This window comes from Larkinella bovis (assembly GCF_042655385.1).
Classification (GTDB): domain Bacteria; phylum Bacteroidota; class Bacteroidia; order Cytophagales; family Spirosomataceae; genus Larkinella; species Larkinella bovis.
Map to the genome: position 1 here is coordinate 1 of NZ_JBHSMA010000011.1, position 115,343 is coordinate 115,343.

At 53.9% G+C, this 115,343-nt stretch carries 90 protein-coding genes and 1 tRNA gene (1 of these 91 running past the window's edge); 32 read left to right on the plus strand and 59 right to left on the minus strand.

The window, feature by feature from the left end:
- Positions 1-271: 271 nt before the first annotated feature.
- The 5 genes from ACFPMF_RS22875 (at position 272) to ACFPMF_RS22895 (ending at position 3,849) form a co-directional block, all read left to right on the plus strand.
- The gene (locus ACFPMF_RS22875) at positions 272-1,045 is read left to right on the plus strand and encodes an alpha/beta fold hydrolase (RefSeq protein WP_379849455.1); all 774 of its coding nucleotides are present in this window, start codon (positions 272-274) and stop codon (positions 1,043-1,045) included.
- Between the two features lie 443 nt (positions 1,046-1,488).
- On the plus strand, positions 1,489-2,082 hold the full coding sequence (locus tag ACFPMF_RS22880) for a dihydrofolate reductase family protein (protein ID WP_379849457.1): 594 nt from the start codon (positions 1,489-1,491) through the stop codon (positions 2,080-2,082).
- A 36-nt stretch (positions 2,083-2,118) separates the two neighbouring features.
- The gene (locus ACFPMF_RS22885; protein ID WP_379849459.1) at positions 2,119-2,484 is read left to right on the plus strand and encodes a DUF2200 domain-containing protein; all 366 of its coding nucleotides are present in this window, start codon (positions 2,119-2,121) and stop codon (positions 2,482-2,484) included.
- Positions 2,485-2,579: 95 nt separating this feature from the next.
- Positions 2,580-3,080, plus strand: coding sequence for a cupin domain-containing protein (locus ACFPMF_RS22890; protein ID WP_379849461.1), 501 nt, complete (start codon positions 2,580-2,582; stop codon positions 3,078-3,080).
- 136 nt (positions 3,081-3,216) lie between these two features.
- Positions 3,217-3,849, plus strand: a complete 633-nt coding sequence (locus tag ACFPMF_RS22895; protein ID WP_379849463.1) for an ankyrin repeat domain-containing protein — start codon at positions 3,217-3,219, stop codon at positions 3,847-3,849.
- 79 nt (positions 3,850-3,928) lie between these two features.
- Here ACFPMF_RS22895 and ACFPMF_RS22900 read toward each other — a convergent pair whose 3' ends face one another.
- From ACFPMF_RS22900 to crcB, 18 genes are all read right to left on the minus strand, one after another.
- Positions 3,929-4,417 (minus strand): hypothetical protein, encoded by a 489-nt coding sequence (locus ACFPMF_RS22900; RefSeq protein WP_379849465.1) that lies wholly within the window; start codon positions 4,415-4,417, stop codon positions 3,929-3,931.
- Positions 4,418-4,451: 34 nt separating this feature from the next.
- Complete coding sequence (locus tag ACFPMF_RS22905) at positions 4,452-4,682, minus strand: hypothetical protein (RefSeq protein WP_379849467.1); 231 nt, start codon at positions 4,680-4,682, stop codon at positions 4,452-4,454.
- Positions 4,682-5,173 (minus strand): hypothetical protein, encoded by a 492-nt coding sequence (locus ACFPMF_RS22910; RefSeq protein ID WP_379849469.1) that lies wholly within the window; start codon positions 5,171-5,173, stop codon positions 4,682-4,684. Before ACFPMF_RS22910 ends, ACFPMF_RS22905 begins: the two co-directional genes overlap by 1 nt.
- A complete protein-coding gene (locus ACFPMF_RS22915; protein ID WP_379849471.1) occupies positions 5,160-5,381 on the minus strand; it encodes a hypothetical protein in 222 nt (73 codons plus the stop codon). Before ACFPMF_RS22915 ends, ACFPMF_RS22910 begins: the two co-directional genes overlap by 14 nt.
- Before the next feature lie 352 nt (positions 5,382-5,733).
- Positions 5,734-6,372 (minus strand): tRNA 2-selenouridine(34) synthase MnmH, encoded by a 639-nt coding sequence (locus tag ACFPMF_RS22920; RefSeq protein ID WP_379849473.1) that lies wholly within the window; start codon positions 6,370-6,372, stop codon positions 5,734-5,736.
- A 303-nt stretch (positions 6,373-6,675) separates the two neighbouring features.
- On the minus strand, positions 6,676-8,547 hold the full coding sequence (locus tag ACFPMF_RS22925) for a hypothetical protein (protein ID WP_379849475.1): 1,872 nt from the start codon (positions 8,545-8,547) through the stop codon (positions 6,676-6,678).
- Between the two features lie 15 nt (positions 8,548-8,562).
- The gene (locus tag ACFPMF_RS22930) at positions 8,563-15,081 is read right to left on the minus strand and encodes a hypothetical protein (RefSeq protein WP_379849477.1); all 6,519 of its coding nucleotides are present in this window, start codon (positions 15,079-15,081) and stop codon (positions 8,563-8,565) included.
- A 10-nt stretch (positions 15,082-15,091) separates the two neighbouring features.
- Positions 15,092-18,349, minus strand: a complete 3,258-nt coding sequence (locus ACFPMF_RS22935) for a hypothetical protein (RefSeq protein ID WP_379849479.1) — start codon at positions 18,347-18,349, stop codon at positions 15,092-15,094.
- Between the two features lie 38 nt (positions 18,350-18,387).
- Entirely contained in the window at positions 18,388-21,786 is a 3,399-nt protein-coding gene (locus tag ACFPMF_RS22940; RefSeq protein WP_379849481.1) for a DUF6603 domain-containing protein, read from the minus strand.
- A 42-nt stretch (positions 21,787-21,828) separates the two neighbouring features.
- Positions 21,829-22,812, minus strand: coding sequence for a hypothetical protein (locus ACFPMF_RS22945; RefSeq protein ID WP_379849483.1), 984 nt, complete (start codon positions 22,810-22,812; stop codon positions 21,829-21,831).
- Positions 22,799-24,439 carry an SCO family protein gene (locus ACFPMF_RS22950; protein ID WP_379849485.1) on the minus strand — a complete coding sequence of 547 codons (1,641 nt, stop codon included), beginning with the start codon at positions 24,437-24,439 and terminating at the stop codon, positions 22,799-22,801. The genes ACFPMF_RS22945 and ACFPMF_RS22950 overlap by 14 nt, the downstream gene beginning before the upstream one ends.
- Before the next feature lie 3 nt (positions 24,440-24,442).
- Entirely contained in the window at positions 24,443-25,444 is a 1,002-nt protein-coding gene (locus tag ACFPMF_RS22955) for a hypothetical protein (protein ID WP_379849487.1), read from the minus strand.
- Positions 25,445-25,451: 7 nt separating this feature from the next.
- Positions 25,452-26,759 (minus strand): tyrosinase family protein, encoded by a 1,308-nt coding sequence (locus tag ACFPMF_RS22960; protein ID WP_379849489.1) that lies wholly within the window; start codon positions 26,757-26,759, stop codon positions 25,452-25,454.
- Between the two features lie 411 nt (positions 26,760-27,170).
- Positions 27,171-29,207, minus strand: a complete 2,037-nt coding sequence (locus ACFPMF_RS22965) for a hypothetical protein (protein WP_379849491.1) — start codon at positions 29,205-29,207, stop codon at positions 27,171-27,173.
- Entirely contained in the window at positions 29,207-30,511 is a 1,305-nt protein-coding gene (locus ACFPMF_RS22970) for a hypothetical protein (RefSeq protein WP_379849493.1), read from the minus strand. The genes ACFPMF_RS22965 and ACFPMF_RS22970 overlap by 1 nt, the downstream gene beginning before the upstream one ends.
- Positions 30,512-30,548: 37 nt before the next feature.
- Positions 30,549-31,535, minus strand: coding sequence for a hypothetical protein (locus ACFPMF_RS22975; protein WP_379849495.1), 987 nt, complete (start codon positions 31,533-31,535; stop codon positions 30,549-30,551).
- 224 nt (positions 31,536-31,759) lie between these two features.
- Complete coding sequence (locus tag ACFPMF_RS22980; protein ID WP_379849497.1) at positions 31,760-33,232, minus strand: M14 family metallopeptidase; 1,473 nt, start codon at positions 33,230-33,232, stop codon at positions 31,760-31,762.
- Between the two features lie 47 nt (positions 33,233-33,279).
- Complete coding sequence (gene crcB, locus ACFPMF_RS22985) at positions 33,280-33,657, minus strand: fluoride efflux transporter CrcB (protein ID WP_379849499.1); 378 nt, start codon at positions 33,655-33,657, stop codon at positions 33,280-33,282.
- Positions 33,658-33,717: 60 nt separating this feature from the next.
- On the opposite strand from crcB, the gene ACFPMF_RS22990 reads away from it, so the two are divergent.
- Together ACFPMF_RS22990 and ACFPMF_RS22995 are read left to right on the plus strand one after the other, a co-directional pair.
- Positions 33,718-35,049: an APC family permease gene (locus ACFPMF_RS22990; RefSeq protein ID WP_379849501.1), complete on the plus strand. Its 1,332-nt coding sequence runs from the start codon at positions 33,718-33,720 to the stop codon at positions 35,047-35,049.
- A 14-nt stretch (positions 35,050-35,063) separates the two neighbouring features.
- On the plus strand, positions 35,064-35,513 hold the full coding sequence (locus ACFPMF_RS22995) for a DUF1572 family protein (protein WP_379849503.1): 450 nt from the start codon (positions 35,064-35,066) through the stop codon (positions 35,511-35,513).
- Between the two features lie 39 nt (positions 35,514-35,552).
- On the opposite strand, the gene ACFPMF_RS23000 is transcribed toward ACFPMF_RS22995, so the two are convergent.
- The 6 genes from ACFPMF_RS23000 to msrB form a co-directional block, all read right to left on the minus strand.
- Positions 35,553-36,188 carry a gluconate 2-dehydrogenase subunit 3 family protein gene (locus ACFPMF_RS23000; protein WP_379849505.1) on the minus strand — a complete coding sequence of 212 codons (636 nt, stop codon included), beginning with the start codon at positions 36,186-36,188 and terminating at the stop codon, positions 35,553-35,555.
- 35 nt (positions 36,189-36,223) lie between these two features.
- On the minus strand, positions 36,224-36,673 hold the full coding sequence (locus tag ACFPMF_RS23005; RefSeq protein WP_379849507.1) for a four helix bundle protein: 450 nt from the start codon (positions 36,671-36,673) through the stop codon (positions 36,224-36,226).
- 61 nt (positions 36,674-36,734) lie between these two features.
- The gene (locus ACFPMF_RS23010; RefSeq protein ID WP_379849509.1) at positions 36,735-38,480 is read right to left on the minus strand and encodes a GMC oxidoreductase; all 1,746 of its coding nucleotides are present in this window, start codon (positions 38,478-38,480) and stop codon (positions 36,735-36,737) included.
- Between the two features lie 150 nt (positions 38,481-38,630).
- Positions 38,631-39,104 (minus strand): hypothetical protein, encoded by a 474-nt coding sequence (locus ACFPMF_RS23015; RefSeq protein ID WP_379849511.1) that lies wholly within the window; start codon positions 39,102-39,104, stop codon positions 38,631-38,633.
- Between the two features lie 121 nt (positions 39,105-39,225).
- Positions 39,226-40,509 carry a D-alanyl-D-alanine carboxypeptidase/D-alanyl-D-alanine-endopeptidase gene (locus ACFPMF_RS23020; protein ID WP_379849513.1) on the minus strand — a complete coding sequence of 428 codons (1,284 nt, stop codon included), beginning with the start codon at positions 40,507-40,509 and terminating at the stop codon, positions 39,226-39,228.
- Positions 40,510-40,581: 72 nt separating this feature from the next.
- Complete coding sequence (gene msrB, locus ACFPMF_RS23025; RefSeq protein WP_379849515.1) at positions 40,582-40,977, minus strand: peptide-methionine (R)-S-oxide reductase MsrB; 396 nt, start codon at positions 40,975-40,977, stop codon at positions 40,582-40,584.
- Positions 40,978-41,090: 113 nt separating this feature from the next.
- Here msrB and ACFPMF_RS23030 point away from each other — a divergent pair, with 113 nt between their 5' ends.
- Positions 41,091-43,007 carry a RecQ family ATP-dependent DNA helicase gene (locus tag ACFPMF_RS23030; protein ID WP_379849517.1) on the plus strand — a complete coding sequence of 639 codons (1,917 nt, stop codon included), beginning with the start codon at positions 41,091-41,093 and terminating at the stop codon, positions 43,005-43,007.
- 7 nt (positions 43,008-43,014) lie between these two features.
- Complete coding sequence (locus ACFPMF_RS23035) at positions 43,015-44,418, plus strand: DUF5723 family protein (RefSeq protein WP_379849519.1); 1,404 nt, start codon at positions 43,015-43,017, stop codon at positions 44,416-44,418.
- Positions 44,419-44,508: 90 nt separating this feature from the next.
- On the opposite strand, the gene tpiA is transcribed toward ACFPMF_RS23035, so the two are convergent.
- Complete coding sequence (tpiA, locus tag ACFPMF_RS23040) at positions 44,509-45,273, minus strand: triose-phosphate isomerase (RefSeq protein ID WP_379849521.1); 765 nt, start codon at positions 45,271-45,273, stop codon at positions 44,509-44,511.
- 234 nt (positions 45,274-45,507) lie between these two features.
- Here tpiA and ACFPMF_RS23045 point away from each other — a divergent pair, with 234 nt between their 5' ends.
- Positions 45,508-46,767 carry an aspartyl protease family protein gene (locus tag ACFPMF_RS23045; protein ID WP_379849523.1) on the plus strand — a complete coding sequence of 420 codons (1,260 nt, stop codon included), beginning with the start codon at positions 45,508-45,510 and terminating at the stop codon, positions 46,765-46,767.
- 98 nt (positions 46,768-46,865) lie between these two features.
- Here the strand turns inward: ACFPMF_RS23045 and rpmB are convergent, their stop codons facing one another.
- The gene (gene rpmB, locus ACFPMF_RS23050) at positions 46,866-47,105 is read right to left on the minus strand and encodes a 50S ribosomal protein L28 (protein WP_379849525.1); all 240 of its coding nucleotides are present in this window, start codon (positions 47,103-47,105) and stop codon (positions 46,866-46,868) included.
- Between the two features lie 824 nt (positions 47,106-47,929).
- Between rpmB and ACFPMF_RS23055 the strand changes: the two genes are divergently transcribed.
- Positions 47,930-48,172 (plus strand): hypothetical protein, encoded by a 243-nt coding sequence (locus ACFPMF_RS23055; RefSeq protein ID WP_379849527.1) that lies wholly within the window; start codon positions 47,930-47,932, stop codon positions 48,170-48,172.
- Between the two features lie 62 nt (positions 48,173-48,234).
- Here ACFPMF_RS23055 and ACFPMF_RS23060 read toward each other — a convergent pair whose 3' ends face one another.
- Positions 48,235-48,414, minus strand: coding sequence for a DUF5522 domain-containing protein (locus tag ACFPMF_RS23060; RefSeq protein WP_379849529.1), 180 nt, complete (start codon positions 48,412-48,414; stop codon positions 48,235-48,237).
- A gap of 116 nt (positions 48,415-48,530) precedes the next feature.
- Between ACFPMF_RS23060 and rocD the strand changes: the two genes are divergently transcribed.
- The 5 genes from rocD (at position 48,531) to ACFPMF_RS23085 (ending at position 53,163) form a co-directional block, all read left to right on the plus strand.
- Positions 48,531-49,781 carry an ornithine--oxo-acid transaminase gene (rocD, locus tag ACFPMF_RS23065; protein ID WP_379849531.1) on the plus strand — a complete coding sequence of 417 codons (1,251 nt, stop codon included), beginning with the start codon at positions 48,531-48,533 and terminating at the stop codon, positions 49,779-49,781.
- 145 nt (positions 49,782-49,926) lie between these two features.
- Positions 49,927-50,562 carry a peroxiredoxin gene (locus tag ACFPMF_RS23070; protein WP_379849533.1) on the plus strand — a complete coding sequence of 212 codons (636 nt, stop codon included), beginning with the start codon at positions 49,927-49,929 and terminating at the stop codon, positions 50,560-50,562.
- Between the two features lie 322 nt (positions 50,563-50,884).
- Positions 50,885-51,457 carry an RNA polymerase sigma factor gene (locus ACFPMF_RS23075; RefSeq protein WP_379849535.1) on the plus strand — a complete coding sequence of 191 codons (573 nt, stop codon included), beginning with the start codon at positions 50,885-50,887 and terminating at the stop codon, positions 51,455-51,457.
- 106 nt (positions 51,458-51,563) lie between these two features.
- Positions 51,564-52,133, plus strand: coding sequence for a hypothetical protein (locus tag ACFPMF_RS23080; protein WP_379849537.1), 570 nt, complete (start codon positions 51,564-51,566; stop codon positions 52,131-52,133).
- The gene (locus ACFPMF_RS23085; RefSeq protein ID WP_379849539.1) at positions 52,108-53,163 is read left to right on the plus strand and encodes a hypothetical protein; all 1,056 of its coding nucleotides are present in this window, start codon (positions 52,108-52,110) and stop codon (positions 53,161-53,163) included. The genes ACFPMF_RS23080 and ACFPMF_RS23085 overlap by 26 nt, the downstream gene beginning before the upstream one ends.
- 6 nt (positions 53,164-53,169) lie before the next feature.
- Here the strand turns inward: ACFPMF_RS23085 and ACFPMF_RS23090 are convergent, their stop codons facing one another.
- The 4 genes from ACFPMF_RS23090 to ACFPMF_RS23105 form a co-directional block, all read right to left on the minus strand.
- Positions 53,170-53,679 (minus strand): cupin domain-containing protein, encoded by a 510-nt coding sequence (locus ACFPMF_RS23090; RefSeq protein ID WP_379849542.1) that lies wholly within the window; start codon positions 53,677-53,679, stop codon positions 53,170-53,172.
- A 195-nt stretch (positions 53,680-53,874) separates the two neighbouring features.
- Positions 53,875-56,724 carry an AsmA family protein gene (locus ACFPMF_RS23095; protein ID WP_379849544.1) on the minus strand — a complete coding sequence of 950 codons (2,850 nt, stop codon included), beginning with the start codon at positions 56,722-56,724 and terminating at the stop codon, positions 53,875-53,877.
- Positions 56,725-56,798: 74 nt separating this feature from the next.
- Positions 56,799-57,377 carry a D-sedoheptulose 7-phosphate isomerase gene (gene lpcA, locus ACFPMF_RS23100; protein ID WP_379849546.1) on the minus strand — a complete coding sequence of 193 codons (579 nt, stop codon included), beginning with the start codon at positions 57,375-57,377 and terminating at the stop codon, positions 56,799-56,801.
- A gap of 12 nt (positions 57,378-57,389) precedes the next feature.
- Entirely contained in the window at positions 57,390-59,108 is a 1,719-nt protein-coding gene (locus tag ACFPMF_RS23105; protein ID WP_379849548.1) for a hypothetical protein, read from the minus strand.
- Positions 59,109-59,314: 206 nt separating this feature from the next.
- Here ACFPMF_RS23105 and upp point away from each other — a divergent pair, with 206 nt between their 5' ends.
- Positions 59,315-59,959, plus strand: coding sequence for a uracil phosphoribosyltransferase (gene upp / locus ACFPMF_RS23110; protein ID WP_379849550.1), 645 nt, complete (start codon positions 59,315-59,317; stop codon positions 59,957-59,959).
- Here upp and ACFPMF_RS23115 read toward each other — a convergent pair whose 3' ends face one another.
- The 12 genes from ACFPMF_RS23115 to ilvD form a co-directional block, all read right to left on the minus strand.
- A complete protein-coding gene (locus ACFPMF_RS23115) occupies positions 59,960-64,750 on the minus strand; it encodes a hypothetical protein (RefSeq protein WP_379849552.1) in 4,791 nt (1,596 codons plus the stop codon). It lies immediately after the preceding gene.
- Between the two features lie 84 nt (positions 64,751-64,834).
- Complete coding sequence (gene prmA / locus ACFPMF_RS23120; protein WP_379849554.1) at positions 64,835-65,677, minus strand: 50S ribosomal protein L11 methyltransferase; 843 nt, start codon at positions 65,675-65,677, stop codon at positions 64,835-64,837.
- A 109-nt stretch (positions 65,678-65,786) separates the two neighbouring features.
- Positions 65,787-66,926: a 2-isopropylmalate synthase gene (locus ACFPMF_RS23125; RefSeq protein WP_379849556.1), complete on the minus strand. Its 1,140-nt coding sequence runs from the start codon at positions 66,924-66,926 to the stop codon at positions 65,787-65,789.
- A gap of 40 nt (positions 66,927-66,966) precedes the next feature.
- Entirely contained in the window at positions 66,967-68,037 is a 1,071-nt protein-coding gene (gene leuB, locus ACFPMF_RS23130; RefSeq protein ID WP_379849558.1) for a 3-isopropylmalate dehydrogenase, read from the minus strand.
- Between the two features lie 115 nt (positions 68,038-68,152).
- Positions 68,153-68,752 carry a 3-isopropylmalate dehydratase small subunit gene (gene leuD, locus ACFPMF_RS23135; protein WP_379849560.1) on the minus strand — a complete coding sequence of 200 codons (600 nt, stop codon included), beginning with the start codon at positions 68,750-68,752 and terminating at the stop codon, positions 68,153-68,155.
- A gap of 13 nt (positions 68,753-68,765) precedes the next feature.
- Positions 68,766-70,169: a 3-isopropylmalate dehydratase large subunit gene (gene leuC / locus ACFPMF_RS23140; RefSeq protein WP_379849562.1), complete on the minus strand. Its 1,404-nt coding sequence runs from the start codon at positions 70,167-70,169 to the stop codon at positions 68,766-68,768.
- Positions 70,170-70,265: 96 nt separating this feature from the next.
- On the minus strand, positions 70,266-71,534 hold the full coding sequence (gene ilvA / locus ACFPMF_RS23145) for a threonine ammonia-lyase IlvA (RefSeq protein ID WP_379849564.1): 1,269 nt from the start codon (positions 71,532-71,534) through the stop codon (positions 70,266-70,268).
- Between the two features lie 120 nt (positions 71,535-71,654).
- Positions 71,655-72,698 (minus strand): ketol-acid reductoisomerase, encoded by a 1,044-nt coding sequence (ilvC, locus tag ACFPMF_RS23150; protein WP_379849566.1) that lies wholly within the window; start codon positions 72,696-72,698, stop codon positions 71,655-71,657.
- Between the two features lie 40 nt (positions 72,699-72,738).
- Positions 72,739-73,878: a hypothetical protein gene (locus ACFPMF_RS23155; protein ID WP_379849568.1), complete on the minus strand. Its 1,140-nt coding sequence runs from the start codon at positions 73,876-73,878 to the stop codon at positions 72,739-72,741.
- A gap of 35 nt (positions 73,879-73,913) precedes the next feature.
- On the minus strand, positions 73,914-74,447 hold the full coding sequence (ilvN, locus tag ACFPMF_RS23160; protein WP_379849570.1) for an acetolactate synthase small subunit: 534 nt from the start codon (positions 74,445-74,447) through the stop codon (positions 73,914-73,916).
- A 96-nt stretch (positions 74,448-74,543) separates the two neighbouring features.
- The gene (gene ilvB, locus ACFPMF_RS23165) at positions 74,544-76,295 is read right to left on the minus strand and encodes a biosynthetic-type acetolactate synthase large subunit (RefSeq protein WP_379849572.1); all 1,752 of its coding nucleotides are present in this window, start codon (positions 76,293-76,295) and stop codon (positions 74,544-74,546) included.
- A 58-nt stretch (positions 76,296-76,353) separates the two neighbouring features.
- Positions 76,354-78,063, minus strand: a complete 1,710-nt coding sequence (gene ilvD, locus ACFPMF_RS23170; protein WP_379849574.1) for a dihydroxy-acid dehydratase — start codon at positions 78,061-78,063, stop codon at positions 76,354-76,356.
- Positions 78,064-78,228: 165 nt separating this feature from the next.
- On the opposite strand from ilvD, the gene murQ reads away from it, so the two are divergent.
- The 7 genes from murQ (at position 78,229) to bioA (ending at position 85,668) form a co-directional block, all read left to right on the plus strand.
- The gene (murQ, locus tag ACFPMF_RS23175; RefSeq protein ID WP_379849577.1) at positions 78,229-79,041 is read left to right on the plus strand and encodes an N-acetylmuramic acid 6-phosphate etherase; all 813 of its coding nucleotides are present in this window, start codon (positions 78,229-78,231) and stop codon (positions 79,039-79,041) included.
- Positions 79,038-80,066 carry a zinc-binding dehydrogenase gene (locus ACFPMF_RS23180; RefSeq protein WP_379849579.1) on the plus strand — a complete coding sequence of 343 codons (1,029 nt, stop codon included), beginning with the start codon at positions 79,038-79,040 and terminating at the stop codon, positions 80,064-80,066. The genes murQ and ACFPMF_RS23180 overlap by 4 nt, the downstream gene beginning before the upstream one ends.
- Before the next feature lie 74 nt (positions 80,067-80,140).
- Positions 80,141-81,538, plus strand: a complete 1,398-nt coding sequence (locus ACFPMF_RS23185; protein ID WP_379849581.1) for a Gfo/Idh/MocA family protein — start codon at positions 80,141-80,143, stop codon at positions 81,536-81,538.
- 50 nt (positions 81,539-81,588) lie between these two features.
- Positions 81,589-82,350: a glucosamine-6-phosphate deaminase gene (locus ACFPMF_RS23190; protein WP_379849583.1), complete on the plus strand. Its 762-nt coding sequence runs from the start codon at positions 81,589-81,591 to the stop codon at positions 82,348-82,350.
- Between the two features lie 238 nt (positions 82,351-82,588).
- Complete coding sequence (locus tag ACFPMF_RS23195; protein ID WP_379849585.1) at positions 82,589-83,719, plus strand: aminotransferase class I/II-fold pyridoxal phosphate-dependent enzyme; 1,131 nt, start codon at positions 82,589-82,591, stop codon at positions 83,717-83,719.
- 7 nt (positions 83,720-83,726) lie between these two features.
- Complete coding sequence (gene bioD / locus ACFPMF_RS23200) at positions 83,727-84,368, plus strand: dethiobiotin synthase (protein WP_379849587.1); 642 nt, start codon at positions 83,727-83,729, stop codon at positions 84,366-84,368.
- On the plus strand, positions 84,358-85,668 hold the full coding sequence (gene bioA, locus ACFPMF_RS23205) for an adenosylmethionine--8-amino-7-oxononanoate transaminase (RefSeq protein ID WP_379849589.1): 1,311 nt from the start codon (positions 84,358-84,360) through the stop codon (positions 85,666-85,668). Before bioD ends, bioA begins: the two co-directional genes overlap by 11 nt.
- A gap of 9 nt (positions 85,669-85,677) precedes the next feature.
- Here bioA and ACFPMF_RS23210 read toward each other — a convergent pair whose 3' ends face one another.
- The gene (locus ACFPMF_RS23210; protein ID WP_379849591.1) at positions 85,678-86,403 is read right to left on the minus strand and encodes an MIP/aquaporin family protein; all 726 of its coding nucleotides are present in this window, start codon (positions 86,401-86,403) and stop codon (positions 85,678-85,680) included.
- A gap of 177 nt (positions 86,404-86,580) precedes the next feature.
- Here ACFPMF_RS23210 and purB point away from each other — a divergent pair, with 177 nt between their 5' ends.
- Complete coding sequence (gene purB, locus ACFPMF_RS23215) at positions 86,581-87,921, plus strand: adenylosuccinate lyase (protein ID WP_379849593.1); 1,341 nt, start codon at positions 86,581-86,583, stop codon at positions 87,919-87,921.
- Positions 87,922-87,972: 51 nt separating this feature from the next.
- On the opposite strand, the gene proC is transcribed toward purB, so the two are convergent.
- The 3 genes from proC to gatB form a co-directional block, all read right to left on the minus strand.
- Entirely contained in the window at positions 87,973-88,776 is an 804-nt protein-coding gene (gene proC, locus ACFPMF_RS23220) for a pyrroline-5-carboxylate reductase (RefSeq protein WP_379849595.1), read from the minus strand.
- Between the two features lie 102 nt (positions 88,777-88,878).
- Positions 88,879-90,027 (minus strand): redoxin domain-containing protein, encoded by a 1,149-nt coding sequence (locus tag ACFPMF_RS23225; RefSeq protein WP_379849597.1) that lies wholly within the window; start codon positions 90,025-90,027, stop codon positions 88,879-88,881.
- Between the two features lie 12 nt (positions 90,028-90,039).
- Positions 90,040-91,539 (minus strand): Asp-tRNA(Asn)/Glu-tRNA(Gln) amidotransferase subunit GatB, encoded by a 1,500-nt coding sequence (gene gatB / locus ACFPMF_RS23230; RefSeq protein ID WP_379849713.1) that lies wholly within the window; start codon positions 91,537-91,539, stop codon positions 90,040-90,042.
- Between the two features lie 396 nt (positions 91,540-91,935).
- Here gatB and ACFPMF_RS23235 point away from each other — a divergent pair, with 396 nt between their 5' ends.
- Positions 91,936-92,358 carry a hypothetical protein gene (locus tag ACFPMF_RS23235; protein WP_379849600.1) on the plus strand — a complete coding sequence of 141 codons (423 nt, stop codon included), beginning with the start codon at positions 91,936-91,938 and terminating at the stop codon, positions 92,356-92,358.
- A 137-nt stretch (positions 92,359-92,495) separates the two neighbouring features.
- On the opposite strand, the gene ACFPMF_RS23240 is transcribed toward ACFPMF_RS23235, so the two are convergent.
- The 3 genes from ACFPMF_RS23240 to ACFPMF_RS23250 all read right to left on the minus strand — a co-directional run bounded on the left by ACFPMF_RS23240 (position 92,496) and on the right by ACFPMF_RS23250 (position 95,914).
- A complete protein-coding gene (locus ACFPMF_RS23240; RefSeq protein ID WP_379849602.1) occupies positions 92,496-94,775 on the minus strand; it encodes a response regulator in 2,280 nt (759 codons plus the stop codon).
- Positions 94,720-95,280, minus strand: coding sequence for a DUF6436 domain-containing protein (locus tag ACFPMF_RS23245; RefSeq protein WP_379849604.1), 561 nt, complete (start codon positions 95,278-95,280; stop codon positions 94,720-94,722). The genes ACFPMF_RS23240 and ACFPMF_RS23245 overlap by 56 nt, the downstream gene beginning before the upstream one ends.
- A 561-nt stretch (positions 95,281-95,841) precedes the next feature.
- Positions 95,842-95,914: transfer RNA gene (locus ACFPMF_RS23250), tRNA-Met, on the minus strand.
- A gap of 128 nt (positions 95,915-96,042) precedes the next feature.
- On the opposite strand from ACFPMF_RS23250, the gene era reads away from it, so the two are divergent.
- The 4 genes from era (at position 96,043) to ACFPMF_RS23270 (ending at position 99,751) form a co-directional block, all read left to right on the plus strand.
- Positions 96,043-96,960: a GTPase Era gene (gene era, locus ACFPMF_RS23255; RefSeq protein ID WP_379849606.1), complete on the plus strand. Its 918-nt coding sequence runs from the start codon at positions 96,043-96,045 to the stop codon at positions 96,958-96,960.
- A gap of 91 nt (positions 96,961-97,051) precedes the next feature.
- Entirely contained in the window at positions 97,052-98,359 is a 1,308-nt protein-coding gene (gene der / locus ACFPMF_RS23260) for a ribosome biogenesis GTPase Der (protein WP_379849608.1), read from the plus strand.
- Positions 98,356-99,279, plus strand: coding sequence for a DMT family transporter (locus ACFPMF_RS23265; protein ID WP_379849610.1), 924 nt, complete (start codon positions 98,356-98,358; stop codon positions 99,277-99,279). Before der ends, ACFPMF_RS23265 begins: the two co-directional genes overlap by 4 nt.
- A gap of 166 nt (positions 99,280-99,445) precedes the next feature.
- Complete coding sequence (locus ACFPMF_RS23270) at positions 99,446-99,751, plus strand: ArsR/SmtB family transcription factor (protein ID WP_379849612.1); 306 nt, start codon at positions 99,446-99,448, stop codon at positions 99,749-99,751.
- A gap of 39 nt (positions 99,752-99,790) precedes the next feature.
- Here the strand turns inward: ACFPMF_RS23270 and ruvB are convergent, their stop codons facing one another.
- Positions 99,791-100,819 carry a Holliday junction branch migration DNA helicase RuvB gene (gene ruvB, locus ACFPMF_RS23275; protein ID WP_379849614.1) on the minus strand — a complete coding sequence of 343 codons (1,029 nt, stop codon included), beginning with the start codon at positions 100,817-100,819 and terminating at the stop codon, positions 99,791-99,793.
- 111 nt (positions 100,820-100,930) lie between these two features.
- The gene (locus tag ACFPMF_RS23280; protein WP_379849616.1) at positions 100,931-105,028 is read right to left on the minus strand and encodes a PKD domain-containing protein; all 4,098 of its coding nucleotides are present in this window, start codon (positions 105,026-105,028) and stop codon (positions 100,931-100,933) included.
- 255 nt (positions 105,029-105,283) lie between these two features.
- On the opposite strand from ACFPMF_RS23280, the gene ACFPMF_RS23285 reads away from it, so the two are divergent.
- Positions 105,284-106,318 carry a PorP/SprF family type IX secretion system membrane protein gene (locus tag ACFPMF_RS23285; RefSeq protein WP_379849618.1) on the plus strand — a complete coding sequence of 345 codons (1,035 nt, stop codon included), beginning with the start codon at positions 105,284-105,286 and terminating at the stop codon, positions 106,316-106,318.
- 30 nt (positions 106,319-106,348) lie between these two features.
- Here ACFPMF_RS23285 and ACFPMF_RS23290 read toward each other — a convergent pair whose 3' ends face one another.
- The 5 genes from ACFPMF_RS23290 to mutL form a co-directional block, all read right to left on the minus strand.
- Positions 106,349-107,617 (minus strand): aspartate kinase, encoded by a 1,269-nt coding sequence (locus ACFPMF_RS23290; RefSeq protein WP_379849620.1) that lies wholly within the window; start codon positions 107,615-107,617, stop codon positions 106,349-106,351.
- Positions 107,618-107,728: 111 nt separating this feature from the next.
- Positions 107,729-109,663 (minus strand): 1-deoxy-D-xylulose-5-phosphate synthase, encoded by a 1,935-nt coding sequence (dxs, locus tag ACFPMF_RS23295; protein WP_379849622.1) that lies wholly within the window; start codon positions 109,661-109,663, stop codon positions 107,729-107,731.
- A 285-nt stretch (positions 109,664-109,948) separates the two neighbouring features.
- Positions 109,949-110,869 (minus strand): rhomboid family intramembrane serine protease, encoded by a 921-nt coding sequence (locus tag ACFPMF_RS23300; protein ID WP_379849624.1) that lies wholly within the window; start codon positions 110,867-110,869, stop codon positions 109,949-109,951.
- Positions 110,870-110,872: 3 nt separating this feature from the next.
- A complete protein-coding gene (locus ACFPMF_RS23305; RefSeq protein WP_379849626.1) occupies positions 110,873-111,652 on the minus strand; it encodes a rhomboid family intramembrane serine protease in 780 nt (259 codons plus the stop codon).
- A gap of 33 nt (positions 111,653-111,685) precedes the next feature.
- Positions 111,686-113,611 carry a DNA mismatch repair endonuclease MutL gene (mutL, locus tag ACFPMF_RS23310; RefSeq protein WP_379849628.1) on the minus strand — a complete coding sequence of 642 codons (1,926 nt, stop codon included), beginning with the start codon at positions 113,609-113,611 and terminating at the stop codon, positions 111,686-111,688.
- 260 nt (positions 113,612-113,871) lie between these two features.
- On the opposite strand from mutL, the gene ACFPMF_RS23315 reads away from it, so the two are divergent.
- Complete coding sequence (locus ACFPMF_RS23315; protein ID WP_379849630.1) at positions 113,872-114,030, plus strand: hypothetical protein; 159 nt, start codon at positions 113,872-113,874, stop codon at positions 114,028-114,030.
- A 91-nt stretch (positions 114,031-114,121) separates the two neighbouring features.
- Here the strand turns inward: ACFPMF_RS23315 and ACFPMF_RS23320 are convergent, their stop codons facing one another.
- Both ACFPMF_RS23320 and panB read right to left on the minus strand, forming a co-directional pair.
- On the minus strand, positions 114,122-114,847 hold the full coding sequence (locus ACFPMF_RS23320; protein WP_379849632.1) for an RluA family pseudouridine synthase: 726 nt from the start codon (positions 114,845-114,847) through the stop codon (positions 114,122-114,124).
- A 54-nt stretch (positions 114,848-114,901) separates the two neighbouring features.
- Positions 114,902-115,343, minus strand: partial view of a 3-methyl-2-oxobutanoate hydroxymethyltransferase gene (panB, locus tag ACFPMF_RS23325; protein WP_379849634.1) — the 3' portion only. Its footprint extends 377 nt past the window's final position; only the last 442 of its 819 coding nucleotides appear in the window; its start codon lies off the right edge, out of view; its stop codon occupies positions 114,902-114,904.

Consider the following 115,343-nt stretch of genomic DNA (forward strand, 5'->3'; position numbering starts at 1 on the left):
GCGGGACCTGAATCCGAGCATAGAGCTAGTACTCTGCGGCCCCATAGGAAAACCCGCTCTGTTCACTTGTTGGCAAGCTACCAATTCTTGGTTTCTTACAACACCACAAACCTAAAGGGCGGCCCCGCTTCATTGTGTTGCAACATAAAGGTAAGCAGACACCCACTTTTTTCATCCAATTATAAAATCCCCACCAACTTCTTATTCCCCCACGCCCAGGCGCAGGGAACCCTTTCAGGAACAGGAATTCGGATGTTTAAACCTACAAATCATGAAGACCTTACGTCTTACCCCGCTGGCGATCCTCCTGGCGGTTGTGCTGGGGATGGTTGCCAGCCGTTCGTTCGGGCAAAATACCCGGCCGGTCCGGAATGTGGTGCTGGTGCACGGCGCGTTTGTGGATGGGTCGGGCTGGCAGGGTATTTTTGATATTCTTACCCGGCAAGGCTACAAGGTGGCGGTCACCCAACACGCCTTGTTGTCGTTTGAGGAGGATGTCAAAGCAGTAAACCGGATCATCGATCAGCAGGATGGCCCCTGTATTCTGGTAGGTCATAGCTACGGCGGAGCTGTCATTACGAAAGCGGGCAACAACGCCAAGGTAAAAGGGCTAGTGTATCTGGCTGCCCATGCACCGGATGAAGGCGAATCAGAAGCCGATAACGGAAAAAAATACCCGTCGGCCTACAAATCCCTGGTCAAAGGAAAGGACGGGTTCGACTATATTGACCCCGCAAAATTCCCGGACGACTTTGCCGGGGGCGTACCGGCTCAACAGGCCCGGTTTATGGCCGTCTCCCAGCCGCCCACCGCCGACAGCATTTTTCACGCGATTATCAAAAATCCGGCCTGGAAAACGAAACCGGTCTGGTACATGGTGGCCAAAGCCGATCAAATCATCAACCCGGACCTGGAACGGTTATACGCCAAACGGGCCAATGCCCAAAAAACCGTGGAAATCGACGGCGCCAGCCACTGCGTTTTTATGACGCACCCCCAAGAAGCCGCCGACCTGATTATGGCGGCCAGTCAAGGGAGTCGGTAAAAACCGTAAGTCATTGATCCGTACGAATCCGGCGCTATCGGCTATGTTCCTACGGGGTCGGGCATTCCATCAGGAACACCGGCAATACGGTATTGCAACTACTGATCGGATTTAACAGCGGGCATACCAATCGATTGACCTCGGCGAATGGATCGCCAAACCCCCAAACGATATTCTGAAAGGGAACTTTCATCATTTCGATGAACGGGTAAACCAGCTTTCGGACCAGCCCAAACGGCTTGTGAAGCAATCCATCCCTATAGCTTCCGACCCGTCCTCGTAATCGGCTGATAAGTACGCGAAAACCGGCTTCCAGCGGTGGAAGGACACCTACGTTTCTACGGAACTATTTGTCGCATTCGGCTACCCGAATTGTCGCATTCACACAGCCCTGATACCGTATTTGTTGGCGAGCTTTGTAGCGTACAGAAACCCAGACTACGATGAGAAAAATAATTGTTTTATCAATGATTACCCTGGATGGCGTCATGCAGGCACCTGGCGGACCGGAGGAAGATCCATCAGGCGGTTTCAACTATGGCGGTTGGGTTGCCCCTTACAGTGACGAAGTTAGTGGTAAGGTCGTGCAAAAAGAGATGCAACCGGCCGATTATCTTTTGGGCCGAAAGACCTTTGAGATATGGGCCGACTACTGGCCAAAACATGAAAATGTATGGCCGGGGATCAATGAAGGTACAAAATATGTCATGTCCACAACGATGAAAACGTCCGATTGGAAAAACTCCGTTTTCCTCGAAAGTTTGGCAGAAATCAAAACGCTCAAACAGTCCGACGGTGCTGACATTCATGTTTGGGGCAGCAGCCAGCTTATTCAGTTGTTACTTGAGAATGATTTAGTGGACGAACTCAGGCTCAAGATTTACCCCCTGACGCTTGGTAAAGGGAAAAAATTGTTCGACAATGGCCCGATTCCGGCAGCCTTTACATTGTCAGAAAGTGTTGTTACACCCACCGGAGTAATAATTGCCTATTACAAGCGGGCGGGCGAAGTTAAGACCGGGACAATGGGCGGTTAAGGGAATAAATCCTACATTTACCCTAAAACCGATGGTATGAAAACAACGCCCGAACACGATGAGCGAATCGCCCGAATGACCTTCGCTTCGGTGTATCCGCACTATGTCACCAAAGTGGACCGGAAAGGCCGGACCAAGGAGGAACTGCATCAGGTGATCGAATGGCTGACCGGTTTTGACGAGAGGAAATTGCAACAACTCATCGACGAGAAAGCGACGTTTGAAACCTTTTTCAACAAGGCGACCCTGAACCCCAACGCCGGTTTGATCACCGGCGCCATTTGCGGCTACCGGGTGGAGGACATTGAAAACCCGCTAACGAAACGGGCCCGGTATTTAGACAAGCTAGTCGACGAGCTGGCGAAAGGCCGGAAGATGGAGAAGATCCTGCGAACCGCTTAAAAAACGAAACGATAGCAATCCGCTTTTACGTCCGGTGTTTTCACCAAACGCGGAAATGATCCGGCAACCGTTTACTTAAACCCCATTCGATCATCATGGCAACCGGCAAGCACATTACCACCATCGACAACGAAGAAGGACAACGTCTTTCCGTGGTCGGCGACACGTATCGGATTCTGATTTCGGGAAAAGAGACCGAAGGGAAGTATGCGGTTATTGACATGCTGGTTCCACCCGGTGGTGGACCGGGTCCTCATGCGCATAAGGACATGCAGGAAATGTTCTATGTCGTGGACGGTGAAATCGAATTTAAAATGGAAAGCGGACCCTATACCGCAACCAAAGGCTCTTTTATTACCATTCCCGTGGGCGGGGAGGTTCATAGCTTCAAAAACAAGAGCGATACCGTTGCCCATTTGTTATGTACCGTCATTCCGGCGGGGCTGGATGCTTTTTTTCAGGAGATTGGAAAACCGGTTGCGGCCGGCACTTTTTTACCACCCCCGGAATTAGGTCCGGAAGAACTGGAGCAACTAAAGGCAACCGCTGAAAAATACGGCCAGAAACTCTATCCACCCGATTTTTTAGGCGAGTAATCGTTGGCAGACGTTACCGAGAATCAGGAATAACACCTGGGCTGACCAATGGAACGGGTTGCTGGAAGCAGTAGCAAAGGAGCGTGCAGGAAAGGGCGACACGCGAGCAACAACCGAACAGAAAGGGACCTTAACCATGACAAATATCCTCACTACTCACGACCTCAACGGCCTCCGGCAGGTACTGGCCGCTCACCCGGAACGAGCCAATGAAGGCATTCCCTACGATGACGTGAACACAACCCAAGCGCACCCGTTGCACCGGATTTGCGACGGGGTGTTTTCAGGCGATTATACGGATGCCGAAGCCATTGAACTGGCAAAACTATTTTTGGAATATGGCGCCCATGTGGACGGCAACGGCCTGATGGAAAAACAGGACAGTCCGCTGGTGGCCGCAGCCAGCCTGCACGCCGATCAGGTGGCTATTTTGTACCTCGAAAACGGAGCGACGATCGACCATCCCGGTTGCTTTGGCGGAACGGCCCTGCACTGGGCCGCTTGGTGTGGCCGACCGGCCGTGGTTCGGCGGCTGATCCAGGCCGGTGCCGAAATCAATACGCGATGCCTCGATTTTAAGGCAACTCCGCTTTTCTGGGCTGTCCACGGGTTAAAAAGGAACGAGAACGCCAACGTACCGGATTACACGGAATGTGTCCACCTGCTGCTTCAGGCCGGTGCTGACCAAACGATTCCCAATGGGGAAGGAAAAACCGTAGCGGATTTGCTGACGGAGGACGATAGGGAATTGAAGGACGCCCTGCGCTGAGCCCTCTCGTTACCATTTTCAAAGGTTCGGCAAAGATCAATAAAGGATATCAATAGCTGACCACCAGCTGCGAGATCGTTTACTGCACTGGGTTAGAGGGTGCTTTATGTGCCTGCACCTCCAGGATAGCGCGGTGGATATGGCGATTTAGATAAATTCGCTGATCATCCAGAAAAAAGGCTATTTCGTCCTCATAATCGCACGAAAAGAAAGCACCATTAGCAAAATAACCGGCCCCGGCATTCTTATAGCGATTAAGCCGCTGGTTGATACCAGGATCGGAACCAACGTTTTTGCCAACCATATTTTCCCGCATCCATTTGACCAGACTGGTTATATCCTGCTCCTTTCCGTTCACACCTACCTGCTCGGTGAACCCGATGCGGTTCCCGGCCTGTTCGGACTTAGCCAGCATATCGTCCAGTAAAACGATCATTTCCCTAAAAGCCGGTTTCCAGGAATGATCGTCAGGCTGGTAATCGGTAAAGACCGTTAATTTTCCTACCTCATAGAAGGATGACGGTTCTAGCAAGGTTGGTGCTTTTGTGGTGTATTCTACATAGTTCATGATCGTCTGGGGTTTAAGGGCAATGGGGCTGTAATTAGTTTACCGAGAGCCACATACCGCTATACCGCTCGATCAGATACAGCAGAAAGGCAACCCCCAAAAGGACCGCAACGTCAATCAGATAAGGCCAGGGTTGTCGCTTGAACCAGACTAACGATCCGGCCAGGAGCGGGGCCTGCCATTCCTCCGGTAGCCCTGTCAGTCCCAGCGGGTCCTTTTTACTGGCAGGAATCGGTTTAAATACCATCGGTAGCGGGGGTTTCATTAATTCGAATTGATTGTATAAGGCCAAATGCCCACCAAGCTGGGCTGCCCCACGGATTTAAATAGAGAATCCAGACTGTGCCCATGAAACATATCCAACCCGTCAATATCTGTATGGGGCGCAAAAATGTCGTTTAAAGCCACGGCCTGGCGCGTTAATAAGCCTTTCAGGTAATCAATGAGCTGATGGTAACGCGGCAGGTCGGTGATAAACCGCCGGTGGTGCTCTTCGCCTTCGAGTCCGGCATTCTGGATAATCATTACCGGAAACTGATCATACCAGACCGAAGCCAGACGCCAGATGCGCCGGTTATCAAAATAGTGATCCTTATAATACTTAATGATTACTTGCTGACAATCGGCCGTGATCTGTTTATCCAGCTCTAAAAAAGAGGAAAGCTCGGGGATATGATTAAAATAATACCCCACCAAGACGCTCAGATCATTGTCTTCGCGTTCCGGCAGCCGGTTATAAAGGTCAAAAGGTGTCATGGGAGCCGAACCGCCGGTTCGCTGGCAAATAAATCGGAATCAGAATGGGGGCCGACTCGGTTTTGACCATGTCCATCCTGCCCTGCAAACTCACCCACCGCTTAAACTCAATCACAGGACGAAAAATCTTTTGAAGATGCTTAAGCCATTGATTCACCACGATGATTTGTTTGGAACCCACCGGGGTGTAACTTTTGAATAGTTGCATGTTGTAGTAATTAAAAGATGAACGAATAGTCAATCATCCAAAGGCAATGCATCGGGTAATGGGTTGCTCCTGATTTGCTTGATGAAGAAGCAGAATACAGCTAAAAAAGCAGTGCTTGATTAAGAGAGAAACGGTAAAGGAGCAGATCGGTTGCTGAAGATACCGGAGCTAGTTAAGAAGCAGATACAATAATAACGACACATCCCATACTTAGGTTCTGAAAATCAATTATTTATTTTTAGCCTCGGGTTCATTACCCGATCGCTCACGATGAAAGACGGAAAACCGTGACAAGTCGCCAAACCGGGCTATTAATAAAGTAATAACGTTCTACGCGAATGAGGCAAACCGCCTAGCTTAACCCGTCCACCGCGCGGAGAATCTGTTCGGCAATTTCCGGGGTATTCCACCGGTCGATTGGGAACCGGAGTTTGATCCGCTCGGTCGAAAGAGCGTAACCGGGCGTGGCGTCGTAGTACGCCATCAGGATATCGGCGGTGGCCCCGAAATCGCCGGCGTTAAAAAACCGGATAGCGCGGTCCTGGCGTTCGGGACCCAGTTTGTAAGCTAGTTTTTGCAGACAATCCAGAAACCGCCCGGGGGCGGCCGTCGCCATAATCCCGGCCAGGCGTTCGCGCCGGAGACCTCGGTCAACGTCCAGCCAGATCACGTCCGCCGTTGCCATCGTGTTGACCAGCCAATCGGGCAAATTCAGGTTGCCGATGCGCTTCAATTCGCTTTCCAGAAAAACCGGTCGGCCCGGATCGAAGCGGTTCCAGTGCTTTTGTAACTGCTTGTGAAACTGGTAGGAAGTCGGCTGACGGCCAAAGCGCAGGGAGGCAAACACCGACCCGTCGTGCCCGCACAGCGTTTCGAGGTCCAGCGCCTGGGTGTTGTTGTCCCGAAAAAACCGGATCAGTTCGGATTTGCCGGAGCCGGTGAGCCCGGCCAGGACATACAACCGGAGCGGTAGTTGCTGGGGTAAGGACATGAAAAAACCCGCTTAGGGAGAATTTGTGCCATAACTTTGCGTTCGGAAGACTGAGACTAACCACTGAAGCAAGAACCGGGAGCTGTGCCCGGGAAACTACGTGTGAAAGAAACAGAAAACTACTAACATCGATCTCAAGACCTCAAATTTCAACTTTATAACGGGGAGTAGACTCTTTCCGGCTCAAACGCGGTGATCACATGAACTTGTCTAACATACGGTATGAAAATACACGTTATTTCGGTGATCTCCAAGGGCTAAGGCAACTTTTATCAACCTATCTCTCAGCGACTTATCGAACGGTTATTTTTTGACCGTTTCCAGCGAATCGAACTGCAACCCGCTGGAGCCTTCGCCCCGGCCGAGCCGTTTCCGCTTGCCCAGCCAGTTGATAATTTTGCCGTTGTACCAGCGCGTTCGCTGAAAACTGCTCATGACGCTGGCCCCCGCGCGGGGCACTTCCTCCTCGTTGACAAACATCGGCTCCAGGGCGTTATCCCCCTCGTCGATGCCCTCGCGCAGCAGCCGCGTCACGGGCCGAATGGCGCTGTATTCGTTCTTAAACCAGCGCGGCATGCTGGCCCGTTGCAGCCGGATGGCCCGGAACTGGTCGGGAATGTGCGCCGGGATAAACGGAATCCAGTTTTCCGGTACGGTATTTTCCAGCTCGTATTTAAACCTGGCGGTTTCGTCGACGGGAATGGCTCCCACCGGCGGTTCGATCAGTTCGATGGCACTTTTCAGGGCGTTGGCCGCTACGTCGCCTTCCAGCGTCCCGCCCGCCAGGCTGTTCACCCGGGTTTCGATGGCCCAGACCATGTTCGCCATTTCGTCGCGCACGAAATGGATTTCTTCCAGCGGTTCGCTTTCCTGCGTTTTGACCACGCAGGGCGGCAAAAACAGCCGGGTGTCGGCCGGGACATTGCTGGCATTTTCGGCGTGGCGCGTACTCAGGTTGAACAGGCCCCAGGCGTTCCAGTCGTCACTATTGCCCTGCACGGCTGGCTGGATGAGCGAGCGCTGGCCGAACACATCGGTAATGACAATGGCCGGAATGGTTGTCAGGCTCCCCACCGGAATGGCGTAGGGCACCACCAGCCAGTTGTTGCCGTAGACGAGCGCGTATTCCGAAACAATCAGTTTGGAAATATCCGTGGTATCGGCGTCGATGTTGCCCAGATCGATGCTGCCGTCTTCGAATTGCCACCAGCGGGGGTTGGGCATCCCGCCGAATTTGGCCAGCGTCGGAATGACGGTTAGGATTTTTTCGCTCTGCAAACCGGTTTCCTCGGGTGTGGACGCGCCCGACAAGCCCTCCGTTTGCTCGCCGGCCGGGGCCACATCGAACGAAAACCATTCCAGATCGCCGTTGTAGTATTCCTCGGCTTGCAAAACCGTATTGGGTTTATCGGGTTCGGGAAACGCCACGCCAAACTGGTACTCCATCTGGTTGTTCAGCCAGGCCCCCTTGCCGTTGGCGTTATGATCCGGCTCGTAATTCTTTTTAAACCAGCTGATAAAATCCGCCAAAGCCGCCTGAACCGAAGCCAGATGCGAGCCATCCAGCAAAACCGGGTCGCCCGCAACGGGCAGGGCAGTTTTGTAGTGCTGGTAGACGTTTACGCCATCAAACCACTGGTTGCCGTATCCCGCCAGGAAACTGTTCAGCGGTTCATTGACCACCTTGTGCAGTTTGTTGACCGTTAGCTGGTGCGAATCCTGCGCCAGTGGTTCTTCGGGCGGAACAATGGGAAAAAGCCCTTTCAAATGCGACAGGTACCGGCCGTGGTCAAACGCCATACCGGAACCGGCAAACCGGGTTTTCAGCAGTTTCATCAACCAGGCGGCTGCCTTCACGCTGGCGTGGTAATCCTGAATCGGGTGTTCGCTTTCGACTTTGGTTTCGAGCGGAATCACGTCCGAATAGGTTTCGCCCTCGCCCGTGGCCGAGCGGTACCGCGAAATCCGGGTGCTCAGCATCTTGATCTTGGCGAAAATCGCCGAGCCGGTATCTTCCCCCTGAAACTCCCCGAATTGCCATTGGCGGGTCAGCATCCAGAGCGGATCGTGGACTTCGCATTTCAGCGTGTCTTCGAATTCGTTTTTGCGGGTTCGCGGCTCCAGGCGGTTCCAGGCGCGGAACGGTTCGCAGGAAACTTTATCAATTTTCGGCATGGCGGATCCAGGTTCTTATTCTTCGGTAACTTTTTGAGCAAAAGCAAAATCCATCACAACCTGCACACCCAGCGGATTGGCGTCGCCGTCCTGATCGACCTGCGGAGGAACGACTTCGGACAACACGAACGGCAGAATGTGCGACAACGGACTCTGGTCGAGGTGATCCGGTTCAACAGCCCGGTTTTTGGCCATTTCCAGCGTGTCGATCAGGGTGAATACGAGATCTTCCCAGGCCCATCTTCCGGTTTGCACCGGTGTGACGGCCAGCAGCATCGACTGCGGGGGCGTGGCATCCGGCTGATCGTAATTGATCACAATACCGGTCGTTTCTTCTTTTCCGGGGATAATCTCGATCCATTCGTCGAGCACCAGCCCCGTCTGCACCTGCGAAGCCGCGCTGCTCCAGCGCTCCGGATTGATCAGAACCAGGGACAATTTATCCTCAACGGTTTTGAATGAATCGGGATATTCAGCACCCAGCCAGTAGTCGCCGGGGTTGTATTTTAACTGCACCGGTGCCAGATTCAGGCTTTGATCCTGCGCCGACAGCGAGAGGTCGATCAGTTCGAGCGCGGTCATCCGTGGACGTACCCGCCCGACACTTTGCAGCCACTCCGACATGGCCAGCGGTCCCGCGTGGCGCAGCAGGCTCTCGCCCGCTCTCAGGTTGAGTTGGGTGGCCACGGCCGCCTGATCGGGTGATTGGTAGAGCGGCAAAACCGGGAAGACTTTCCCGAACAGCGCCCGCACCGCATCGGTATAGACGTTCAGCCGCTGGTAATCGAGCTTGCTCGTTTTCAGTTTTTCCAGTACCCCATTCGCCTGTTTGATCCGTTCCCGAACCTGTTTGTACACCGTGGCGGTTTGCTGGAAATACTGACTGGAAGCAGTTTCCAGATCGTTGGCGTGTTCAAAAATCGCCACCGGGGCTGCATTGGCAATGCCGTACTGGAGGGCCGTCAGCAGAAAACTACGCAGCAAGGTGAACTGGGCCTCCGTAAACGTATCGTTCGGCGCTTCCAGAATGACTTTGGCTTCCAGCAGTTCTTTGACAAACGCGTCGGTAAGCAGCTTGTCGGCGGCCTGTTGGAGCTCTTTCAGACTTTGTTCGGCGCGGGTCGCCAGTTGCGTGATGTTGTGGTTGCCCGGATTGCTTTCGTTGAGCGGAGCGCCCGCCGTGACAAAGTGCTCGGCCCCAGCCACCTGCGTTTGCAAGAGCACAATCCGCAGCTGTTTCAGCAGGTGATCCAGTTCATGAATCGTCCGGATTTCCGGCCCCCAGGCGGCTGCGCGGTTTCTGAAATCAACGGTCGCCGTGGCTTTTTCGGAGGCCACCGGGTTGTTTTGCAGAAAATGATACCCGATGAACTGCTTGAAATCCGTTTCGCTGCCCGACAAAAACAGCAGATCCAGCGGCTGAATCCCCAGCGTATTCAGGCTCATTTCCGACAACGTGGCCGGCGCGTCGGGTTCCTGGTAGGCAATCTGGAACCGGATCGTGTCCGGTTTTCCCAGTAACATCCCCAGCCAGTGGTTGAGTGAAGGTTCGGCTTTGGCGCGGGGCGTGGCCGTGGCACCCCAGCCCGTCGGTTGCGCAAAGGCGGTTTGTGCGGCCAGATTCAGCAGGACTCGTTGCGTAACGATGGTGCCCGAGCGGGGCGTTTCGACGATCTGCGGGTCCGGGATGTTCCGGCCCTGCGACAGGCTACTCACAATGGCCGCAGCCCGCACGTGGTTGCCCTGCACAATCTGGAACACGCTTTCCGAAATGGCAATGTCGCCCAGCGCGTCGAGGGCGTCGGCCATCCGGTCGATTTCCCGGGCAATCTGCGTAAACTGGGTATTGTTGCCGCTGTTGGTGAACACCAGATCGCGCAGCCATTTCAGGGCCGTATTGTTGGCCGGGTTGGTGATGACTTCGAACAGCGTGTCTTTCGACGGAAAATCCATCCATTTAACGGCCTCGTAAATCTTGTTCAGAAGCGCCATGCCGTCCACGACGTTGCTGTTGTACGCCGGCCGTTTATCCGCCTGCGCACTGTCTTTGACCGGAACCACCAGCGGGAATGCATTGCGGAACGGGAGAATGAACTGATCCAGCTCGGCGGTTTTGTAGCGTTCATGCAACCCTTTTTCGAACTGAAAACCCAGAATGGCCCCGATCTGTAACCCGTTTTTAACGCCGTCGATCAGGTTGAGGGCGGTTCGAACCCTGGCCGACGAAATGTTGACCGCCAGCCGGTTGTTGATATCCTCCTCGGCATCGCTGGCCCGGTAAGCCCCGCGCAACACGGCCGCCGTAATGGCATGATTCAGCGAGGGAGCGTGGATAAAACCATCGTTATCGGGGTCTTTATAAACCGTAGCTCCTTCGGGGCGCAGGCCGTCCGGAATTTCGTCGTCTTTCGCGATTTTTTTATCCTCATCCGGTTTGCGTTTCAGGTTTTCCACCCAGCCAAATGCGCCCAGATGAATGCCTTTCTTCACCGCCCGTTGTTCCGTCAGCCGCCGGTTCACCAGCCCGGTCAGCCAGGCATCGAGCCGGTAACTGCACAGGTCGATGTGCTCCGCCAGCAAAATGGATAGATCCTTGGTTGGCAAATCGTTCAGGAGCGACAACGCATCCCGCACAGCATCCACCTTGCCCAGCAGTTTGCGGTGGGCCACGTGGTTCGGATACCCGTTAAAAATCGGATTGGTGTCCGGTTTGTTGATGTAGGCCGATAGCGACGCCCGGCCCGGCTGTCCGCCCGCGGCATTGAACAGGTACTTGTAAAATGGATTCGCCGGGGTGAACTTGTTGAAGACATACCCGCGCACATCCTCCACATCCTTCAGCAGCGGATGCCATTTGGTGTTGTATTTCCGGCCCCCGCCCGATTTCCACTCGCTGTAGGTAATCTCATCGCCGACAATCCGGCGCACATCCTCGGTCAGCAGCCCCTCCATTTGCAGAATGTCCAGCGCGGCTTCCTGATACGCCTGCATCAACGCCTGCCGCATCAGCAGGAAGAGCACGCTCGGGTTCGGATCGGGGAATCGTTGGGGGTTATTTCCGGCCAGAATCTTGTCCATCGACGAATTCAGCAGCCAGTCGATAAACGTACCCTCCGCTAGTTTTTCCAGTTTATTCGTGGTCGAAATCGGCTGTTTATCCACCAGATAGCCTTCGAGCGCGCGCAATTCGTCTTTTCCGGCGATAAAGCGGTTTCGGAAAATCCGGCTTTGTTCAAACTGGTCGCGAATCCGGGAATACTTGCCCGCCAGCAACATAAACGCCTTGCCAAAACCGCCGGGATTCGACTCATCCCGGAAGTCAAACGAAGGCGCAAACCGACCCGGGAACATCAACTCCTTAAACCGGGAATGCATGTACAGGCTGCCGTGCGTTTCCTTGATGTCAAACTCCTGCGCCTGCTGCCCGGCGTATACGCCCGTTCGTGTGATGTTTACCCCGTACCGGTAGAAATAATCCACGGAGGTGGGGTTCAGGCCCAGAATTTCGATAAACCGCTGCTGCGGAGTCGGTTCTCCCGCCGAGCTGACAGCTTCCAGCAGTTCGTAATGTTCGACCTTAGTTTGCCGCAATTTCGTCCACTCGAGGCTGAATTGTTTCAGGATTTCGTGGAAACGAACGTCAAACCGGACTTGCTTTGCTTGTTCCAGCGCCGGGGGCGGAAGGGCTCCGCTGAGCGATGGCAGGTGGCTTAAATCAATGCCGTTGTGCAGTTGTAGCCGCAAATACGCCGTTGTGGGCAGAATACCGTACGGTTGCAACCCGACCCGCACGGACGGCACCACGCCCCGGGCCGGGCAATGGTTCAGGAAAAAGGTTTCGGTTCGACGTATATTGTCGTATGCAAAGACGTGGTCCCACATTTCCTCCATCGCGTGCCCGATCGTCGCGTGCCAGAGCGCGCGGTTCATGGCAAAAGCGTTGCTGATTTCCCGGTGTTTCCGGTTCGTGATTTTCTGCGTCACCGCCGTCGAAATGCCCAGACTATCCGCCAGGCGCTGGCCATCGGCGATTCGCTTCGGGTCGGTGACAGTTTCATCAAAACCGCTGTTCAGGATTTCAATTTCAAACCGCTCATCCTCGTCGCCCCCGCGTGAACTGTAGCCCGACGCGCCCGATTCCGTATTGTTCGTTGGCGTCCCCACTTTCAGGAAACTCATGCCATCGGGCGCGTAGATGTGGTTGATCAGCAGTTTTTCCAGCGCCTGCTGACTGGCATCGACATCCAGATCCTTCACGCCCACCACCAGCAGTTGATCAAAACCGGTATTGTATTGCTGCTCGGTCAGAGGCACAGTAATGCCCATGCCGATTTCGACGGCTTTCCCGTAATCCGCCATCCATTTCAGGTTTTCTTCCATCTGCAGATCGCCGTTTTCATCGATCTGGTAAACCGAGCCATCCTGCTCGGAAAACAGGGCCGGGTCGAGCCCCAGCGGGAGTTGCGCCGGTACTTTATTCCCGACCACAATGTGCTGAAACTGGCCGTTTTTCCGCGTAATCACGGCAAACCGCTCCGGCAGCACGTTGGTGTGCGGAGCCGCCGTCCAGGACTGTTGTTTGAGTACGGGCGTGATGAATTCCAGCGGAGCCGCACCGCGTTCCGCCAGAATCTGGTCGACGGTTTTGCGGACAATCTGATTGAAACGGCTGATCAGATTTCCAAAACCGTTCTGAACAGTCGCAAAAGCATTAATCTTATCCGTAAACGGCTGGCTCTCCGCCGACGTCAGCGCCTGCGCCTTGGTGGTAATGGCGTCGATATCGCCCTGCGCGCGAACGAGCAGAATCTCCAGCTTCTGCGCCAGAAAATCCGGCAATTCGGTGAGGGGTTGCAGGGCGTCGGCCAGTTTGCCGATCCGCTCCGTAACGACAGTGATCTGATTCGGAGAAACCGTCGTCCAGAAATCCAATGGTTCTTTTTTCGGATTCAGGGCCTGCAGGGCGGGCGGGAGCGTCGTGGCGACCTCCAAAACCGCCCCAAACGTCCGGAACGGCTTGTTCTGAAGCTGGGCGGTATTCGTCGGTGTGTTGTTTTTACGCGGATCGATGAGCGAGGCAATCCATGAGGCCCGGCGGGTGTCGTGGGTGGTGCAAAGCCGTTTCCAGGCGGCTTTTTCCAGCTCCAGGTCGTTGCTGGCAACCCACCACGCGTTCCAGAACTGCTGACCCGATTCAAATTCTTTTTCCGTCAGTGCTTCTTCGTGGGTGTGAATAAAAATGTCATCCGGGTAAATCCGGACCCAGAGCTCGTGCGCTTTCTGAGCCTTCACCGCCAGGTCGTTCGAAGCCCGGTCGAGAATGGCCGTTGCGTCGTTCGTCAGGTACTTCGACAGCGAACCGAGCCCGAATTTCTGGCTCTGGTTTTTGGGCTGGTACTTCGTCAGGTTGGTCTGGGCATTCGACAGCTCCGGTTTCAACTGCTCGTACAGGCGACCCAGTTTCTGAAACTGACTCGTTTGCGTGAGCGCCACCCTGCCCATCGCGCGGTCGATAAACCCAATGCTGCCTTTGATCTGCTCCTTGAATTTCGTCACCTCCTGGTACTGCGCCGGATTGCTGATGGCCAGCCGTTTCATGTTGACGAGCGCCTTGATACTCTGGTGAAATAAATCGCTGAAGTCGGTCTGGGGCGGTTCGGGCAGCGTATTCAACACCGGGATCGACTCACTGCCAAATTGCTGAATTCCGGCGGCAATGCTATCCATCACCCCGGTTTTTCCATTCAGAAACTCCTGCCAGGCGGGGTCGTCGTGGACCAGGGCGAGGTTGGTTTTCACCGCAGCCGGCAAGGGCGTAATCTGCCCGTGAAGTTTGACGACGGTGGTCCGCTGGTTTTTCATGATGAATTTGATCAACGCCACCGTTGCCGCCTGATTGGCGTAAAAATCGGCCACCGTCTGCAACCGCTTGTCGACAAATTCGTAGAGATCTTTCTTGTTTTTCAGGTTCTGGAACGGCGTTTTATCCCGGCTGGAAAGAACCGTCAAGGCGCTCAGAATCTGCTGCAACTGGTCGAGCAGTTCGCGGGCGGGATTCAGCAACCCTTTCGGATCGACGACCAGTTCGTTGGTTTTGGTAATCAAATTGCTGACCGCCGTACTGAGAGCGGCAAACGGCGCCGTTCCAAACCGGGACGCCACCAGGGCGAGCGTTTCCTGGACGCTCTTCGCCATTTCCTGCAGGATTTTTTTATTCTTGGCCGTCAGGTTGATTAGCTTATCCAGCAGGATGCTAACCTCCCCCAGCGTTGTCAGCGATTTCGACACAACCCCGCCGATCTGCGCGCTGTTCTGAATATCCAGCACATCAACCTGCACGATCAGCAGCTTGTCCAGAATTTCGTCCGTCGCGTCGGTTTCGACCGTTTGCGAGGGTTCGTCCAGTTCCATAAACCGGGTCTCGATCCGGACCGGCAACAGCAGAAACGGGACGCCATCGTCTTTCGTGGCCGTCAGAGTTCTAATTTCCTCGATCCGTTTGTCGGTCAACAGGGCTTTCAATGCATCCGCCATACCCGTTCAGTTATAAATTCAGCAAATCTTCGTTCAACATTTCACCCGCGTGCCGGGCGATCAAAACCGGGTCCTGGTACAGAATCGACGCCACTTCGGCCGCGTTGCTGGCCCAACCGGGTACCTCGTTCAGGTACTTGTCCTTCACGCTGTTCGCGTTTGTGATGGCGATGGGCTTGCTAAAGTTGAGCTGGAAGTTGTCAAGATCGCTTTTCTGGTTCACCAGATGTTCCCAGGTCAAATCGTTCCAGGTGGCCGGATTGCCGGTCGGCATCTGCGTGGTGTCGCCCAATTCCGTCGTGTAGTCGTCGAGCCCGAACTGCGTTTGGCCGGCCCGCTCCTTGAAGACAAAAAACCAGCCCGGATTTTTGCCCGCCGTGCTGCCATTGGGGGTTGTAATTCGGTTGCCGTTGGCGATTTCGGCGGTCAGATCGAAGCCGAACAGCGTAATGTCAGGCTTGAGTTCGGCCTTAAACAGCGGAAATTTGGTGTTTTCCGGCGAAACCGGGTCCAGCAACTTCCGGGGTTTGGAGGCATCGGGCGTGTTGTATTGTGCTTTCTGGGCGTAGACCATCGTGCTGGGGTATTTCTTGAAAAGGTCGCCCCGCACCACCAGCACCAGAATATCCTTGTCGCCCGCCGGACGGTGAAAACCGAGGTTCTCCGTCCACTTGTCCATGACTTCAATGTCTTTTTTCTGGTCCGGATCCGACTCAAACAGGTTATCGTTGATGTTCCAGAACTGACGGAAATAGGAACCCCGCTGGTCGGTCGGGTATTCGCGCCAGAGCAGTTCACGCGCCATTTCGTGATTCAGCCCGGCCAGGAACGATTCAATAAACCGGTTGTTTGTTTCCAGCAGGGTGATGATGTTCCGGGGCAGTTTATCGACGTTGGGCAAAATGAAATTCTGGGAGATTTCTTCCAGGTATTCGTAAGACGGTTCGTGAAATTCGGGATAGGCCATAACCGGTTTCAGTTCCTTCACCGGTTTGAACCGGGTACCGTCCCAAATCCGGATGGTATTCCCGACGCGGTGCCGGATCGTGAAATCCGGTTTTAACTGGCTGATCAGGTTGCTCCGCACCGCCGTCAGGCTCTCCGAAAGCGGTTGTTTGATCTGCACGGCGGGCATCGTACCCAGCCGGGCACCAAACTTTTGCAGGTTATCCTTGTATTCCACCACGTCCTGGGCGGATGTAACCACGGCCACCGGTGCGGTAGACGCGATGTTCCGCACCGTCGCTTTCGCGTAACTGCGCCCCCCGCTGAAATTGTCAAACATCGCCTTGTACGACGCATCCTGCACCCCAACGGCCACCTCATCGTCGGCATCTTTGGTATAGGTCTGCATGGTATTGATCAGGCCGGTAACGCTTGTTTTCACTTCGGCGGATACATTTTGCGCGTTCAATGCGGTTTGCAGGGCGGTTTTGGCGCTATTCACGTCATTGCCCGGAACCGGGGTCGTGTTTAGCAGCGAAAAGAACGTATCCTTGGCCTGATTCAGCACATTGGTCTGGTAGAAGGTTTCGGCGCTGGAAACCAGTTTCGTAGCCGCCTGCAGGGTCAGGGCCGCCGAAGGGGCGGTTTTCAGTTTAGCCGCCGTCACCGCCGACGGACTGTCACTCGCCTGGTTAAACTTCCCGATAAGCCCCGCGTTCAGGGCCAGGTTTTTGGTCAGGTGTGTGGGCCGGGTAATTTTCTGGAAAGCCGCCGACCGGGTTACATCCGGTATGGCACTCTGGTGAATCTGCTGATTGACCGTTGCGGTTTTGGCGGCATTCCAGACCAGGTGCTGCACGGCCCCGGTGGCCTGCACGAATTTGTCCGTTTTGGCCCCCAGCATGTGTTTTTTAAAAATGGCGTTATTGACCAGTTTGCTCAGAAACGCTTCGTTGATTTTGTTGTTGGCTTCGTTCACCTTGCCGACCTGCTGCCAGGCGCGGTTCACGAGTTCCTCCTGATGTTTCTGGATCACGCGCGTTCCCAGACCCGCAGCCGCCCGGTTGCGAAAATCGAGGTTCAGTTCCAGCAGCCACGGCCAGTTGGTGCCGGTTTCCAGGTCTTCGGCCAGGCCCTGCCAGGCTCCGTACACGGGCGGTACGATCATCGGGTCGGCGGAAAAGGGCGCATCCGTGAACGGGTTGGTGGCCGCTGCGCCCCCGGCCTCTTTGGGGTGATTGATCGAGGGCGACAGGTTCAAAAACGTCCGTAACTGCTTGAAAACCGCCAGTTGGTCGTCTTGACCCGCTTCCGGAAAGTTTTTTCGGATGGTTTCAAACGAGGGCGGCCGTAAGGCGGCTTCCATCCCCATCGTTTTGATAGCCATCTTTTGATCCATGCCGTAGCCGATTTCCTGCACGTCCATCGGCATCATGCCAGATTCAGGTTTCATGACGATTGGTTTCAGCTTCGTCACCAGACTCTCGAAATCACCGTCGTTGCTGGTCTGAAACGCCCACTGGTAATACACCGGAAAATCGAAACCGCGCGGTTTGCTCTCCTGCTGGGCGCTGGCGGTCCAGGCCGATTCCTGCGCCACGACGCCGGTGATGTCCAGCCCCAGCCCCGCCCGGCGGCCGGTCTCAAAGGCCGGAATCAGAAAGGCCCGGTACGCGGTGCTTTTGGTGAGTTTACGCGGACACAGCAGGCGGCTCAGGGCCGAATCTGCATCGGCGTTCAGCTCGTTGGTCACGCGGGTTTTGAGCTGCTCCACGTCCGATTCTTCCAGCGTTTCGTTGAAATGCACGTGCGCCCAGGCCCAGGTTTCCTCCGGATTGTGAAAGACATCGTTCAGCTTTTCTTTTTTGACGGAAATAAACGGCAGCGAATCGGGCAACTGCTTGAGCGTGTATTCGTCGTTTTTCAGCACGACCAGCGCCAACCAGGGCCGAAGCCGGCGGTTGTTGCCCTGATTGGGCGACGCGGGCGTAAACCGCCACAAAAAATCTTCCTCGTAAAATTCGATGTACGCCAGGTTATTGGCTTCGTAGTTGTTTATGTTCGGCGCAGGGTTAACCCGGATGAGGACCCGGTCGCTGATGTTCAGCACGTCGCCGGGGCCCACCACCTGAATGACCTTGGCAATGGTTTGCTCGTTACCGCCCCCGTCTACGTTGTCGGCCTGCACGGTGAGCTGGACCTGAAGATTGGCCCGCTCGAGGGCCGTGCCCCCCGGTTTTCCCAGCGTATCTTTCTCAATAATCTGCGAATTGAGTCCTTGCCGGAACCAGGGAAGAAACGAATAGTGCGCTATATCTGCCATAACGGGTTTAGGAATAGTCTAAGGAATACGGATTCGCGTTACGCCATTTCCAGGTGGTAGGCCGGAACGACTTTGATTTTGCCTTTCAGTTCGGGGTTTTTGTTCAGGAGCGCGCTTAGCGTATCGGACGCATCGGAGAAACTGCCCGCCGAAAAGCTGTCGTGCACCACCGGTTTCATGCTGAGTTTATCGACCACCATAAAGGCTTCATCCAGCACGTCCACATCGGCCTGTTTCACCTTCTTGAAGGCATTTTCCCGGGAAAGGGCCGAACTGCCGATGGCTCCGCCTTTGGCCATCAGTTTGAAAATATCCTTGTTGAAGAAGGAGCGGGGGGCCGGTTCGGGCGTGGGGTCAAAATCCGACACCTTGACCTCGTATTCGACCTTGCGGTTGGCCCGGAAATTGACCTGAATTTTGTTCGTTTCGGTAATCCGAACCCCGCTTTTCATCTGCTCGTAGGACGGCGAACTCAGCTTGTCCTTGTCCTCCAGGTTTTTGAACATGGCCGGAGCAAAGGCTTCCGTCGGGTATTCCTGCGCCACGTTCAAATCGCCAATCTTCACCTTCGTGATATCGACTTTCTGAATGTCGGCGGGTTTGTTTTCGCCGAATTTCTCCAGCACCTGCGCAATCGGCACCACCGTCTGGCTGACCGTGAACGAACCGAACGGTTGCAGAATTACCTTGCCCGGTTCCTGCGGAATATCTTTGATGCTCACCAGACTGGGCCGATTGGGGGGCAACTCGGCGGTCCAGTTCGTATCCAGCGACAGGGCTTCCAGCGCTTTCGGCAAAACCGCAATGGTGGGCAGTTCGATGCTGCTCTTGTCGCCCCATTCCACGTCGAAACGGACCTTGATGGTGAAGAACAAAATCGAGAACGACGCGGTCCCTTTCGCGCGCCAGGGCGTGGGGCCCGACAACTGGAAGTCCAGCGTAATCGAGAAAAGCGTCGTACTGCCCATTTTCACCGCCAGACCGGCCCCAATGGCCGCAATGAACATAAACGGGGAAAACTGGAACAGTACATCGAAATACAGATACCCGACGATCTTGAACGCCGACAGGCTAAAGAGCAGATCCAGCCGGGCACCAAACTGAATGGTGTTGGAGGTGACGGCAAAGTAGCAGGTCAGCACCAGCTTCGGATTGTCGGCCAGAATGGTCAGCGTCAGTCGTTTCATCGACGGCAGATGCAATTCGGTCGGCGGTTTGAAAGCCGGGTGAAAACCGCCGATGGACAGCACGAAGGCTTTGGTTTGCCCCCAACCCAGCCGCAGCGCCATATCGCCTTCCAGGGTGAAGGTCAGAATCCGGGAGTTATACAGGCTGGCGTCGAACGACAGCATGCCTTTTTCGAAATCGATAATGCCCACGAAATTGACCTGCAGGCGCAGGATGGCGGCTTCTTCTGTCGGCAGCACGATTTTGACCACGCCCAGAATGGCAATCCGTGTCGGATTGGCGAATTCGATGACCAGACCGAAATCGACGGTAATCAGCGCCGGAATCCCCCAGGTAATGCGGGCCATCAGACCGATGATGAACTGATCCTGCTTCGGCGGGAAAATCTGGGTAATGCTCTGGATGATGGACGTGATGTTGTTGACGACATCTTCCGGGAACATAATGTGATCAATCGAATTGTTCCGGACACCATCGCGCAGCGCATCCACGTTGATGGACCGGTGAATGCCCAGAATACCGCCCAACCCGCTCAGGAAGAAGCCCATCGAGAGCGAAATACCGGGCGTAAACGTGGCACTGATCAGGATCAGCAGTGAAAAACCGTCTTTCCCGTCGGGCATCCGGGTGTTAATGACGCAGATGGCGGCCACCTGGATCGTATCCTGAATCGACAGCTCCAGCGCCCCGGCATACATCTTTTTGGCATCATCGAACAGCACGTAGCCCCCGCCCTTGATAATGCCCGCGTCCAGACTCAAGCCAATCCCGACGGGTGGTTTGAAATCCACGCCGAGGTTCATCGGCCCGAGATTGCCCTGCTGGAACTGCAAACCGGCCTGCAAACCAATATTTTCGACCACGGCCACCAGTGGCCCCAACGCCAGTTTGAGGTTCGCACCCGCTTCCAGTTTGAACTGGTTGGTTTCCGGCGCAATGGCGATGGCCAGTCCGTTAACCGAAACCGGCCCCAGTTCGAGGTGAACCGGCAGATCGATGCCGAATTTGGCGCCCCCGCTGATCGTAAAACCGTTCAGCAAACTGAACGAGAAGGCCACGTTGGATTCGGCCATGATATTGATGCCCGACAAAACCGTTTGCAGAAAACCGTCGCCGTCTCCGCCTTTAATCACCAGCCGAATGGCGTCGATCTGGCCTTCCATGCCCACATCCAGCCGGTTTTGCGCATTCTGAACAAACCAGCGCGCACCCAGACCCTGCACCGCCAGCCGCGTTCCTCCCGCCGAACCGATGAGCACTGTTTCAACGGACTTGTCCGGTTTTTCGTGAATGAGTACGGAAGCCCGGTACGCGGCCGTCATGCTCAAAAGCCCTTCGGCATTGAACGGCGGACGCACCACCAGCCCGACGCCTTTGATGTCGGCCGTCGATTCAAAAATCAGTTCGCCCCGATCGCAGACGGCAAAATCAAAACTGGCCGCGCCCATGATGTAGGGCAGCAGCGCGACGCCTTTCTTCTTGCCACCGTTGGCGTCGGCCGGTGAAAACGTAATCCCGAACTGGCTGTAGGTCTCGGGTGTCAGGCCTTTCTGGAAAATCGGAAACCGTAGTTCCCGGAGGGTAGTAGAGGTATTGCCGAGCAGCACCCGCGTCGTTTCCGATTGCGGATAAAGACCGCCGGGCAGCGCCGACGCCCGCATCAAGCCTTCCAGCCGGCTCAGGAATTTGTCGGCATTAAAATTCGTATCCCACTGATACGTCGCGTTGAAAAGCTGAACCGGATTGGTAAACAGCCAGCCGAGCCGGTCCCAGTTGATCAGGCGCATCGACTGGTTTGGCCCCGGACTGGCTTCATACTCGATCAGGCCCAGCAGCAGCAGCATTTCGTGGACTTCCGGTTTCAGGCGGCTGAAATAATCCAGGATCAGGTAATCGGTGAGCCGCCGGGGTAGATCGTTGATGTTAGGCAGGGCGCCCCCGCCGGAATTCTTGACCGTGGTATGCAGTTGCTTGATAGCGTCGATCATTGCGACTACCCGCCCGAATGTTTCGCCGATCGCGGCCAAAATCGCCGAATCTCCGCTGGCAGTGGCCAGTTGCTGAATGGCGGTCAGGAGTTCGGTGCCTTTCGTTCCGATTTCGGATAACGCGCTCCCGAACGCACCGACCGGTATTTCGTACCCCAGCTTCCGAAAAAGCTCCTGAGCCTGCGCCGGTGTCCTAACCGCCCGGAGCGGAGCCATCGCCAGTCCTGCCTGGGTCAGTACGGATTTTAATGCATCTGCCATACCATCATTCCATTTGGTGTTGAACCGTATTTTTTCTGAGGGTCAATTCCGCTGAATCGGCCCCTGCCGGTATTGCCCAATGATCCACTGGGAACGAGCGCCCGACATACCGGTCAGTACATCCCCGAAATTGGTCGTGTTGAAATAAGTGTCCCGCAGCTTTTCCAGAATCCGCCCGCAGTGGACAATATTGCTTTTCGGAAACCGCAGGATATTGAACAGATCAATGCGTTTACCCTCGTCGAGGGTTGCCAGCGACTGCAACAACTGCTCTACCTGCACCCGGCGCTGATTGGCCTCTTCCGGCAGCAGCGTAAACGCGGTCATGCCCGGCAAAATCATCGAAAGCAGCAGCGGCCGGATCTCACACACCCCGGCTCCGGACGACGAGAGCGTGGCAAAATCCGCCGAAGCTGTGTTCAGCGACAACGCCAGTTGCCGCAAATGCGCCCGGCGTTCCGTCCGGTTTTTTCGGGAGGCTCCGTCGTAGACCATACTGAACACGAAGCGCTTAAACCCGTCTCCGGCTTCGGCAGTTTGCGGAGTGACGTTCTGGTAATACAGATTGTGCTCGTTGATCAGCTCCTGCAATACCTCCGGACTGCCCAGCGATGGCCCCGGCTGGTTGGCGGCTTCGTTAAGCAGCGTATTGAGTTCTTCATTGGGCGGGATGACCGCCTGCTGAAGCGAAAGTTGAGCCTGCTCGGTGTTGCCATTCCCCAGCAGCCGGACCGAAACCGACAAACTGCCCTGGCTGGTGGGGGTATAGGCGAGTTCGCCCACATCGGTGGTCTGCACCGAGGGCGGACCGCCATTTTCGACCAGCGTCCATTCGTAGGAAACCGTATTGCCGGCCAGCCCCGGATCGGTCACGAACACGACATACACATTTTCCCGCGTTACGACGATAGGAGAGGTGACGTACGAAACCAGCGCGCAGCGGTTATCGGTGGCCACGACGGCCTGACCCAGATCGGCAGGCTGCAAACCCGCCGGAATGCGACTTTCTGTTTTACGAACCGGCATGGTAGCTTCCGTTTTCTTCTTTCTGACTCCCATCCAACGCGAGACTGCGAAACCGCAGCGCAGCAAACAGCCGCGCCCACCCCAGCCGAAACCGGATGTAAACGTTATGCGGCAAACTGTTAAGCAGTGCGCCGACCAACAGCAACCCAATGCCGAGATACCCGAAAACCGGCCACCGAAGTCCTACGCCCAACCCGCCCAGGCTAACCAAACCGGCCAGGCTCCAGTAGACCGGCCCAAAACCGTTACGACGCCGGGCAACCCGGTACAGCACCAGAACGTTGAAACACAGCAGTGCGATCAGCAGCGGTTGCATCCGGGACGCAAACCGCAACACGTGCAGATTGGTAATGCCGAAAACGCTCAGGTACGCGGCCCAGCACAGGGGGCATTTTGGGAAAAAGACAATCAGAAACGACAGCACCGGGGACGATAGCGCGAGTGCTTTTGCTTTCATCCGGCTCCCGATGCCGGTTTTGTGGGCCGGTTCACCGCTCAGCCGGTTTTTCAGGTCGGCAATGACTTCCGGCAACTGCCACTGAAGTTGTTGATACCGACTAACAATCATTCCTTTCTCATCCAGCACGAACAATTCTGTGGTGTGGTGATTTACCAGCGAACCCATGTAATTCACCCCGGAATCGAAGTAATTCAGCAAGGTAGTCAGGCCGTTTTCGGCCCGGAACAGGCGGTTTTCGTCGTCCAGCGTCAGCCCGCGGGCTTCACCGTACGCTTTCATCCGGAATGGATCGTCGTGGAACGGGTCGTAGGTAATGGCCGCGATTTTCACGCTTTCGGCGAGTGCTTCAGCCTGTAGCGCTTTTTGCAAGTGTCCCAGCCGCGCGATGGTCAGGGAGCATTTGTTCGGATTGTCGCAACGGGTGTAGAAGAAAACGACCACCGCCGGTTTTCCCCGGAAATAGTCGCCATACCGGATTTGTTGCCGTTCCTGATCTTCCAGAACAAGATCGTGCGGTTTTTCTGTCCCCCGAACCGACCTCGTTTCCCGCATCCGGAACGAGACCTCACAGCACGATCGATGGAGCGGTCGGTTATCCTGCTCAATGGCTTCGATTGCTTTTTCAAACTCCGCTTTCACCCGGTTATTGCGATACGGATCGGCGCAAAACCGGCGCAATTCCGCCAGCGCGTCGGAGGCACTACTGCCGAACCACTGGAAAGTCTGAGCAATTTCCCGGAGCGCGGTGGTTGGTTCCGAAGTCAGCGGTGGTCCGGCAACGAAAAAAACCGTATCGTCCGTGTATTGCACGATGGTGATGGCTTTCAACAGGTACGGAACGAGCTGCGGGCGGGGTTCGGGAAGGCCGCGAAGCGCCCGGGCCGCACCCGCCATCAGAGCCGCGTAGGGTTCGGTTTCGAGCACTTCCAGCACGTACGGCAGCGCCGATTCGGGCAAACCGGTCTGCGCAAAAACCGCAAAAAGCTGGCCCCGCTCCCGCTTTACCGCGTTGGCGCTTTTCCCCCGGTATACCGGATGCTGCTGCGGCAGATACGGCAACAACAAGGGTCCATTCCCCGGTTTGGGTTGAATCCGCTCCAGCACAGCCGCCAGTCCGGCCTCCGGTAGATGCGTCGTTTGCCCCGGTTTTTTAGTAGCCCCGATCATCGTTTATTGGTCAGTTTTCCGAAACCGGTTCGCTTTTTCCAGGTATTGCTTCGACAGCTTTTTCAGTTCCGGGGCGCTTTTCGGCGCTTTGAGCCGACTGACCTTCGTACGAAACTGCTCATCGGCGTAGATCGCGTCGGCGTCCCGGTGGTGCATCAGCGCATTCAGACTCACCGCCCGAATGTCTTTTTTCTCTTTTTCATCAAGGATCACCGGCTTGGCGAGTTCGATAAAATCGTCGGGATGGGCGGCCTGAAAAGCCGTTGCGCTGCTCATCCGCACTTCCTTCGACTGTCGTTTGTCGCTGAAGAGCCGCGCCAGCAGCGGTTTTGACTCCTGATCGAAGGCCAGTGCGTGGATGGCTTCAACCCTGGCGGTTTTATCGGTTTCCGGGTTTTGCAGGATTTCGCGGACGACCGGGTAGTAATTGGCGTGTGCATCGCGGGATAACAACTGAATGGCCTTGGCGGTGGACACGATCGGTTTTTCGTCGCCTTTTAAGCCATTGAGTAGCCGGTTTTGGACGAACTCATCCTGCTCATTCGCCAGCATACCGGCAGCTTCTTCCCGTAAACCGGGATCCGGATCATCCAGCAAGCCCCGCAGAACAGCCAGGTAATCGGAGCGCATCGCCCGGAAAACCGGCGACGCAAAGCTTAAAGCACCCAGGACATTTAACACATTTTTCCGGAGCAAAACCGGTTCGACAGGGTCGGCGAGAACCGCCAGACACTGGCTGATGAACGCCCCATCGCCCAGAATGGCCGTCGTAATTTTTTGCAACGCCAGCGAGCGGACGGTTGCATTGCGCTGTTTATCCAGAAACAACGCCTTCGCTTTTTCAACCGCATCGGGCTCTTTGATGAACGGGATGTCTTTCAGGATTTTCTGAAAATCGCCAACACGGGTGGCCTGTCTGAACTGATCCAGCAGGGACGCCTGTTTTTCCTCCGCCGACTGTAATTCCGACCGCAATCGACGCGCATATTCGAGCTTATCTTCCATCGTTCCACTAGCTAAAAGGAATGTCGTCGTACGAAAAATCGTTGCTATTACCCTGTGTTTTTCCGATGTAATCGATCATCTCGCCGACGGTGGGTAAGGCCGAAGGCTTACTAGTAATGGATGATCGGGGCATGGGGCCGCTCGTTGCCGTAGGGGGTCTGCCCCCCGTCGTGACGCCATTCCAGGGCCACATCGTATCACCCGGATTATCACCGATGGTTCCCCCCGACTGCGGTGAGTAGGTGGTGGTATCCAGCGGGTTGAAGAGATTAAGACTCCCCTGCCATTTGGCCCAAAGCCGGTCTACATTGCAATGCAGCAAAAAGAAAATAGGGTCCCGTGTAGCCGTGGCCGGACTGGTGATGGGTCCCGTTGAAAAACTGGTGTGGGCAAAACCGTGCGGATCGCCTTCCATGTCTGAGAAGCCGGTAAAATCCGTACCCAGCCGCAGGGTATCCGCTTCTGACATAACCAACCCTCCATTGGTCGTCGTATTAAACCGGGGGATCCGCACAATTCCTACGGCTCCTCCGATTGTCCAATTTCTTAAGGGATTGGTGGCATTCATTGCCACCCGACCAGCCGGATTGGGCGTCCCGCCCATGAAATCAGCGCTAAACAAATTAGGTGCTGGCTGGTCAAAACGCCAGTACGGCACGGTAACGCTGGGGTCGATGCCCTGTAACCGCCGTTCGATATCGAGTACGAAAGCCCGGTGCCAGGGCAGAAAAGCCGGGCGACCATGGATTTCATTGTCAGCAGCCGCATTATGGCCATCCAGAAAAATCTGGTAGGTGGCCGCCGACGCGTTCAGGGTGGCGTAGGCGCTCAAAAACCGGTCACGTTCGGCGGGGGTGAGCGTATTGGCATTCTTGCGAATCCGTACCATGAGCGTCCGTTCGCGCAAAACCGCCCCGGTGGCAGTGAGCGCGGCCACAATGCCGCCATCCTGATCGGCCGTACTGGGTGAACCAAATTTACCGCCGACAAAAAAGGTAACCGCCGTGCCGTTGCCGGGCACCGTCAGCGGCAGAGTATCCTGTTCGGCTGCAGTGTAGCTGGTGCGGAATTTGACCTGCCCTCCCCGGGTCGTGTCCTTGTTCCGCAACGTCACGCTGAGATCGGCTTGTGGCGGATTGGTGATCCGGATGCTGCACGACGAAGGCGTCCAACTCAGGTAGGCGTTCCCGGTGGCCGCATTATTCAGCATGATTTCGACCGTTGCGGCAGGGTTTGGGGCAACCGCCGGGGGAATCTGCCGGGCTCTGTCTAAACCTGCATTGGCCGTTTTATCCTTTTTGGTTAAGCTTCCCATGGCACTTCGCTGCGAAAGTAACTGGTATGCACTGAACTCAATGATGTTAAAAACCGGCTCTGATACCGGAAAAGAATCCTCAGGTAGCCGAAAAACCAGCACCGGCCGCCACAAGCCGACCCGGTAATCCGGCGGAATCGCTTAAAAAATGGGTCTAAATTCCTGTGGACAGGAAATCAATGTGGTACTCTGTGCAGGTTGTCGTACTAGCGTAATCGGGAGTTAGTCAATGAGCAGCGAAACGGGCTGGTGGTATTGTCTTCGGAAGGTATGAAAAATACAAGTGCCCGGCACTAAACTATTAGTAAACGATGGAGCCAATTAGCGAACGGTCAGCGCCTTAGGCATAACTGTTTAAGTAATTACCTTCATTGAAAATATAAAACCGGCCGCCGACCCGGTTTTATATTTTCAACCGCACAGGTTTTCGTCCTCATCCGGCGGCAAGGGCCGTTTCCGAATGCAATTCATGTAGCTGGGGATCGGGCAAATCGACAAATAAGACGCTCGGTCTTCCCCCACCAGCCCGGTTACCTGACGATGTGCTTTGGTCCCAATTGTTGCGGTTTTGTAGGGACCACTGGCGGGCAACGCATCTTTCCACAAACACTGATACCACGCCTGCAAGGCCGGGCCTTTGTGGCGGTCCAGCACCACCAATCCGTTTTTCGTTAACTCCGGCGTTCCGTGTACGAAAACCGGCAAACCCGCAAACAGCATGTAATAATGCAGCCCATCACCGGTTTCCAGACTCGTGGCAGCCGCCGTCAGAAAGGTTTTGATGGGGGTTAGTTTGGTGTCTTCAAGGAACGTGAGCAACGCCGTCTGATACCCCTGCAATTCCGCCACCGTGGGCGGATCGGGGGCGTGGGGCGAGGTCGTCGGCACGAACGACTGCGACAAGGCATCGTTGATTTGCTGCAACTGCTGAAACAGCGTAGTCCGTTGGGTCGCCGAGGCTCCGGCAGCCACCAGTGTCAGTAACTTCGGTCCCCAGGTTGGCAGATTGGACGTGATCGGCTGGAGAGCCGTCAGGACCGAAGCCTTGGGAACGGCCGCGGTCGGCACGGCAAAGAAATCTTTCAGGCTTCCGATAACCTGATTAAAATTCTGGCTGTTCAGTGCCGTCAAACCGGGGGTGGCGATAAACAGCGCCGGGATTTGGGAGCGCCAGGCCAGCGTGGCCAAGGCGGTGGCTTTCCCCTTCAGGAGTTTGAGCCAGAAATCCAGGTGCAGCGGTTTGACCCGGATCAGTTCCGCCCAGGTCGTAAAAGCGGCCTTGCGTTGGGTGGGCGTATACCCCCACTGGGAAGCATGATCGAGCGTCGTTTTGACCTGCGACTGGTTGGTCGGATTCCGGAACGCAATTTTGGGATAGGCCTGAAACCAGCGGGGCGCGGTTACGGTCGGTTTTTGTTCGCCGGAGCCCAAAAACTCCCGGATCGCTTCGACATAATCGGCATCCTCCCCGGCGCGACAGCCCCGAACGTCAATGAGCGTGGCGGTTTTGATGTGCGTCCGGGCTGCGGTCAGTTGCGCCCGAAAAACGCCGTCCTTTACAGCCTTCACGGCGGCTTTAAGCGTCGGAAAATCGTTCATATTGTCGGTATCCAATCCGAGGTTAGGATGGACATCCGGCATGTTCACGTTGCTGGTCAATCGATTGTACGTAATACCGGTTATCAACGTCCGAACGGCCTCTACCTGCGTGTCTGTCACATTTTTAGCCTTCACGACCAGGGGCCGCGTCTGGTCCAGAATTTCACCCACGAACGCTTCCAGCGTCTGCCGGTCGGTCTTGCTGATGCCACTCGTACTTGAGGCATTCCGACGCACCCGGCCCGGATCGCGCAGGTAGACAATATCGAAGCAGAATTTGACGTACTCCCGCAGATCGCCTTCAAAAACCCCCGACGTTTTCAATCCAAACGGCTCAAGCACATCGGCCTTGGTGTCGCGAATCAGTTTGGTGAGCTGCCCCATCACCGACTCCCAGTTGAACAAATGATTCACGGGCGTTTCAAACGGTGACAATAGCTTCAGGCCCGCCAGATCGCTCTTGGCAAATTCCCGAAAAATCTCCTTGTTGGTGCCTCGGACACCACCCGTAAAAAATGGAATGATCATGCCGCGCGGGTGGGCGTGACTGACGATGCCGATCCGTTGGTACGGCTGGGTTGCTTCCGACAAAGCCGTTACGATTTCAACCACGGAATCAACCCGTTGAACCGGAATCCCGAAGAGCGTATAATAATCTTTGGCTGAATCCAGAAAACCGTCTTCCTTCCGCTCCCGAATGAATACAATGTCCGGCACCCGCTCCGGTTTCCCCAGAAAGGCATTGGGCGGCAGGGGCGCGGGCTGGCCCCCACCGGTTGCCTGATTCGGCAGGATACCAATCACTTCTTTTTTGGCCGGTGTCTGATTACGTCGGGTCGTGGTACACATTAGTTGATGGGCATATGGGCGGATTCGATAATGGTGGCCAGTTCAAACGCCAGGTCCTGCAAGACCTGCGGAGGGTTATCGGTGAGGCCCGAAAAACAGATCGCAATGACATACTTGACCAGACCAATATCATTTTGGACGATGTTGGCCACATCCGAATAATGAAAATCCGAATAATGCTCCTGTCCGTTTATCACGGTTACTTTGTAATAAATGCCAATTTTGCTGTTAAGTTTTTTAAGCGTCAGGTGTTGCGTGCGGTCCAGCTCATCGCCGATGAAGCTCCGGGTGTACGACGGAATCGGGTCCGCCTGATCCGTGTAATCCGGTTTGTCCATCATCAACAACCAGTCTTTGGACGCGTCTGCATCAATCAGCTTCAGGTTGGCCGCCAGCCACATGCAACTGCCTACGATCTGCGCCGTTCCGCCCTGCGGGCTAACACCCTGAAAATCGGATCCATCCTGAATACCATCGTAATTTCGACTTACCCACAAGCCCCCGCCCGTTGTTTCATCACGCTGGTAAAAACCGGCTTTTTCCAGACAACCGTTGATGAACTGGTAGCCCAGCGCGTTGATGCAGGATGCAGCCGCAATATTATCCGACCAGCCAATCATCAATTCCAGCCGATCCCGGAAGCCCAGTGGATTCACAACGGCCCGCTTGGCTTTTTTCTGGGCTTCGGTTTTAACCGGCATTTTGTCGAATGGGTCCAGCGCCAGCAGCGAAGCCGCCCGGTTGGGTGCTTTAAAGTCATGATCGGCCTTGAAATCCAGTTGCCATTCGCCGTTGGGTAGCCTTTTGCCATCGAAGATGTCGTTCAAATTGGGCGGCCAGGTTTTAGACGGAACAACGTTCTTTTTAAACCGGTCGGGAAACGGTTTTTCTTCCTGTGACCAGTTGGCGGTTAATTCATCCAACACCGCCGATAAGGTGGTAGCGGTTGATTTTCGGGCATTTTCCCGGACGGTTTTTCGGAGCCAGAGAGCCGCAAACAAAACGCCGATTTTGGCCATACTGGCCACAAACGTCTGCTTCTTGTCGTTGTTCCCCAGGTAAAAAACCTCGCTTCCCGTGTAATCGATGAGGGAAAAAGGTAACCTCTTGTATTTGTTTTTCGCTTTCAGCACCTCAAAATCATGCGCCAGAATGCTGCCGGTGATGGCGTTGTAATCCAGGACCGGATGAACCGGCGGAAACAAACCGGGGGGTGGGCCGGGCGGTGCCGTGGCAACGGGCTTACTGATTTTCCGAACCTTTTCGCGGGGCGCGGTGGTCTGTGAACGGGTCGTGGTGCACATGATCGTTGAAAGAAAGCATAAAACCGGGATGAAGTCCTTAGGCGGTCCGTTGCAGGGGGCCTTCGCGGTAATACCTCGAAATCCAGTGCGCCCGCGTCCCGGACAGGCCCATCAGTACATCGGTAAAATTGGTCCCCGGGAAATACCGGTTTCGCAGTTCTTCAACGATTTTCCCACAGTACGTGATGTTGCTTTTCGGAAACCGGATCAGGTTGAACAGATCAATCTTTTTGTTTTCGTCGAGAGCCGCCAGCGTCTGCCGAAGTTGTTCGTCGGCCGTCAGGCGTTGCCCGGTTTCTTCCGGCAATTCGGTCCAGGGGAGTCCGCCGGGCGTGATCATCGCCAGCAGGCTCATCCGGATTTTGCACACCCCGGCCCCTTCGCTGGTCAGACTGACGAAATCCTCCGTACCATCGTTCAGCGCAGCGGCCAGTTGATCCAGCCGCGTTTGCCGCTGCGCCGGAGGTTGCTGCAACGCGCCGTCGGAAACCATGCTGAAGACGAACTGCTTAAAACCGTCGCCCGCTTCGGGCGTTTGCAGTGCAACGGCCTGGTAATACGGGTTGTGGTCGTTCACCAGTTCGCGGGCCACCTCCAGATTCCCGATGCCCGGCCCCGGTTCGCTGGCCGATTCCTCAATCAGATCCTCCAGTTCGGCGTTGGTCATAACGATCTCCTGACTGAGCGTCAGCGTCGCCAGCGCCTGATTGCCCGCATCCAGCAGTTTAACCTCCACCGTGGTGTGACCGACCGACTGGGGTGTATAAACGAATTCGCCCGTTGGTGTTGACTGCACCCCTGGCGTGTCAGTGTTTTCAGTGATGGTCCACGCAAAAGTCTGAACGGCATCCATCAGGCTAGCATCCGTGACAAAAACGACGAACCGGTTTTGCCGGTTGACCACCAGGGGCGAAATAATGTAGGAGATCAACACTGCCCGATCCCCCTCAGCAGCAACCGACTGCCCCAGTTCATCGGGCGTAAGTCCAGCGGGTAATCGACGCTCTGTTTTACGAACCGGCATAGGTTGAAAAAGTTAGACACGATTTTTCGACAGATGGGAACGCCAACGGAATGAATGCACAACCGCTTATACTAAAACGTATTCCGAAGGTAGAATGTCGAGCAGGAGGACGCGCTACCCGGAGGGACAGCGCCAGGATTAATGCGAATAAAAGTAGAAATTATATGGATTAATTACCCAACGAATTATTAAACGGTTGCCAATTCCGCTGGCCGGGTGCCCGGCTATTCGACGACACCCGTGGCCAGTTTGTTGGACTGGTTAGCCACATCCAGCCAAAAACCGTTCACAAAAACGTAGCGTAACTGCTTCCCCCGCAACAGCAGGAACGTCGGAATCCGGCCGGTTTGCACGGGCCGCACCGCCGTGGTTGTGGGCTGGAGCAGGTGAACCGGCGACAGGTGCGTCGTAGCGCGCGACGGACTGGCCAGCCGAAACGTCGTGACGCCCTGTTGCAGCAGCGAATCCAGTTTGTATTTTTTCAGATCGGCCATCGACCGCAGGGTATCCGGGTAAATCCGGCCCGGTGCCAGCGTCAAACCGGTGGCGTCGATTTCTTCAATGCCGAAAAAGGGCGACAGATCGCCAAAATCGTCGATGCTGCTCCGGTAGCCAAACGTGGCCGCGTTGCCCACATTCACTTCGTAGCGGTTGATGCCCAGATCGACGGTCACCGGTTTGCCTCCGCGCATGATCTGCGCATTCCGGATCAGCACGTCAAACAGGTAACGGTCGTTTTCCGGAATGGTGTTGTATTCCGACCGCGATTCAGTTTTATACGCATCCGTCGCAATAGCCTGCAAACCCGACAGAATGGCGATGTAATTCAATTTGCGGATGAACTGCTTTTCGGGATCGTTCGGATAACCGCCCGACTCAATCAGAATCAGCGTGGTGCCCCATTTCTGGATGTTATCGCCGAATGCCCGGGGTTCGAATTCGTCGGAATACCGCCCGACGCCCCCCGGAATGAACTGCTGCAACACCCGGTTCATGCCCACGATCAACTGCATCGAGCGTTCGCGCACCGGATTGATGTTCCGGGCTTCATCGTAGGCCGTCGCCAGGAACGAAATGGTGGCCTGTTTACGGCTGTGGCCGACGCTATAGCGGGTGCCCTGATCGTGGAGGTTGAACCCGACCAACGGTTTCAGCGATTGCTGCAGGCCTTTCAGAATGACGGATTCCGGCGATTGCAGCCGCAGCGCATCCCGGTTCAAATCGATGTCCAGGACATTCCGGCGCTGGTAGCGCTCGGCCCCGTCGGGGTTCAGCATCGGCACGAAATAAAGCGTCGTTTCGGCCAGCAACTGCTTTTTAAACGCATCAAACGGCCCCTCCCGGCGGAGCCAGTTGAAAATATCGAAGAGCGCCATGGTGGCCGAGGGCTCGTCGCCGTGCATCTGCGACCACAACAGCACCTTGCGCGGCCCGTTGCCCACCTTAATCAACTGAATCGGCCGTTTTTCGACCGACTCCCCCACGTTCGTGACCTCAAACCGGGAGTCAGTTTTCAGTTGGTCAATCAGCGGCAAAATATCGGACTGCTTGAACCGGCGGTGGGTAAGCCCCGGTTCGCGGTAGGTATCGTAGGTATCAAACAGTTGTCGGGAAAGAGACAAATCCTGGCCGAATAAAGAAGTCATTAGCAACAGATTAAACGCAAAGATTAAAAAGGCCGTCGTAAATTTCAGCATGTCGGGTAAGGGTTTTGCCAATAAATTCCATTATTCCGGTTTGCGCATCAGGGACGTCCCAGGTATAAACCCGCCAGCGATGCCAGTAAACACAACACGACATTCAACACCACATTAGACGCTGCGGCCAGCCAGCGCCCGGTTTGCAGCAACAATAAGGTATCAGTACTAAAGGTTGAAAAGGTGCTGAAACCGCCACAAAAACCGACGCCGATCAGCAGCCGGTACATTTCGCGCCCCGACGTCCGGGCAGTCAGCCAGCCGACCAGAAACCCGAGAATCAGGCTGGCCAGCACGTTAACGATCAGCGTCGAAGCCGGAAATGTGGTTTTCAGCCACGGTTGGATATAACGGCTAACCCCGTACCGGGCGACACTTCCCAAACCGCCCCCGAAAAAAACCAGCCAAAACGGATTCGTTATCATTTCTGCCAAATCAGGTTGTAAAAATAGCCGGTTTTTTACCAAAAAGCCTATTATTGTAGCATGACACCTACCGAAACAAACCGCCCTTCTCAACTCCTGCGCCTGTTGGGCGTCGGTTTCGGCGTTGCCGTCACCATTGGCGGAACCATCGGCACCGGCATTCTCCGCCGACCGGGTACCATTGCGCAGGAATTGGGCCAGCCGTCGCTGGCGTTGCTGGTCTGGGTGCTGGTGGGTGTTTACGCGCTGGTCGGTTCGCTGCAGGTGATCGAACTGGGTACGATGATTCCAAAAGCCGGGGGCTGGTACGTGTTTGCACGCCGGGCGTTTGGCGATTATTTCGGGTTTCTCATCGGCATCAGTAGCTGGCTGGGCAGCATCTCCGCGATGGCTTTCGGGGCCGCGGTGATGGGTGAATACATCGCCCTTCTGGTGCCGGACTGGTCGGCCTATATCAGGTTGATGGCGATTGGGATTCTGGTCGCCTTTACGGTTTTCCACTGGTTTGGCGTTCGGCTCGCCAGCCGGGCGCAGGAAGTGATGAGCGTGATCAAAGCCGTGGGCCTACTGGCTTTTGTGGTAGTATGTTTCGCCTATACCCCCGACAAACCCCTGACGTTTTCGGGAGACAACACCATTCCCATCGCCGGGTCGCTGTTTGTTGGGATTCTGGCGGCTTTGCAGTCGGTTTTCTATACCTACGACGGCTGGCATACGGCGGCCTATTTTACCGAAGAGGACGTCAATCCCAACAAAAACCTGCCGCGTTCGATGATGATTGGCGTTCTGCTGATCATCGGTATTTACCTGCTGGTCAATCTGGCGCTCTTTTACGTAATGCCCATCGAGCAACTGGCCCAATCCAAACTTCCGGCCGCCGACGCCATTCAGGTGCTGTTCGGTCCGGCCAGCGCCAAAGTAGTGACGCTCCTGCTGATGATTTCGATCATGGGGATCATCAACGCCCAGATTATGTTTAATCCGCGGGTCTTGTTCGCCATCAGCCGCGACGGGTTGTTTGCCCGCTACTTCACCCGCGTCAATACCGGCGGTACCCCCAGCCCGGCCATGTTCCTGACCGCCGGAATGTCCATTCTGATGATCCTGACCGGCACCTACAGCAAATTATCCGATGTGGCCGCGTTCTTTTTTGTCCTCTGCTACGCGGCTGCTTTCGCTTCGCTGATCCGTCTGCGGCAGATTGCCCCGGAACTGCCGCGCCCGTTCCGGGCCTGGGGGTATCCGGTCGCAACCTGGCTGATGATGGTTATTTCGCTGGCGTTTCTGGTGGGAGTGATTTACAGCGACCCGTCCAGCAGTGCCTACGCCGTCGGGTTCATCATTCTGAGTTATCCGCTGTTTTTGCTGGTCAAACGCTTGAATCGCTCCTAAAAGGTACCAATGCTATGTTAAAAACCATCCAATCGCTGTTCGTGCGCGACCTGAAACGGCTCCGCCACGAAATCGAGCTGTATCAGGACGAAGCCAACCTGTGGGTGACCGACGGGCAAATTGCCAATCCGGCGGGGAACTTGTGCCTGCATCTGGTCGGAAATCTGAACACCTACATCGGGGCGGTTTTTGGAAATACCGGTTATGTCCGGCACCGTGATCTGGAGTTTTCCCTGCGGGATGTGCCCCGGAGCGAGTTACTTCAGAAAATCGACGAGACGCTGGAAGTGGTCCGGCAGTCGCTGGCGCAGGTGAGCGAAGACCAGCTACAGGACGAATACCCGTTGCTGGTGTTTGACGAAAAAACGACAACCGAATATTTCCTGATTCACTTAACCACCCACCTGACCTATCACCTCGGCCAGGTCAATTACCACCGGCGGTTACTGGATACCACCCACTAGCGGAGACGCCCTCCATCCGGAAAAACCGGATGGAATTCGTTATTTCTTCGGTTCATCGTAGCTCAGACCGTACTGTTTCAGCACGTCTTCCGGCACGCCGTCCCATTTGTTGGGTGTATTGCCGACGTACCCGAGGTCATCGATCCCCATTTTGCTGGTGTAAAAACCGCCCAGGACGAAATTGCGCATCATCGTGAAGAAGGCCACGCCCTGGGTCAGGTCAGACGGCACCTGTTTGCCGGGATAGGCAATCTGCTCGACCAGATCGATTTGCTGCTCCCGGCTGCATTTCGCAAACGGGTTTCCGTAGCGGCTGACGCATTTCCGGTCGAGCCAGCGGAGTCCTCCGCGCATAGGTGTCTGGTTGCGGGGCTGGTCGCGCATCATGAAATCGATGAACGCCGGGACACCGGCCTGCGACGCACTCCCCGACCGGGCATCCGCCGGAATGATGATGTCGCTCAAGAGCGTGACGGTTTGCAGTTCTGCCGGGGTGAAGAATTTTTCCGACGTCAGCAGCATCCGATCGCGCTCCGCTTCGAATTTCTGCCGCCCGGGCAGCAGCTTGATGGCGGGTTTGGGTTCGGGGGGCGCCGGCACTGCCGCTTCCACCGGGTTCACCGCCAACCCCAGGGACGTAATGGATAGGGCTTTAAGCGTATCTCTGCGTTTCATGTTTTTAAAGGTTTACGGTATTCGGTTCACGGTTTTCAGTTTTCGGTATTAAAATCAGCATCCTCCCTAAGGTCATAGGTCACTTCGTCTTCTGCGGCTTTATATTTTAAACCACGTACGGGAGACTTCTTAAGTGCCTGAATTAAACCAAAAAGCATTTTGCCGATACGGTCAGTAGTTGAATAGAACAAATTGAATTGTTCCTGCTCAATATGCTTGCGATCCAACGCGCGGTACAATTGCGATTTAACTTCGGTACTTGAACCGCTCGAATAGCCGAGAAATACAATAAACTCTGCCCGATTCGCTCGTCCAAAGCCTTCAGCTATGTTGTCCATAATTGAACCGCTAGCCCGGTTTATCTGATTTTTCAGCTCAAAATCTTTTGAAAAGCTTCCTTCCTGACTTAGCCAGAAGATATCTCCTGCTAGTTTTCGAGCTAGTTTCCAGACTTCTAAATCCTCAAATCGATTGATCTTAGCCATTTTGTGAATTAGTACAGTGCTCCGAAAAACCATATACCGAAAACTGAAAACCGTATACCAATTAAATATTCTTCTGCTTCACCTGATCGATCAAATACTCCGACGTACGCATGGAAGAGGCCAGAATGGTCCAGGTGACGTTTTTGTCGCCCTGGGAAACGAAGGGGGCGGCATCGACCACGAACAGGTTCTTGACGTCGTGCGCCTGCTGGTACTTGTTCAGTGCCGACGTCTTCGGGTCGTTCCCCATCCGGACGGTGCCGACTTCGTGGATGATCCGGCCCGGCGCGGCCAGTCCGTAGTTCTGCTCTTTGCCCGGTTTGCTGCCCATCGGAATGCCCCCCATCGCGTGGATGATTTCCTCGAACGTATCCTGCATGTGCCTGGCCTGTTTGATTTCATTCTCCGACCACTTGTAGTGGAACCGCAACGTCGGAATCCCGTACTTATCAACGGTATTCGGGTCAATTTCGCAGTAGTTACTCTCCAGCGGAATCGGTTCTCCCCGACCCGACATGCTGATGTAGGCCCCATAAAACCGCCGGACATCATCTTTCAGACCGGCCCCGTAGCCTCCCGCCGGTTTCATCTTGCCGTCGCGACCGGGAATTTTACCGTTCAGGTTTTCGATGCCACCGCCAAAGCCGTAACCGGGCATGCCCATGCCACCGCCGTACTCGATATGGTACCCACGCGGAAAATCGAGCTTTTTGTTGTCGAGCCACCAGGGCGTAAAGACGTGCATGCCGCCCACACCGTCTTCGTTGTAGCGTTTGCGGTCCATCAGGGCGGGCACAAAACCGGAGCGGGAGGCCCCTGTCGAATCATTCAGGTATTTCCCCACCACCCCGCTGGAGTTGGCCAGGCCGGTCGGGAAGCGCGACGATTTGGAGTTCAGCAGCAGTCGCGCCGATTCGCAGGTGCTGGCTCCGAGAATGACGGTTTTCGCCCGCACCGAAATTTCCTGCAAACTGATCGTATCAACGTAGGAAACGCCCGTGGCCAAACCGGTATTGGCGTCCGTCAGCACTTCGCGCACCATCGCGTTGTTGATCAGCGTCAGGTTGCCGGTTTTCATCGCCGGAATGCACAGCACCGAAGAGGACGAAAAATCGGCGTAGGCCGAACAGCCCCGGTTGCACTGACGGCAGTAAAAACACTGTCCGCGCTCGTTATTGATGGGTTGCGTCAGAATCGAAAGCCGCGACGGAATCACCGGAATCCCAATGCCGGTAGCGGCTTTTTTAAGCATTAATTCGTGTAATCGCGGTTTGGGGGGCGGCAGAAAATGACCGTCGGGTTCATTGTGGAGATTTTCAACCGAGCCAAAGACGCCAATCAGCTTATCCACCCGGTCGTAGAACGGTTTCAGGTCTTCGTATTGGATAGGCCAGTCGTCGCCGATGCCGGTAAGGGTCTTGCGCCGGAAATCATCCGGTCCGAACCGCATCGAAATCCGGCCCCAGTGGTTGGTCCGGCCGCCCAGCATCCGGGAACGAAACCAGAAGAAATCGCCCCCCGGTTTGGACGAATACGGTTCGCCTTCGATTTCCCAGCCACCCCAGGCCGCATCGAAGTCGCCCCCCGCCCGCGTGCTGCTGGCCCCGCGCCGGGGCGATTCGTAGGGCCACTTGAGTTGCGTCATGTACTTCGGATCGGCAGGGTCAAAATAGCCACCGGCTTCGAGCAGCAGCACCTTGGCACCGGCTTTGGTCAGCATATAAGCCGCCATGCCGCCCCCCGCACCCGATCCGACCACAACGGCATCGTATACCACGGGAGGCTTTTTGAGTTGAAACAAGTCCATTGGAAAAGGTTTAGGAATAGGCTTACCGGAAATATACTACAAATTCCGGCCATTATACCCTAAAAAGCAAGAAAACCGCATCAACTACTGGATGCGGTTTCATTATCTATCGGCCCGGGATCAACAAGGCACCCGAACGGCTGGCAGGCGCTAAACCGGATCGGCGCGTTCCCGGCTAACGGAGGAATGCGGCAGGTCTGCGATGCGGGTTGGCAGGGCAATAACCGGCTTGTTATCAACCATTTTTACGTCCCAGAGCGAAATGGATTCGTGCGGAATATTGAGTCGGGCCAGTTCGCCGGTCACTTCGTTATAGGCCCGTTGATTCAGACTTTTCAGGCTTTGCATATCCGCCGGTTTCAGCAACGCCAGGGTTTCGATCAGGCTCAGGCGGCCCACCTCGGCCAGGTTGCAGATTTTCCGGCGTCGAACGACCGAATAAAACGTCATCCGGGTTTGCACCCGCAACGGAATCTGGTCCAGCGTAATGGCGGGAATTTCACTCAGGATTTGGCGTCGGCGCTGAATTTCACTCTCCAGAAATGATTGCAACCGGATGAGTTCAGCACCGGAAACACTGGTAATTTTCTGGCGCAATTGATCAAGCGTCAATTCCTCCGGCATGGGATCAATAATCAGTTACGGTGCTTACGATGTAGGCTACAAAAGTAGCGGCTGTAGCGATGGCTATCAACGGGTCAACCCTCAATTTTTTGTAAAAAAACCGGTTTTGGGAGTGCCAAACTCAATACCGCTGGTAGATTTCGGTCAGAAAAACCGCCGTCCGATGGCGCATATCCGCCACCGATCCGGCAAAATTATTGTTCATCATACTGAACAACAGAAGCTTCCCTTTTTTCGTAATCAGGTAGCCGCTCAGGTTATAAACGCCCGTCATCGAACCGGACTTGGCAAACACAAACGGCCGGTCGGTTTTGTACAGCCGCTGAATCGTTCCCGCCGAACCGCCGATGGCCAGCAGTTTGAACAGCCGTTCCTGTGGCACTTTCCGGTAAATTTTCTGCAACAACCCGATGATCGACCGGGGGCTGACCAGGTTATAGCGCGAGAGCCCTGACCCATCGACCCAGCTCGGCTTATCGGGCAAATCGGCCAGGTGTTGTTGCAAAACCGCCTGAATCCCGACGGCACTGTTGACCGTGTCCTGCACCGACGAACACAACAGCATCAGGTGTTCGGCCAGCGTGTTGTCGCTGACCTGCAGCATCCGTTTATAGAGCGAATCGGCGGGCAGGCTGTAGAGTGTTTTGGCGGAACGATCAAACCGGATATCGGCAACGGAAACGGGACGGTGGAGTGTGTCGGCCAGCAACCGGACGGCCAGTTCGGGCGACCACCGAAACGGAATATCCTGCCGGAACGGGCGCACGGCTTCGGGCCGATCGAAGCGGTTATTGCCTTCGTTACGCTGAACATTTCGCGAAAATTTCCGCTGCGAAACCGCCGTCAGGCTGTCCCGGAAAAACCGGGGTTCGACGTCCAGCCGGGCCACGCGGTCGGGCGACGTGAAGCGGACAAAATTACCGTAGAGCGGCAGGGGGGCCAGTTCGGCCGAATAATCGTCGTTAAAATCGTCCCAGGCCCAGCCGGGGCCAAACCGCTCTCCGCTGTAATTGGCCGCCGAAAAAACCAGCCGTTCGGACCGCTTACGCAGAAACCGCACGACCGTAGTGTCTGGTAAATTCGGATTAAGCAGCGTCGGGTCGCCGGTTCCCCAGAAAATCAGCGAATCGTTGCGGGTCACATACCGCAGGGCCGGAATGGAGTCGCCCAGCGTCATCAGCCCGGCGTAAAAACTGAATAGTTTGGTATTGGAAGCCGGTATAAAGTACTGATGTGCATTATGTTCCACCACCATCTTCTGTTTTTCCCAGTCATACAACGCAAAACCGGTGGCATGATCGATCAATTGGGGATTCTGGCGAAGCTGGCGCTGGATGGGGCGGTAGGTTGCGCAACCGCTCAGGAAAAGGACAAACAAACAGAGGGAATAGACCGCGGATCTCATTTCCCAAAATACGGTTTTTTGCCACAAAACAGAAAACCGCCCGGATCGATCCGGGCGGTTTTCGTTCTGGTCTTAGGCCGATTTCAGCTTCAGAGCTACCGAGTTCAGGCAATACCGTAACCCCGTTGGCGGAGGTCCGTCGTTGAAAACGTGGCCCAGGTGGGCCTCGCAAACCGCGCACAACACCTCGATTCGCGTCATGCCGTGGCTGTAATCATTTTCGAGCGTAATCAACTCCGGATCAATGGGTTCGGTAAAACTCGGCCAGCCGGTGCCGGAATCAAATTTTTGCCGGGACTCAAACAGGTCGGTGCCGCAGCCAACGCACTGGTAAACGCCCGGATCGTGGCTCTCACAGTATTCGCCCGTAAACGCCCGTTCGGTGCCTTTCTGGCGCGTCACGCGGTACTGCTCCGGCGTCAGTTGCTGACGCCATTCTTCGTCGGTTTTTATGACTTTTGTAACCATGATATTCCGTTTGATTGTGAGAAAACCGCTGTCTGGTAACCGCTCAGGCCATCCGGCGAAAGTTGCGGTATAAACATAAACTATTTTCGGATTGATTTATCTTTACAGTTGGTATGACCATCCACCAAATCCTGAAACAATTCTGGGGGTACGAGTCGTTCCGGCCCTTGCAGGAGGACATTATCCACTCCGTGCTCGACCGGCGCGATACGCTTGTTTTGCTGCCCACCGGCGGAGGAAAATCGCTTTGTTTCCAACTCCCGGCCCTGGCCATCGGTGGGGTTTGCATCGTCATAACGCCCCTAATTGCCTTGATGAAGGACCAGGTCGAGCAGTTGCGCCGACGCGGGATTCCGGCGGTGGCGGTTTATTCAGGAATGCACTGGCGGGAAATCGACCGCTCGCTCGATAACTGCATTTACGGCAACGTCCGGTTTCTTTACGTATCGCCCGAACGACTCAAAACGGAAATTCTGATCGAACGGGTCAAGCAGATGAAGGTGGGGCTGCTGGCCATCGACGAAGCCCACTGTATCTCGGCCTGGGGTTACGATTTTCGGCCTCCTTACCTGCAAATTGCCGAATTTCGGAAGTTGCTGCCCACGGTTCCGGTGGTCGCGCTGACGGCTTCGGCCACGCCCGAAGTCCAGCGGGATATTGTCGAAAAGCTGGAGATGCGCGAGCCGCAGGTGTTCCGGCAAACGTTCGCCCGCAAGAATTTATCGTATTCCGCGTTTTACGAAGAAAACAAAGAAGCCCGGCTGCTGAAGGTATTGCAGGGCGTTCCGGGTTCGGCCATCGTGTACGTTCGTAACCGGCGCCAGACGCAGGAAGTGGCGGAGTGGCTGCACCACCAGGGCATCCGCGCCGACTATTACCACGCGGGCCTGACGACGAAGCAACGATCTGATAAACAGGACGCCTGGCTTCATAACCGTGTCCGGGTCATCGTTGCCACGAATGCGTTTGGCATGGGCATCGACAAGCCCGACGTGCGGGCGGTGGTTCACCTGGATGTACCCGACAGCCTGGAAGCCTATTACCAGGAAGCCGGACGGGCGGGGCGCGACGAGAAGAAAGCCTATGCGGTTTTGCTCTACAACCAGAAAGACCTGAGCGACATCGAGCAACGGATTGTGCATCAATATCCGCCGGTCGAGATGCTCAAACGGGTGTATCAGGCCATTGCCAACTACGCCAATATCGCGGTCGGCGGGGGCGAACTGGTTGACTTTGATTTTGATCTGACGGCGTTTTGCCAGACGTTCCAGTTACCGGTAACGGAGACGCACTACGCCCTGAAACTGTTGCAGCTGGAAGGATTCATCGAACTCAGCGAGGGGTATTTCAGCCCGTCGAAAGTGGTGCTGAGCGTCGATAACCGGGCGTTGTACGAGTTTCAGGTCATGAATCCGCATTACGACCGGTTTCTGAAACTGTTGTTGCGGCTATACGGGGGCGAGTTGTTTACGACCTTCGTCAGCGTTTCCGAAAGCGCCATTGCCAAAGCCGCCCGGATGCCGGAAGAAGAGGTTTTTGCGCTTCTGGAACAGTTGGCCCAGCGGTCGATTCTGCTATACGAAAAACAGAAAGACAAACCGCAACTGACGTTCCTGACGCCCCGGTTCGACGCCCGGAACCTGCCCATCAACGTGATGGAACTGGAGCGGAGCAAACAGCGCAATCTGGCGAAAGTGCGGGCGATGATCGACTACGTTCAAAACCCGATTCAGTGCCGGACCCGGATGATCCAGGCCTATTTTGGGGAAGAACCAAAGGAGGCCTGCGGCATTTGCGATCACTGCCTGAGCCAGCAGCAGGCTCCGGTCGATGCGGACCGGCTCCGGCAACAGATTATTCAGCAACTCGATGCCACCAACGGCCACGGACTGGCTCCCCGTCGGCTGGCCGATCTGCTGAAGGTGACGACCGACCGGCTTTCGGAGGTGCTGCGGCACATGCTGGCCGACGAGCAGTTACGGATCGATGCCGCCGGTAATTTGCACACAACCACAATGAATCAACGCTAAATAGATTATGAAAGACTACCTTTCGCGCCTGTTCCTGGCCGCTCTGACGAGCGCCGTTACCTCTACGGGTTGGGCGCAGTATCAGCCGGGGCTGGTGAGCAGCAACTACGGCGGTATTCACCGGATGCTTCAGAATCCGTCGTCGATTGCCGGCACGCGGTATAAATTTCAGATCATTGCGGTCACCGGCACGTCGTCGGTCAATTCGCTCTACACCAAATACATTTCAAAAGGCTTTTTCCAGAGCATCCAGCTCCCCTACAGCAAAAGCAATAGCCTTCCGCTCCGAACACTGGGCTCGATCACCAATGCCCCCAGAACCACCTCCTATTCCGAAATTCTGGGACCGTCCTTCCTGATCAATGTCGATGGCAACCAGACGATTGCGTTGCACACGCGGCTAACCAGTTATCTGTACGGGTCGACGTTGCCCGAAAACCTGACGGAAGCCTACCGGAACCGGCTTTTTTACCGAAACCTACAGCCCTCGTCGGGTGGCTTTGATGTTGGGCTGGGCCACAACAGCTTCGGCGAAATTGGCCTGACGTACGGTTTACAGGTGTTCGACGGAAAATGGCACCGGCTGAAAATCGGCGCCACGGTTCGCCGGATCGTGGGGGCTCAACTGAGTTACCTGAATGCCCGGGGAAATTACGCGATTGTGCAAACCAACGGTGACTCGGAAAAAAGGCTCGACCTAACGAATCTGGACTATGCGCTGGGCCAGACAACGCCCCGCACGGATTTCAGCCTGGGGTCGGTTTTCTCCAGCGCGTACGGCAGCGGGTGGGGGTATGACCTTGGTGCCACCTACGAAATCGGCAAACGCACGACCGGGCGCGGGTATAATTCCGAAACGCCCATGAAAGACCCACGCCCCGCCTACTGGCTCCGGCTTTCGGCGGCTTTGATGAACGGCGGAAGCATCAACTACCCCACGGGACAAGCCGTCACCGGTAGTGGCCGGTTGACATTTGACCAGGAAGAACTGGAGAAATTCGGCAATGCCCCTACCGACTACCTGACGGCCCAGTCGAACGGCATGGCGCAGGATTACAAACCGGGTAAAGTAGCGCTGCCGCGGATGCTGCACCTCGAAGCCGATCTCCGGCTCGCGCCTTCTTTCTACGTTAATGGTTTATCGATGAATAACCTAACTTCCGGCGGCACCGTTCGGATGCCGAATATGTTCATCGTTACACCCCGGTTTGAAGATGAAGATGTTGAATTTGGGTTACCGGTTTCGATCCTCGGCCCCGATAGCCGCGTAGCCGTTGGCATGTCGACCCGGCTCGGTCCGATCACGCTCGGTTTCAGCGACATGGGCCGGATTTTCAGTAAAAAAGGTGACAACCGCAGCTCCCTCGCCTGGATCGGCTTTTCCGTCTGGAAATGGAGAAAAAAGGAGTGATGAGTTAAGAATTAAGAGTGATGAGTTGGCTGACGCATTCATATTTTGCGAAGCATTAAACTCATCACTCTTAATTCTTAACTCATCACTCTATTTGTTCGCTTTCACAACGGTGGTGAATTCGCGGGATTTGAGGGAGGCTCCACCGATTAGACCGCCATCGACGTCCGGCTGGGCGAAGAGTTCGGCGGCATTTTTTTCGTTGGCGCTTCCGCCGTACAGAATCGTGGTGTTATCGGCCACTTCCGCGCCGTAGTGGCTGGCAATGTGTTTCCGCAGGATTTCGTGCATTTCCTGCGCCTGATCCGAAGTTGCCGTCAGGCCCGTACCAATGGCCCAGATGGGTTCGTAGGCAATCACGATGTTGGCGAACTGCTCAGGCGACAGGTGGAACAGCCCTTCGGTCAGCTGCGTCCGCACAAAATCCAGGTGTATTTCGTTCTGCCGCTGCTCCAGCGATTCCCCGCAGCAGAAAATCGGCGTCAGGCCGTTGGCCAGGGCAATGTTTACTTTCTCGGCCAGTTGGGCGTTGGTTTCGCCAAAATACTGGCGCCGTTCGCTGTGCCCCAGAATAACGTAGGAAATCCCGATAGACTTCAGCATGGGGGCCGAAATTTCGCCCGTATAAGCGCCGGAAGCCTTTTCGTGGCAGTTTTGTGCGCCCAGTGCAATCCGCGTCTGACCTTCCAGATACGGTTTGAGAGTGGTCAGATAAAGGGAGGGCGTACACAGAACCACCTGTACATCGCTGGTCACCTCATCTTTGATCATATTGGACACTTCCGACACCAGCGCGACAGCCTCGTCGAGCGTCTTGTTCATTTTCCAGTTTCCGGCAACAATTTTCTTCCGCATTGGCAATTAATTTATGATTTTAAACCCTGATTACGAATTGGATACAAAAACCGGGGCTTTCAAACCTTCGCCTGTACTTTTTTGTTCCTCCACTCGTGGGGGCGAAATTAGCGGTTTTTCAACAGCATTTTTCATTGAAAAAAAATCTATCCGGCTTGTCAGGTAACGATCCCAAAAAAATTGTGTTATTAGACAAATTTGTTGTAACTTTCCTACGGCTTCACAATAAACATCATGAAACTGTTTGTTATATTCTTCGGAATGTTGCTCTGTTGGCAGGGGGGCCTGGCAGGCAATGACGAGCAGAACAATGCAGAGAAATACGGTTATTTCATTGCCAATAACCGGAAGCAGGCCCGAATCCCTTTTCAGCTCCACTCAAATCTGATTATCGTACCGGTTCGAATCAACAATTCGGACACCCTGCACTTTATTCTGGACACCGGCGTCAGTTCGGTGATTATTACCGATCCGGCGGCTGTCCGGCGGCAACCGCTGCGTTTTACCCGGAAAGTGAAGCTCACCGGCGCGGGTGAAGGCGGTCAGCTGATGGCCTCCGTTGCCATCGATAATCTCCTGAAAATGGGAAACATGCAGGCCAATCACCAGAACATTGTCGTTCTGGACGATGATATCCTGCGTTTATCCGAATACGTTGGCGTGCCGATTCACGGGATTTTTGGCTATGACGTTTTCAGCAATTTCGTCGTAACGATTGATTTTCAGCGCCGGGAACTGATTCTCAACAACCCTAAAAATTATCGGTATCGCCGGTCGCACGGGCCGCGTTACCCCATTGCCATTCAGGATACCAAACCGTATACGGACGTGATGGCCTTGCTCGAAGGCGGCAAAACCTTGCCCATCCGGGTTGTAATCGACACGGGCGCGGGCCACGCCTTACTGATTAACCGCACCAACGGCGACGATATCCGGTTACCCGACAAACTAATCCGGGCGCAGTTGGGCCGGGGGCTGAGCGGGGTGATCAACGGGAGTCTGGGCCGGATCGAGAAAATCCGTCTTGGTAATTTCGAAATGGACAATGTAGTGGCTTCGTTTCCGGATAGCACCTCGTTCGGGTTAAAACTTGCCGAATTTGCGACCGAGCGCAACGGCAACCTGGGCTGCGAAATTCTGCGCCGGTTTCGGGTTACACTCCATTATCAGGATAAATACATGGTGCTCAAGCCCATCAAACGCATTCTGAAACAGTCGTTTGAGCACGACATGAGCGGTCTGGAGCTGAAAGCCCGGGGTGCTAATTTCCGGAATTACTACATCGAGAAAGTCATCGACAATTCCCCGGCGAGCCTGTCAGGACTGAAAGATGGCGACGAAGTGCTGTTTATCAACAACATGCCCGCCGGTGATCTTAATGTGAGCGATATCTACAAAATGTTGCAGAAAGGCGAGGGAAAGGAAATTACCATTCTGGTCCGGCGCAACGGCAATATCGTTTTGGCGCAATTCGCTCTGAAACGCATGATTTAACGCACACAAAAGCGGAACCTCTCGGAATAGATAGATTTTATTCCGCGAGGTTCCGCTTTTGATTTCGTAAGGGACCGCCCCAGTCGGTGCGCGATCGGTTAAACCGTCAGTGTGCCTTTCTGGTGAGCCTCTTTCAAAACGGCTTCGAGACCTTTTTTGTTGATCGTCCGCATGGCCGAAGTAGCAACCTTCAGCGTAACCCATGCTCCCTGCGACTCCAGGAAGAAGCGCTTCTTCTGTAAGTTGGGAAAAAACTTCCGCTTGGTTCTATTGTTTGCGTGTGATACGTTGTTACCAACCCGCGTCCGTTTCCCAGTAATTTGACAAACTCGTGCCATGACAATACTTTTTTCTGAATGAGCCCGCAAAGTTGGTAAATAATTGCCAGTAATACAACCTTAAAGACTTAAAAGTTAAGAAACTATCTTAAAAAAGGGATTTCATACGTTCGGTAAAACCACAGAAAGGGCCGGCTCAAAGGCAACGGGCCTACCGACTAACTATTCAAAAACCTTGTACTCCTACTCTCCGAAAGAAACGCCCGTTTGCGGTTAAGACGCGCTTTCCAACTGACAAGTCATTGCCCGTGTGATCATTTATAAAATTTAAAACTTAAGCTCAAACATACCACCGGTTTTCCGGTGCTTTTCTTCTCACCCTTTCTAGGGAGATCTCAAGACTGATTGATACCTTACTGAGCCTGTGGTAAAAAATTCACAGTGTGTAGAAACGTTTACCAGATAGGATTGGCCCTAGTTCTAAAAGCCTACGTTAAAGGATATTATATTAATATAACAATTTAAAAATTAAATATAACTAATCCATGTACACCCTAGTAGTCGACCAGTCACCAAGCTGCTTGCTCAGCTCAATAGACAAATGTCCTACTCCATGATGATAAACAACTTATAACCGTCTTACCACTCCGCTTTATTATTCTCATTCCCATTTAATCAGTTTAGGATATTTACGATAAGTAATCAGAACAATGATATATATATAATAGTTGCTGGCATCCGGGTTGCAAATGATAAGGAAGCCCACCCCTGTTGGGATGGGCTTATGACGATTGAGTTTACACGCCCGGCCTAATAGGCCGGGTTTATTTGATTCTTCAGTCCAGTCTATTCGTACATATCTTAGACCTTTCTTTCTTCTGCTTATGTGGCTATTCTTTATGGTTTCCTGCGAAAATAAACATTTCAAGTACTACGAAACAGACCTTGAAACGCTGATGGAAATCCTCAACAATTTTGTTTCCGAAGGCTATCAGCTGAAGTATGCATTTCTGATCGATCACCAGGGCGGTCGCACGGATTTGCCGGTAGACGTCTTCGATGGAGCACCCATCGCCGAGAGGATGCATGACCTGGAAATGCAATACCAACTCGTTCTTCGATTCTAGAAACCCGAAATTACCGTTTTGAAGAAGCCTTAAACCGGCAGTTAATCGAACAACATTCCTGACTATTTTCGCTTACTTCGTTTAACGCCCCGCCAGGGGCAGTGTTTACAGCCATTTTTACAGCAATACCCGCGTTTAAGGTGGTACGTTTTCGTGAAAACCAGATACCCCTGCTCGTTGAAATAATAATCTTCATCTTCCAGCCCTTCCACGCGGGGCTTTTTGGGATTCAATTCGGACATGGTTTGTCGGACTGAGCAAGTAATTGTAATTTTGCAGCGGTTGGCTTCCCGATCCGGTTTGGCCGAAAAATACGCGCCGGTCAGCACTTTACCCACTTTCTTCCCAATTTTTGCTTATGGAAACTCTACCTTCGGTAACGGCGACGCAGCAAGCCATTGATCTGGAATGGAACTATGGTGCTCACAATTACAAACCGGTCCCGGTGGTGCTGAATCGGGGAGAAGGCATTTTCCTCTGGGATGTGGAAGGGCGCAAATACTTTGATTTTCTGTCGGCCTATAGCGCCGTTAGCCAGGGACACTGCCACCCCCGAATTATTAATGCGCTGATCGAACAGGCCCAGCGGCTGACCCTGACGTCTCGCGCGTTTCATACCGATTTACTGGGGGTTTGTGAAAAATACCTCTGCGATTATTTCGGCTACAATAAAGTCCTCATGATGAATTCGGGGGCCGAAGGCGGAGAAACCGCCCTCAAGCTGACCCGCAAGTGGGCTTATAAAGTGAAGGGCATTCCGCAGAATCAGGCCAAAACCGTATATGCCACCGGCAACTTCTGGGGCCGGACCCTGGCGGCTATTTCGTCCTCGACCGATCCGGAGAGCACCAACGATTACGGCCCGCTCCTGCCGGGTTATCTGCTGGTTCCTTATAATGATCTGGAAGCGCTCGAAGCGGTTTTCCGGCAGGACCCCCACATTGCCGGTTTTATGGTCGAGCCGATTCAGGGCGAAGCGGGGGTCGTGGTACCGGATGAAGGCTACCTGAAAGGCGTGCGGGAACTGTGCACACAATACAATGTCCTGTTCATTGCCGACGAGGTACAGACCGGCATCGGGCGAACGGGCAAACGGCTGGCCTGCGACCACGAAGGTGTTAAACCGGACCTGCTTGTACTGGGCAAGGCGCTGTCTGGCGGAACCATGCCGGTTTCGGCGGTGCTGGCGAACGATGAGGTGATGCTGACCATTAAACCGGGAGAACACGGTTCGACCTACGGCGGCAACCCACTGGCCTGTGCCGTCACGATGGCGGCTTTGCAGGTAGTCGAAGAAGAAAAGCTGGCCGAAAACGCGGAAGCGATGGGGGTCGTTTTTCGACAGCGCATGAACGCATTGGTACACAAAACCGACCTGGTCAAGCTGGTGCGCGGAAAAGGGTTGTTGAATGCGGTACTTATTGGCGAACATCCCTCCTACGGCGACAAAACCTCTTGGGAGCTTTGCCTGCGCCTGAAAGACCGTGGGCTGTTGTGCAAACCCACCCACGGCGATAAAATCCGGTTTGCTCCGCCCCTGGTGATTACCGAAGAACAAATGCACGAAGCCTGCGACCTGATTGAGCAAACGATCCTGGAATTTGCCTGAAAAACAGGGAAACCTGGCCTGGTTGAGCGAATTTTGATAGGCTTTGGGTGATTTTTGATAGGCTAATCAGAAAGAATCTGCCACTTTTGCCGCTGGTGAAAACCACTTACGATTTCTATCACTATTTTACTAAACCAACCCGATCATGGCACTCCGATTAGGTGACATCGCCCCGGATTTCACGGCTGAAACCACCGAGGGCACTATCCACTTCCACGAATGGCTCGGCAACTCCTGGGGCATGATTTTTTCCCACCCCGCCGATTTTACCCCGGTTTGTACGACCGAACTGGGCCGCACGGCATCCCTGAAAGATGAGTTTGAAAAACGCGGGGTAAAGGTCGTGGCTGTTAGCGTCGATCCACTCGATTCACACAAAGAATGGGTGAAAGACATTAATGAAACCCAGAACACAACCGTCAACTTCCCCCTGATCGCCGATCCGGACCGGACAGTGGCCGAGCTTTACGATATGATCCACCCGAATGCGTCCGAAAAAGCAACGGTTCGTTCGGTGTTTATCATCGGTCCTGACAAAAAAATCAAACTGACACTGACCTACCCGGCTTCGACGGGGCGGAATTTCCATGAAATCCTACGGGTGATCGACTCGCTGCAACTGACGGCCAACTACCAGGTGGCTACCCCCGCCGACTGGCAGGAAGGCGACGACTGCATCGTGGTTCCGGCAGTGAGCACGGAAGACGCCATCAAGAAATTCCCGAAAGGCGTCAACATTGTAAAACCGTATCTGCGGACCACGCCCCAGCCGAACAAATAAGACCGGCAGGAGCCTTCCGCGTCCCGGATGTCTGTACCCAAAGCCCCGAAGTTGACCCCTGGTCGGCATTGGGGCTTTTTCGTAAAAAACCGGCGCTACCTTTTCTCTTTCCAGCTTGTGCCCAAACCGCTACGCAAAGGGTCTGTTTTTGGACGAATAACCGGCATACACAACCCCGAAGCCTTCATATGAAAGTTTGCAAAACGGAGCGGGAATGGGTTTTAGTACAAGCGCCCGAAAAAAAATAATAACTTGTGCAACGCTGCCTTACAACGCCGTGTCATTGAGAAGAAAATCAGCCGCATCCGATTCCTCAGTCCGCTTGGAAACAAAGTTGTATATAGATCGACATGTCGAACTCGTAGAAAGATGTAAACAAGGTGAACGACGTGCTCAGTACGAACTGTACAAGCACTATTCAAAAGCCATGTTTAACGTTTGCATGCGTATTCTCAACCATATGGGTGAGGCCGAGGATGTATTGCAGGAAGCTTTCCTGGACGCCTTCAACAACCTGCATTCGTTCCGGAATCAATCGACGTTTGGCGCCTGGCTGAAGCAAATCGTTGTTAACCGGGCCATCAATCACCTCCGAAGCCGCAAAAGCCGGGGAGGCATTCAGTGGATCGATCTGGAATCGCAGCGCCTGGGAGAAGATGACGGTTTGGATGTGGCTGATACCGAACCGTTCGACGAAGACGGTATCCAACTGGAAGTAGACCGGGTTCGTCGGGCCATGCAGGACCTTCCGGAGGGCTACCGGGTTGTTTTATCGCTGTATTTGTTCGAAGGCTATGATCATGAGGAAATCGGATCCGTGCTGGGCATCAGCGAAACCACTTCACGGACACAGTACATGCGTGCCAAGAAACGCTTATTGGAGATGTTAAAATAAATTGTAAATGAGTGATTGAGTAAATGAGCGAATAGCTCTGCAGTAAATCGATTATTGGCCTTGTTATTCACTCATTCGCTCACTCACTCATTCGCTCATTAAAATGATGAAAGACCGATTAGAACGATTTGTCCGGGACAACCGGGAAGATTTCGATGTATTTGAGCCCAGAGCGGATTTGTGGAAAGGGTTGGAGAAAGAGCTCGGACACAAAGAACGTCCGTTATGGTTTGGGCTGAACAGCTCAATCGGATCGGGACGCCGAATGGTCTGGCAAATGGCCGCATCCATTGCACTGATTCTCGGTCTAGGCGGTTTCTGGTATTTCAATCAGCAGTACGGCGTAACCAAGCAGCCCGAAGTGGTCGCTTTCAACCCAAGCTATGCCCGTACCGTACAACAATACACCCGTTTGATTGAGGGCAAACGGACGGAGTTAAAAACCGTTCTGGAAAGTGATCCGGCGCTGTACCATCAGTTTGCGGCTGATCTGGACCGGCTGGAAAAAACCTACCAGAACTTAAAGCAGGAACTTCCCAAAACGCCCAATCAGGAAATGATGATTCAGGCGATGGTCGAGAACCTGAAAACCCAGATCGACTTGCTGAATCAGCAGTTGATGATTATCCAACGTATCAAGCAACAAAACCATGAACCGAATAATAATCCTGCTTAACTTCCTGCTGGTAAGCGCCTTGTCGATCGGCTTTGTGCGGGCCGACAATAGTGCGATGAGCGAGCGGAAGAAAACCATTGTGAAAGTATACGATGTAACGGCCAAAGACCATTTGATGATTGAAAACCAGTTTGGCAACGTCACCATTAATCTCTGGAACCGGGATGAAATCCGGGTGGATATTACCATCAGGGCTACGTCCAGCTCCGAAGAACGGGTCCAGAAATACCTGGAGGCCGTCGAAATCAGTGAACGACGCACCGGCGATCAGATTATCCTCAAAACCATTATTGACAAAAGCGGTAATACGGGCAACTGGGTCATGAACCGCAACAAAGACGGCGAAAAGAACGGCGTTCAGATCGATTACCAGATTTCGATGCCGAAAACTAACCCGCTGACCGTTAAAAATTCGTTCGGCAACACCAACATTCCGACCTTCAGCGCCCCGCTGACCATCAACCAGCAATACGGCAATTTCTCGACCACGGAATTGAACGGCAGTCAGGTGGATCTGGACGTCCGGTTTGGCAAAGCCGACATTCAGACGATGGAAAACGGCAAGCTGAACATTCAGTACGCCAAACTGCAACTGGAAAAAGCCAACAACATCAACCTGAACAACCAGTTTGGCGGCCTCTGGATCGGCGAAGTGAGTCGGCTCGACGGGAAAATTGGTTATTCAGGCGCCAAAATCGGAACCGTGAAAGAATCGTGCAACGTCAAGCTGGATTTTTCGGGCGGTTTCAAAATCGACCAACTGAATAAATCGGTTAATAACATCGATATTCAGGCCAACTACTCATCGGTGGTCCTGCCGATGGCCAACGCCAACGATTACAATTTCGACGTGACGGTCAGCTACGGCGGTTTCAAATACCCGAACGACGGCCGGATTATGATCAACGCTCAACCCGAAGACGACAGCCGGGGGCCTAAACTGACGAAACAGTACAGCGGCAAAGTAGGCAAAGGCACCGCCACCCGCGTCCGGGTGGTTTCGAAGTTCGGCGATGTGAAGTTTCAATAACCGCCCTTACGATTCCGGTGTCAGTAATTCGATTACGTCGCGGTGCTGCGGATACTGCGCCCATAGCCTGGCCCGATCGGCCAGTTCAAAGTCGGCGAAATCAAAACCGGGGGCCACGGTACAGCCGACGAGTGAATAGGCGGTTTCGGGAGCAGGTTTCGAGCCAAACCAGCACCCCGCCGGCACCACGGCCTGAAACACCTCCCCTTCTGCCGGATTACGGCCCAGCCGGATGATTTCCAGCCGCCCGTCGGGGTGTATTACGTACACCTGCAACGGTCCGCCCGCGTAGAAATGCCAGAGTTCGTCGGCCTGAATCCGGTGCAACGCCGAGAAATGGTGATTTTCCAGCAGAAAATAAATGCCGGTACTGAAATTCCGGTCGCCGGAAAACCGACTGGGCAGGGCGCTCTGCGGGATGGTTTCGGCGGCCCGGTAAGTTTCAACAAAATAACCGCCCTCGGGATGGGCCTGCATCCGGTACGCGTCAATCCAGTATTGAGCAGGAAAGGTCATAAAAGGGGTTTCACGAGGAATTTCGACCATAAGCGCGGGCTTTCAACCGGTTGAAAAACCGAATCCGAGTCGTCTGCCCAGGCCGCGTTGAAAGAAAAACGAAGATACACGATTCAGGCTAACTTTCGTCCCGCTTATCGCTTCCGACCAGTCCTCTGTTTCCGGGAACCCGGTTTTTCACGAAAACACCCGCCCTTACGTCGAATCCTTCGACGACCGCCCCAGTTTTTGCAACAGTTTCAGTCCCTGCTCTTTGAGATCATTTTTGGCCCGTTTCACCACGGCATCCCGCACCTGATTGACCGTGTTGCCGCCCAAAAACCGGAGGTGCGGTTTTTTATAATTTCCGTTCAGGGCAAAATCCAGTTGGGCGCGGTCAAAATTTTCGGGCGACTGCCCGGTCAGTGACGAAAACGTACGGGCAAACTGAACCCCGGCCGGTCCGGTCGGCACGTCCAGTTTCAAGGTATACTTCAAATCGCCTTCCAGTGAATTGGAACCGGATACGTTTACAATATTGTCATTGATTTTGACATCGAAGGGCTTTATCGACACAAACCCGTTTTTTACCTCCACTTTCATCAGCAAATCCTTGAAATTCGGACTACGGAGATCGGCCAGTTTCGTTTTTTCAAAAATCCGCTCCAGCACCGGGTTATTCTTCATCGTGGCCCGAATGATTTCCACCAGCCCATTGCCGGTCAAACTGTTCAGATCAGGCCTCATGTCGGGTTCCAGTCGCCCGTTGACGGCAAACCGGCTCGAAAACCGCCCGACTACGTATTGCGCCAGCGGAAACACCACCCGGGCCAGGGTCAGATGGCGGTACGCCTGCGAAACGTCGGCATTGGCAATGGTGACATCAAACGCAAACCCGGGTTTGGCCGGATTCGTCGGGTCGTAGGTTCCATTGGTTACAAATTGCCCGCCCAATGAACGGAACGTCAGCTGTTTCATGCGCAGCGTTCCAGCCACTACTTCGAGCTGGCCGTTCAGCGCATTCAGTGGCATCTTATCATAAACCGCCTGATCGACGCTGGCATTCACGACAAAATGAATGTTTTTGGGCAGTTCCAGCACCGACGGCTGGGCGGTTTTGGCCTGCGGCTCATCGCTCATCCACTCGTTGAGGTTCAGGCGGTTGGCCCGCACCGTCAGCAAACCGTCCAGCGGCTGATTGTCGCCCAGCAGAAACGGAAGATAATCCGTCAGAAAACCGTCGGCGGTAAATTCGCTCGTTCCCAAGGTGCCCTGCGCCTGTTGCACCGCGAGTTTTCCGGGAGACAGATTGAACCGGGCGGTTTGCAGCGTCAGCCCCTGCGGCAACGCTGCTCCTTTATAGTTCAGGTTGGTAATGGCCATCGTTCCGCGGGTCGGCAATTGGTCGTACCGTTTGGCCTTCACATCCGAAAACCGACCCTGCGTTTTCAGATCCGCATCGATTAATCCGCTGAGCGTCGTGCCTTCCATCGGGAAAATCCGGGTCAGGCTGGTCAGATTCAGACGACCCTGGGCAGCCAGGCTGTAGGTATAATCGTCGAAATTCTGTATCCAGCCATCGGCCCGAAACGGATCGCCGGCCAGTTTTAGCTGCAAGCTGCCAATATCCAGGCGCGTATCGGCGAGCTGACCCGTCCGGTTGGTAAGCGTTGCGAGGGCGTTAATGGATTCGATCGGCTCCGGAAACGCGACCGACCGGACATAGCCGTTCTGCAACCGGACCCGGCCATCGACTACCGGAAACGTTTTGGCAGTTTTATCGTAAACCCCTTTGGCCTTGACACTCAAATCGGCCAGTCCGCGCAGCATCAGGCTATCCATCGGTACTAACTGCGCTACTTCCGCCAGATTGAGCTGGGCCGACAAATCCGCATCGACTTCCGAACGGATTAACCCCCGCACCAGCGCCCGGCCCCGAATGGGATTCTTGCCGACATCCGCCACCAGTTTTTTCAGGTTGAAAACCGTCTGCTCCAACCGATCGGTTGAGTTGCTAACGGTCATTTCCAGGCCAATATGCTCCACCGCCGATGGCAAATCCGGGTACTTAAACCGCCCGTTGTTCACCACCAGATTAAGCAGAAAAGCCGGGAATTGCCGCCCATTATACGCCCCGTTTACCTTGCCATCAAACCGAACCGTTCCGTCGGCTTCAAGGTCCTGAAACCGATTGGAATACACGCCCGGCACCAACGAAAGCAGGTTTTTAAAATCGCCCCCGGGCGAGCGGTACGTTACATCAAACCGTATGGACGTATCGGCCGGGGCCGATGTTCCGGTGGCAATCGAGCCGTTGAGTTCGAGCGGTAAATCGTTGAGCCGGATCCGGTTTTGGGTAAATGTGTAAACCGCCTTTGCAAAATCAGCCCGCAACTGCATGTCGGCATCCAGTTTTTTATCGGTCAGGTATTCCGTTCCGTCATACGCAAGCGTGAGACGTTCGGCCTGGGTCTTCAGCGCCAAATCGGCTACTTCCTCCGACAAACTGCCGCTTCCGGTATGATCGACGGCTTGCAGCAAAACCGTCATCGGCAAACTGAGGTCCTCGTACCGAATCCGGCCCTTTCGGATTTCCCATTCGTCGATATCGACGGTAAAAGCCGCCTGACTGGTGTCGGCTTCAACGGGTTCGTCGCTTTCGACGGCTTTGTAGATGTCGTAATTGGCCCGGCCATCGCGCAGGATTTTCACCAGCATACGTGGCTCCTCGAGGTAAACACCCTTTAGCGTCAATTTATCACCCGAAAAGGCACTCAGTAAATTAACCGATACTTCGAACGACCGGGCGCTGAGCAGGGTGTCGCCCCGAAAGGGCGGCAGGCCGACTATGGTGAGCGAATCGGTTCGTAAGGTCAGATTGGGGAAGTGGCGTAGCAGCGACAGGCCGACTTTTTCGGGCCGGAAACGGACCTGCGCATTAACCCGGTTCTTGATTTCCTGCTGAAGCCGGGCGACGATTTTATCCCGAAAAAACATCGGCACAATCCAGGCAGCCAGGAGCAAAACCCCCAGTACGGACGCGATGATGATTCCGGCCTTTTTCATGCTAATGGCTTGTTTTCTATTTATATAGGACAAACAAAAGCCGAAAAAGTTTGAAGTTTTTCGCTACAAGGCCGTTAGTCGATCACCACTTTTTCGATGAGAAGAATCAATAAATGAATGACTTTAATATGGATTTCCTGGATGCGATCGGCATAGCCAAAATGGGGCACCCGGATTTCCACGTCGGCAGTGCTGGCCAGTTTTCCCCCATCTTTCCCGGTTAACAAAACCACCTTCATGCCGCGCTGCCGGGCGGCTTCGACGGCCCGAATGATATTGCCCGAATTGCCGCTGGTGCTCAGGCCCAACAACACATCCCCTTCGTTCCCGAGGCCTTCAATAAACCGCGAGAACACAAATTCGTAGCCGTAATCATTCCCAACGCAGGTGATGTGGCTGGAATCGGAAATGGCGATGGCCGCCAGCGCCCGCCGGTCGTTGCGGTACCGGCCCGACAGTTCCTCGGCGAAATGCATGGCGTCGCAGTGGGAACCGCCATTGCCGCAGGCAATAATTTTACGACCGGTTTTCAGGGCATCCGCCATCAGCCGGGCGGCCTGTTCAATGGCCGAAAGCTGGTTCGGATCATTCAGAAAAGCATCAAGAACCGAACGGGCTTCGGTCAGTTCCTGACGAATGGTTTGTTGAAGCATGACGGATGGCGGTTAGAGAACCAGGGTCCGGTAAGGCAAATTCCAGCGGATGGCCAGGGAAGTCGATGACGTATTGTATTTCAGTCGTTCGGCCTGGCTGTCGCTTTTGCGGAGAATTTGCTGAAAGTCGATAAACAGGTTGTGTTTCAACATGAATGACAGCCGAACGTCGGCGTACGAAACCAGGGTTTTACGCCCCTGTCCGATATAATGCCCGGTTCCGGCCTGGGCCTGATTGGGCCACTCGACCCGGCTTTCGTACGGTTGCAGCACATTTCCGCCGTAATTACGGTTCGGCGGATCGGCTCCGTACATCATGAGGCCAAAGGTTCCGTTCAGGTTCCAGCGGTCCATCGGCTGATACCGCACCAGGACCAGGCCCTCCAGAAAATTGGCCCCGAGCGGGTGCGCCACCGGCTGGTTGTAATTCACGTAATTGGTCTGGCCGGAGCGGTGCGAATAGGTATAGGGCCGCGCCAGATTCATTTCGCCCTGCAAATCCAGGTTCGGAATGTTGAACGCATCGATGTATTTGAGTCCGGTCTGGATCGCGAACTTATTGACCCAGGAACCCTTGCCCGCCCGCAGTTCGCTCAACTTGAATTCGTCGAACATAAGCTGGCCGTACGCCAGAAAATGACCGGCAAAATTGCCCTTGAAATCCAGACCAACGAGCGCATTATCGGCGCTGCCCCGGTACGATTCGATAAAGCGATAGAAGATAATCGGGTTAAAATAATTCAGCTCCAGCTGGCTACGGCTGTACACCTCGGCTTCGAAAAATCCGAGGTTAAAGTGGTTGCCAATGTTGACGCTCAGGTGGTGAATGGCCGTGTATTTCTGCGGATTAAGCTGTTCATAAGCGCCGGGCGGTTGCTGGCGGTTTTGGAATTCGGCCAGCAGGTTGGTGTATTGAAACCGGCCCAGCCGGGTGGTTATTTTCAGGAACAGATACGGCGAGCTGTTGTCGGATAACAACAGCGACCGGTAGCCATTGCCGAAAAAGTTACGGTCGTGCCCAAACTGGACATTGATGATTTTTAAGGCATTAAACGTAATATAGCCCCGGGCAGACAGAAAATCCGCCCCGCCAAAAGGAGTTTTGTCGCTCACCCCAAGGCGCTTGGTAAAGGCTTCAAAAGGAGCAAAACCCTGGTTGGAGTCCGTGGTGTACTGCATGCCATATTCCCAGATATACCGGGGAAACATAGCCTGATTATCGGACAGGAAAGTATAAAAACTCAGCCGTTTGCGAATGCTGCCGCGGATTTCAAAACCCCGGGAGTTGACGTACGGACTGAATGACTTGCCAACCGGGCCGGAATTGGATTCGAATCCGTAGCTGAAGTCCACCGCCGGATTGACGTGAATGTCAAAATCGTCGTTCTGGAAACTGTATAAATCGCTCTTTTTCTTGAAGAATGGCCCCCAGCTCTGTTGGCTGTCGCCGGGTTGTTTCTGGCCGGGACTTAATTCGGAGGTACGCAGTTGCAGCAGCGGTACCGAATCCGGGTAAGCCTTGGGGACCCACTCCCAGCTATCGTCACGCAGATAACGGACATTGAAGCGATCGACGGGTGATAACCGAACAAACGGATCGCCCAGAATACTGTCGGTGAGCTGAACGACGGACTGGCGGCTGTACGGTTTTACGGAACTGTGAAAACCGTCGGCCCACTGCCCCTGTTTGATCTCCAGCCGGTCGATCAGGTGGTAATAATCACTATTCAAAGGTATCTTTTGGCTTTGAGCTCGCGCCGAGCCCGACGCCAGCAAAACCAAAGCTATCCCAGTTGTAAAAATATTCCTCATTGGAAACTTCACACGGGCAATACCGGACGGTTGCCCACTAACATCATGTGGATTCGCAGCACAAATTAGGGAAAGGGTTTGGATTATCCGACACATTCCCTTTAAATTACGCTGAAAAAGCCCCTATGTTTGTTTTCGCCGACCAGCCTTCCCTTGCCGACCAGTTTATTGCCGAACTCCGTGATGTAACCATTCAGAAAGATCCGATGCGTTTTCGTCGCAACCTGGAACGGCTGGGGGAACTAATGGCCTACGAAATCTCCAAATCGATGTCGTTCCAGATCGTAAAGGTGCAAACCCCACTGGGCGTATCGGCGACGCCGATGATTAAAAAACCGCCCGTACTGGCCACCATTCTCCGGGCCAGCCTGCCGTTTCACCAGGGCTTTCTGAATTATTTCGACCGGGCCGAAAACGCCTTTATTGGGGCCTATCGTGGGTATCTCCCCGTCAGCGAAGAGTTTGAAGTCGCCATGGATTACATTTCCAGCCCCGACCTGAGTGGCAAAACCGTTATTCTGATGGACCCGATGCTGGCCACGGGCCGTTCGCTGGAGAAAGTCTACCACGCGCTGCTGCGGTTTGGAACACCCGCCAAAACCCACATTGCCGCCGTACTCGCCAGCCCCGAGGGCGTCCGGTATGTGCAGGAAAAAATGCCCCAGTGTCACCTCTGGCTGGGCGCCATCGACGAACGGCTGAATTCGCATTACTACATCGTTCCCGGTCTGGGCGATGCGGGGGATCTGGCGTTTGGGGAGAAAATCTGATCAGAAGCCTTCCTTCTTGTCGTCTTCTTTCTCTTTTTTCTTTTCCACTACTTTTTTCGGTGCTTCTTTAACGCCAGCCGCCGGTTTGGGCTGCGGTTTGGGTTTCTCCTTCGTCTTGTACTGATCCAGGTAGCGATCCGTAAACTGGTTTTTCTCGAATGCATCCGCCGTGATGATGGAGAGGGTTTTAGCCCCTGCTTTACTGCCCGCCATAATCCGGTCGTTCAGTTCCTGATCCGAGGTGAGCAACGCCAGTTGAGCGGTGGCGCCCCCGCCTGCTTTATAATTCCAGTAAAACCAGGTATCCGGCGAGGCCTCCAGATAAATGGTCGCTTCATCGCCCCCGTCGCTTTTCCGGATTTCGACAAATCCTTCCATTTCGGCATTGATATCGACGTTATCCACGTTCGACACCCCAATCGGCCCCACGCTGTACAAGGCATTGTATTTCTCCGACCAGCGCAGGTTAACATTCGATAGCACCAGCGAAGCCACAAATTTAGGAGCGGCCTGGGTGATCGAAACGTGCTGATTCTGGGCTTTGGTCCGGTAAACATCCGTTGCCTTCTGCCCGATCAGGGCCGCCAGTTTCTGGGTCAGCCGGTCCAGATCATCGTCGGCGGGTTCGTCGTTCTTTTCGTCCAGATTCGCTTTTACGATCTTATCAGCAATGGCCGCATTCACCGGCTGGGGAACCGGGAAAGCAAATCCGACCAGTGCGTTCAGCCGCAACGTAGTGCTATCGACATTGGCCCGGCCCGTTCCGGCGGCAAACACCAGGTTAGTGGGCGATGAACCGCTGCCACCGGTATTCATGACGTTCACGACGCCCTGAAAATTCATGACGCCCGTCGCATCGTTGAACGTAAAGGCCCCTTCGACGTCCTCCAGGCCGGCAGCATCTTTCTTCACAATCCGGAAAACTTTATCTTTTTCGTCGTACGTCATGGCACCCGTGGCCCGGAACAGGTCGTCGTCCTTGTCATTTTCCTTCGTCGATAAAAACGTCGGGTACAGCCCGGCGGCTCCACCACCCCGGAAATGCAAACCGGCCGTCAGGAGTTGATTGCCGTCGTTTTTCAGGTTTTGATCGACGGTAATGCTGAAGGTTTCACCAATTTTTTCCTTCATCGGAATCCAGTCGCTGACCAGTTTCGGGCGTTTTTTCAGCGCCATTTTGATCGCGCCTTCCAGCTTCAGGTCCTGTTCGGGGGCCATCATTGTAATGCTGCCTTTGAACTGCACCTTGGGAGCCAGCATCACATTATCCCGCTCGTCCACGTCAGCACGCGCCACGGTATAGTAGGTTTTCGCCAGTTCGTCTCCGTTTTTACCCCGCCGACCAGCATTCCGGTTGTTTGACGCCAGCGCGACCGGCCCGGCTTCTTTCAGCTCAAAACTCCCCATCTTGATGCTGGCGGTATCGCCTTTGGCGGCCGCAAACTGATAGACCGCTTCGCCCGCAAACCGGGTCCGCGACTGAATCTGAATATTACCGCCTTTCAGTTTGTGGAATAAACTGGTGGTGTCCAGTTCCAGCCGGGCATTCTTGAGCGGCATCATTTCGCCGTTCCGCTTGATCGTAATCAGGCCTTTTTCCGGGTAAATCCGGGCATCGGCGGAGGTTACGTACGGTACTCCGCTGACGTTCAGCGTGGCTTTTTCCACGTCATACACCGCCGACGCTCCGTTGAATGTCAGCCCCTCCTGTTCTTCAGCGGTGGCCGTAAACGTGGACGTTTTGGCGGCCTTCATCGTAATGGTTTTGGCGGCAATGTTCCACTGCGCTTTGCTGATCGAGGTTTTATACGCGGCATTCGGGAATTCCAGACTGGAGTGCAGCGTATCGTCGATCGAGGTGGCCGACGCGTTATTCGTCGCAATGGTGACGACGCCTTTTACCTGATTGAAATCCACATCGACTTTCGTACCCAGCAACATCGGTTTCGTCGAACCGCCCTGTTTGTCGGACATGACCCGGAACTGGGCATCATCCGCCGTAAAGCCTTCCTTGTTGAATTTAAGATTTTCCGACTGCGCTTCCGAATCCGCCCGCTTCACGGTCCCTTTTCCAAACAACCCGCCCGACCGAACCAGCAGATCGCCTTTCAGGTTCGTGGTTCCGTTGTAAAAACTGAAGTGATCGGCTTTGGTGGAAATCTTCATGCTGTCGGCTTTCGGATACCACTTCATGCTGTAGTTTTTGAGCGCCACCGCCGGAAAATACGCCTTACCGGCGAGTCCTTCCCGAATCTGTCCCGTCTCGCCCGAGGCCAGCACCGAATCCGGTGTCATCAGAATATCTTTCGCCGGCAGCGACGCATTCAGGTGCGAAATCACCCCTTCGGCCCGCAGCCCTTTCCGGTCCATGACCAGTTTGCCGGTAAATTTCAGGTTGCCTTTACCGCCGTAGAGCGGATAGCCCGCTGCCGGAGCGGTATGCTCGAAACCCAGCGAATTGTCGGGCATCGACTTGAGCGTGGTTTTGATGGGCGGAAAAATGCCGTCGGAATAGAACGTTCCGTCGAACGCAATGTCCCCTTTGCCCAGGCTGTCGTTGTCCACGGCCGGGACTTTGAAGTAGACATTCTTGTTGTAAATCAGACTTCCCCGGTTCGGCTGGTTAAAATAAACCGTCATCCCCTCCGGCATCACCAGCCGCTGCGTCGTCTTTCGGTCTTTCTGCTGCCCCGACTTATTGCCTTTGTCGGCCAGAAAAACCGTACCCGGTTTTTCGTACTGAATATCCCCCCCAATCTCCTGATTTTTGCCCTGGGGCGTAAACGTGATCGAGTCGATTTTGGTCATATTCATCGAAAACTGGTCGTAATTGAAACCCAGATCGCGGCCCGTATACCGCATGTTGCCGGACTTCAGTTGACCGGTTAACGTAAACGCCCGGTTTTTGCCGATCCGCAGGGTTTTGTCCGACGGTACGGCGGTGATTTTCAGCGAATCACTGATGCTGAATCGCTCCACGCCCCGAATCGTCAGGAATTTGTCCGTCAGGTTGATCGTCGCGTTGGTCGTGCTGTCGTTGGATGGATAGGTCGAACGAATCAGAAAGTTGTCGTAATCTTTTTTGCGCGCATTGGCCAGCACGTACAACACGCCTTTCCGGCTTAAGCGCATCTCTTCCGTTTTGGGATTCTTGTCAATGTACTCCAGCGCCACCATGCGGTTCAGGACGCTTCGCATCGTGGCCGGGTTCATTTTGGCGTACGCTGCCAGATCGTCGGCAAAAAACGTCTGCGTTTTCTTGACGGTAATGTAATTGGCCGCCAGTTGCAACGGATGAAAACCGTAATCGGCCGACATCCCCGTATAGCGTTCGGGATAGAAGAAATCAAAGGATTCAAACCGCACCGGCACTTCCTTTTTAGCCGCTAACTGGTAAAAATCCACTTTCTGACGGGGCAGATCCCAGCGAACCACTTCCGGCTGGATGTAGAATTTATGGTAACTGTCGCTGAAATAGGTGTCTGAATACCCCGACTTTTCGGCTTTACCCAGCCGCGCAATGCCGGTGGCATTGTCGTACCGGAACGTGACGCCGGGGTGATAGAGCGTATCGGCGGTGTCGATATACCCTGTAAAAGCCGCGAGTGGACTTGAAATGACCGAGTCGGCAAATTCAAACCGGCGGCTGCTGGCTTTGAACGCCGGTTTTCCCTTAAAACTGACCTGCAACAGAGCGGGTTGCCCATCCGCCGATGATCCGTAAAGCCGGGTTCCGGCCAGGGCAATACCGCCCCGGTAGGTGATGCCCTGGCCCAGGTTGTTCAGCATCACATCGCTCGTCCACGACATAAACCGGGGGTACGAAGTAGGTTGATTGGCCGTCCGTTTTTTGCTGTCGAACTCAAACTTTCCCTTGACCGGTTTGGCCAGCGGTTTGAACATCAGCGTGACATCGTCCGCGGAAAATTTGGGGTTATTGATGGCAAAGGTGTAATCGGCCAGCGTGACGAACGTTTCCGGTTGCCCCGCCGATTCCCAGGAAAACGTCCCGCCCTTCCCGACCCAGACGCCCTCTTTCAGCATCAGGGCACCATCGGTTTTTTTGAGCGCCACCGAATCATACGCGGTGATCAGGACCAAATCGGCTCCTTTGATTTCCAGCACCGGCCCGGTCAGCGCCGGCATCGGTTTTTTGTCAAAGCCCGAGAGAAACGGCATCGCTTTTCCGGTCGAATCCAGCGGCAAATCCCAGCCATCGGAATCTTTTACGACGGGCGCCGGTGTTTTTTGAGGAACCGGATTGTCCAGAGTCGCTATCGCATTGGCCGTCTGGTCGGCGATCCGCAACGAAAACGTGCCACCATTGGCGTAGAGTTTATTGTAATTACTGGCGTACAAAAACCGCTTTTCGGCAAATAATCGAATGGTTTCCAGGACTTTTGCCAGCGTTTTGGCGTCGTATTTTTCAAACGATTGCTCGGCCACCGTCAGGTAGTTGTCCACTTCGGAAGGACTGGCCTGCTGGGTGGTCAACAACTGATACAGTGCTTCGTAAAAAGGGGCAAATTGCTGGGCGGGCTGGTAGCGTTTGGCATTCATTTTCCGGCTCAGGGCCATGACCCGCTCTTTCTGCGGAGCCGACAGGCGGTTTTCCGTAAACAGCGATTCCAGGTTTTTTTCGGCCCTTTGGGTATAGGCCCCGCCCGGGTTCATGAGCTTCTGTAAATCCGTCAGAAACTGCTCGGGATTGTCCGACAGCTTGACGGTTTGCGCCCCGGCCGCCGTTGCCACGAACAGCAAGCTGGCTAAAATGCGGTATACCTTGTTCATAGCATCGTTCATACCCACGCTGGCGGATGTCCCGTTTCGTCCGCTTTGGGCCAACTACGTGAATAGCTGGTTGAAAAACACGGACTAAAGTCCGTGGGTACGTTTGTCAAATTTTATTGAAACCCAGTTATTTTGGGATAATTGCCCGGTTTTTATCAATCCTTCGGCCCGTCCTTTGGCTTCAATATCCGCGGCATCCTGCTCATAAAAACCGCTCACCAGCAAGGTTCCTTCCGGTTTCATCAGCCGGACATAGGCGGGGATATCGTCCAACAACACATTCCGGTTAATGTTGGCCAGCACAATATCAAACCGTTCGTCCGGATTCACCTCATGAATGGTTCCCTGAAACACGTCGATGCCTGAACACTGGTTCAACGCGGTATTTTCGCGGGCATTCTCCACGGCCCATTCTTCAATGTCGAAAGCAACCACCCGTTCGGCGCCCTGCAAAGCTGCCAGAATCGCCAGAATACCGGTTCCGGAACCCACGTCCAATACGGTTTTTCCGGCCGCATCGACACTCAACTGGTGTTCGAGCATCATGGCCGTGGTTTCGTGGTGGCCCGTTCCGAACGACATTTTTGGATTGATCACGATATCGTACCGGAAGTCCGGTTTCGATTCGTGAAACGAAGCCCGAACCAGAATCTGACCCTGAACCTCAATGGGTTGGTAATTCCGCTCCCACTCTTCATTCCAGTTCTTTTTTTCTAACGAATTGATCTGGTAGGCTATTGCGGTTTGACCGGCGTATTTATCGATCACCGCCTGCAGGGCGGTTTCGTCAAAATCGGGTTCTAAAATATAGGCATTCAGGCCTTCGTCGGTTTCTACGAAGGATTCAAAACCTAAGACGGCCAGCTCGGCCATCAGAATATCGGTATAATCGGGCGAAACCGTCAGTTGGAGTTCGGTATAATTCATCCTGTAAAGAAACAAAAAAAGGACGAGCCTTACGGGTCTGTCCTTTTAGGGGTTGTGCAAACCTGCCGAGTCTGAATGACCCGACAGGTTTATAAAGGATTTATAAAATTTATCGAATCAACTCCATCAAATCCTTGTCATTGACTTCCTTCCGGATATCGGCCATGTCCAGGAAGCGTTTATACAAGTTGTCGAGCGTCGGTTTGTCGTACCGGAAACCCAGCAATTCGAGCCGGTGTTTCAGCGCGTGACGTCCGCTGCGGGCCGTCAGCACAATCGACGATTTCGGTACACCCACTTCCTGCGGGGTCATGATTTCGTAGTTTTCGGCGTGTTTCAGGAAACCGTCCTGGTGAATGCCCGACGAGTGGGCGAAGGCGTTCCGGCCCACGATGGCTTTGTTGGCCTGCACTGGCATCCGCATCATTTCCGACACCAACTGGCTCACCGGATACAGCCGTTTGGCGTCGATCCCGGTTTCAAAACCGAGTTCTTTGTGCACTTTCAAGGCCATCACCACTTCTTCGAGCGAAGTATTACCGGCCCGCTCGCCAATTCCGTTGATCGTCACTTCCACCTGACGCGCTCCGTGCTGGATACCGGCCAGGGTGTTGGCCGTGGCCAGACCCAGGTCGTTGTGGCAGTGAATCGAGATCGTGGCCTGGTGGACGTTCGACACGTGCTCGTAGATGTACTTGATTTTGTTCCCGTATTCGTCGGGCAAACAATAACCGGTCGTATCCGGAATATTAACCACCGTTGCCCCGGCAGCAATTACGGCCTGGGTCAACTGAGCCAGAAACGCGAGATCGGCGCGTCCGGCATCTTCCGCATAGAATTCCACATCCTCCACGTAGCTGCGGGCGTGCTTGACGGCGGCCACGGCCTGTTCCAGAATCTGCTCGCGGGTACTATTGAATTTGTTCCGGATGTGAATATCCGACGAACCGATTCCCGTATGAATCCGCCCCCGTTTGGCATACTTCAACGCTTCGCCAGCCGCATCGATATCTTCTTTTTTAGCCCGCGAAAGCGCACAGATCACCGGTTCGGTAACGGCTTTCGAAATGGCAACGACCGACTGAAAGTCACCGGGACTTGAAACCGGGAAACCCGCTTCGATGACGTCAACACCGAGACGTTCCAGTTCTTTCGCCACCACAATTTTTTCATCCGTAGTCAGCTGGCTACCTGGCACTTGCTCGCCGTCGCGCAGGGTGGTGTCGAAAATATAAATCCGTTGGCTCATGGTTGATAAAGAATGTTTGGGATAGTGTTTTCTCGCGTGATCAAAGTTTGGAAAGCAACTGCTCTCCCATCGCCTGCGTACCTAAAATACGGTCGGCCGGTGTGGTGGCATTCGCAATATCACGGGTTCGGTAACCGGCTTTCAGCACCTGATCGACGGCATTGACCACGGCTTCGGCTTCGGCCTTCAGGCCAAACGAAATCTCCAGCATCAGAGCCGCCGACAATACCGACGCCAGCGGGTTGGCAACGCCTTTGCCCGTGATGTCGTGCGCCGAACCGTGAATGGGTTCGTACAAGCCGGTGGTATCGCCAATAGAAGCCGACGCCAGCATGCCCATCGAACCGGCAATCTGCGAAGCCTCGTCGGTCAGAATATCCCCGAACAGGTTACCCGTCACGACGACATCAAACCGCCGGGGGTCTTTAATCAGCAACATGGCGGCTGCATCGATAAACTGGTGTTCGACCTCGACTTCGGGATAGCGTTTAGCCACTTCCTGCACCACTTCGCGCCAGAGCCGCGAGGACTCCAGGACGTTGGCTTTATCGACCGAACACAGTTTTTTCCGGCGGGTCATGGCGGCTTCGAAGGCCTTGACGGCAATCCGTTCGACTTCGTAGCGGCTGTAAATCATCAGATCGTAGGCCGTATCCCCTTCGTCTTTCCGACCTTTTTCGCCAAAATAGACGTCGCCCGTCAATTCCCGAAAGAACAGAATGTCGGCCCCTTGCAGAAACTCCGGTTTGATGCTCGACGCCTGCAACAGTTCATCGAACAGCTTGATGGGGCGCAGGTTTGCGTAGAGGCCCAGCGCTTTGCGGATACCCAGCAACCCCTGCTCGGGGCGGACTTTCGCCGACGGATCGTTGTCGTATTTCGGGTGCCCAACGGCCCCGAACAAAATGGCGTCCGACTGCTTCGATTTGGTAACGGTTTCTTCCGGTAGCGGATTTCCGGTGGCTTCGATGGCCGCGTGGCCGATCAGCGCTTCGTCGTACGTAAATTCGTGCCCGAACTTTTCGGCAACGCGGTCCAAAACCTGTTTCCCAACGGTGGTGACCTCCTGACCAATGCCGTCGCCGGCGATGACTACAATATGTTTCTTCATTCCTCTTCAATGAGTGAATGAGCGAGAGAGTGAAAGAGCGAAAGAGTAAAAAGCTTCGCAGAAAGCAAATAGCTAGCCGAGCCTTCACCCTTTCGCTATTTCGCCCTTTCACTCATTAAATAGACGCGTGGGCTAGATCGTATTGTTTGATTTCTTCTTTCAGGCTCAACAGGTAATCAATATCATCGTATCCGTTCATCAAACACTGCTTTTTATAGGCGTTGATGGCGAATGATTCTTTCTGGCCGTTTTCCAGCACAATTTCCTGATTGACTAGATCAACCGTGATTTCGGTTTTGGGATTGGCGGCAATGACCTTGAAGATCTCGGTCAGAAATGCATCCGAAACCTGGGCGGGCAACACGAAGTTATTCAGCGCGTTGTTCCGGAAGATGTCGGCGAAAAAGCTGGAGATCACCACCTTAAAACCGTAATCGTGCAGCGCCCAGGCCGCGTGTTCCCGGCTGGAGCCCATCCCGAAGTTCTTACCGGCCACCAGAATCTGCGCCCCGGCATAGGTCGGATCGTTCAGGACAAAGCCGGTTTTGGGCGTATCATCGGCGTTATAGCGCCAGTCGCGGAACAGGTTATCGCCGAAGCCTTCCCGCGTAGTGGCTTTCAGGAACCGCGCGGGAATAATCTGGTCGGTATCAATGTTCTCAATCGGCAGGGGAGCCGCCGTCGAGACGAGTTTATGCATGGTTTCTTTGCTCATTCTGAATCGTTATTTACACCAATTCCCGTACATCCGTCACTTTTCCGGTTACCGCAGCGGCTGCCGCCATGATCGGGCTAGCCAGGAATGTCCGGGCACCCGGTCCCTGCCGGCCTTCAAAGTTGCGGTTCGACGTCGAAATGCAGTATTTTCCCGCCGGAACCTTGTCTTCGTTCATGCCCAGACAGGCTGAACAACCCGGTTCGCGCAGTTCAAAACCGGCTTCCAGAAACACCTGGTCCAGGCCTTCGGCTTTGGCCTGATTGGACACCTGCACCGAACCCGGCACAATCCAGACTTCGACCCCTTCGGCTTTGCGCTTGCCTTTCACAAAATCAGCCACGGTCCGCAAATCTTCGATCCGGGCGTTCGTACACGAACCGATGAACACATAATCGACCGGTTTGCCCACCAGCTCCATGCCCGGTTCCAGGCCCATATACGCCAGTGATTTGGTATAGGAAGCCAGCTCGCTTTGCGGTATTTCGCTCAGATTCGGCACGTGACTATCCACGGAGATGCCCATTCCGGGGTTGGTTCCGTAGGTAATCATCGGGCCAATATCTTCGGCTTTGTAGTTCAGTTCCAGATCAAACTCGGCCCCCTCGTCGGTTTTCAGCGTCCGCCAATGCTCAACGGCTTGTTCAAAGGCTTCGCCCTGCGGAGCAAACTGGCGGCCGCGAATGTATTCGAACGTGGTTTCGTCCGGCGCAATCAAACCGCCCCGGGCCCCCATTTCGATGCTCATGTTGCAGATCGTCATTCGGGCTTCCATCGACAAACCACGGATCGTATCGCCCGCGTATTCGACAAAATAACCGGTAGCCCCACTGGCCGATATTTTCGAAATGATGTATAAAATGATGTCTTTCGATGAAATGCCTTTCCCCAACTGCCCGTTGATGTTGATCCGCATCCGCTTGGGCTTGTATTGCAGAATACACTGGGTAGCCAGCACCTGTTCCACCTCACTCGTACCAATCCCGAAGGCAATGTTACCCAGCGCCCCGTGTGTACTGGTGTGGCTGTCGCCACAAACGATGGTCATGCCCGGCAGGGTCAGACCCAGTTCGGGGCCGATGATGTGCACAATGCCCTGAAACGGATGGCCCAGATCGTAGAGTTCAACGCCGAATTCGGCACAGTTTTTCCGGAGAGTTTCCACCTGATGGCGCGAAAGGGCTTCCTTGATGGGCAGATGCTGGTCTTTCGTCGGCACGTTGTGGTCGGCGGTGGCCGTTGTCCGGGCGGTGTTGAAAACCCCGATTCCCCGCTTCCGCAACCCGTCGAAAGCCTGTGGACTCGTTACTTCGTGAATAAAATGCCGGTCGATAAAAACCGCATCCGGTCCACCGTCCATTGCCTTGACGACGTGGGCATCCCAGATTTTATCGAAAAGTGTTGTGGGCTGACTCATGGCTATAGTTTCTTACTTAGTTTATATTTCCCCGGCGTCAAACAGAACACAAAGAAATCACTAACAATGCTTCCCGCTGGTTCCGAATGCGATGCATCAAATCAGGAACTCGAACAAATCCGGCTTGTCGTTCAGGTATTCAAAATGGATTTTGGCGTCCCGCATGCGTTGCAGCAGCGGCTCAAAATCCGCTTTGTGTTTCAACTCGATACCGACCAGCGCCGGACCACGTTCGCGGTTGGTTTTCTTGGAATATTCAAATAATGTAATGTCGTCGGTTTCTCCCAGCACATCGCTCAGGAATTCGCGCATGGCCCCGGCCCGTTGCGGAAACCGGATGATGAAATAGTGTTTCAGCCCTTCGTAGAGCAGCGACCGCTCCTTGATTTCTTCCGTCCGTGTAATGTCGTTATTGCCTCCGCTGACCAGACAGACCACATTCTTGCCCTTGATTTCGTCTTTCAGAAAGTCCAGCGCGGCAATGGTCAGCGCACCGGCGGGTTCTGCCACAATGGCGTCTTCGTTGTACAGTTGCAGGATCGTGGTGCACACTTTTCCTTCCGGTACCAGCAGAACCCGGTCCAGATTTTGCCGACACACTTCGAAGGTCGTTTCGCCGGGGCGTTTGACGGCGGCTCCGTCCACAAACTTATCGATTTCGTCCAGCGCCACAATGTGACCTTCGTCGATGGACACCTTCATGGAAGGCGACCCCAGTGGCTCGACGCCAATCAGCTTGGTTTTCGGGCTTAATTGGCGAAAAACCGTCGAAACGCCCGATGCTAGACCGCCCCCGCCAATGGCCATCAGCAGGTAATCAATCTTGAAATTAGAATCTTTGAAAATCTCCAGACCAACGGTTCCCTGTCCCTCCATGACCTGCAAATCATCGAAGGGGTGAACGAAGATGCTGTCGTGCGCATTGACGTAGTCGATGGCGGCATGGTACGCGTCGTCATACGTATCGCCCACCAAAACCACTTCAACAAACGCTTGCCCGAACAGCTTGACCTGTTTGACTTTCTGATTCGGTGTAGTCGTCGGCATGAAAATCGCCCCTTTCACGGCCATCTTCCGGCAGGCATAGGCTACCCCCTGCGCGTGATTCCCGGCGCTGGCACAGACGACGCCTTTTGCCAGGGCTTCGGCGGGCAGACTGGCCATTTTGTTGTACGCGCCCCGGATTTTGTAGGACCGTACTACCTGCAAATCTTCGCGTTTCAGAAAAATCGTCGCCCCGTATTTGTCCGACAGGTTCAGATTTTCCTGCAAAGGCGTATGGGCTACCACACTCCGCAACCGTTCAGCCGCCAGATAGATGTTGTCTACGTCCGGAAAGGTGATTGTTTTCTCCGCTTCTACCACGTTTCAAAAGGTTTACTGTTAAAGGATCGGGGAGTTCAGGAGCCGGTATGGAACGTTAAAGTTACTCAAATTGCCGAAAACTTTAAAATTCACTCCCCAACTCCCCGACCACTGGGACTCCTAGTTCCGCTCCGGACGCAGGCTGCGAACGGCCGTACCGGCACGCCACATTTCCGACTCGCGCAGTTCTTTCAGTTCTTCTTCCAGTTTTTCGCGGTAATCCGGCTGGGAGTTGCGGGTGATCGAGATATTTGCCTGCTCACCGGCTTTTACGGAATTATACAGTTGTTCAAAAACCGGCTTGGTTGCATCCCGGAACGGTTTCCACCAGTCGAGGGCTCCGCGTTGTGCGGTCGTCGAGCAATTGGCATACATCCAGTCCATGCCGTTTTCGGCCACCAGCGGCATCAGCGACTGCGTCAATTCTTCAACGGTTTCGTTGAAGGCTTCCGACGGCGAGTGGCCGTTGGCACGTAATACTTCGTACTGAGCCGCAAAAATACCCTGAATGGCGCCCATCAGCGTACCGCGCTCGCCGGTCAGGTCAGACGTAACTTCTTTATAGAAATTCGTTTCGAACAGGTAACCCGACCCGACGCCGATTCCCATCGCGATGGCCTTTTCACGGGCTTTGCCGGTAGCATCCTGGTAGATCGCAAAGCTGGAGTTCAACCCTTTGCCTTCGACGAACATCCGGCGCAGTGACGTTCCGGAGCCTTTCGGCGCCACCAGGAACACATCCACGTCGGCGGGCGGAACAATACCCGTCTGATCTTTATACGTTACGCCGAAACCGTGCGAGAAATACAGGGATTTGCCGGCGGTCAGGTATTTTTTCACGGTCGGCCACAGCTCGATCTGAGCAGCATCCGACAGCAGGAAACAAATAATGGTTCCTTTTTCGAGGGCTTCTTCAATTTCAAACAAGGTTTCGCCCGGCACCCATCCATCGCTCACCGCTTTGTCGTAGGTTTTGCCCTTGCGTTGACCAACGATTACATTGAAACCGTTGTCGCGCATGTTGAGCGACTGGCCGGGACCCTGCACACCGTAACCAATCACGGCGATGACTTCATCTTGGAGGATTTCTCTGGCTTTTTCGAGAGGAAATTCTTCGCGGGTTACGACTTCTTCTTCAACTCCGCCGAAGTTAATTTTTGCCATTGTCTGACTTGTTTATTATGAATTAAAATTGAATACGGATTTACGGAAAATTGATGGAATACAGCAGCGAAATCGCGATACTGCTCAACAGTAAAAGCCGCAATTGGCCGCCTGTCAAATACCGTTGTATAATCGCCATCGCAAAAAAGAACATCATAAAACCGAACGAAAGCGACCGGGTTCCATCGGCGACTAACACCGCCACCACCATCGTCAAGGTCCAGGCGCCACCGAGCAACACCAGTTCCAGCCACTGCCGCCGAACCGCCAGCGCCCAGAAAGCCGCCAGCAAAATCAGCCACATACCCTCCAGCCCCCGCGCCATTTTATCGCCCACGTAACTCATGCTCCAGGCCAGCGTCCGGGCCGACCACGACGCGTCGTGTCCGACTGTCATGCCGTAGGTCAGCTCCAGCCATTTCCGAACCGCCCCGTACAGCAGCACACTGACAACCAGCGCCACCAGCGGAGCCGGAATCTGCCGAACTTCGAACTTGCGGGTTTTGACAACCGTTTGCAGCACCGGTAACAAATACCACAAACCGATGTAGGACGAATTAATCAATGCCCGCTCGTCGCACCAGAAGGCCAGCTGCGAGAACAGAATGACCAGCAACGGATTGCGGAAATACAGCGCCAGCGCCATAAAACAGAACACGTAGCCGTCGCAATGGCCAAAGTACCCGATAAAAAAGGCGATACCGGCGTAAATAGCCGTAAAGCCCGTCAGGAAATAAAACGTCAGGACTTTGTCCTTCAAAACTTTATTGGCAATCCCGGTTACGGCCCACAGATAGACGAAACCGAGCACCAGTTGCAACAGATACAATTTGGCGACCCCCAGCCGAAAAAAATACACCAGCATCGGAATCGTCAGCCGGAACGTCTGGTTGGCCTCGTGCGTACCCGGTTCGTACGTATTCGGCTCAAACATGTGCTCGCTCTGCCGGATAATGTCGTCCCAGAAAAAGCCGTCCAGCTTGCCCGGCTGGATCATTTCCTCGTATAGGTAGCGAAATCCGCGGTCGATGAAAATGCTGTTCAGGACCAGAAAGCTGCCGATGGAAATCAAAAGAGCCAGCCCAATCAGTCGAATTTTCCAGAATCGATTATCCAGAAAAGCGGATAACCAGTGTTCAAAACGATAGATGGGTGCGGCTAAAGACGGTGGTTGTTGCATGAACGCTTGTTAATCCAGCCGCAAATATCGCATTTCTATAAATAATACGCCCACTCATTTTCAGGCAAATACTCGACCAGTCCCTTCTCGGTTTTGCCAACCGCCACCCGGCCCGACCGCACAAATTCCAGAATCCCGTGGGGTCTGATGTAACTGAAAAACTCGAAAATCTCCTTTTCCGACCCGGTTTTTTCGATCACGACGTAATCCAGTTGCCAGTAGACCACCCAGGCGTTGAAGTGCTTGTTGATGTATTCGATGTCCAGCGGTTTCGACCCCAGCGGGGTTTCGATCTTGAACAGCGCGATTTCGTTCGACACGATTTCATCGTCCAGGTACCCGAAAACCGCCATCACTTCAATGATTTTCCGAATCTGGCGAACCAGTTTTTCAACCGCTTCGCGCGAATCGTGCCGGATCACGATCGTAAACCGCGAAACCCCTTTCCGTTCGGTTTCCGAAACGGTCAGGCTTTCAATGTTGATCCGCCGGCGGGTGAAAATGATCGTAATCCGATTGAGCAGCCCAATCGTATTTTCGGTGAATATGCAAATGGTGTATTTGTTCATCTCAGTACCCACGGACTTGAGTCCGTGTTTTTACTCACTCAATGAGTTATTAGAATTTCACGGACTCAAGTCTACGCGGCCCGGTCCGTAGGTATGCTAACTCAGCCGGATGTCGGCCACACTGGTTCCGGCGGGAACCATCGGAAAGACATTTTCTTCAGTTTCGACCAGGATTTCCAGCAGATACGGTTTGTCCGACGCCAGCAAGGTATCGAGTGAGGCCGACAGATCTTCCCGTTTCGCACAGGTATGCCCTGCCACGCCGAAGCCTTTGGCGATCGTGATGAAATCCGGGTTCTGCAACTCCACGAACGAATACCGGCGGTTGTGGAACAACTGCTGCCACTGCCGAACCATACCCAAATAGTTGTTATTCAGGATGATAATCTTGACCGGTAATTTATTCTGGGCGATGGTACCCAATTCCTGAATCGTCATCTGGAAGCAACCGTCGCCGATGATCGCAATCACTTCGCGGCTCGGATCGCCCACTTTGGCCCCGAAAGCCGCCGGAAGCGCAAAGCCCATCGTGCCCAAACCGCCCGATGTAACCAGGCTGTGCGGTTTCTTGAACTCGTAGTACGCCGAGGTCATCATCTGGTGCTGGCCCACATCGGCCACCATCACGGCTTCGCCCCGGGTCTTTTTCGACAGCAGATCAATGGCTTCGGCCATCTTGATTTTTTCGGTCGTCGGTGCCAGCGCGGGCAGGGTAACTTTTTCGTCCTCGATGTCGTCGTATTTCCGGAATTCGTTCCGCCAGGCCGTATGATCATTCGCGTTGACCAGGGGCATCAGGCGCGTCAGAATTTCCTTAGCATCGCCAATCACCGGCGCGTCGGCTTTGATAATCTTGTCGATTTCAGCCGGGTCGATCTCCAGGTGCACTATTTTGGCCTGCCGGGCAAACAAGGCCGGATTGCCCGTGACGCGGTCGTCGAACCGCATCCCGACGCCGATCAGCAGGTCGCACTGGTCGGTCATGACGTTGGGGCCGTAGTTGCCGTGCATTCCCAGCCAGCCGACATACAACGGATGGTCTGCCGACACCGCCGACTGTCCCAGCAGGGTCGTCGCGACCGGAATCCCGGTTTTTTCAATAAACGCGTTCAGTTCCTGCTCCGCTTTGGAAATCAGCACCCCGTGACCAACCAGCATATACGGTTTTTTTGCCTTGTTGATCAGTTCGGCGGCCCGTTCCAGTTGATCCTGCTTTGGCACCAGACGCGGGCGGTAGCTGATTACCTTCTCGCACTTTTGGTACGAGAACGGTTTGGTCATCAACTCCTGCTGCGCGTTCTTCGTAATATCGATAACCACCGGCCCCGGACGACCCGACTGCGCGATATAAAAGGCTTTCGCAATCACTTCCGGAATTTCGTCGGCGCTGGTAATCTGGTAATTCCATTTCGTAATGGGCATCGTGACGCCAATCACGTCGGTTTCCTGAAACGCATCGGTCCCCAACAGCTTCATTGCCACCTGCCCGATCAGACACACCATCGGCGTTGAATCAATCTGGGCATCGGCAATACCGGTCACCAGATTCGTCGCACCCGGTCCGGAGGTAACGAGACAGACGCCGGCCCGGCCCGTGACGCGGGCGTAGCCTTCGGCAGCGTGGGCCGCTCCCTGTTCGTGCCGCACCAGAATATGATTCAGACGATCCTGATAATCATACAAAGCGTCGTAGACCGGCATAATAGCCCCACCGGGGTACCCAAAAATGGTTTCCACGCCCTCTTCCACCAGCGCCTGCATCAGGGCTTCGGATCCCGTCAGGGGTTTGAGCAACTGGGCGGCCGGTTGGGGTTCTTCGGCTGTTAATTCACTGACCGTTGTATTCATTGTATTGTCTGTTTAAAGAATAGTACCGCTGATGAAGACTCGCTCACTTCATTCTTGCCTAAGCATCTGTCACGCATCCTTCGCTCGCCGAGCTCACCAGTTTCACGTATTTCCGCAGAATACCGTGATCGGCAGCTTTCTCCAGGGGCGGAACCGTCCAGTTGGCCCGCCGTTCGGCCAGTTCCTCGTCCGAGACGTGCAGGTGAATAACGTTGTTAACGGCGTCGATGGTGATCTTGTCGCCATCGTGCACCAGGGCGATGTTGCCCCCTTCCTGCGCTTCCGGCGTGATGTGGCCAACCACAAAACCGTGTGTCCCCCCCGAAAACCGTCCGTCGGTAATTAATGCGACTTTATCACCCAGACCCAGACCCATGATGGCCGAAGTGGGTTTCAGCATTTCGGGCATTCCCGGTCCCCCTTTCGGACCTTCGTACCGGATGACAACAACATGGCCTTCCTTGATCTCCCGGTTTTGGATAAACTCCAGCAATTGTTCTTCGCGATCGCATACTTTGGCAATGCCTTCAAACCGTTCGCCTTCCTTACCGGTAATTTTGGCCACGGCGCCCTGCGTCGCCAGGTTGCCGTACAGAATCTGGATGTGACCGGTTTTCTTGATCGGATTCGCCAGCGGACGAATAATGTTCTGCGCTTCAAAATCCAGTTCCGGCGCTTCTTCGAGGTTTTCGGCAACGGTTTTTCCCGTTACAGTCAGGCACTCGCCGTGGATGTAACCTTCCTTGTACAGGTATTTCATGACGGCCGGAACCCCGCCGATCGCCAGCATGTCTTCCATATAATATTTTCCGCTCGGTTTCAGATCGCCCAGATACGGGGTGCGGTCGCTGATTTCCTGAATATCTTTCAGCGTCAGCGAAACCCCGACCGACTTGGCAATGGCGATGTAATGCAAAACCGCATTCGTCGAACCGCCCAGGGCCATAACCACCGTCAGTGCGTTCTCAAACGCCTTCTTGGTCATGATATCGCGGGGCAGAATGTTCTTTTCGAGCAGATTCATCATGGCTGCCCCGATCTTCCGGCATTCGGCCTGTTTGCCTTCGTGCGTCGCCGGGAAGCTGGAGCTATACGGCAGGCTCAATCCCAGCGCTTCCATCGATGACGCCATCGTGTTGGCGGTGTACATGCCTCCGCAGGCCCCCGCGCCGGGAATCGAATTCTGGATGACGCCTTTATAATCTTCGTCGCTGATGTTGCCGGCTACTTTTTTACCGTACGCTTCAAACGCCGAAACAATGTCTAATTTCTGCCCTTTATAACTTCCCGAGCGAATCGTTCCGCCGTAGACCAGGATCGACGGGCGGTTCAGGCGACCCACGGCCATTAAAGCTCCGGGCATGTTTTTATCGCAACCGACTACCGCAATAACACCGTCATACCACTGCGCGTGAACCACCGTTTCAATGGAATCCGCAATCAGATCGCGTGACGGCAATGAATATGACATTCCGTCGTTCCCATTGGTCATCCCGTCGGAAACGCCAATCGTGTTGAACACCAGCCCGACCAAACCGCTTTCGTTAACGCCTTTTTTGACGTAAGCCGCCAGCCCGTTCAGGTGAATGTTACAGGGGTTTCCATCATAACCGGCACTGGCAATCCCGATCTGAGGTTTTTTCATGTCTTCTTCGGTCAGGCCGATGCCATAGAGCATCGCCTGAGCCGCCGGGTTACTAACTTCCTGGGTAAGGGTGGCACTATACCGGTTTAATTGGCTTTCTTTGTCGGCTGCTATCGTAGTCATAATGTCAATTAGCGAAAATTCGCTGAAAGCGTAATTTGTTTCAAAGAAAAAAAATTGAAAGAAAACTCGCAAGTGATTTAGCCGGTTTTTTAGTATTTTTTTTCACTATGCATAGTTCCAATAGAAATGATTGTACTTTTGATAGACCAGAAATAGCACTATACGATGATTACCGAAAATTCATCCCATTACGATCACCTCGAGCAGATGTCCGTCCACGACCTGCTGACCAACATCAACAACGAGGATAAAACCGTCCCGATGGCCGTTGAGAAAGCCATTCCGCAGATCGAGGCCCTGGTGACGCAAATCGTCAAGCGGATGAGAGAAGGGGGACGCTTATTCTACATTGGTGCCGGAACGAGCGGGCGGCTGGGCGTTGTCGATGCGTCGGAATGCCCCCCAACTTACGGGGTGTCGCCCGATTTGGTAGTCGGTATCATTGCCGGGGGCGACCGCGCCATTCGGAGTGCCGTCGAACACGCCGAAGACGATCCCGAACAGGCCTGGAATGATTTGCAGGCCTTCCATATTGATTCGCTGGATACCCTGATCGGGATTGCCGCATCGGGCCGGACACCCTACGTCATCGGCGGTTTGCAGAAAGCCCGCGAAGCCGGGGTGCTGACGGGCTGTATTGTCTGTAATCCGGGTTCGGCGGTGGCCCAGGCGGCTGAATATCCGGTGGAAGTCGTGGTAGGCCCGGAATTTGTGACGGGCAGCACGCGCATGAAGTCCGGAACGGCCCAGAAGCTCGTTCTCAACATGGTTTCGACTTCGGTGATGATTCAGTTGGGCCGGGTGAAAGGCAATAAAATGGTCGATATGCAACTGACGAACCACAAGCTGAAAATCCGGGCGGCCAATATGGTCATGAGCGAAACCGGGGTTTCCCGTGAACGGGCCGAGGAATTACTGGCTAAATTTGGCAACGTACGCAGCGCTATCCTGAACGTCAACTACAATCCGGAAGAATGAAAGCCATTTTCCAACCCGCTCTCCACGAACCCGCGCAGTACATTGACGTGGAAAAACCGGTCGCTGGTCCGGGCGAAGTGGTGATTCAGGTCAAAGCAGCTGCGCTTAATCACCGCGATGTGTTCGTGCAACACGGCTTGTACCCCAAAATGAAGTTACCCGTCGTGCTGGGGTCCGACGGTGCCGGGGTGGTGGTCGAACGGGGCGAGGGCGTCGATCCGGCCTGGGAAAATCAGGCGGTACTCATTAATCCAGCCCTGGACTGGGGACCGAGTCCGCACGTTTACGGACCGGATTTCAGGATTCTGGGCATGCCCGACAATGGCACCTTCGCCGAATACGTCAAAATCAGCGCCCGCTACCTTCACCGCAAACCGCTTCATCTTTCCTTCGAACAGGCTGCGGCCCTCCCGCTCACAGGTTTAACCGCCTGGCGTGCCCTCATGACCCGGGCGAAGTTACAGCAAAACCGCACTGGCCCGCCCGAACGCGTCCTGATTACCGGCATCGGGGGAGGAGGAGCTTTAGCCGCCCTGCAATTTGCCAAAGCGGCCGGGGCCGAGGTGTGGGTAACCTCCGGTTCGGAAGAAAAACTGCAACGCGCCCAGGAACTCGGCGCTACCGGGGGCGTCAATTACCGGGAGGGCGACTGGGCAAAAACACTGCTGGCCCAGACCGGAGGTGGCAAAGGCGGTTATTTCGACGTTATCATCGACAGTGCCGCCGGACCCGGTTTTGCCAAGCTGGTCGATGTGGCCGCACCGGGCGGACGGATCGTTTTTTACGGCGGTACGACCGGCAACATCACGGATGTCGCGCCTTCCAAGGTGTTTTTCAAGCAACTCAACATCCACGGCACGACGATGGGAACCGAGGCTGAATTTGCCGATATGGTCCGGTTTGTGGAAGAACACCGGCTGATTCCGGTCATCGACGAGATCATGCCCCTGGCCGATGCGGAGCAGGCACTCCGAAAAATGGAGAGCGGAAAACAGTTTGGGAAGCTGGTTTTGCAGGTTTCCTGAAGAATTCTTCTTAAGTTTCTGCTTCCGCGGCCAACCAGCCGCGGATCAGCCCGTTTTCCCGAACCCCTAAAATCATGAAAAAACAACGCCGTGATTTCCTGAAACTGACCGGCCTGACCGGTGTCGGTCTGACCACCTCGCATCTCGGTTATAGCCTTCCTGCGCTGACCCCGGCCCCGAAACCGCCCAAACAGACGTTCAACATGTGCGGGTATGCCGCGCCCAGAATCGATACGGTTCGCGTTGGTTACATCGGCATCGGAAACCGGGGTGCCGGAGCACTCAAGCGGATTATCTATCTCGAAAACGTGGCCGTTCAGGCCGTTTGTGATATCAGACCGGAGCGCATCGACGAGGCCAGGAAAACGCTGGAAAAAACCGCTCACAAACCCACCTACTACAGCGGAAAAGCCGATTCCTGGAAAGCCCTCTGCGACCGGAAAGACATTGACCTGATTTACATCTGCACCCCCTGGGATTTGCACGCACCAATGGCGCTGTACGCGATGGAGCAGGGCAAACACGTGGCCTGCGAAATACCGATTGCCACGACCGTCGATGATTGCTGGAAACTGGTCGAAACCTCCGAGCGCACCAAAAAGCATTGCATGATGCTGGAAAACTGCTGCTACGATTTCTTCGAACTGCTGACGCTGAACATGGCCCGCCAGGGCTTTTTCGGCGATATCGTCCACGTCGAAGGGGCGTATATTCACGATATTTTTGAGTCGCTCTTTGATCGAACCAAGCGCTATGACAACTGGCGGCTGAAAGAAAACCAGCGCGATGGCAACCTGTATCCAACCCACGGTTTAGGCCCGATCGCGCAAATCCTTGACATCAACCGGGGGGATCAGATGGATTACCTGATTTCGATGTCCAGTAACGATTTTATGCTGGCCAAAAAAGCGGAAGAACTGGCTAAAACCGACGACTATTTCAAGCAATACCAGGGCAAGTCGTTCCGGGGCAACATGAACACCACCACGATCCGGACCAAGAAAGGGCGCACGATCATGCTCCAGCACGACGTCAGTTCGCCACGGCCCTATTCCCGGATTCACCTCATCAGCGGAACCAAAGCCAGCGCCCAGAAGTACCCGTTGCCGGGCCGGATTTCGACGGGCCACGAATGGTTATCGGAAAAGGACTACCAGGAACTGGAGCAGAAATACCAGCCGGAGATCGTCAGGCGCGTGGGCGAACTAGCCAAGAAGGTCGGCGGTCATGGCGGCATGGACTTTCTGATGGACTGGCGACTGATCGACTGCCTGCGGAACGGTCTGCCGTTGGATCAGGACGTATACGATGCCGCGCTCTGGAGCAGCATCGGCCCGCTCAGCGAGTGGTCGGTGGCTCACCGCTCCAATTCCATTGATGTGCCGGATTTTACCGCCGGTTCCTGGAAAACCAACAAACCGGTTGATATCACGCTGGCGCAGGGCGGCAACACCCGCATTAAAAACATCTGATTTTTCGGTAGAACACCGCTTACACCCTAACTTGCGCGAAACGGTTATTCATGACAATTCTCATTTCAAAAACCGCCGAAGAACTCGGCGAAAAAGCGGGTAAAGAAGCCGCAGCCCTGATTCGGGAAGCTATTGCCGACCGAGGACAGGCCAACGTCATTCTGGCCACCGGAACCAGCCAGTTTGCGACTCTCCAACAGTTGATTCGGGAAAACATCGACTGGAGCCGGGTCGTGATGTTTCACCTCGACGAATACATCGGGCTCCCGATTTCGCATCCGGCCAGTTTCCGGAAGTATTTACAGGAACGGTTTCTGGATCAGGTTCCGGCGCTCAAAGCCCATTACCTGATCGACGGCGAAGTAGATCCACGGGCCGAAATCCAGCGCCTGAATGCGCTGATTCAGCAGCACCCCATCGACGTGGCCCTGGTCGGAATCGGCGAAAACGGCCACCTGGCGTTCAACGATCCCCCCGCCGATTTCGATACCGACGAACCGTATCTGCTTGTCGATCTGGATGCCGCCTGCCGACGCCAGCAATTCAACGAAGGCTGGTTTCCGTCGATGGACGACGTTCCAACCCAGGCCATCAGCATGTCGGTTCGGCAGATCATGAAGTCGCGGGCAATCATCTGTTCGGTGCCCGATGCGCGTAAAGCCCAGGCTGTCAAAGACTCGCTGGAGCAACCAATCAGCAATCTATACCCAGCCAGTATTCTCCAATCCCACCCGGATTGTTCGCTGTATCTTGACGAACCGGCCGCCAGCCTGCTCGCCACGGAATTCCGGCAGACGGCCGGAAAAGAATAGCTGCCAAAGGCACTCAAACGTGTAAAAACCGGGAAAACGGCTACGTTGTACACTCAACCACAAGTAACTGTTTATCAGGCAATAATGTTTACACTAGTTATTATTTTTCTTAAAAAAAGATAAACGCAAAGGACTTATCCACATGCTTGTGTGGATAAGTCCTTATTTTATACCATTTGTCCACATTTTTTCCCGGCAAGGTCCGGCGGTTTACCTTTGTGAATAATCTGAGAATAAGGTGATAAGAGCGGATAAGACGATCGATGATTTGCTGGAAAAACGCCGGTCAGCGGGCTTGTTGCGAACCCTGAAAAAACCGACCGGCCTGATTGATTTTTGCTCCAACGATTACCTGGGCCTGGCGCAGTCGGCGGTTTTACGACAGCGGATTGAACAGGCAGTAGCCGGGCAGCCCGCGCTGCTGAACGGTTCAACCGGGTCGCGGCTCCTGGCGGGTAACTCCGCGCTGGCCGAAGAGCTGGAAACGGAGATGGCGGTTTTCCACCAGACCGAAGCCGCCCTCGTTTTCAATTCCGGTTACGACGCCAACGTGGGTTTGCTGGCCAGCCTGCCGCAACGCGGGGATACGCTGCTCACGGACGAACTGATTCACGCGAGCATGATTGACGGGGCCCGACTGAGTATCGCCCATCGGTTCAAATTCCGGCATAATGATCTGGCCGATCTGGAAGACCGCCTGAAACGCGCCACCGGAACGGTTTATGTGGCCATTGAATCGGTTTATTCGATGGACGGCGATCTGGCCCCCCTGCCCGAAATCGCCGCACTCTGCGAGCGCTACGAAGCCGCTTTGCTTGTCGATGAAGCCCACGCGACGGGCGTTTTCGGCCCCAACGGTGGCGGATTGGTGCAGGCCCTTGGTTTGCAAAACCGGGTGTTTGCGCGGGTTCATACGTTCGGGAAAGCCCTGGGCGTTCACGGGGCCGTTGTAGTAGGTTCGGCACCACTGCGCGATTTTCTGATTAATTTTGCCCGTTCGTTCGTGTATTCGACGGCTCTGCCCCCGCATAGTTTGCTGGCAATTCGGAGTGTTTACCGGTTTTTGCCCGAATGCGAAGCATTGATCCGGCAGCTGCACGCGTTGCGACGCCATTGCCAGCAACAGATTCAGGACCAGTTGCCCGCCATGGAGTGGACCTCGGCGGAGAGTCCGATTCTGGGGCTGATCGTTCCGGGCAACGACGCCTGCCGTGCGGTGGCTGCGCGGCTCCAGCAGGCCGGTTTTGACATCCGGCCCATTCTGAGTCCGACGGTTCCGGTGGGGCGCGAGCGGCTCCGGATCTGTCTGCACGCGTTCAACTCCGAACCGGAGATCGATTCGCTGGTGCGGGTCTTACAAACATTATAGTGCGTTCATGCGGAAACCCCTACAATTTATTCTGGCCGGTATTGGTACCGAAATTGGCAAAACGGTCGCATCGGCCCTTGTCGTCGAAGCCTTACAGGCCGATTACTGGAAACCGGTTCAATCGGGCGCCCTCGAAGATTCCGATACGGAAACCGTCCGGCGGCTGATTTCCAATTCCGTTACCCGGTTTCACCCCGAAACCTATCGACTGCGCGAGCCCCTCTCGCCCCACGCGGCAGCGGCCCTCGACGGCGTGGAAATTTCGCTGACGGCGTTCCAGTTACCCCAAACCGCCAATCATCTGGTTGTCGAACTGGCAGGCGGTTTGATGGTGCCCCTCAACGATCGGGCGTTGAACATCGATCTGGTGCAGCAACTGGGTTTGCCGGTTTTGCTCGTTTCCAAACATTATCTCGGCAGCATCAACCACACCCTGCTGTCGGTGGAAGCCCTGCAACGACGCGGCATCCCGATTCTGGGCCTGCTTTTTAACGGTCCCGAAACCCCGGCTTCCGAAGAGTTCATCGTGCAGTATACCGGTTTAAAAAGTTTCGGGCGGATTGCCTGGGAAAAGGAGGTCAATCCGGCGTTTGTGAGCCGGCGTGCAAGCCAACTAAGACGTTTACTGGAAGAATATCATGCAGATTGATAACGATAAAAAAACCAACCGGTCCGGTTTAGCCGAACGCGATCAGGCTGTCATCTGGCACCCGTTTACGCAAATGCAGACGGCTCCCCCGCCCATTCCGATTGTGCGGGGGGAAGGAACATTGCTGTATACCGAAGACGGCAACGCGTACATCGATGCGGTTTCGTCGTGGTGGGTCAACATCCACGGTCACAGCCATCCCTATATTGCCGAAAAAGTGTTTCAGCAGTTTCAAACGCTGGAACACGTCATTTTTGCCGGTTTTACGCACCAGCCCGCCGTTCAGCTGGCAGAACGTTTACTGCCGCTTTTACCAACAAACCAGCAAAAGGTTTTTTATTCGGATAACGGCTCGACGGCAGTGGAAGTGGCGCTCAAAATGGCGTTTCAATACTGGCATAACCTGGGCAAACCGCGTCGGAAAGTAATTGCCCTGGACGGTGCCTACCACGGCGACACCTTTGGTGCCATGGCCGTGAGCGGACGCAGTGCCTTTACCGCCCCGTTTGTGCCCTTTCTGTTCGACGTAGAGTACATTCCGGCCCCCGTTCCGGGACAGGAGCAGGTGGCCCTGGAGCGGTTGCAAGCCTTACTGAGCGACGATGTTGCCGCTTTTATCGTGGAGCCGCTGGTGCAGGGATCGGGCGGCATGGTGATGTACCAGCCGGCCATCCTGGATGAGTTGATGGGCTTGGCCCGCCGTTGCGGGGCCCTGGTCATTGCCGATGAAGTGATGACCGGTTTTGGCCGGACCGGCAAACTGTTTGCGTCGTACCACCTCCGCGAACAACCCGATCTGATCTGCCTGTCGAAAGGACTGACCGGCGGAACCATGGCGCTGGGAGTTACAACCTGTACGAAGGAAATCTACGACGCCTTTCGGTCGGACGACAAATTCAAAACGCTGTTTCACGGGCACTCGTTCACGGCCAATCCGCTGGCCTGTACGGCCGCGCTCGCCAGCCTGGATTTGCTGCTTTCCGACGAAACCCAGGCGGCTATTCAGCGTATCGGCCAGCGCCATGCGGTTTTTGCGGAACAGCTGAAGCAAAAACCGGGTGCCCGAAACGTCCGCCGGCAAGGCACCATTCTGGCGTTCGACCTGGATGCCGGTGACGCCAGCCGGTCTTATTTCAATACCATCCGGGATCAAGCGTACGAATTCCTGCTTGAGCAGGGGGTTCTCATGCGACCGCTGGGCAATGTGTTGTACATTTTACCACCTTACTGCATCACCGACGAGCAGCTGGATACGGTTTATGCGGCCATTGAGAACCTGCTGAAACACCTCAGGGAGTAGAAAACCGCGTTATAACGCATACCAGCGAATCAGCAAACCACCCAGAATGGCCCCAACGACCGGGCCGACGATGGGCACCCAGGCGTAGCCCCAGTCCGACGAACCTTTGCCGGGAATCGGCAGCATGGCGTGGGCGATGCGCGGCCCCAGGTCACGGGCGGGATTGATGGCATAGCCGGTGGTGCCGCCCAGCGAGAGGCCGATGCTCCACACCAGCACCCCGACCAGATACGGCCCGAACCCAACGGCCAGGGTACCCAGGGATTTGGAAGAAATGCCCGCCACTCCGATGATGAGCGCCAGTGTGCCAATGGTTTCGCTGATCACGTTGCCGGGGAAATGACGAATGGCGGGGTCGGTTGCAAAAACCGCCAGTTTCGTACCGGGTTCGGAGGTGGCGGCCCAGTGCGGCAAATAATGCAGCCAGACCAGTATTGCGCCAAGAAAAGCGCCAATAAGCTGCGCGGAAATATAGCTGACGAGGTTGCTGTAGTCGCCGGTGGCCACCGCAAACCCCACCGTCACGGCCGGATTCAGGTGGGCATCGATGCTTCCGAAGGCTTTGGCCACAAAAATGCCCATGGTCACGGCAAAAGCCCAACCCGTGGTGATCACAATCCAGCCGGACGATTCGCCTTTGGTCCGTTTCAACACCACGTTCGCGACCACCCCGTCGCCCAACAGAATTAAGACCATTGTTCCGACCAGTTCACCGAGGAAGGGAGAAAGTTGCATAGAAAAAGAAGGGTTTAGGCGTAATGCGCAGACTTTATGAAGTCAAGAAAATATGTGTTCTGTTATAAAGCCGCCAATATAAAGGAAAATAAACACAATCTACATACTCAGAATATTCACGAAATATTCACTTTATGAATATTCTGCCCTTTACCTTTGCGGTTTCTTTTTCTGACTATGCAACTTTCCGCGCTCACTGCACTCTCTCCCATCGACGGCCGCTATCGCCGTCAGGTCGAATCGCTGGCTCCTTATTTTTCGGAATGGGGACTCATTCGGTACCGCATCCGGGTTGAGATTGAGTACTTTATCGAACTGTGTGAACTACCGCTGCCGGAACTGAAAGATATCGCCCCCCAGGTTTTCCCGAAGCTGCGCGTCCTGTACGAAAACTTTTCGGAAGCCGATGCTCTCCGGGTTAAGGAGATCGAACGGGAAACCAATCACGATGTCAAAGCCGTCGAATATTTCATCAAGGAAAAACTGACGGACCTGAATATTGCCGGTTACCTCGAATTTATTCACTTCGGCCTGACGTCGCAGGACATCAATAACACGGCAACCCCACTCCTGCTGAGCGATGCGCTGGAAACCGAGATTGAGCCGCAGTACCGGGCGGTTTTCATGAAATTGCAGGAACTGGCGGAACAATGGAAAAACATCCCCATGCTGGCCCGGACCCACGGCCAGCCAGCTTCGCCCACGCGGCTGGGGAAAGAACTGCTGGTTTTTTGCGAACGCATCGAAAAACAGCTTTTTCTGCTCGCCAGCATTCCGGAAGCGGCCAAATTTGGGGGTGCAACCGGCAACTTCAACGCCCATACCATTGCCTATCCGGACATCGACTGGAAATCGTTCGGCAACCGGTTTGTTGCCAACCTGGGCCTGGAGCGCAGTCAGCATACAACCCAGATTGAACACTACGACATGCTGGCGGCCACGCTCGACGCGTACAAACGGCTGAATACCATCCTGATCGACCTAAACCGGGATATGTGGGCCTACATTTCGATCAACTACTTCAAGCAGCAAATCAAAGCGGGGGAAGTGGGTTCGTCGGCGATGCCGCACAAGGTCAACCCGATTGATTTCGAAAATTCGGAAGGAAACCTGGGGATTGCGAACGCGCTGTTTGAACACCTGTCGGCCAAACTGCCGATTTCGCGCCTGCAACGTGACCTGACCGACTCCACGGTTCTGCGGAACCTGGGCGTTCCGTTTGCCCATTCGGTGATCGCCCTGAAGTCGTTGCTGAAAGGATTGGGCAAGATTCAACTGAACGAAGCCGCGCTTCAGGCCGATCTGGAAGACAACTGGGCGGTCGTAGCCGAAGGCATTCAGACGATTCTCCGGCGCGAAGGGTATCCGAAACCGTACGAAACCCTGAAGGATCTGACCCGCACAAACGAGAAAATTACAGCCCAGACGATTGCCCGGTTTATCGACGGATTAAACGTTTCGGAGAGCGTCAAAGCCGAATTGCGGGCCATTACGCCCTATACCTATACGGGGATTTAATGGAAAAGCCCCGCCAACGTACCTTTAGCGGGGCTTCTTTCTAACAAAACCTTATGATTTGCTCAGCTCCGTTGCGCGAACCTGCGCGGCTTTGATGCCCGCGATCAGCGTATCGGCCAGTTCGCCTTCTTCAAACCGCTTCAGGGCCGCTTCGGTGGTGCCGCCTTTCGAAGCCACGGCTTTGATGAGGTCGTCCAGCGATTTGTCGGCAGTATTGATCAGGTGAAAGGCCCCCAGCATGGTTTGCTTGACCAGCAGGGACGCCACCGATTCATCGAAACCCATCTGCTTCCCGGCCTCCACCATCGCCTTGACGAGGTAGTAGAAATACGCCGGGCCGCTACCGCTGAGCGCCGTGACCGCATCAAGCATGGATTCGTCTTCCAGAAAAATAGACCGTCCCGTCGCGTTGATCAGGTTTTCGACTTTCCGCAGATTCGTCAAATCCACTTCCTTGGCCGCCGTAAAACCGGTAATCCCCATCCCGAGCATGGCGGGCGTATTGGGCATGGCCCGAATCACCAGCCGGTGGTTCAGCTTCTCCTGAATAGCCGAAATTGGAATCCCAGCCATGATTGACAGGATAACCTGCTGCGGCTGAATCGCTTCCCGCAGCGCATCCTGTAAGGCACTAAAATCCTGCGGTTTCACCGATAAGATAATCAGATCAGCATCCGAAATGCGGGAGCTGATCGTATCGACCACGACCCCGGTTTTTTCGGCTTTCAACGCTTCGGAACGCTCAATACTTTTTTCGATGAGCAACAGGTTATCCTTTTTTACCAGATCGTACTGTAAAAACGACTTGGCAAAGGCCATTCCCATGTTGCCGCAACCGACAATTGCAATTTTCATATAAGATTAGTGGGGTTACGGTTTTCAGTATACGGTTTTCGGTAATTGGCTCCCAAAAATTGCCTGCGTCAGCGCCTGTAAACCGTATACCGAAAACTGAAATTATTGACCCAGAATTTCGCTCAGCTTCTGCTCCAGGGCCTGACCGCGCAGGTTCTTGGCGATGATTTTGCCTTCTTTGTCCAGCAAAAAGGTGGTCGGAATCACCTGAATCGCATACTGGATGGCCACGGGCGAACTGCCGTTCTTTTTGCCCAGCACATTCGTCCAGATCATACCGTCGGTCTGAACGGCTTTCAGCCATTTGTCCCGGCTGTCGTCGAGCGAGATGCTGTATACTTCAAATCCTTTGTCCTTGTACTTGTTGTATACCCGAACCACATTCGGGTTCTCCTGCCGACACGGTCCGCACCACGACGCCCAGAAATCGATCAGCACATATTTCCCGCGCAACGACGACAGGCTCACCGTCTGCCCCTGGGCATTTTCCAGCGCCACATCCGGTGCCAGCGCCCCTTCGACCACGGCCACCTGACTGGCCTGGGCACTTTGCTCCGCCTTCATCGTTTTCACAAACTCGATAAAAGCCGTCGCCTGTTTGCCGGTTTTGTTGGCGCCCTGCATTTTTTGCGCCAGCGATTCATACAGGGCAAAGTGCTCTTTCGGGTCCAGGTATTTGAGGGCAATCATCGCCACGCTCGCCGTCCCCATCTGCGGAATCATCGCCTTGACGGTTTCGATCACCTTCTGGTTTTCGGTAACCACTTCCTGGTCAATGGCCTGCCCCGCCTTGAAATCGTTTTTCTGCGCAGCGGCTGCGGCCCGTTTCTGCCAGTTCTTATGCTTCTCCCGCATTTCGGTGTCGATTGCCACGATTTTTGGGTAGAACTCCATGTTGACCGAGCCCGTCACTTGCAACTTGCTTTTGTCATTGGCGTCGGCCGTCACCACCAGGTTTTCACCGCCTTCCACCAACAGGCTCGACACCTGCGTATTGGCCAGATTCAGTTTATAAAAACTCCCTCCGTTCAGTTCGCGGCCTTTCAGGGCGAATTTTCCGGACGCATCGATCTGGGTCGAGTCGATCTTTTTTGAAATCTGTTCGTTGGTTTCCAGGTAGGCTTTGCTACCCGGTTTCGCATTTTGCAGCGTTCCGCTGACCGTAAACTCCTTGCCTGCATTCTGGGCAAAAACCGCTCCGGGCAGCAGCAGGGCCGCCAAAACGACGAAAGTATTCCAATTCTTTTTCATCTGACCTATAGGTTATACGGGAGAAGACAACGACTTCTGAAGCAACTCGTTGGTTAATTTGGGATCGGCGCTGCCCTTCGATTTTTTCATCACCTCGCCGACAAACAAGCCCATCAGCCCTTTCTTGCCTTTCCGGTACTCTTTTACTTTGTCGGGCCAGGCCGCCAGCACCTCATCTACCAACGTTTGTAACGCATCGGTATTGCTGTTTTGTAGCAAATTCTGTTCCTGCGCCACCTGTTCCGGCGACTTTTCCGGCTGTTCGATCAAAACCGGGAAAATCCGCTGGCTGGCCGTCGAGAAACTCACTTTGCCCGAATCCACCAATAGAATCAGGTCGGCCAGTTTTTCGGCCGAAACCGGAAACTGGCCATCGCGCAGGGCTTTCTCGGTCAATTGTGCTTTTATCGGCCCCATGATCCAGTTCGAAACCGCCTTGTAATTCGTCGTCTTCTGGCCGACGGCTTCAAAATAATCGGCCAGTTCTTTCACATCGGCCAGCAGGGTGGCGTCGTAGTCGGGTAACCCGTACTGATTCAGCAATTTTTCATACCGTTCTTTCGGCAAAGCGGGCATACTGGCCCGCATTTGGGCCAGCCACTCGTCCGAAATAACGACCGGGCTTAGATCCGGATCGGGAAAATACCGGTAATCGTTCATGGTTTCCTTCATCCGCATGCCCTGCGTCAGACCGGTATTGGCGTCAAACATGCGGGTTTCCTGCACGATTGTACCTCCATTTTCCAGAATCCCGACCTGCCGCCGGAGTTCGCTCTCGATGGCCCGCTGCACATTCCGGATGGAGTTCATATTCTTGATTTCCACCTTCGTACCAAATTCCTTTGCGCCCCAAAGCCGCACCGAAATATTGACATCGCAGCGAAGCGAGCCTTCTTCCATGTTCCCGTCGCAGATGTCGAGGTAGCGCACCAGCCGCCGAACTTCGGTCAGGTAGGCTGCGGCTTCTTCGGCGCTCTGAATCACCGGGTCGGTTACCATTTCGATCAGGGGCGTTCCGGCGCGGTTATAATCCAGCAAGGTGGTCCAGTCGGTGTCGTGAATGCTTTTCCCGGCATCCTCTTCCAGATGAATATGGTGCAACCGCACGGCTTTTTCGACGAGTTGCCCACTGGCATCCTTGAATTTCACCGGAATTTCGCCCCCGACGCAAATCGGTGTCTTGTCCTGCGATAACTGGTAGCCCTTCGGCAGATCGGGGTAAAAATAGTTTTTACGGGCAAAAACCGTGTACTGGGTGATCGCGGAACGACAGGCCAGTCCCATCCGAACCGCCAGTTCGACGGCTTTGCGGTTGAGCTTCGGCAGGGTCCCGGGATGCCCCAGCGTGATCACACTAATGTTCGTATTCGGCTCACTGCCAAACTGATTGGAATCGGCGGCAAAGATTTTCGTTGCCGTCAGGAGTTGGCAGTGAACTTCCAGCCCAATCACCAGTTCGTACTTGGCCAGCATCTCCGCAGATACCGCCTTTTCAGCCGTTTCAGAAACCATCAAACTGTATAAAAAAGAAGGTAAAAATTCGGTGTATGGTCTACGGTTTTGGCTTTACGGTTTTCAGAAACCGTCGCTTCGATGCTAAGACCGAACCACGGACCTGTGTTAGCCGCCCTTTAAAACCGCCTATCGTATCCCACTAATGAACTGGCAAAGATACGGTTAAAATCGCATTTCACTATTCAGGGGACTACTTGTAAAAAATCTCTTTTTATTGAACAATTCCACCACAAATAATCATTTTAAAAACAACTTTCCCTGCCTGGGCTATAAGGTAATATCTTGTAAACAAATAGCTTATAATTTTATACGACGATAGATCTTCGTACCAAAACCGATAATAAACAAATTTCGTAATTGCACTTTACCCATTTACCCCAATTAAATACAACCATGAAAATGAAAATTTACAAACTCATGAATCGACAAACCGGCCTGTTGATGCTGGTGCTTATGGTTCTGTTCGTAATCACTTCCGTACGGGCACAAACCCCAAAAGTGGAGCCTGAAACCGAAAACAGCGCCCCGACCCTGCAATTGTCATTTCACGAAATCGGCAACTTAAAGTTTCGGCTGGAAGTCACGCGTCCGCTGACGCTGCTGCACGACAATGTCGATATTTTTATCTTAAGCGACGACAAGCAAATCCTGTTTGCCAACAAATATTCGCATCACGCACTCCGCATTACAACCTTTGACCTGTCGACCCTGGAGGACGGCACCTACCGTTTTCGGGTTCGCTCCGGTGGACAGCGCATTGAGCAATTGTTCGACATCCGAACCAAAACGACACGGATTATTATGGACCAGGAATGACAGAGCCGTCTTCCGGGCAAAACCGTCTATTTAGACACCCTAATCGTCAATACCTTGAAAGGCGAAAGGCGACCACTGGCGGTTGCCTTTCGCCTTTGAAATGAAACCGTTCAGAACCGCAGAAGGGCCGGATAGCCCTACAAACGGGCGGGTTGCTGGTACCACTTTTCAATTTTCGCCATCAGCTCTTCCAGTTTGAGGGGTTTTCCGAGGAAATCGTCCATTCCGGCATCCAGACAATCCTGCTCGTTACCTTCCATGGTGTTAGCCGTCAGGGCAATTACCACCGGCTGTTTACCGCCGGCTTGCCGGATCTGTCGGGTTGCTTCCAGCCCATCCATTACTGGCATCTGGATATCCATCAGAATCAGTCCGTACGCTTTTTGGCGGGCGGCTTCTACCGCTTCCTGACCGTTGCTGACCATATCGGGCCGGTAGCCCAGTTTTTGGAGGATGTGCGTAATAACGTGCTGGTTGATGGTGTTATCTTCCGCTACCAGTAACTCAAAAGGATACTTCCCGGAAAAATCCGTAGACATCTTTTTCGGAGCGGCCAACGCCTGGGGCGCGGGTTTCGGCGGTTGCAGCGCATCCTGCATGTGTTTGCTCAGGACGTTCTGACGGATCGGTTTGGTCAGCACCGAAACAAACAGTTGACGCTGCTCCTCCGTCAGTTCCTCGCCGATGGAACTGAGCAGTATAATGGGAAGTTTGGGGGCACGCACCCGGATTTGTGCGGCCAGCATTAAGCCATCCATGCCCGGCATTTGCATGTCACTAATGACCAAATCCAACGTCGGCGCCTGCTGCGCCAGAATTTCCAGCGCTTTTTCTCCGCTGGTGGCCAGCACAGGCTTCAGCTTCCAGGCCTCAAACTGGCGCTTCAGAATGGTCAGGTTCGTGGTATTATCATCGACCACCAGAATCTGTTTTCCCGCCAGATCCAGGTCGGAACTGGCCAAAGCCGCCAGCACTTTCGTTCCTCTGGTTGTACTGATGGTAAATGAAAACGTTGAGCCCCGGCCGGGTTCGCTGGTGGCGCTGATTTCCCCGCCCATCAGCCGGACCAGTCTCCGGCAAATCGCCAGACCAAGGCCCGTCCCGCCATATTTGCGGGTGGTCGACGAGTCCACCTGGGAGAACGCCTTGAAAAGCCGGGGCAATTTATCGGCTGGAATGCCGATGCCCGTATCCTTCACCTCAAAGCGGAGTTGTAGTTTCCCCGATGGCTCGGTTTGGGCCAGCGTTACAAATACGCAGATTTCGCCCTTTTCCGTAAATTTCACCGCATTTCCCACCAGGTTGGTCAGCACCTGCCGCAGCCGCAAATGGTCGCCCACAATCTGGATGGGCACGTCTTGGCTGATGTCGTAAATCAGGTCGAGGCCGGTTTTGGTGGCCTGGGCTCCGAACATATTGAGCACATCCTCAATGCATTCGCGCAGGTTGAAATCTGTGTTTTCCAGGTCCAGATTACCCGATTCGATCTTTGAAAAATCGAGAATATCGTTGATGACATTGATGAGCGTTTCCCCGCAACTGGCAATCGTTTCGGTAAACATTCGTTGTTCTTCGGACAGGTCAGTATCCTGCAACAAAGCCGTCATCCCGATGACCCCATTCATTGGTGTCCGGATTTCGTGGCTCATCGTGGCCAGGAAAATACTCTTGGCCTGATTGGCCTGTTCGGCTTCCCGACGGGCCCGTTCGAGTTCCAGATTCGACGCCCGGAGCTGCTCATTGGTTCTCCGCTGAAATTCCTCATTCCGTTTCCGCTCCAGCGACAGTTGCGCTTCATTTTGCAGACCTGCCATTTCGACAGCCTGGCTAATTTGCACCTCGCTGTATTTCTGGAGCATATATGACCATAAACCGCAGATAAAAAAAATGACCGCAGCGAGCAGGATGTGGAGGGTAAACGTCGGCAGATCAAAATAGTCGAGCCGGGTGAAATAAACGCCACTGACTCCGCTGTTTTGCAAATACCCAAAAACCGCATGATGGAGCAGCACGGTGATCATCATCGGAATTTGCAGTTTCCATTTCTGGTAGGTGATCAGGATCGCGCTACCGATAAAGGCAAAAAAGTGCATTTCAAAGAGCCCATGCATCTGGTAGATAAACTGAGCCATAAAAATGCCCAGTACGACGCCTAAAACGTACTGGTAAAGGTCGGAATCGGGTAACAACAGCTTGGTGGAATAATAGGCCAGCAGCGAAAGCCCCCCCACGCCCATGGCAATCAGCCAGGTATCGTAAAAAAACGCAAAAACCAGGCCGATGAAAAAATAGCCCCCCAGAAAATAGTTCATCAGGCGGTCTGACCGCTCCTTGATCCCGGCAAAAAGCACCTCGGTAGGGTTAGCGGCTGTGTTGGGCTGATAGGCCATGCTGGTTGTCTCCGGGTGAATACTCATTTTCGCAATAGGGCAGGCTGCAACCGTAGGCTGTCAGGGCGATCCGGTCGAAAACCGGCACCGAATTCCGCTGGAGCAATTCGTTCAGGGCCCTTTTGGCATAACTGGTCTTCTCGTCTGTACAGTAGCGGCTCCGGTTGTAATTGCCCCGGTAATACAAACGGTGCTGATCGTCCAGGAGTACCGCCTGCGGAGTCGAATACACCCCACAGGCCGTAGCGAGCGTTTTATCAAACAAAACCGGAAGATTTAGATCCAGTTTACGCTGAATGTCGGCCACCGACCAGCGTTTGGAACTCTGGACGACCACCACAAAATCAACCTGCGGGCTATAGTGACGAACAAGCGATTTAAAATGAGCTTTGTTAAAGCGGGAACACGGACAGTCCGGGTTGAAAAAATGGAGAAGAACCGGTTTTTTAGCCGGCAGATTGACGAAATTGTTTAAAGCTATGACCGTTCCGGTTTTGACCGGTTTATAGGTTTCCGGAACGGGAGTCGGCAATTGATATATCCAATCGTTGTACCAAAACAAAGCTCCTACTCCTGCGAATAGCAACAGCAACCAGATTGTCACTAAACTTTTTTTAATCATTGATTTCCTGATCTTTTTACCAAACTTCTACCAATAGCGACCAATCGCCCGCGCCGGAACCAGCACGCTACTAAGCAATTGACAAACTACCGGAAAATTCGAATTATAATAGACAGAATGCTGCAAATTCTTTATTCTACGCCAACAAATCAGATTGAGACCCTGAGCTGATCGGGAATAGCTCACGCACTAGTTCAGAATGTAGAGGTAGGGAATTAAATGACAGCCTATCAATAACAGTGCCATTCGCAAAAAAAAGAAGTTAGTGGTTTATCGCGCCGGTTGTACGTCCAGTGAACGTGGCTAGTGCGGGTGAAAATGGGAAACGACAGGGAGGTATCCGGCGGTGAGATGGTCTCCTTGATCGGCCCAATGACTTGCGTCCCTTGCAAGAACAGGCCGCAAAAACGAAGCCCCTTAAACGTCGTGATGTACAAAAAAAGAAAGCCACTTTTTCAAGTGGCTTTTGAGTAGCGGGAGCTGGACTCGAACCAGCGACCTTTGGGTTATGAGCCCAACGAGCTACCAACTGCTCCATCCCGCGATGTTTGGACTGCAAAGGTAAGGACATTTTCGTAAAAAACAATTACCTTTGTAAAAATTTCTACCCCTCCCGCTAAAAATTATAGCCCGGAGGGGAGTTTTTTTCTGTAGCCCTTGGTTATCAAGTCCATGAATAGTTCCATTGAAACGTATGCCCCGGATCATAAAGCCGGTTATGTCAGCATCATCGGTAAACCCAATGTCGGCAAATCGACGCTGATGAACCAGCTGGTGGGCGAGCGATTGTCCATTATTACCTCCAAAGCCCAAACTACCCGTCACCGCATCATGGGCATCCTGAACGGTGTGCACAGTGGCCAGGAATTTCAGCTGGTCTATTCGGATACGCCCGGAATTATCAAACCGCAGTACCGGTTGCACGAGTCGATGATGAGTTTTGTGCGGGGGTCGCTGGAAGATGCCGACGTGATTTTGTTCGTGACGGATATTTTCGAAAAACACGACGAAAATGACGTGATCGAACGGTTGCAGAAGTCCCAGACGCCGATTCTGCTGCTGATCAACAAAATCGATCTGGCCACTCCGGAACAGATTGAGGAGAAAATGCAGTACTGGCAGGACAATTTCAAAGCCGAAAGGGTGCTGCCCATTTCGGCGCTTAATGCGCAAAACATCACTCCCCTCTTCGACGCCATTATCAGCCGGTTGCCGGTTCACCCGCCTTATTTCCCGAAAGACGAGTTGACCGACCGGCCCGAGCGATTTTTTGCGTCGGAAATCATTCGCGAGAAGATTTTCCTGAATTACAAAAAGGAGGTTCCGTATAGCTGCGAAGTGATCATCACCGGTTTTAAGGAAAAAGAAGACATTATAGTCATCCAGTCCGAAATTCTCGTCGAACGGGCTACCCAACGGGCGATTTTGCTGGGCGAAGGCGGTAAAATGATTAAAAAAACGGGCATCATGGCCCGCGAAGAACTGGAACGCTTCTTCGGTAAAAAGGTGTTCCTTGAACAATTCGTAAAAATAGAACCGGATTGGCGTACGAAAGAAAAGGCGCTGAAACGGTTTGGGTACGAGGAATAGGTTGAAAAAGAAAGGGAAGAAGGAAAGCTTACCCTGTTTCCGACTTTCCCATTATCCCTTCCACCTCTCCCTTTTTTCCTCTTTTTAAATTATGGCAAATATTGTAGCAATTGTAGGCCGCCCGAATGTGGGCAAATCGACGCTGTTCAACCGCCTGGTGGAGCAGCGACAGGCCATTATGGATAACCAGCCGGGTGTCACGCGTGACCGTCATTACGGGTATGCCGACTGGACAGAAAAATACTTCACGGTAATCGATACCGGCGGTTATGTCGTTGGCTCGGATGACGTCTTTGAAGAATCAATTCGTGAACAGGTACAGATTGCCATCGATGAAGCCTCGGTCGTGCTGTTTATGGTCGATTCGATGGCCGGCTTGACGGATCTGGACAAGGACTTTGCGAACGTACTCCGGCGGTCGAAAAAACCGGTTTTTGTCGTGGCGAATAAAGCCGAAACCGTCCAGCGGCAAAACCTGGTCGGCGAGTTTTACGCGCTGGGCCTGGGCGACCCCTATCCCATTTCGTCGCTGACCGGTACCGGAACGGGCGATTTACTCGACGAAGTGGTCAAACACTTTCCCAATTCGGGGGTGGAAGATCCGCACGCCGGTATTCCGCGGATTGCTATTCTGGGCCGCCCGAACGTCGGTAAATCGTCGTTCCTGAACGTGCTGATCGGCGAAGAACGCAGCATCGTAACCGATATTGCCGGCACCACGCGTGACGCCATCGACACGCGGTACAAAGCCTTCGGAAAAGATTTCATTCTGACCGATACGGCCGGTATCCGGCGCAAGTCGAGGGTGAAGGACAACATCGAATTTTATTCGGTTATGCGATCCCTGAAGGCGCTGGAAGAGTCGGATGTCGTCATTGTGATGCTGGATGCCACCCGGGGTCTGGAAGCGCAGGATATGAACATCATCGGGCAGGCGGTGCGCGCGAAAAAAGGCGTCGTCCTGATGGTTAACAAATGGGACGCCATCGAGAAAGATACCAAAACCGCCGATCAGTGGAAAAAGGAAATCGTGCAGCGCATGGCTCCGATTGATTACCTGCCCGTCGTTTTTGCTTCGGTGGTTGAAAAACAGCGGATTTTTCAGGTCATGGAAAAAGCGATGGAGGTCTATGAGAACAAGCATATGAAGATTTCGACTTCAAAGCTGAACGACGTCATGCAGCCGGAAATCAACGCCTATCCGCCCCCGGCGACGAAAGGGAAGATGATCAAAATCAAATACATGATTCAACTCCCGACGCCGTCGCCGACGTTTGTGTTTTTCTGTAACCTGCCGCAGTATATCAAGGAACCGTACAGCCGGTATCTGGAAAATAAACTGCGCGAGCATTTTGGCTTTGACGGAGCGCCAATCACGTTATTTTTCCGACAAAAATGATGGTATCATCCCCTACAGCATTCTCCCGGATGCGGTATTGGATTGGAGCGCTGCTGGTTTTTCTGGCAGCGTTTTGTTTTGCATTAAAAGGTGTTCTGATCAAACTCGCCTACCAATACCCGATCGACACGATTTCGCTGCTGACCCTGCGCGTGGTTTTTGCGTTGCCTTTTTACGTGGGCATTGCGCTTTATTTATCCCGTCGACTTCCTCCGGCCCGGCTTTCCGGCAAAAACTGGCTGGTGCTGGCCATGTTGGGCATTACGGGGTACTACATTGCGAGCTTCCTGAATTTTCTGGGCCTGATCTATATTACGGCCAGTCTGGAGCGGATTCTGCTTTTTGTGTATCCGACGTTCGTGCTTCTCGTTAGGGCGGTTTTTCTGGGCCGCAGGGTGAATCGGTTGCAGATTCTGGCGCTGTTTCTGACGTATGCCGGGATTTTTCTGGCGTTTGTACCCAACATCCATTCCAGCCAGCAGAAAGACATCTTCCTGGGCGCTTTCTGGGTGATTTTAAGCGGTTTGGTGTACGCGGTTTATCTGGTTGGCAGTGATTCAATGATTGCCCGGATCGGCGCGCAGCGGTACACCTGTTACGCCATGATAGCCGCGACGGTCGTCACGGTCATTCACTGCGCCCTGGTCAACGGCCTGGATTTATTCCGGTTTCCGGCCCCGGTTTATCAACTGGCTCTGCTGATGGCTATTTTAGTAACGGTTATTCCGACCTTTCTGATTGCCGAAGGAATCAAGCGAATCGGTTCAGGCAATGCCTCGATTGTCGCCAGCATCGGTCCGATTTTCACCATCGTGCTGGCGACAACCTTCCTGCATGAAACGATTTTCCTGGTTCAGTTTCTGGGCACCCTGCTGGTGTTGCTGGGTGTATTTCTAATTGGCTGGAAAGGCCGTAAGTAACCAAAAAGACACAGAGACTCTGATAAAGAGTAAGTTGTCAGACAAAACCGTCATTTAGAGTCTTTTTAAATAAATTAACATATTTTTTTAGCTATTTATATTTTTTGGAAATAATGTATAAATAACTATATTTCAACTACTTTACTACCTAATTCGCACAAGAATCATGAAAGAATCCGTACCAAATGACGAAAAAAAGATTGAGAAAGCCGCCTACGTCCTGAAAGCGGTTGCGCATCCCTTGCGCATCAAAATCATTCAGATGCTGAATGAGCACAAGGAGTTAAATGTATCCACCATTTACAAGAATCTGAACGCAGAGCAGTCGTTGATTTCTCATCACCTGATCAATATGCGCGATAAAGGGATTCTTGAAATTCGGCGAAGCGGCAAAAACATCTACTATTTTCTGGTAGACGGTTCGATTGCCGAAATTATCGACTGCATCTACCGCAGTAAAATCATGATGTAGTAAAAAGGGAAGCACGTAACGTGCTTCCCTTTTTACGTCTCAGGAGAACAACTCCCCATCCCGGTAGGCGGGTACTATTCCTAAATGCCGGTACGCCTTTTCGGTCGCTTCCCGTCCCCGTGACGTTCGTTTCAAGTACCCTTCCTGAATTAAAAACGGCTCGTAAACTTCCTCGATCGTTTCGGCTTCGTCACCGCAGGCTGTCGCGATGGTCGAAATACCGACCGGGCCGCCCTTGAATTTATCAATAATCGTGGTCAGAATCCGGTTATCCATTTCATCCAGGCCGTTCTGGTCCACATCCAGCGCCCGCAACGCAATTTCGGCAATCTCCACGGTGATGATTCCCTTGCCTTTGACCTGCGCGAAATCACGGGTCCGGCGGAGCAGGTTGTTGGCAATCCGCGGGGTTCCCCGGCTCCGGCGGGCAATTTCGTAAGCCCCTTCCTCCTCGATGGGGGTTCCCAGAATGGCCGCCGACCGTTTGACAATCGTGGTCAGCAGGACCGCATCGTAGTATTCCAGCCGGGCGTTGATCCCAAACCGGGCCCGCAGGGGCGAGGTTAGCAAACCGGCCCGCGTGGTCGCCCCGATCAGTGTAAAGGGATTCAGCTTAATCTGCACCGTCCGGGCATTCGGCCCCGAATCGAGCATGATGTCGATTTTGTAATCTTCCATCGCCGAGTAGAGATATTCTTCCACCACCGGGTTCAGCCGGTGAATCTCGTCGATGAACAGCACATCGTTTTCCTGTAGATTGGTCAGCAAACCGGCGAGGTCGCTCGGCTTGTCGAGCACCGGCCCGGAGGTCATCTTGATGCCGGCGTTCAACTCGTTGGAAATGATGTGGGAGAGCGTGGTTTTGCCCAAACCCGGAGGGCCGTGAAGCAGCACGTGGTCGAGGGCTTCTCCGCGTTGAAGCGCGGCCATTACGAAAACTTTCAGGTTTTCCAGGACTTTCGCCTGGCCCGTAAAGTCTTCGAACGACAGCGGCCGCAAAGCGCGTTCGATCTCCTTTTCGGTGGCCGTCATGCCTTCGCCGGTGCCTTTCAAAATGTCTTTCCGCATAGTTCTCTGAATGAAAGCATTTGTTGTTTAAAAGTAAACTAAGCCTGATTTTCAGCCGTTTAAACAAGCGCTGATTTCATTCAAATATACGACATTTCGGCCAAATTTCCGCTACCGGACCAGCAGAATCGACCCCCGTTTTACGACTTTTGGCCGTTCCGGATAATATAAACTTTTGAAGGTGATCGAATAGGCGTAAACCATCGACGGGTAGGCCTGCCCCCGGTAGAGACCGTCCCATTTCTGTTCCGGATCATTCGAGAAAAAGATCACTTCGCCCCAGCGGTTAAATACCCGAAATTCGAAATCCGTAACGTAAGATGTAAAGACATCCAGCAAGTCGTTCTGGCCGTCGCCGTTCGGTGTAAAAGCATCCGGAATAACCACCCGGGGTTCGCATTTATCGACCACAAAAGCCGTATCGGTTCGCACACACCCATTCGTCCCCGTTACCCGTATGGCGTATTTGCCCACATCCAGAACGGTTATCCGGGGCGTGCTGTCGCCCGAGTGCGGCCAGAAATAGGTCAGATCACTGGCACCTGTCGCCTGCAAAACCGCCTTGCCATTGTCGCCCACGCACAACGGAACCTCTTTGGTCAGGCTGAAATTCGGCAATGGCAGAAACGTCAGTTTCACCTCGTCGGAAACCTTACAGGCCCCCTGGGTCGCCACCACCGAGTAGGTCCCGGAAGCCGAGGGCTGAATGGAGGCCGTCGTTGCACCGGTTGACCATTGGTAGGTTGCCCCCGTCGATGCCGTCACCTCCAGGCGAAAGTCCGGACTTGGGCATAAGGTCGTATCCGGTCCCAGGCTGACCGTCGGCGGCAATTGAACGAACACGATCTTCCGGTCGGAAGCTTCGCAGCCGCCCTGTGAGGCCCAGTACGTCAGTACAATGGGCAGGGTTCCCGCCAGGCTATCGGCAGGCGTAAACCGCCCCGTACTATCGACGCCCCGCCCCGTCCAGAAACCGCCCGCCGGTGTTGCTCCGCTGAGCGTCAGAATTGGGGCATTGGCACAGATTTCCAGCGGTGGCCCGGCTTCGACGATCGGCTTGGGATTAAAGCTCACCACAATCTCATCGGAACCCTGGCAGCCAGTCAGCGCGTTACGAACCGTCAGCCGGTAGGGCCCGGGGGTGGTCACATTGATCGAGGGGGTCGTCTGGCCCGTATTCCATTGGTAAACATCGCCGGGCGTTTGCACGAGCGTCGCCAGCAGAATTGTATCGCCAATGCATTTACCCCGGTCCGGACCCAGGGAAACAAAACCGGTGGTATCGACCGGCACCCGAATGTTGTTCAGGGTATCCAGACAGCCGCCCGCATCCCGCGCTTCGACGCTGTAAACCCCGCCGTCGATCCCCGTCAGACCGGAACCGTTGCCGACGACCGTACCGCTGGCATCCCGCCAGATAAATTCCGTCGGTCGTCCGCGGACAATCGTCAGTTGGATCGAGCCACTTTGGGGAACCGTACACAGAGCCGTCTTGGGTTGTGCCTGCAACTCAATGCTATTGTTGGACCGGAGCGTTATCGTTGTATCGACCGTACAGGCATTATCGCTGATGATCCGAACCGAATACTCACCGTCCCGGATTCCCTGCAACAGCGCGGTGGTATCGCCGATCGGTTGCCCGCCAAAGCTCCATTCATAGCGCCGGACGGTGGCCGAGCCCACGCTGAGCCGGATGCTGCCGTCGGCGGTTGTACAACCGGTTGGGGGGGTCAGGAAGGCCGTCACGGCCGGTTTGGGCAGGGCGACAACCGCCACCGTGTCTGTATTTTCGCAACCGTTAATATCTTTCACAATGACCGAATACTCGCCAGCTTTGTCAACGGTTGTAGTCCGTCCGGTCGAACCGTTGCTCCACTGGAAGCTGGTCCAGGCGTTGCCAGGAGCGGATAACGTAATCGAGCCATTGAGGCAAACCGTAGTGTCGGGGCCTAAGCTGAAATTGGGTGGCCGACGCAAGGTTACGTTAATCGTATCGCTTGAAAAACAGCCGCCGTTGGCCGCAATGACGATGAACTGCCCCGGCGGAATCCCGTTATACGCCGATGACCCGGGCACCGTCACCGGCAAGGTTCGTCCGTTGTACCCTCGGATCAAGCGCCCGTTTCGTATCCAGAGATAAAGACCGGCTTCTACTTTGGCGTCGAGTGTCACGATGTTCCTACAACTGTCGATATCCGGCCCTAGATTGATGGGATCAGGCGTTTTAACGATGGTTACCTGCTGCGTAATCAGTGTATCCTTACAAATACCACCGTCCGAACGCATGGTGACAATACGCAGACTGACCGAATACGTTCCTGGCTGGGCGTAGGTATGCGTAGCCTGCGTGGCCGTGGAGCTGAACGGCGCACTTCCATCTCCCCAGTTCCAGGTGTAATTATCCTTCAACGGAGGGCACATGGGGGTCACCGTAAATTGCGTCGGCGAACCCGCACAGGTGTCGGCATACGAAAAACCGGGTGAACTCGACGGTTCGTTGAAATTGGCCACCATGTTGGGCAATCCCAGCTGGCTGGTCGGGCCGTTCAGGTTGACGCCGTTCGGGTTAAACGTGGCCGGAGCCAGCAGTTCGTCGTTCGGGTTTTCAATCACTCCTAAACTGCTCCCGTTTTTAATCGCGACGTAAATCCGCCCGTCCGAACCGATCTGTAAGGCACCATACTCCCGGTTTTTGGTACTGTCCAAAACCGACTTCGACGCTTCGATGGCCGCCGGGTCCGGATTGGTCAGGTCGTAAATCAGAATCTGGGATGCGTGCGCCGTATCGCCCTGCAATGTCACGTACAGCTTCGAACCATCCGGCGAAAACTCGACCCCGTAGGCTTTGGGTGGCGCCGGACCGATATTGATGCGGGGGCCACCGGTCATCACGCCGGTTGAATCGTTGAAGGTAAAAACCTCGACGTAGTTCGTCGGCGGACCGGGCACTACCACCGCCAGCGGGCGGTTTCCGTTGCCAGTCGTATCGGCCGGACCGATTTTCATGTAGCCTTCGCCCTTGGTCGTCGTGTCGTGCGCCATCCCGAGCGCATACTCCGTCGGTCCTTCGGCCCCGTTCTTCGTGATGTGGTAAACCTGGAATTTGTTGTTGCCGTAATCGTGGGAAATCACCCAGTAGGTCGTATCGCGGTCGTTTCGCACCGACGCCAGCCGTTCCGTGGTCATCGAATCGACCAGCGTATTCTTCTCGACAATGGCCCCAATGCCCTGATTGTACCGCATATCGACGGTACTCACGCTCAGAATTTTCTTCCCGTTAATCTCGGAAGTCGTATACACTTTGTACAGGTATTCGCAGCCCCGACAGGTGGGTTGCGGCACAATCAGCGCCGACTGGGTGGAATTCTGACTTCCCTGCAACTGGGCCGTATCCGCCGGGTTAAGCGGTTTCATCGGATTGCCATTCTTGTCGTAAATATTGATCCCACCGGTGTAGAAAAGAAGCTGGCCTTTGGTATTGGAGATCGACGAAGAGCCTTCGATGGTGTTCAGTTTCCCGTCGTCCAGTGCCGTGGGACTCCCGCCCGAAAAGTCAATTCCGGCGTTATTTCCGAAATACCACTTGGCACCCTGCTGCTGAGGACGCTGCCCGCAGACCTGCACATTGATCCGGTCTTCGACGGAACAGACGTTTTGCCGGTCGGCCTGACTACCAATCCAGACTTCGACGGAATAACAGCCCGCGCTATCAACCTGAATAGTCTGGGTGGTGTCGCCTTTCGGATACCAGAAAAAACGGGCACCCGCCGGAGCGCCGTTCGGATACGGATCAAGGGTAATCTTCTGCCCGTTACACAGCATCGTGTCCGTCCGCCAGTTCTGAAACTGGGGCGGAGGGATACCAATTGGAACGTCCTTGGTAGCGGTCTGAGTAGTTCCATCCTGCATCGTCCGCGTTAACGTCACCGTATACGTGCCGGGGTTATTATACGTGTGTTTGGGCTTGGCTACCGACGATGTATCCTGACCGGAACCGGGATCACCAAAACGCCAGACCCGGGACCGGACATTGGGAACCGTATCTTCAAACATGAGCCCCGTTTCGCACGACGGATCCGGAATACAAAACTTGCCGCTTACTTTAATGCCCGATGGTCCGGCGGTTTGTGCACGGGCCATGCCGACGAATAGCCCCCAACACAGAAGCATCCACCCCAGCCGTCGTACCATTCCTGTATAGGTTGTCATTCGTTGCCAATAATAATCTCCAGTACCTCGCCTGACCCGTTTTTGTTGCATTCCGTTGCTTTCATTGGTGTTAAACCGGGCAAATTGTAAACGAAATGGCGACCCTAAAAATTTTATAGGTCCCCGCTCATAGATTTCGTCGCCGGTCGCTACCTTTATCTACGCGGGTTAGTGCAATTTTACGCCAAAAATACGTTTATGTTTTAGTGTTTACCGGAAGTAGTTTGGCAGGTTGTTTGCATTAAAGATACAGATATGTTGAAACGTTACATTCTTTTACTCCTTGGCTGGTTAACCGTCGGTACGGTTTGGGCACAGGATCCGCAGTTTTCCCAGTTCTACGCGGCTCCCCTGTACCTGAACCCCGCCTTTGCCGGTTCGGCCCTGGCCCCGCGTGTGATGGTCAATTACCGCAACCAATGGCCTGCCGTGACCAACTACGTGACGTCAATGGTGAGCGTGGACCACTTCTTTGAACGCTATAACAGCGGTGTTGGTTTGATGCTTCAGAATGATAACCAAGGCCAGGGACGTATTCGGTCGACCGACATCGGTTTGCAATACTCGTATCAGATTCAGGTAGCCGACCAAACGTTCGTTCGCCTGGGCGTGCAGGGTTCCTACGTCAACCGCTCCATCAACTGGTTTGGACTTACCTTCGGTGATCAATACAATAACGGCGGTTTTACCGGCAACCCGACCACCGATCCGGTCGTGACCAACGGTTCGCCTAAAGTGTCGTACCTGGATTTCTCGACCGGCGGTTTGCTGTATTCCGACTGGTACTGGATCGGCGTAGCCGCCCATCACCTCAGCCGCCCGAATCAGGGGGTTTTTATCGTGAGCGACGAAAGCCGGCTGCCGCTCAAAGGCAGCGTTCATGCCGGTTTACGGATTCCATTTGCCGGTTTTACGGGTCTGGGCGACGAATGGGATCGTGAAAAAACCATTTCCCCCGCCGTCAATTACCGGTTTCAGGGCAAGTACGATCAACTGGATCTGGGGGTTTACATGACCTACTCGCCAATAGTTGTCGGGCTCTGGTACCGGGGCCTGCCGTTGAAAAAATACGCGCCCAACATCACCAACCGCGAATCGCTCATCGCCCTGGTCGGTTTCCGTCAGGATGCGTTCTCAATCGGTTACAGCTACGATGCCACCATTTCCTCCCTCGGCCCCGGCAGCGGGGGTGCTCACGAAATCTCGCTTTCGTACACCTTCGAAAACTGGCCCCCGGGCAAACCCAAAAACCGCAACTCCCGCAAACAGCTCTCCTGTCCGAAATTCTGACGCTAGCCCAAAACCGGGCAGGGTTTACCGTCAGCCAAGGTCTTTGACGACCAACTGCACCGTGTAGCGGCTTTTCTGCTCGACCAGCAGCTTTTTGTTGACCAGCACCCGATCGATGGTTTTTTCGTCGTAATGCCGGATGGTGATCAATTCCAGCCCCTCGTTGTAACTGATCCGGAAATCTTCCTGCAACTGCGGTAGCAGCCGGGCCAGACGTTCCGGCTGGTTATCGACAACGACCGAAAAACTGATGGCGGTATTCTGCATCAGATTGATTTTGATGCCATATTCCGCAAACTGGCCGAAAATCTTACTCAGATTTTCTTCGGCAATGAACGAAAAGTCCTTCGGATGCAGCGAAATCAGCGTCTGGTTCATCTTAAAAATGAACGACGGGATGGGCAAGCGTTTTTCAAAATTTCCAATGACGGTTCCCGGTTCCTCCGGTTTCAGAAACGACCGCACGTAGAGTGGAATTTCCTTATTCTGCAGCGGTTTGATGGTTTTCGGATGAATGACCGTCGCACCGTAATAGGCCAGTTCGATGGCATCCTGGTAGGTCAACTGGTCGATTTTAACGGTTTCATCGAACCAGCGGGGATCGGCATTCAGAACACCCGGCACATCTTTCCAGATGGTAACGCTTTCGGCGTCGAGACAGTAAGCAAAAATAGCCGCTGTATAGTCCGAGCCATCGCGCCCCAGGGTCGTTGTGTTGCCTTCGTCTGTACTTCCCACAAAACCCTGCGTAATGACAACGCTCGTATCCAGCAATTCGGCGAGTGTATCCGTGATGTATTCACAGGTTTGATCCCAATCGACCTTTCCTTCACGGTAGCTATCGTCCGTCCGGATCAGCCGCCGGGCATCCACCCAGTAGGAATCCAGCCCCGATTGGTTCAGATACGCATTAACGATGCGGGTCGACAGCAGTTCGCCGAACGAAACCAGTTGGTCATAAATCCGGTCGGGAGGGCTGTAGGCATCCGGTTCCTGACTCAGCGTAGCTTCAATGTCCACAAACAGCTCAAAAACCGGCTCAAAAATCGCCGGATTGCTACCGGACAACTCATTGATCACCTGCTCGTGTTTTGCCCGTATATCCTGCCAGAGGCTGTGTACATCGGGCTGCTGGCGGAGGTAAGCCCAGGTCAATTGTTCCAGCGCATTGGTGGTTTCGCCCATCGCCGAAATCACGACCAGCAATTGTTTCGGATCTTGTTGCCGGATAATGCCCGCTACATTCCGAACGCCCTGGGCATCTTTCACCGACGCTCCACCGAACTTAAATACATGCATTTTACGATCCGTAATGAAAAGGAACGCGGTTGAGTCGCCGGTACGGTCGATCAACGAAAATCCGCATCTCAACATCGCACGAACGGCCCAACCGCGCTGCCGGAAAAATTATCAAGCGGTTACCGCCCGCTCGGTATAAATCAGTTCACGAACGGCATTGGCAATGCCCTGGGGGTCAAAACCGCATTCCCGGTGCAGGTCAATCTGTTCGCCGTGTTCAATAATGGCATCCGGAATACCCAGCCGCTTCACGCGGGCTACATAGCCATGATCGGTCATAAACTCCAGCACCGCGCTGCCAAAACCGCCCATCAGACAACCATCTTCAACCGTCAGCACCTTATCGTAGCGCTGGAAGATTTCGTGAAGCATGGCCTCATCGAGCGGTTTTACAAACCGCATATCGTAATGGGCGGGCTGGATATGTTCGTTTTCGAGAAGATTGCAGGCCGTCACGGCGTAATTTCCGATGGGGCCAATGGTCAAAATCGCCACTTCCCGACCGTCGCGAATTTTGCGTCCTTTCCCGATTTCGATCGGCTCCAGCGGGGTTTTCCAGTTGGGCATAACGCCTTCCCCCCGCGGATACCGGATCGTAAAGGCCTGTTTACCCTCCTGAATCGTACCAGACTGCGCCGTAAACATCAGATTACGAAGTTCCTGCTCGTTCATGGGGCTGGATACAATCATGTTCGGTACGCAACGCATGAACGCCAGATCGTACGCACCGTGGTGCGTTGGCCCGTCGGCCCCGGCAAAACCGGCCCGATCGAGACAGAAAATAACCGGCAACTCCTGAATACAGACGTCATGAATGACCTGATCGTAGGCCCGCTGCATGAACGTGGAGTAAATATTGCAGAAAACCACCTGCCCCTGCGTGGCCATACCCGCCGAGAAGGTCACGGCATGCTGTTCGGCAATACCGACGTCAAACGCCCGGTCCGGGATGGCTTTCATCATGATGTTCATCGACGACCCCGACGGCATGGCGGGCGTGACGCCCACAATTTTCTCGTTGACTTCCGCCAGTTCGACCAGGGTATGCCCGAAAACATCCTGGTATTTGGGCGGTTGGGGCGTATCGTAAACTTTCTTTTTGATTTCACCCGTCACCTTATCGAACAAACCGGGTGCGTGCCATTTGGTCTGATCCTTCTCGGCGGGGCCGTAGCCCTTGCCTTTTACCGTCAGACAGTGCAGCAGTTTGGGTCCGGGAATATCTTTCAGATCGTTCATGACACTGACCAGATGATCGATGTCATGGCCGTCGATGGGACCAAAATACCGCAAATGCAGCGATTCGAACAGGTTGCTCTGTTTCAGCAGCGACGCTTTCAGGCCGGTTTCGATTTTGGAAACGATATCCTGGGCGCTTTTGCCGAAATTGCTCATTTTGCCCAACAGGTTCCAGACTTCGTCTTTCACCTTGTTGTAGGTCGGCGAGGTGGTAATGTCGGTCAGGTATTCGCGCAGGGCACCCACATTCGGGTCAATGGACATGCAGTTATCGTTCAGGATAATCAGCAGATCGGCTTCTGTCGAGCCCGCGTGGTTCATGCCTTCAAACGCCAGACCGGCCGTCATGGCTCCGTCGCCAATGACGGCAATATGGTGTCGTTTCGGATTATTTTGCAGTTGGGAAGCCACCGCCATCCCCAAAGCCGCCGAAATCGACGTGGATGAGTGACCTACGCCGAAGGCGTCGTAGGGACTTTCCTTGCGTTTCGGAAAACCGGACAAGCCCTTGTAAAACCGGTTGGTATGAAAATTGTCGCGCCGGCCGGTCAGAATTTTGTGGCCGTACGCCTGATGGCCCACGTCCCAAACCAGCTGATCGTCCGGTGTATTGAACACGTAATGAAGGGCCACCGTTAGCTCGACTACGCCCAGACTTGCGCCGAAATGCCCGCCGTATACTGAAACGTTATCAACGATGAATTGCCGGAGTTCGGCACAGACTTGCGGGAGCGCGGTTTGATCTAGATTCCGGAGGTCTTCCGGTTTGTCAATCTTGGCGAGCAGCTTGCCGGGTGTGATCAACATAGTGAGTAGGCTGGTAAAAATTGTTTTTCATAAACTCGCTGTGATAACAAACTGTTTTACAACGTACGTTCATGAAATAATGGCCGGGCAAAAGTACAAAAAAAATACAAACTGTCTATTCAATGAACCAATTCAACCGCCCGGAAAGGTCGCCCTGGTAAAAGACCCGAAAAGCACCCCAAAATTGCATTTTAAGGTGCTTTTCGTGAAATCATCAAACATAGCCTTGTTTCTTCAGCGAAAAACCGCTTCACGATTTCCGCGAGAAAAATACAATTTTAAGATTTAACCCCGCTGACTGGCCCGAAACAATTTCTGTTTTTCTTCCCGCGTCAGGCTTTCGTAACCCGACCGCGAAATTTTATCCAGAATAGCATCGATTTCGTCCTGATCCGGCATAGAAACGGCCGATGAGGACGAGGGCGCGGTATACGCACCGGCACTCATGCTGGCACTGCTGCGCTGGCGGTACGACACCTTAACCGGCGGTTTTTTCCGGAACAGGCTCTGCCAGCCGTCCATGACCCAGTAGATGGGTTGGCCCAGATCCGTTCCATTCTGCAACATTTTAATAAACAGAAAACCGATCACCGCTCCGCCAAGGTGGGAAAGTTCCCCCCCCGCATTGGGGCCAATTGACCGGGCCAGCGACAGAATGATGTAGAAGAAGGCGATGTATTTGATTCGGACCGGACCGAAAAACAGCAGATGAAAGGTGTAATTCGGCAAGAGCGTTGATGCCCCCACCGCCACGGAGAAGGCTGCCGCCGAAGCGCCCCACATCCGGGCTTCGCTCACCTGGGCGTGGAAATACGGAAGCAGGTTGTAAATGGCAATATACGCCAGCCCGCCGGCCAAACCGCCCAGCATATACAGGGCAACGAGCCGCCGATTGCCGAGGTATTCGTCAATCAGCCGCCCGAACCAGTACAGAAAGAGCATGTTGAACAGGATATGAAAAACGTCTTCGTGCGTGAAGAAGTACGTAATCATAGTCCACGGTTTCATGATGAGAGTGCCCAGCGAAGCCGGTAACTGGAGTTGATCGACAATCAGGCCATAGACGCCCGACATTTCTGCCAGGGTCAGGATGACTTTCAGGATCAAAAGCAGTAAAAACACAATGGTATTAATAAGAATCAACTGCACCAACGTGTTGTTGGGCTTGTTGAATTCGCTCCGGAAGTCATCTAACAGTCCACTCATCACTCAATAAAAATTATTTCTTTGTTTACCCCAATATTTCACCAGTATGAAGGCAAACAGCATACCACCAATGTGGGCAAAATGCGCTACATTGTCGGCCTGCGCCCGATAAACACCCGAATACAACTCGTATGCGCCGTAAAATGCCACCAGGTATTTGGCCTTGATGGGAATCGGCGGAAATAACAGGAAAAGTTCGGTATTTGGAAATAATAATCCAAATGCCATCAATATTCCGAAGATCGCCCCCGACGCGCCAACCATCGGTATCGCCAGTTGCTGCTCGTAATACGAGGTAACCAGTTGCACCGCTCCCCGCATATACGACGGATTGTTGGGGCTTTCTTCAAATACCCGTAAAAAATTGTCGCCCTGGGCAAGCAGGCCCCGGTCCGACAAGAACAATTCCAGCGACTCCGGTGTCGGGCTACTTTTGAAAGCAGCCACTGCATCTCGTAACTGGCTGGCTTCAAAATAGTTTACGCCAGAAAATAATAATCCGGCCCCAATGCCGGTAATCAGGTAAAAAATGGTGAATCGCTTGCTCCCCCAAACCGTCTCCAGCATGGGACCAAAGAAGAATAACCCCAGCATATTACTGAAAAGATGCCAGAAATCGGCATGCAAAAACATATGCGTGACTAATTGGTGCGGACCAAATGCCGGTGAAAGAAACGAATACAGTCCGAAAGAGCTAATCAGATCGATTCCCGACGCTTTTACAAAAAATAAACCAATATTAATCAAAAGGAGCGCCCTGACAACCGGCGTAAGGTTCGACATAAAGGTGTAACGTTTTCTGGCAAAGTAATCATATCAGGATCGAAATAATCCCGCTAATTTATCCAACGTCAAGACAGTCGTAATCGGTTCACCGTTTGGCGTATAGGATGCGTTTGTCGATGCAATTAATTGTTCTACCAGCGCTTTCTGTTCTGGTTCGGCCAGCGGTTTTTGCTGCCGAACCGCCGACCGGCGGGCCAGCGACCGCGCCAGCACTTCGGCCCGCTCCAGTTTGAGCCGCCCGGTATCTTCGCGCAGCTGCGCCAGCAAATTGGCAAATAATTCTTCTTCGTTTTCGCCCACCGACAGCGCCGGAACGCCCCGGATCAGGAAGGCATTCTGGCCGACTTCGTCGAACAGAAAGCCCAGACTGGTCAGGTCTTCGCGTAATTCGAGCGCCAGGTTGTAATCGACGGGCATCACCGATACGGTTTTGGGAAACAGCAATTGCTGCGATACGCCGTTCCGTTTCGTCAACGCTGCCTGATACTGGTCGTACAGCACCCGTTCGTACGCCCGGCGCTGGTCGATCACCAGCAGCCCGGCCGGCACCGGCGTCAGCAGATACCGGTTTTGCACCTGCATGACCGCGCCAATGGTTTCGGGCCAAACCGGCGAGGTTTTCAGGTGATTGACGCGGCTTTCCAGCGTGAGGGCTTCCGTTTCCGCCGGCCCCTCATGGGTTTCGAACAGGTTAACCGGTTCGGTAGCGGTTTCCGGCTTTTCCAGCCCTTCGAACATCGCCTGCCAGTTGGCCGCCGACTTGCGGGGAAAATCAAGACCGGAAGCCGGTTTGGGTTCCAGCCGATCGTTCGCCCAGACCGGATTCATGGGCCGGGGCGCTGACCGGTTTTGCGGCTCTGCCGGACTGCCGCCAAGTCCTTCTGACGAACGGCGGGGGGCCGGGGTCACCGGCAGGAAGTTAACATTGGAATCAAAATCGAGGGAGGGCGTCAGATTATAGACACCAACCGCCTTCCGGACGGCCGCCATGACGATGGCGTATACCGACCGTTCATCGTCGAATTTGATTTCGGTTTTTGTCGGGTGAATGTTGATATCAATATGCGACGGATCGATTTCGATAAACAGGACATAGAACGGGTGAAAACCCTCCTGAATGGTTCCTTCGTAGGCCCCCACGACGGCATGGTGCAGGTAGTTGTGCTTGACAAACCGGGAATTGACGAAAAAGAACTGTTCTCCACGCGTTTTACGGGCAAATTCCGGTTTTCCAATATACCCCCGAACGTTCACATATGGGGTTTCCTCCTCGCAAAAAGCCAGTTGTTCCCGGTATTGTTTCCCGAATAAATCGACAATCCGGCGACTCAGCTTGCCCGCCTGCAGGTTATAAACTTCCGAATCGTTATGGTAAAGAGAAAACGCGACATCAGGATGAGCTAATGCTACCCGCTGAAACTCATCCAGAATATGCCGCATTTCGACGGAATTGGATTTCAGGAAATTACGCCGGGCCGGAACATTGAAGAATAAATTTTTTACCAGAATATTGGTCCCGGGCAGACACGAAACCGACTCCTGCGATTTAATTTCGGAGCCTTCGATCCGGATCAATGTTCCCAATTCATCGCCCCGGGTTGCTTCAGACCGCCGGGTTCGCAATTCAACCTGGGCAATGGCCGCAATGGACGCCAGGGCCTCGCCCCGAAAACCCATCGTCCGGATGCGAAACAAATCATCCGACGAGCGGATTTTGGACGTTGCGTGTCGTTCAAAACTCATCCGCGCGTCCGTCTCAGACATGCCAATACCATCATCTATAATCTGAATCAATGATTTACCGGCCTCACGGATAATAATTTGTACGGTTTTTGCTTTGGCATCTATGGAATTTTCGAGCAATTCTTTAACCACAGATGCTGGCCGTTGCACCACCTCCCCTGCCGCAATCTGATTGGCAATTGAATCCGGTAATAGTTGAATAATATTCAACATTTTGTATTTATCTAATAATTCGAATTCTTAATTGAAGATCAAATTACTACTTTTCCACGATATTAGAAAAATCAACCAGGATAGGTTTCGTAATTTTGTAAATCTTTTTTCTCGGTTCCTTGTTATAGTAATAATTCAAGACTAACTTTGAATATTAACAGAAACAAACCCGCTTTTGTGGTTGATAAAGGGATGATTTAACGAGGTTTTCAGCGCCTTGTCTTCAATGCAGGATAGTACGATTTTACCCAAATACCGAGATGAAGAAGGTCAAATTAAACATGGTTTTGCACTGGGTGGTTTTCTTTCCCATCATTTTACCGCTGTGTATGATATTCGGAGCTGTGCAGGGCGCAATGCAAATGGCGGAACGGGTGCTTAACCAGTTCTGGTCGGATGTCACCCCCACGATTAAGTGATATCCTTTTATTTTTTTCAATCTGACGATTTAATTTTTTCGTCTGAACGGGTATGCGCCCTGCTGCCACCTGATTGGATTTATCGAAGGGCTTAATGAATAAAATCTAAGTTTTTATCCTTATAATCCTCCGGATCCAAGGCTAAAAATTCTTCCCAAAACGGATTATTCGGAACCCCGGCTTTGCAGACCAGCGGTTCTTTTTTGATGGGATGAATGAAATAGAGCCGTCTGGCATGAAGATTGATACTGCTATCCTGGTTGGGTCGGGGAAACCCGTACTTGATATCACCGCGAATCGGACACCCCATACTCGCCAATTGCACCCGAATCTGGTGCGGCCTTCCCGTAATCGGGTTTACTTCCAGCAGATAATGATCGTTGATTTTGCCGAGCAAACGGTAGGTTAATTCCGCTTTTTGCGAACCCGGCACTTCGTAATCGTAGGCTTTTACGGTATTGGTCGCTTCATCTTTCAGCAAAAAATGGCTCAACCGCCCTTTTTCTTCACGCGGTTTTCGGGCCACCACCGCCCAGTACGTTTTTTGCACCTGCCGTTTCCGAAAAATTTCGTTCATCCGTTCCAGGGCCTTCGATGTGCGCGCGAACACCACCAGACCGCTAACCGGCCGGTCGAGCCGGTGAACGGTCCCCAGAAACACATCACCGGGCTTGTCGTATTTCTTCTTGATGTAGTTCTTGATCAGATCCAGCAGTGGCACATCCCTGGTCTTATCGGCCTGCACCAGTACTCCCGGTTCTTTATTGACAACAATCAGGTGATTGTCTTCGTATACAATAACATACTTCTGTTTCATAGTCTTGGGATGAATTAACATTCACCGTTTGTTCAGCCGAAAGCTGCACGTACCTTAATAAGCCTCTTCCTTCGTCGGAAATTCGCGGTCTTTGACGTCATCGACGTAATGGCCGATTGCGTCGGTGATAATACCGTGCAAATCCGCATAGCGACGCAAAAACCGGGGTTTAAACTCTTTGTTGATGCCCAGCAAATCGTGCAGAACCAGAATCTGGCCGTCGGCATCCGGCCCGGCGCCAATGCCGATGGTCGGAATGGTCAGGCTTTCCGATACCTGTTTGGTCAAAGCCGCCGGTATTTTTTCCAGCACCACGGCGTAACAACCAATCTCTTCCAGCATTTTGGCATCTTCCAGCAATTTCTGCGCTTCGGTTTCTTCTTTTGCCCGAACCGCATACGTCCCGAATTTATAAATGGATTGGGGCGTCAGGCCCAGGTGGCCCATGACGGGAACACCGGCACTCAACACCCGGATGATCGACTCTCGGACTTCC

Coding starts and splice junctions, on each gene's coding strand:
- ACFPMF_RS22875 (WP_379849455.1), top strand. CDS start 272: ATGAAGACCTTACGTCTTACCCCGCTGGCGATCCTCCTGGCGGTTGTG.
- ACFPMF_RS22880 (WP_379849457.1), top strand. CDS start 1,489: ATGAGAAAAATAATTGTTTTATCAATGATTACCCTGGATGGCGTCATG.
- ACFPMF_RS22885 (WP_379849459.1), top strand. CDS start 2,119: ATGAAAACAACGCCCGAACACGATGAGCGAATCGCCCGAATGACCTTC.
- ACFPMF_RS22890 (WP_379849461.1), top strand. CDS start 2,580: ATGGCAACCGGCAAGCACATTACCACCATCGACAACGAAGAAGGACAA.
- ACFPMF_RS22895 (WP_379849463.1), top strand. CDS start 3,217: ATGACAAATATCCTCACTACTCACGACCTCAACGGCCTCCGGCAGGTA.
- ACFPMF_RS22900 (WP_379849465.1), bottom strand. CDS start 4,417: ATGAACTATGTAGAATACACCACAAAAGCACCAACCTTGCTAGAACCG.
- ACFPMF_RS22905 (WP_379849467.1), bottom strand. CDS start 4,682: ATGAAACCCCCGCTACCGATGGTATTTAAACCGATTCCTGCCAGTAAA.
- ACFPMF_RS22910 (WP_379849469.1), bottom strand. CDS start 5,173: ATGACACCTTTTGACCTTTATAACCGGCTGCCGGAACGCGAAGACAAT.
- ACFPMF_RS22915 (WP_379849471.1), bottom strand. CDS start 5,381: ATGCAACTATTCAAAAGTTACACCCCGGTGGGTTCCAAACAAATCATC.
- ACFPMF_RS22920 (WP_379849473.1), bottom strand. CDS start 6,372: ATGTCCTTACCCCAGCAACTACCGCTCCGGTTGTATGTCCTGGCCGGG.
- ACFPMF_RS22925 (WP_379849475.1), bottom strand. CDS start 8,547: ATGCCGAAAATTGATAAAGTTTCCTGCGAACCGTTCCGCGCCTGGAAC.
- ACFPMF_RS22930 (WP_379849477.1), bottom strand. CDS start 15,081: ATGGCGGATGCATTGAAAGCCCTGTTGACCGACAAACGGATCGAGGAA.
- ACFPMF_RS22935 (WP_379849479.1), bottom strand. CDS start 18,349: ATGGCAGATATAGCGCACTATTCGTTTCTTCCCTGGTTCCGGCAAGGA.
- ACFPMF_RS22940 (WP_379849481.1), bottom strand. CDS start 21,786: ATGGCAGATGCATTAAAATCCGTACTGACCCAGGCAGGACTGGCGATG.
- ACFPMF_RS22945 (WP_379849483.1), bottom strand. CDS start 22,812: ATGCCGGTTCGTAAAACAGAAAGTCGCATTCCGGCGGGTTTGCAGCCT.
- ACFPMF_RS22950 (WP_379849485.1), bottom strand. CDS start 24,439: ATGATCGGGGCTACTAAAAAACCGGGGCAAACGACGCATCTACCGGAG.
- ACFPMF_RS22955 (WP_379849487.1), bottom strand. CDS start 25,444: ATGGAAGATAAGCTCGAATATGCGCGTCGATTGCGGTCGGAATTACAG.
- ACFPMF_RS22960 (WP_379849489.1), bottom strand. CDS start 26,759: ATGGGAAGCTTAACCAAAAAGGATAAAACGGCCAATGCAGGTTTAGAC.
- ACFPMF_RS22965 (WP_379849491.1), bottom strand. CDS start 29,207: ATGTGTACCACGACCCGACGTAATCAGACACCGGCCAAAAAAGAAGTG.
- ACFPMF_RS22970 (WP_379849493.1), bottom strand. CDS start 30,511: ATGTGCACCACGACCCGTTCACAGACCACCGCGCCCCGCGAAAAGGTT.
- ACFPMF_RS22975 (WP_379849495.1), bottom strand. CDS start 31,535: ATGCCGGTTCGTAAAACAGAGCGTCGATTACCCGCTGGACTTACGCCC.
- ACFPMF_RS22980 (WP_379849497.1), bottom strand. CDS start 33,232: ATGCTGAAATTTACGACGGCCTTTTTAATCTTTGCGTTTAATCTGTTG.
- crcB (WP_379849499.1), bottom strand. CDS start 33,657: ATGATAACGAATCCGTTTTGGCTGGTTTTTTTCGGGGGCGGTTTGGGA.
- ACFPMF_RS22990 (WP_379849501.1), top strand. CDS start 33,718: ATGACACCTACCGAAACAAACCGCCCTTCTCAACTCCTGCGCCTGTTG.
- ACFPMF_RS22995 (WP_379849503.1), top strand. CDS start 35,064: ATGTTAAAAACCATCCAATCGCTGTTCGTGCGCGACCTGAAACGGCTC.
- ACFPMF_RS23000 (WP_379849505.1), bottom strand. CDS start 36,188: ATGAAACGCAGAGATACGCTTAAAGCCCTATCCATTACGTCCCTGGGG.
- ACFPMF_RS23005 (WP_379849507.1), bottom strand. CDS start 36,673: ATGGCTAAGATCAATCGATTTGAGGATTTAGAAGTCTGGAAACTAGCT.
- ACFPMF_RS23010 (WP_379849509.1), bottom strand. CDS start 38,480: ATGGACTTGTTTCAACTCAAAAAGCCTCCCGTGGTATACGATGCCGTT.
- ACFPMF_RS23015 (WP_379849511.1), bottom strand. CDS start 39,104: ATGCCGGAGGAATTGACGCTTGATCAATTGCGCCAGAAAATTACCAGT.
- ACFPMF_RS23020 (WP_379849513.1), bottom strand. CDS start 40,509: ATGAGATCCGCGGTCTATTCCCTCTGTTTGTTTGTCCTTTTCCTGAGC.
- msrB (WP_379849515.1), bottom strand. CDS start 40,977: ATGGTTACAAAAGTCATAAAAACCGACGAAGAATGGCGTCAGCAACTG.
- ACFPMF_RS23030 (WP_379849517.1), top strand. CDS start 41,091: ATGACCATCCACCAAATCCTGAAACAATTCTGGGGGTACGAGTCGTTC.
- ACFPMF_RS23035 (WP_379849519.1), top strand. CDS start 43,015: ATGAAAGACTACCTTTCGCGCCTGTTCCTGGCCGCTCTGACGAGCGCC.
- tpiA (WP_379849521.1), bottom strand. CDS start 45,273: ATGCGGAAGAAAATTGTTGCCGGAAACTGGAAAATGAACAAGACGCTC.
- ACFPMF_RS23045 (WP_379849523.1), top strand. CDS start 45,508: ATGAAACTGTTTGTTATATTCTTCGGAATGTTGCTCTGTTGGCAGGGG.
- rpmB (WP_379849525.1), bottom strand. CDS start 47,105: ATGGCACGAGTTTGTCAAATTACTGGGAAACGGACGCGGGTTGGTAAC.
- ACFPMF_RS23055 (WP_379849527.1), top strand. CDS start 47,930: ATGTGGCTATTCTTTATGGTTTCCTGCGAAAATAAACATTTCAAGTAC.
- ACFPMF_RS23060 (WP_379849529.1), bottom strand. CDS start 48,414: ATGTCCGAATTGAATCCCAAAAAGCCCCGCGTGGAAGGGCTGGAAGAT.
- rocD (WP_379849531.1), top strand. CDS start 48,531: ATGGAAACTCTACCTTCGGTAACGGCGACGCAGCAAGCCATTGATCTG.
- ACFPMF_RS23070 (WP_379849533.1), top strand. CDS start 49,927: ATGGCACTCCGATTAGGTGACATCGCCCCGGATTTCACGGCTGAAACC.
- ACFPMF_RS23080 (WP_379849537.1), top strand. CDS start 51,564: ATGAAAGACCGATTAGAACGATTTGTCCGGGACAACCGGGAAGATTTC.
- ACFPMF_RS23085 (WP_379849539.1), top strand. CDS start 52,108: ATGAACCGAATAATAATCCTGCTTAACTTCCTGCTGGTAAGCGCCTTG.
- ACFPMF_RS23090 (WP_379849542.1), bottom strand. CDS start 53,679: ATGACCTTTCCTGCTCAATACTGGATTGACGCGTACCGGATGCAGGCC.
- ACFPMF_RS23095 (WP_379849544.1), bottom strand. CDS start 56,724: ATGAAAAAGGCCGGAATCATCATCGCGTCCGTACTGGGGGTTTTGCTC.
- lpcA (WP_379849546.1), bottom strand. CDS start 57,377: ATGCTTCAACAAACCATTCGTCAGGAACTGACCGAAGCCCGTTCGGTT.
- upp (WP_379849550.1), top strand. CDS start 59,315: ATGTTTGTTTTCGCCGACCAGCCTTCCCTTGCCGACCAGTTTATTGCC.
- ACFPMF_RS23115 (WP_379849552.1), bottom strand. CDS start 64,750: ATGAACAAGGTATACCGCATTTTAGCCAGCTTGCTGTTCGTGGCAACG.
- prmA (WP_379849554.1), bottom strand. CDS start 65,677: ATGAATTATACCGAACTCCAACTGACGGTTTCGCCCGATTATACCGAT.
- ACFPMF_RS23125 (WP_379849556.1), bottom strand. CDS start 66,926: ATGAGCCAACGGATTTATATTTTCGACACCACCCTGCGCGACGGCGAG.
- leuB (WP_379849558.1), bottom strand. CDS start 68,037: ATGAAGAAACATATTGTAGTCATCGCCGGCGACGGCATTGGTCAGGAG.
- leuD (WP_379849560.1), bottom strand. CDS start 68,752: ATGAGCAAAGAAACCATGCATAAACTCGTCTCGACGGCGGCTCCCCTG.
- leuC (WP_379849562.1), bottom strand. CDS start 70,169: ATGAGTCAGCCCACAACACTTTTCGATAAAATCTGGGATGCCCACGTC.
- ilvC (WP_379849566.1), bottom strand. CDS start 72,698: ATGGCAAAAATTAACTTCGGCGGAGTTGAAGAAGAAGTCGTAACCCGC.
- ACFPMF_RS23155 (WP_379849568.1), bottom strand. CDS start 73,878: ATGCAACAACCACCGTCTTTAGCCGCACCCATCTATCGTTTTGAACAC.
- ilvN (WP_379849570.1), bottom strand. CDS start 74,447: ATGAACAAATACACCATTTGCATATTCACCGAAAATACGATTGGGCTG.
- ilvB (WP_379849572.1), bottom strand. CDS start 76,295: ATGAATACAACGGTCAGTGAATTAACAGCCGAAGAACCCCAACCGGCC.
- ilvD (WP_379849574.1), bottom strand. CDS start 78,063: ATGACTACGATAGCAGCCGACAAAGAAAGCCAATTAAACCGGTATAGT.
- murQ (WP_379849577.1), top strand. CDS start 78,229: ATGATTACCGAAAATTCATCCCATTACGATCACCTCGAGCAGATGTCC.
- ACFPMF_RS23180 (WP_379849579.1), top strand. CDS start 79,038: ATGAAAGCCATTTTCCAACCCGCTCTCCACGAACCCGCGCAGTACATT.
- ACFPMF_RS23185 (WP_379849581.1), top strand. CDS start 80,141: ATGAAAAAACAACGCCGTGATTTCCTGAAACTGACCGGCCTGACCGGT.
- ACFPMF_RS23190 (WP_379849583.1), top strand. CDS start 81,589: ATGACAATTCTCATTTCAAAAACCGCCGAAGAACTCGGCGAAAAAGCG.
- bioD (WP_379849587.1), top strand. CDS start 83,727: ATGCGGAAACCCCTACAATTTATTCTGGCCGGTATTGGTACCGAAATT.
- bioA (WP_379849589.1), top strand. CDS start 84,358: ATGCAGATTGATAACGATAAAAAAACCAACCGGTCCGGTTTAGCCGAA.
- ACFPMF_RS23210 (WP_379849591.1), bottom strand. CDS start 86,403: ATGCAACTTTCTCCCTTCCTCGGTGAACTGGTCGGAACAATGGTCTTA.
- purB (WP_379849593.1), top strand. CDS start 86,581: ATGCAACTTTCCGCGCTCACTGCACTCTCTCCCATCGACGGCCGCTAT.
- proC (WP_379849595.1), bottom strand. CDS start 88,776: ATGAAAATTGCAATTGTCGGTTGCGGCAACATGGGAATGGCCTTTGCC.
- ACFPMF_RS23225 (WP_379849597.1), bottom strand. CDS start 90,027: ATGAAAAAGAATTGGAATACTTTCGTCGTTTTGGCGGCCCTGCTGCTG.
- gatB (WP_379849713.1), bottom strand. CDS start 91,539: ATGGTTTCTGAAACGGCTGAAAAGGCGGTATCTGCGGAGATGCTGGCC.
- ACFPMF_RS23235 (WP_379849600.1), top strand. CDS start 91,936: ATGAAAATGAAAATTTACAAACTCATGAATCGACAAACCGGCCTGTTG.
- ACFPMF_RS23240 (WP_379849602.1), bottom strand. CDS start 94,775: ATGAGTATTCACCCGGAGACAACCAGCATGGCCTATCAGCCCAACACA.
- era (WP_379849606.1), top strand. CDS start 96,043: ATGAATAGTTCCATTGAAACGTATGCCCCGGATCATAAAGCCGGTTAT.
- der (WP_379849608.1), top strand. CDS start 97,052: ATGGCAAATATTGTAGCAATTGTAGGCCGCCCGAATGTGGGCAAATCG.
- ACFPMF_RS23265 (WP_379849610.1), top strand. CDS start 98,356: ATGATGGTATCATCCCCTACAGCATTCTCCCGGATGCGGTATTGGATT.
- ACFPMF_RS23270 (WP_379849612.1), top strand. CDS start 99,446: ATGAAAGAATCCGTACCAAATGACGAAAAAAAGATTGAGAAAGCCGCC.
- ruvB (WP_379849614.1), bottom strand. CDS start 100,819: ATGCGGAAAGACATTTTGAAAGGCACCGGCGAAGGCATGACGGCCACC.
- ACFPMF_RS23280 (WP_379849616.1), bottom strand. CDS start 105,028: ATGACAACCTATACAGGAATGGTACGACGGCTGGGGTGGATGCTTCTG.
- ACFPMF_RS23285 (WP_379849618.1), top strand. CDS start 105,284: ATGTTGAAACGTTACATTCTTTTACTCCTTGGCTGGTTAACCGTCGGT.
- ACFPMF_RS23290 (WP_379849620.1), bottom strand. CDS start 107,617: ATGCATGTATTTAAGTTCGGTGGAGCGTCGGTGAAAGATGCCCAGGGC.
- dxs (WP_379849622.1), bottom strand. CDS start 109,663: ATGTTGATCACACCCGGCAAGCTGCTCGCCAAGATTGACAAACCGGAA.
- ACFPMF_RS23300 (WP_379849624.1), bottom strand. CDS start 110,869: ATGAGTGGACTGTTAGATGACTTCCGGAGCGAATTCAACAAGCCCAAC.
- ACFPMF_RS23305 (WP_379849626.1), bottom strand. CDS start 111,652: ATGTCGAACCTTACGCCGGTTGTCAGGGCGCTCCTTTTGATTAATATT.
- mutL (WP_379849628.1), bottom strand. CDS start 113,611: ATGTTGAATATTATTCAACTATTACCGGATTCAATTGCCAATCAGATT.
- ACFPMF_RS23315 (WP_379849630.1), top strand. CDS start 113,872: ATGAAGAAGGTCAAATTAAACATGGTTTTGCACTGGGTGGTTTTCTTT.
- ACFPMF_RS23320 (WP_379849632.1), bottom strand. CDS start 114,847: ATGAAACAGAAGTATGTTATTGTATACGAAGACAATCACCTGATTGTT.